The sequence below is a fragment of the Guptibacillus hwajinpoensis genome (assembly GCF_001039475.1).
GTDB classification, from domain to species: Bacteria; Bacillota; Bacilli; order Bacillales; family Guptibacillaceae; genus Guptibacillus; species Guptibacillus hwajinpoensis.
The window spans coordinates 57,672-173,014 of record NZ_LELK01000015.1 but is presented as its reverse complement, the minus strand read 5'-3'; the positions used below and the strand labels follow the sequence as shown (position 1 = coordinate 173,014).

Genomic DNA, 115,343 nt, shown 5'->3' with positions numbered 1-115,343 from the left:
ATATTATACGCAATACTCAAAATAGCTCCGGCTGTATAAGGACCGACACCTTTTAATTTCGCGATTTCTTTTGGATTATTTGGTACGACACTATTGTAGGTATCGGCTACCTCTCTAACCGCGCTTTGCAGATTTCTTGCCCTTGAATAATACCCTAATCCTTCCCACGCCTTTAGTACATCTGATTCTTCAGCATTAGCTAATGCTTCGATCGTGGGAAATTTCGAGATAAATCGTTCAAAGTATGGAATAACAGTATCAACCCTTGTTTGTTGAAGCATTATTTCCGATACCCATATCCGATAAGGATCCTGATTCTCACGCCAAGGAAGGTTCCTTTGTTCGTTTTTGTACCACGAAATTAAATCGTATTGAAACTGCTTCTCATCGAATAAATGTAGAAGCTCTGTCACTTTCTCATTCATTAATCAACTCTCCGATATGATATAGTAAGGTTTGTAAACAATAAATTAAATCTTCTAATAACCTTCCTCAACTTTCATCTAACACATATAATAACGTATCAATCTCATACAATCACCTTTTAACTTTTCACATCGCGATTATTTGGGTATAACTAAATAGAGTAGCTATTATAAGAGCGGGTTAATGTCCGCTCCATTTAGCTAAGCGTAGTTATTTATACAAAACAAACTTCTAGAAAAGAGCTTTTCGTAGACATTGTTGCTTTTACTTTATATCGTTTGATTTCCGCTTCAGCGAAGTGTTTAGATTTTTCAATAATTGTTTCAAAAGCAACAATCTTTTAAAAAAGAGTCTTAGAAAAGAGCTCTACAAATTGATTTATACGTTTCATAAGGAGGATTCTTACCCTATGGATACTGGGACTCATGTGGTCATGGGACTGGGGATTGGAGCTCTAGCAACGTTGGATCCAGCTATCGCTCAGGACCCAATTACCGCTCAAAGCGTTCTAATTGGTGCGCTGATTGGATCGCAGGCCCCGGACTTTGATACTGTTCTTAAACTTAAAAACAACGCTGTTTATATTCGTCATCATAGAGGGATTACACATTCTATTCCCGCGGTCCTTTTATGGCCGATCATCATTAGCAGTGGCATTATGCTTTTCTATCCAGAAACAAATTGGCTTCATTTATGGTTGTGGACATTTCTCGCTGTATTTATTCATGTGTTTGTCGATATTTTCAATGCTTATGGTACGCAAGCCATTAGACCTTTCTCAAATAGGTGGGTGGCGCTAGGAGTAATTAATATTTTTGACCCATTTATCTTTCTTCTTCATATTGGTGGTCTCATTCTTTGGTACACCGGTACAAATCCTGGATATACCTTCCTCACCATATATGGGGTAATCATCCTCTATTATTTCTGGAGGATTTACGAACAGAGAAAAGTCATAAAAGCCGTAAAAAACCGAATTCCGGCTGCGGTAGAAATTATCGTATCGCCAACTATTAATTGGAGCAGATGGCATATTGCTGTTAAATCAGAATCAAACTTCTATGTAGCTCGTGCTGACGGAACAACGATTACCGTTCAAGATGAGTTTGAACGCGTTCCCGTTCCGAAAACACCTGTTCTTGAATCAGCTAAAGAAGATCCAAACTTAAGTGCTTTCCTTTCATTTTCTCCAGTATATCGTTGGGAAATTGAAGAGAAGGAAGTTGGATATGAAGTTCGCTTTATCGACCTTCGCTATCGTAACAAAGGTCACTATCCATTCGTTGCTGTCGTTCAAATGGAGGACCAACTTGAGATCACTAGTTCTTATACTGGTTGGGTTTATAGTGAAGACACACTTAGAAAGAAACTCGATATAGCTCTCGACTAAAAAGAAACCGGCTGGACAAATTGTCCAGCCGGTTTCTTGATTAATGTTTGATACTACGGTCATCGCCAAAATAGCCCTTGTATTTTGGATTATTCATCATAAAGTCATGTAAGACTGGACCATAGTAATCAATCCATTGCTTTACAATTTTCTCTGTTACATCGCTACCTTTGTATTCTCTTCCAGCTTTTGCTCTGGACGATTCAAAATCTTCCCATAATAGTTCAACCATTGTTCTAGCTTGACCATATGAGAGGTGATTATTTCTTTCAAGAAGGTTATGAGTAAGCCTTTGAAATAAATCTTCCATCAGGCATTCTCCTTTCATGTTGTTCTTCCATTGCTTTCCGTAGAGAAAAGACACGCCTCTATCACATAACTTCCTTAACGCTACGCATACTAAATCTGTGCCTGTTAAGGTGAAGATTATCGAAAGGGGCGCATCATGATGAGAAATAAAAAAACCGGATTTCCAGACGCTAAATTCTCAGGTGAACCACGTGCTAAAGAAGAATTTGCATCAAAACGTGCAGACGGAACAACGAACACTCATCCACAAGAACGAATGAATGCTTCAAACCGTACCGGTAATCGACAGGGATAACTCTCAAATAGGAGGCGCTATCTATGGGTAAAAGAAATCGAAATCGAAATCGGATTCATTCGAATTATGAGGATCCATTTCAATCTCCTCGTGCAAATCCAAAACACGCTCATCATCAAGTGAACGGGGAAACCCAACAGGCATATAACGATATCGTTCTTCAAGTACAAACCAGAAAACGGTCGTAACCAATGAACTAATTAGAGAGCAGCTTACTGCTGCTCTTTCTTAATAAGCATTGCAATAGGGAATGCCTCAATTTCACTATTCCCCGTGCGATAACCCCAAGCAAATGTACCATTCATATAATCAATTGTGAACGTTGAACCGGGATCACCATCAATTTCATATTGTTCACCAGAAGTAAAATCTTCAGGATCTAATAAATAAGACTTAGCAAGCGCAATTCTACGCTCATGAACGGAGAATTCATTCACCATTCCCATTTGTTCAGCTCTGCGTGCCTTTTCACTCAGTAACGCAATTTCACTTCGTAACTCTTGTTCACTCATTTCACTAAACCGTTTCTCCATTTCTTGCCTCCAATACTCATGATGCACTATTCCCACAAGTATAGTTCATTTTCTAGCACATGACAAAAATATGCTACGCTTACATAGGAGGAGGAATTCATTATGAAAACAATACTAATCACTGGTGCTGGTTCAGGACTTGGTGCTGAATTAGCAAAACAGTGGGCAAATGAAGGTAATCATATCGTGTTAGTTGGTAGAACAAAGCAAAAGCTAGAAGGGGTTCAACGTTCTATTAAGAACGGTTCGAGCTCCATATATACGTGTGATATTTCTGATTCAAAGCAAGTTGCTGAACTTATGGAAGCATTGGAAAAGAATGAAACAGTTGTTGATTTACTTGTAAATAACGCTGGTGTAGGTGCGTTTGGGGCTTTAGAAGAAATTCCGATTGAAGATATTCATCAAGTTCTTGATACAAATGTTAAGGGAACGATTTTTCTAACTCAAGCTCTACTTAAAACCCTGAAAAAAGGTGGAGGAAGAGTAATGAATATCATCTCCACAGCAGGATTGAAGGGGAAAAATCATGAATCGGTTTATGTTGCTTCTAAATACGCGGTACGTGGCTTTACAGAAAGCCTTTGGAAAGAGTTAGAAGACACGAATGCAAGTGCAACAGCTGTTTATATGGGAGGAATGGATACCCCCTTCTGGTCAGATACAGATCATGTGAAAGATTCGTCCAGATTAAAATCACCTTCAGAGAAAGCGAAACAAATTATTCATCTTGATGAAGGACAGAAAGAAATTTTTATTGATCGTTAAATTCTTCTAAGTAACGATTAATCAGTGGGAAGGGGAAGCCTTTACGGTAGAGAAATTGCTTCATTTTATGATCAAACTCTCTACGATCTAAATTACTATAACGGCGCTCAGCTTTTTGCGCTTGAAGCACAAGTGCCTCCCATTCTTCATCGTCACCCTTTTCTAGTTCGATATTATCCATAACTTCTTGAATAATATCGCGATCAAATCCTTTTGCTCTTAACTCTTGATTAACCTTTTGCTTGAGCTCAGTAGAAGAAGCTTTTTTAAGCTTATTGGCCTTTTTTTCTGCTACACTTTGAGCAAGCTCTACTTGTTTTTCATATGAGTATTCTTCAAGTGCTTTTTCTGTCATAGCTTTGTTTACTCCCTTTTGCTTGAGCTCCTGTCCAATTACAAATGGACCCTTGCCGCCAGCATTTATTTTAGTTCGAACGAAAGCTTTAGCAAATTCAAGGTCATCTACATAGCCATAGCGCTCTAGCTTCTCGAAAATAGAGGGAAACGCTCCTTCGGGTATTTCTTTTTTTAGAAGATAGTCCCTTACTTCTTTTTGAGAGCGCATGCGGTAAGATAAGTAATTAAGAGCGTAGTTCATACCTTTTTTCACCTGGTCTTCAAAGTGGATATTCTCAAGCATGTCGTCATCTAGCTCCACGCCTTTTCGAAGACCAAAGCTAATAAGTACGTCTAAATCAACACCGAATCCAAATTCTTCACCAGAACCTTTATCAATAAAAATAGAAAAACGCTCATTATTGTTCTTTTGTGTCGTTATACGCGTAATCTTGACCAATGCACTCACCTCAAGTCATATTGTAGCATTTTGAGATTGAAGACACGAAAATTTAACCTACTGATTAAAGGATTCCTTTTATGGGTAAAGAAGTAGTAATAAAAGGACATCGCGTAAGCTTAGGAGGAAGATCAAATGAACATTGCGATTACGGGAGGAACTGGCTTTGTCGGTAGTGCTCTTACAGAATCTTTTGTAAACGACGGACACTCCGTTTATATTCTGACACGTAACCCAGACAATAAGCCTGTTAAAAAAGGGGTTACTTATGTAAAATGGCTAAAAGACGATGCGGAGCCTGCTAAAGAGCTACCTAATATTCATGCCATTGTTAACCTAGCTGGCGAATCAATAAACAGTGGTCGTTGGACAGAAGAAAGAAAACAGCGAATTCTTGATAGTCGAATTTCTTCAACAAGAGAAATAATTTCGATCATTCAACAGCGAGATAAAAAGCCACGTGTTCTGGTTAATGCTTCTGCCATTGGCTATTATGGCTCATCATTGGATCAATCCTTCACCGAGAACAACACAGAAGCTGGAAACGATTTTCTAGCTGATGTTTCAAAGAAATGGGAAGATGAAGCAATGAATGCACAAAACCACGGAGTCCGAACGGTCTTAACACGGTTTGGAATCGTGCTCGGTGAAGAAGGCGCGTTGCCGTTAATGGTGTTACCTTATAAGTTATTTATCGGTGGCAAACTGGGCGATGGACGTCAGTGGTATTCTTGGGTTCACATTCAAGATGTTATTGGTATGATTCGATTTGCAGTTGATCATGAATCTGTACAAGGACCGTTAAATGTCACAGCACCTGAACCTAAGCGGATGAATGATTTTGGAAAAACCGTTGCTGAAGTGCTTAATCGACCACATTGGATACCAGTTCCGGAAGCCCCTATGCAGGCTGCACTTGGTGAGAAGAGCGGCATTGTTCTAAAAGGACAGTGTGTCCTTCCACAAAAAGCAAAAGAACTTGGCTATCCTTTCCGCTATATTAAATTAAAAGATGCACTAGAGAACCTGCTGGTTTAACAGCAGGTTTTCTTTATCCAATGGATGTTAGCTCATATTGTTGATTTCTCGACTTTGGCTCATTCGAGTGAAATTTCAGTTTCACTCGCCTATCCAATAATACTTCAAAGTTTCTACCGTCAGCGAGCTAGCATCTATGATAATAAATGGCTATAATAAATTAACAAAATGGTGACAGGATCCCTAACCAAAACTAACAGATGATAGGTGAGTAATGTGACAATATTAATTAAACAAGCAAGAGTTTACCCAATATCTTCAACCATCCTTCCTTCCGCTGATGTTCTAGTTAAAGATGGACTTATTCACGAAGTTGCCCCTTCCATTCCAGAGCAGCCTGAGATGACTGTTATAGACGGGACAGGATGTCATCTTCTCCCTGGCTTAATTGATGCACACACTCATGTCGGTCTTTATGATGAAGGTACAGGATGGGCTGGAAATGATGCAAACGAAACTGTAGAAGCTCTTACCCCTCACGTACGTGCACTAGATGGTGTTAACCCACTCGACGTTGGGTTTAAGGATGCTATTGCGTTTGGTGTTACGTCTGTTCAGGTTATGCCTGGAAGCGCAAACATTATTGGTGGAACTACGACTGTTTTGAAAACACACGGCAAAAATGTAGAGAAAATGATCGTTAGAGAAACAGCTGGACTTAAAATAGCCTTAGGAGAGAATCCCAAGCGAGTGCATAGCCATTCAAACAATGACTCCATTACACGTATGGGAATTATGGGACTGCTACGGGAAGCATTCTATCACGCAAGTCGATCTGATCGTAAAGAACATCCGCGCATTGCTCCAATTATCGCTGCGCTTAATCGTGAAATTCCAGTAAGGATACACGCCCACCGGGCTGATGACATCTTAACTGCTGTACGCTTTGCAAGAGAATTTGATCTTGATCTTAGAATTGAGCACTGTACCGAAGGACATTTAATCGCTGATGACCTTAGTGGACAGAACCTTAAAGTATCCGTAGGACCTACTATGACAAGGCGTTCTAAAATTGAACTTAAGAACAAAACGTGGGCAACCTATGGCATTCTTAATAACCACGGCATTGAAGTTTCCATCACAACCGATCATCCGTACGTTCCTATTCAATATCTAAACGTATGTGCAGCCCTTGCTGTCAGAGAAGGCTTAAGTGAAGAGAAAGCACTTGAAGGCATTACTCTTAATCCTGCCAGAAGTCTTGGTGTTGACCACCGAATTGGTAGCATTGAAGTTGGAAAAGACGCTGATTTAGTACTATGGTCTCATCACCCTTTTCATTTCGAAGCTAGACCATTATTAACGATGATAGATGGTAAAATTATTCATAAAAAATAAGCAAAAAACCAGTATCTTTTTTAATTAAATTTGAGTATGATATTTTTGTAATTAAAATAAAATGAACTAACAACTTTATAAATGAATATGGGAAGGCAATTGGTGCGCCACCAGCAATGACTGGTCCTAGTGGGTTCGATTCCCACCCCGAATAATAATTCAACATACTATTATTCGAGGGTGGGGTTAAGTCTGCCCTCGACAGGAGGGAAACTCATGATTAAACATCGTGACCTGTCGGAATGTCATGTGCTATTTGACTTGATGGTTGACCCAGCTGTCTTCCCATTTGTACGTCATAAAGCAAACTCATACGAAGAATATTTGTTTCTAACGAAGCAAATCATTGAAGCTGAACAACAAGGTGAGTTAATATCTCGCACTATTCTAGATGAATGGGGTAACCCTATTGGAACGATTAACCTATATGACCTTGATCAACAAACAGGATTTCTCGGTACGTGGATTGGAACTCCTTACCACGGAAAAGGCTATAATCAGCTTGCAAAAGATGCATTTTTCAATGAAATGTTTTTCGAAAAACAAATTCAAACGATTTTCATGCGCATTAATCAAGGTAACATTCGTTCCCAAAAAGCTGCTGAGAAAATTCCTTTTGTAGAAAAGGCCAATGAAAAATGGCCTGAAATCTTCCAGAAGATTAATACAGGAGAAAAATCTTATCATTTATATGAAATCGAACGTGATAATTATCTTCTTCACACTATGCGTGAACGTCCAGAAACAATTGAAGTTCAGCTAGAAGCTTAAGTCCCTTTGCAGGGACTTTTTTCTTTTGATTGTTAAAGAATGTTCTTTCTTAAAAATGGGGTTATGTAAAACGCCACATTTCATGGTTCTTGGAGCGGAAGGTGCTCGACTCCTGCGGGACTAGCGGGACAGGGGAGACCCCACATGCGCAATGTTTTTGTGCGCCGAGGAGGCTCACCGCCCGCCCCGCGGAAAGCGAGCACCTGGAGCGCAAATCAACTCCTAGAACTAAGGCATTGGTTTCAACATTCCTGCATAGATCTCTTCTTGATGGCAATGCTAGTACCATCTTAAAGAAGAGAGGGATTATCGTGAATAAACGCAAAGGAAGAGATAACAAGGAATCAAAGATGACGTTAACCAAAACACAGGATGTTCTATTCGGACGTGAATTTAAACGAGCTGATCGAGCTGGCCAAAAATAATCACCCTTCACGAATATTAGGATCAACATTAGCCATTCTAATTAGTGGAGAGATGCTCTCCAAACTCACTTACAGGAGCTGATTCAGATGGCAAAACGTCCAAACAATTCAGAAGGAAAACAAAAGCGACAAGCACAGAATCCGATCCCTGCAGCGCAAAATGAAGATGTAGAATTTGCAAGTGAATTTGATGCCGCTGATGCAAAAGCAGCAGAAAGAGCAAAAGCCGCTAACGAAAGAGCAAAAAAGCAAAGATAACTAATAAAAGGGACCTCTTGAGGTCCCTTTTTCTTATGCTTATCAATTTGTCTTAGTTAGTCCATTGTGGAAATTTATTATTCTCACATTGTTAACAATGTGGATAACTTATAACTAACCCTTTAATAACGCTATTTGCAACAACTAACGAATATTGTGGATAAAAAAGCGCTCAATCTGTGGATACTGTTGATAATTCTGTGTATAAGGCACGATATATGCTTTTGTACTGTGTATAACTATGTGGAAAGTGTTAATGACTCTACAGAGTAAACAGTCAAAACGTTAGGATTAATGTTACTTTTCTGCAAATTTAGTTCTACTATCCATTCTTTCTTTTTTTGAATACTGCAACGACTTCAATATGAGCTGTTTGTGGAAACATATCAACAGGCTGTAATTCTTTTATTTCAAATCCTTTTTTCATTAGGAATGCCGCATCTTTTGCAAGTGTGGATGGATTACATGATACATAAACAATACGATCTGGTTTTGCTTTGACCATTGTGGATAACAATTTATCATCACATCCTGTTCGAGGAGGATCAACGACGATAACATCTGGTTTAAAGCCTTCTTTAACCCAGCTAGGAACCAAATCTTCTGCTTTACCCACTTCATATTTCATTGAAGAATGGTAACCATGCTTTTTTGCATTTTTTCTAGCATCAGCAATTGATTCTTTTATAACATCCATACCCCTGACTTCTTTAGCCTGATTAGCAAGCCATAGTCCAATTGTTCCTACTCCACAGTAAGCGTCGATGATGTTTTCCTTACCAGTAAGCTCAGCAGCCTTTTTAACTTCATCATACAATTTAACTGTTTGAATAGGGTTCAATTGGAAAAAGGCACGAGCCGATAATTCAAAATGCAAATCGCCTAGTGACTCTTGAATCACTTCTTCCCCATTCATGACTAGTGTTTTCTCACCGAAAATGATTGACGTACGTTTACCATTCACATTTTGAATCACTGATTTCACTTCCGGAAGGCGCTTTTTAATTTCCTTAATAAGCAATTCTTTACGTGGGATATTTTGTTCTGAGGTAACAAGAACAAGTTGAATTTGACCTGTTTCAAAACCAACTCTCGTTACAATTGTCCGAATAAGTCCCTTATGTTTCTTTTCGTTATAAATTGAAATATTCAAGTCTTCTAATATGTTTACAACCTGGCGAGTTACGCGATTTGTTTCTGGATGTTGAACAAGGCAATTGGTTAGTTCAACTAATTCATGTGAACCTGTGCCGTACAAACCAGCAATTACTTTTCCTTTTTGTTTCCTAACCTGAAGTTGACTTTTGTTTCGATAATTCCATGGGTCTTCCATTCCAATGACAGGCTTTATTGCTATATCTTTCTCACCCAACTTGGCATGTCGCTCAAATGACTGAACCACAATGTCCCGTTTTTCTCTTAGCTGGCCATTATAACTTAGATGCTGCAACTGACAGCCCCCACACTCTTCATAGACAGGGCATGGTGGTGTAATTCGATCAGTAGATTTTTTTCGCAATCGTTTGACTTTCGCTTCAGCTCGATTTGGAAAGACCGTTGTAACTTCTGCAGTAACTTCTTCACCTGGTAGAGCACCAGGAACAAAGACAACCGTACGCTTAAAGAAACCAACACCTTCACCATTTATTCCTAGTCTTTTTATTGTAAGAGGGATCGTTTGGCCCATAACTAACCCCGATCCTTTCACTTCTTTTTTATTCAATATTATCTCTCCTTCTAACTACTCGCTTAAACTCTCCCACAAATACATGGAGACATAGCTTGAATACGGTGACCACTTCTCATGATAAGCGTAAAGTTCTTCTTTAGTCGGCTTGGAGGTAAGGTTAAACCATTTTTTAATGGCATTCTGAATTCCCACATCCCCTGCGGGTAGTATATCTTTTCTTCCTAGTCCAAACAGAAGAACGCACTCAACAGTCCAGGGACCGACTCCTCTAATTGGAAGGAGCTTCTTATACGCATCTTCATTTGAAAGCTCAGTCAGCTCGTCCATATTCAATTCACCATTAACCATTCTTCGAGCAACGCCAATAACGTACTCTGCTTTTCGATTACTAAATTGCAGTTCCCTTAATTCTTCCACAGTTAGATTACTAACTACTTCAGCATCTGGATAGAACCAAACACCGTCCTTCTCTCTTCCATAACGAGTCACAAATCGATACGTGAGTGTATAAGCGAATTTCATATTTAACTGCTGATGGACAATATTCTTTAATAACGTACAATAAGTGCTTGGTTCACAGATTATTGGCATCCCAGCATATTGTTCAACAAGCTCCCCGATAGTAGTGGAATCTAACGTTCCTAAAATGTCTCTTGGCTTCATATCGAAATCATACATAGCACGTATTCGACTAATAACCTCATCTTTTGTGCTAATTTCCTCTCCTCTAACCTCGAAAGCCGGACGTTCCTTCGTTCCTTGCGATTGAACGGACACAACAGCTTCACCTTGATTTAACACCAAAGGCACTTTCAATAACCTATTCTCAAATTCTATATATTGAAGCGGATCCATACTTACCCGTCCGAATAACCTCTCAACATCATAAGGCGCCTCTGGATATATCATTTCAGACCACACAATACCGCCCCCATCATTTAGTCCTTATTATCGCAAATAATCAAGAAAAGCGGAAGTGGCCGCTTAGACCCGACAGGCACTGGAAGCAACCAAATTGAACACGTTCTTTGTGTTCGAGTTATAGGGTGAAGTGACCGAGTGTCTGGAGGCTGCAGCTAGACAGAAAAGCGGAAGTGGCCGTTTAGGTCCGAAAAGCGCTGGAGCCTTTCAAATCGAACACGTTCTTTGTGTTCGGGTTGAAAGGTGAAGCGACTCGAGGACCTGGCCACTGCAGCTGGATCACGAAAAGCGGAGACGAGCGTTCAGAAACGGAGATATTGGAACTCTTGAACTGGAACACGATCTTTGTGTTCAAGTGAAAGAGTGAAATATCGCAGTTTCTGCGAGTCGTAGCTGGATCACGAAAAGCGGAAGTGGACGTTTAGACCCGCCAGGCACTGGAAGTAACCAGAATAATTCAATACACAAGAAAAGGACTGCCAGATCTGGCAGTCCTTTTCTTATGGAGCTAGAGGTTCAGGGAGAGTCCGTTTCAGGACTAGATCATCAAGACTTTTGAAAGTATATCCTTCCTTCTTTAAGTCCTGTATAACTCGTTCAAGTGCTTCAGCATTGTCTTTAGAAACAGTATGGAGAAGCATAATCGCACCTGGATGTACCTGTTTCATAATTGAATCATACGCATATTGACTTCCCCTTTGCTTGTCTCTCTCCCAATCCTTATAGGCAAGTGACCAGAAAATATTTCGATAGCCTTCTTCATGCGAGATCGCAAGGGATCTTTCGCTAAAAACACCTCTTGGTGGCCTTAAATACTGCATCGTTTTATCTCCAGTTATGCGAGTATACTCCTCTTTCACCTTACTTAATTCTTCTCTGATCCTGTCATCAGAAATAGTGGTCATGTCTGGATGATGCCAGGAATGATTCCCTACAATATGGCCTTCCTTCACCATTCTTTTCACAAGATCTGCTTGGTCTGTTAAATAATAACCTGTAACAAAAAATGCTGCCGGTACCTTCTCTTTTTTTAGAACGTCTAAAATTCCTGCAGTATATCCGTTCTCATAGCCATTATCAAAAGTAACATACAGTTCTTTTTGGTCTGTGTTTCCAATAAAGTAACCGTTATAAGGTTTAAGTAATTGTTCAAACTCTGGTTCGGTAGTAGCTGGGGCATGGTTTTTACTTCGTTTGAAGTACCAATCATGGGCTTCATTGCTTACAGCCGCCGCTGTAATTGGAGTGAAACCCACTACTAGTGCTAAAACAACTGCAATCACTCTCATTTTCAGACCTCCTTCATTTAGTATTCTTTAGTGTGCGATTGTTCCTGCAGGTACTATTTCTTAAGAATTAAAAATTTATCAATACTTAGTTGTTCTATCTCACTTATAAAAAAACCAGCATTTCTGCTGGTTATTGGCGCGTATTAAACTCAAAGCTTAAGTAATCTTGAACTGGAATCCAAGCGCCAATCCCCTGTTGAGTTACGTTACGCACTTCAATTTTTTTCTTACTACCTTTCAAGACAAGGTATACTTCTCCATATGTTACCTTTCCTTTTTCGTTAACAGCTGGTACATAACTTGTTAACACTCCGTAATTTTTAGCTCCTACATTATAAACGTTACCTTTCTTTGTATCTTTCCCAATCATTGTCTGGAAAGAAAGCGAAAGTTTTGTTTTCTCAGAAGCCTTCATCATCATCATTTTCTTAACATCTTCACTATCGGGGATGGATGCAGTCAATCCACCCGTTACTTTCTTTTCTGCTTCCTGACGATATGTCATCTGAACAGGAGCAGTTCCTCCTCTATTGTCCACTTTATTAACGTTTGCTTGCTTATATTGCCAATTCACATTTGTTTCTTGGGACTCATAATTTAAAGCCCATTTTCCTAAATAAATACTAGCACGGTAGCCAATTGCAACTTTAGACGGGGATATAGAAGAGTCATTTAAAATCTGAATTAGCTCTGGATTATCGATTTGAATTTTTGCAGATCCTGTTAGTTCTCTTGTTAATTCACTTGGTTGTAATGTAGGCTGATCCTGTGCTGGATTTGGGTATGTGTTCTCTTTAGAAATATTTACAGTTGAATTTGGGACTTGCAGAGACTGTTGTTTACCTTCCTTCTTTCCTCCTTCCGCCATCGTTTGGACTGGCAAGAGAAGCGTGAGAAGGATAATCATAAAAGCGATTTTCTTCATTTAAATTCTCCTTTCAATGCATCTGTTCAACAGCATACATCTGACTCTTACCAGTATTTTTTTCTAGAATCCTTTCTTTTATCCAAGAAATTATTTAACGTTAAATCGCAGGTAGGAAAAAGCAATCCTTTATTTTTGTCCAAAAAAAATAAACGCCTAAGCGTTCATTTTTTCAAAAGTTGGATAGAAAAATTGCACTAATGGACCGATTCCGAATGTAATAATAATCGTCCCTACTCCAATAGGACCACTAAATAGCACTGCTGCCAGAAGGGCAAGGAGTTCACCAACCGTCTTAGAGGTACGAATGCTCAATCCCGTTTTACTATGAATAGCAAGCATTAAGCCATCAATTGGAATAACTGCAAATTTGGCTTGAAGATAGATGGAAATTCCTAGAGCAATTAAAATCACTCCAGCTACAAAAACGGCATAAGCCACAAATACATCTTGAATTTGCCAATTCTCAAAAACAGTGATGAGCCAGAAGTCGATGAACGCCCCTGTCACAACAATAGTAATAAGAGCAAGGAAGTCTGGCCATGCCTTCATAAGGAAAGCATTTATAATTATCAAGATGATCCCGACAATTATTACCCAGCTTCCTACCGTCAATCCAAATGTATTAGACAAACCAACATTGAGAGCATCCCATGCTCCTGCACCAATGTCTGATTTTATCGTTAATGTTACGCCTGCTGTTAATATAAAAAGTCCTATCACATAGAATAAAAATCGTTTCATATTTACTTAACGCATCCTCTCGATAGCTAGCTAATATCCATTACTTATTGTAACTTAGCGATGCGCTATGAGACGAGGTTTTTTTATGCTTTTTTTCCTTCAAGAACTCCCTCTTCAACCTCTTCATCTATTTCATCAAAGATTTCAATGTCACGCCATTTCCCGAAGCGATAATAAGCAATGGCAAAAATACTTGAGATGATAAAGCTAACTCCTATACCGTAAGCAATCCCTTCAGCTCCAAGCCACCTAGAGAAGAAATAAGTGAGTGGGACACGAAGAACCCAGAAAGAAATAATATTAAGTATAAGCACCTGAACCATAGCACCAGCTGCCTTTACTACCCCATTCAAAACAAAGTTAATGCCAAGAAACGGATAGAAGAAAGCTACGGTTTTTAAGTAGCTTTCTCCAAAAGCTATTGTTTCCGGATCGTCTATAAATAATCGAATCATGGATTCAGCACTTAGAAAAATAATGGCACTTATTGTAAAGGATACTGTCAAAATAAGAATAATTCCGTTTTTTGATATATCGGACACTCGTCCCCATTTTCTTGATCCAATATTTTGCCCAGCCATACTGTTAACTGCAGCCCCTAATGTGAATGCAGGTAACATAATAATACGATCAAGTCGCTGAGCAGCTCCAAATCCCGCAACAACTTGAGTCCCAAAACTTGCGACGATACCCATTATCGCTGTAACACCAGCAGATACAGTCATCATCTGTAACCCAGCTGGGATTCCAAGCTTAGAAATCCGCTTAAGCTCTTTCATATCTGGTTTATGAGGAATAGTAAACGGAACCTTCGACTTCCATACAGAATAAATAACACCATACAAAAAGGCTGCTCCTTGAGAAAGAAGCGTTGCATATGCCGCACCTTCAATACCCCAATCGAAATAACTAATGAAAAGCGGATCAATTACTGTATTCAATAAGACCGCAAAAAGAACAAACCGAATTGGCGTTTTGCTATCTCCAAGTGCACGTAGCACAGTCCCAATGAAGTTGTATCCAAATAAAAAAAGTATTCCTAAGAAATTAATGCGAAGATAGGCCTTCGTACTGTCAAAAATTTCTTCAGGAGTTCCGAGAAATCGAAGGATCGGATCTGTGAAAATATAGCCGATGATTCCAAAAGCAATTGATAAAATAGTTAAAGCAACAACAAATGCATTTAACGATTCAATCAATCCTCGATCATCTCCAGCTCCCTTTCTTTGAGACAAAACCGTTAGTGTTGCACTATTGACGCCAATAATGAATGAGAGAACTGTAAAAATAACTGGCGCAGCGATCGAAATAGCACCTAGAGCATTAGCTCCGAGCAAATTCCCTACCCAGATACTATCTATAAATTGGTAAGACGTTTGAAGTAAATTCGTTAAAAAAATAGGTAATGAAAAATAAATCATTTGTTTTGCAATGTTTCCTTGAGTAAAATCATAGCTTTTATCCATCTGAAAACCTTCTTTAATCCGAATTAGAGTCACTATTATGTATACCCAATGCTTTGAATCAAAAAACAGACGAATGTGCTTTAATCGCTCATAGTAAATAATGGCATATTATCTGGTTTTAGAATTCGAAAATAAAGGAAGATTAAGATTAGAGTTAAATTCGAAAGGAGCAATTATCAATGGCAATGTCCCAAACTGAAATCAAAAATAAAGTACTAAATATCTTCGATTCACATTATGTTGGAACGTTAAGCACGATTAAAGACAATAAACCGCACTCAAGATTTATGACGTTCTTTCACGATGAGCTAACGTTAATGACTCCTACAAGTAGGAAGACACATAAAGTAGAAGATATTGAGCAAAATCACAATGTACATGTTCTTCTTGGTTATGATGGTGAAGGATGGCATGACCGCTATGTTGAAGTTCAAGGTCATGTGACAATCGATGACTCCAAAGAAACGAAAGAGAAATTATGGGGAGACCAAATGAAGCGATGGTTCGATTCTCCAGATGATCCAAACTTCATTGTACTCAGGATTACTCCTGATACAATTCGCTTGATGAATGAAGGAGAGAATACACCAGAAACGCTTGAGCTATAGAAATAGAACAGGGACACCACGTGGTGTCCCTGTTCTATTTCACTATTTAGCTACAATATCAAACGTTTCTTTAAGCTCAATACTTCCTATGACAGATTGTGCCATCGAACAATGTTTTTTCGTTAATTCTAGTGCTCTTTCAACCTTTTGTTCGTCCAAATCGCCAATTAACGTGAAATGAAGATGGATTTTCTCAACACGATTTGCTTCTTCTTCATTGCGAGTTACATCAGCATTTATTTTAATATCTTCGTACTTCATTCGCTTTTTATCAAGAATCTGGCGAAGCACACCTCCACTGCAGACAGCTATTGATGAGACAAGAAGCTGGTATGGACGATAACCATACTGATCATCACCAGATATATGCAACGTTCCATAACCAAAATCAGCTGTAAATCCTACTTCTTCTTTTTTCATGTTAAATTCCAATAGATTCACTCCTTTTAATAGCGCTGTATTTATTTTAGAACAGGATTAAAAAAAATGCGAACGGTGGCTCTTTTTGTGCCCTTCCATTATAATTGGCACTGATTGCAACTTCTTTTTTTGGATGTGAACAAATGTCTGGATCAAATCGTTATCGTTTCTTCATTCTAATTTCAATTGTTTTCATTTCTGGCTATTCGCAAGGTATGCTCTTACCTTTACTCTCCATTCTACTTGAAGAGGCTGGTGTATCATCAAGCATGAACGGATTAAACGCATCCGCCTTGTATATCGGAATTCTATTTGCTTCTCCGTTTATTGAAAAGCCAGTTCGTAAATTTGGATACAAACCCGCCATTAGCGTTGGACTCCTTCTTGTCGCTATATCCGTTATCCTTATTCCAATATGGCAAGCGTTTTGGTTCTGGTTTATTCTAAGGGTTATTGTGGGAATTGGAGATAACCTACTTCATTTTGCGACACAACTTTGGATAACAACCACTACTTCTAAAGAAAAGCGCGGACGTAACATCGCGATATACGGATCAGCATTTGGTCTAGGATTTGCCGCTGGCCCACTTTCAACGATCCTAGTTCAAATTTCGTTATACCTGCCTTTTGTCATTGCATCAGGTATTGCCTTAATCACCTGGTTCATGCTTATTAAGATTTCGAATGAATTTCCTGATCCACTTACATCAGGTTCTGATCGCGTACTCTCAAAATACTCGCACGTATTGAAAATCGGTTGGGTAGCCCTTCTCCCTTCCTTTGGTTATGGCTTCCTTGAGGCTTCCCTTCATGGCAATTTTCCAGTATACGCTCTTAGAGCTGGACTTGATGTAAAAGCCGTCTCCATACTTTTACCCGCATTTGTAGTCGGAAGTCTCCTTTTCCAAATGCCTCTCGGAATATGGAGCGATAAATTTGGCCGTAAAAATGTTCTGCTTATTAGTATGTTAATTGGATGGGTGTGTTTTTCTGGAGCGATTTTTACGACTTCCGTAACAACACTATTTATCCTATTCTTTTTGGCAGGCATGATGGTTGGTTCTTTATTTTCGTTGAGTATTACCTATTTAGCTGATCTTCTCCCGAACAGTTTATTACCAACAGGAAACATTCTCGCTGGCATTTTCTTTGGAATTGGTAGTATACTCGGACCGTATCTAGGTGGTTTGTTCATTGATTGGTTTACTGAGGGCAGCATTTTCTTTGCGATTAGTGGCATGTTGCTGTTATTGTTTGTCGCAACTGCTATTCACCGTAGTCCTGAAGAATCTCCAAACTATTCCACTTCATCATGAGTAAGAAACATTTTATTAGCCATTTTAATACTATAATTAGAAAACCCTTTTCATTGACTTATGAATGAAATGTACTATAATAATAATTGTGATTAATTGATAATGATTATAAATAGCCCACAATAAAGGAGTCGATACAGGATGAAACTACGTGAAGAAATGCCTGAATTCGAAGGCGCAAAAGCCTGGTTTAACGGAGAAGTATCAAAAAGCGATTTAGTTGGAAATAAACCACTTACACTCGTTCACTTTTGGTCTATTAGCTGTGGTCTATGTAAAGAAGCTATGCCAATGATAAATGAATTTCGTGATGAGTATAGCGAAGACATGAACGTTATAGCCGTTCATATGCCACGTTCTGAAAAAGATCTTGATTTAGATGAAATTAAAGAAGTAGCCGATCAACACGATATCAGCCAACCAATCTTCGTAGACAGCGATCACAAGCTTACTGACGCATTCGACAATCAATATGTACCAGCATACTATGTATTTGATTCAGAAGGTAAGCTTCGCCACTTCCAAGCAGGTGGAGAAGGACGTAAGATGCTTACAAAACGCATTACAAAGCTTCTTGATAAAGCAAAAAAGGAAGACTAATCAAAAGAGGCAGCATTTGGCTGCCTCTTTATTTGGCCTTTTTTATTTTTCTGTATAGACTACGAAACAGTCTGAATACCACATACCCTACTACAGCCCCTATAGCATTCAACAGAATGTCATCAATATCAAAGATCCTTTGAGCAACGAAGTATTGTAGCAACTCAATCACAGTACTTGTTGCAAAACCGATTATAGCAATAAGTAATCCAGAATTTCCTTTCTTACTAACGAGCGGTATAAGAAAACCAAGAGGCATAAACAATAGAATGTTACCGATAATGTTCTTTAATATTAACCAGTAACTACCGCTCTCCCACATCAGTTTAATACTATCAAACAGGACAAGGTTCACGGATTTACCATACGGATAGTAATTATAAATAAACAAAGTAGCATAAAAAAGAGCCAGTAAGTAGATACATAAAACTAATGTACCACCCTTTTTTATCAACTTCTGTGTTGGACCACTTTCATTTTGAGTCTGCATAGTACATGTCTCTCTCCCTATCATTCGGATGCTTTATGGCCTGTCTATATGCTATAGTATTCTATACAAAATATGTTCATGTAATAAATTTGAGGTGGAAAAATGCCAGATCAGCAAAACGTCTTATTAAAAGTAACAACATCCCTTAACAACTATAACATTCCTTATTTCTTCATAAATGAAACAGCTCTCTGGCTTCAAGGTGTGAGCCCTACTCCCGATACGATATCGATTTCTATTCAATGGGATGGGTTTGAGTATGTTATTGATGAATTCAACAAGATGTTTGGTCAAGCAATACCTGAGCATTCAGTCGACAAATCTGTTGCTTCCTATGAAATAAATAAGCAGCAGGTAATAGTAGAATGCACCTACAATACAGTTATTCGTACGAATCCTTATTTAGTTGAAGTTCCATTTCAAGATCATACTGTTCCTTGTCTTTCCCTTTACTATTATCAGAAGCTCCCGGAGTGGGTATCCCTCGTAACTAGTCACCTTAGTAAGATGCAGAATAAAGTGACAGAACAAAACGAGAAATCGTGGAATCAACATACATATGAAGCGCTCCTTAACCGATTTGGTACCCCTAAAGAGGCAGCAACTAAATTAAAAACGAATCCTTTGGCACGCCTTAAATCACTCATGCCTTTTCTTCCTCAATTAGAAGGGATAAAGGTAGCTAATTTAATGGGGTCACACGGCATGAAAGCAACTGCTATGAGTTTGCTTGGAGCTAAAGCTACTGTAATTGATTTCTCATTTGAGAATGAACGTTATGCTAAAGAAATAGCCGAACAATGCAACGTCGATTTGTCTTACTATGTATCTGATATTCTTAAACTCGATGAAAAACACGATGAATCCTACGACATTGTTGTGATGGAACTTGGAATTCTGCACTATTTTTTAGATCTTCAACCACTTTTTGAAGTTGTTCAACGTCTATTAACACCAGGTGGTGCGTTTATTGTACAAGACTTCCATCCGATATCAACGAAGCTTATTACTTCTAAAGGAAAGAAACATAAAGTGGATGGGAACTACTTTGATCCTTCTATTCTTCAAAGAGGAGTTGCTTATGAGAAGCATCTTGAGAATCATACAGAAGAGAATAATGTTCTTCAAAGAAAATGGACGCTTGGTGAGGTTATAACAGGCATAGCGAATGAAAATTTGATGATTAAACAAGTAGTGGAGGAACCAAATAGTAAACTCCATGATCGAGGCATTCCTAAAATATTTACAATTCAAGCCGTTAAGCAATAGGACATTCATAAGAAAAGCACCCAATTGGGTGCTTTTTCATTAGGATACAAGTGATGTAATAACTTCATCATCACGTTTATCAGCATAGTTCTTGCCGACAACGATTCCTTCTTTATTCATTAGTTCATTCAATTCACTAGCTTCTTCTTTTTCACCAGCTACGTAAATTTTTTCCCACTGACGAGTCTTAGCTTTCTTATCGAGTTTAGCAGCCATGGACTTATACCATCTTTCTCGATTTGCTTTAATGCGATCTTCGTAAAGTTCACGCTGAGCAGTACTACCGTTACCGGAAATGTTTTCGTTTCCAGTCGTTCCTTCGTATTTCCTCCAGTTATCTTCGTCAGGATCCCATGCATATTCTTCACTTTTTGTAAGGAAACCTAGCTCCGTTTCAAGAATACGTACATAATCATAATGAACAAGGATAATCCCTGTATTAGGATACTTTTCTTCTAGTTCATTTAGTTGATCAAGTTGAGCCTCTTCTTCCCAGTATAGATTGGTTTCCACCGGCACCTGTGTCCGTTCTACAAACCAAATTTGATCGTCTGAAGAAGCAATAATGACTAAACCACGATTTAAATCATTTTCGATTCGATCTAATTCATCCTGTACCTTCTCTTTTACTTTCTCGAAATTTGCAAGTTCTTGCTTGTTCCCACTCTGTTTTATATAGTCTTCAAAATTACGGAATCCGTTCTTCAACTGAATTTTCCACTCACCATTTTGTCGATCAGCATCACGACGGTCAGTATTTAAGTATAGGGTAAAAACTTTATCTGGTTTTTGAACATGTACATGTTTGAACTGCTCTAGCTTTTCTTTTAATAGCATTGTTGCCCTCCTCATAATTACTTTGTTATTAATTTCATTCCCGCATTTTTCCTATTATTAAACATCAAATCTACACACACATTTGTTTTCTTTTGTATAGTCACTGTGAATATTATGTGATAGAATGAAATCATTAAAATATAATAATTATTCTAATTTAGTGAAAAGCGTTCTCATCTACTCGTATTTAATCACTTTATGTAGGACTTTCTATGCTGTGATTCTATTTTGAATCACAGCTATATAACTTTCAAAAGGATAATTGAGGATGACTCTCTTTCTCAATTAGAAAAGGAGGAATGATAATGGAACAAGTAAATATTCAATCCACCACATACACCACCCATACTTCCTTTTGGTGGAATACACTAAAACGACATGGAGAACTGATAGCTGCATTAATAAGTGGAATATTAATTGCTTTTACATGGTTTATGGAAGGATCATTCACGTCTTCTACCGCATCGACTCTTTATATTATTGCGTTTATTGTTGGGGGCTTTGCTAAAGCAAAAGAAGGCATAGTGGATTCAATTGCTGATAAGGATGTGAATGTTGAGCTCCTCATGATTATTGCCGCTGTTGGAGCTGGTAGCATTGGATACTGGACTGAGGGTGCCATTCTGATTTTCATCTTCGCGTTAAGTGGTGCACTCGAAACCTATACATTGAATAAAAGCGAACGTGAGCTAGAGTCTCTAATGGAGATTCAACCTGAAACGGCAACTATACTCGAAAACGGTAGTGAACGTACCGTTTCAGCCAGTACACTTTCAATTGGGGATCTCCTTCTAATTCGTCCAGGGGAGCGTGTTCCGGCGGATGGAATTATTATAAAAGGCCAAACTTCTGTTGATCAATCAGCTATTACAGGAGAATCGCTACCTGTTACGAAGCAAATTGATGAAGAAGTTTATGCTGGGACTCTTAATATATCAGGGCATCTAACAGTAAAAATGACAAAACGTAGTGAAGATACTGTCTTCCAAAAAATCATCGCACTTGTACAAGAAGCCCAGGATCAGAAAGCTCCCTCTCAATTATTTATTGAGAAACTAGAAGGATGGTATGTCAAAAGCGTACTATTAATCGCAGCACTTCTTATGGTACTTCCTCATTATGCGCTAGGTTGGACATGGGATGAAACAATATATCGCGCAATGGTCTTTCTCGTTGTGGCTTCTCCTTGTGCTTTAGTTGCCTCTATTATGCCTGCGACACTTTCTGCTATATCTGCAGGTGCAAGAACGGGTATTCTTTTCAAAGGGGGCGTTCACCTTGAGCAACTTGGCACAATGAAAGCGATCGCTTTGGATAAAACCGGTACGCTTACTGAAGGTTCCCCCGTCGTAACAGACGTTTTTACACGGGATGATATTAAGAAAGATTTTTTCATTAAATCCATAGCTTCAATAGAACGTCAATCAACACATCCTCTCGGTAAAGCGATTGTCAATTACGCTGGTAATCTTGACTGGTATGAGCCTGATCAAATGATGGATTATTCAGGATGGGGTGTTGAAGCCAAACTAGCGGAAACGACATGGAGAGTAGGTAAATTAGAATTCTTCAGAGACGTGAATGGATTCAATACATTCAAAGAGCAATATGAATTGTTGCAAAGAAGCGGAAAAACGATTGTCCTTGCATCTGATAATAACGGAATTGCTGGAATGATTGCACTTAAAGATAAAGTGAGAGTTGAATCTAATGCTATGGTTAAAGCCCTTCAAAAGCGGGGAATTGAGCCTGTTATGTTAACTGGCGATAGTGAACAAACGGCTAAAGCAATTGCAGAGGAAGTCGGGATCAAAACCTATTACGCTAATTGTCTTCCCGAAGACAAAGTGAAGAGAATAAAAGAACTTAAAATGCAATACGGTACAGTTGGAATGATTGGAGATGGCATAAACGATGCCCCTGCCCTAGCAGTCTCAGATGTTGGGATTGCGATGGGGCAAGGTACCGATGTAGCACTTGAATCTGCAGATGTTGTACTAATGAAAAACGATCTTGGGAAACTCACCAGAGCGGTAAGTATATCGAACCGATTGAATCTTATTGTTAAACAAAATGTTGTTTTCTCGATTTCAATTATTCTCATCCTTATTGCTTCGAATTTCTTTCAATTTCTAACTCTTCCTCTTGGTGTAATCGGACATGAGGGGAGTACGATTCTAGTTATATTAAATGGCCTACGTCTATTGAAATGATGCAACAAAAAAAGCAGCCTATGGCTGCTTTTTCTATTGGCTTTTTCTACGAAAATAGTTTGAAGTGGCATTCACTTCCCCACCTACAATAATCACCAGTCCAGTTAAATAGAACCAGAGCATAAGCGCAATCACTCCACCTAAACTTCCATATGTTGCAGAGTAATCACCGAAATGATTAATGTAGTATGAGAAAACAAGTGAAACAAGTTGCCACAATACCGAAGCAAATACCGACCCCAGTAGTACATCTTTGTAATTTAATCGCTTATTCGGAGCGTAATAATATATAAACATAAACACTACGATCATAATAGATAGACTCAAAAACCATCGAATTATCCCAAACATGAAGCTAAACGACTCTGGAATACCGAAGAAAGTGACGAAGAAACGCCAAAGCGTCTCGCCAAATACGGGTAAAATAAGCGCTACCACAATGACAAAAATCATAGCAAATGACAAGAGGATTGACAGCCCCCTTGCGACCAGGAAATGGCGGCTTTCCTGTACGTTGTAAGCTCTATTCAATGACTTAATAATGGCATTAATGGCATTTGATGCTGACCAAATGGTCGCAATAATCCCAAATGAGAGAAGGCTTTTACGTGTGCCATCTTCTAGAATTAAATTTTCCTGTATTGTTACCAATGATTCCGAAGGAGCGTATTGTGAAATTAAATCTAGAATTTGATCCTGAGAAAAATCAAATTGAGTCAAGAGGGTAATAGCGAATATTAAAAAAGGAAAGAGCGATAGCAAGAAATAATACGCAAGCTGTGCCGATAAATCCGTTACATAGTGCTCTTTCATTCTTGAGAAAAGCTGTTTTGAAAATTGACCAAACGTTGCATCCACTATTTACCCTCCTGATGTTTGTTTAATGCGTCATTGTATCTTCATCTTTTCCAGATAACTCGTCTCCTGCTTCAACAACTTTTGATCCAATTTCTTTCAGATCATGTTGCGTTTCTTTCACCAGATTAAACGCTTCAACTGAACTTTCCTTAAGGCCGTTAAACTTCTCAGACAAGGTGGAGATGTCATCTTGTACTTCTTTCATAAGTACGCTCGTTTCATCTACTGTTTGTTTCCATTTATCCGTATAGTACGATGGGTTGTTCTTCACATCACGTAACACACTACCTGCACGTTTAGAACTCGTTTTGATCGACTCTCTTGTACCTCGATCAAGTAGTGAGATAAGAGCACCTGCAAGTCCACCAATCAGAACTGCTTTAAACAGTTTATTTTGGTTACCACCTTGATATGACTGACTCATTTAATTTCCTCCTCGACTTATAAAGATGAGACTATTTTCCCCTTATCATAGGCAATGAAACGCATTTATATCATTTTAAGTCGTATATCTTTTAAGAATACGATCCACTGCACTTCCATAGCTTTCCCCAAATAGGACAAGATGAACAAGAAGATAATAAAGCTGATAGATCGGCATTCGCTCTTTCCATCCATTTCGAAGCGGATAATCAGCTTTATACTGTGCGTAGAAATCCGTTGAATACCCTCCGAACAAGTATGTAAATGCGATATCAACTTCTCTGTCACCATAATAAACTGCCGGATCAATTAGATAAGGCTTACCATTCTCACTCTCAAGCCAATTTCCACCCCACAAATCACCATGTAGAAGCGATATATCCGGATTATGTCCAAGCAACGAGCTGAGATTATCTTTCAATTTATCTAATTGATTGTTTCGTTCTTGAGAGAGAATACCTTTCTCAACCGCTATCTTTTGAATAGCACCAAGTCGGTGATCTCGAAAGAAAGATACCCAATCTCTTTCTTCGTGATTGGATTGATGTAGTTCTCCAATGTAATTAGATTCAGCTAATCCAACTGAGCTTGCTTTCTTCTGATGCATTTCTGCTACGAGGCTACCAAGCGCTCGATCAACCTTTCCGCTCGATGGCACGGATGGTATCCACTCCATAAGAAATACCATCTCAGTTTGTTCACGACGTGGAAGAATGATTAAGGGTTTTGGAACGCGAATACCATTTTGCTCAAGAAGACGAAGACCTTTCTCTTCTGCATCAAAAAAATCCTCTGGAGCGGAACGATTTAACTTTGCAAAATATTCCTGACTACCTGTTTTGATATAGAAAGTATCGTTAATCGAGCCCCCTGAAACAGCCTCACATTTATCAATTGGTGTTACATCCCCTGTTGCTTTTACTGCTTCTTCTATTGCGCTTTTCATATGCCTTTATCTTCTCTAATATGCTCGAGCAACTTCTCGCATCCAACTGTTACCATTTCATAAACTTGTTCAAAATTCCCTTCGAAATAAGGATCAGGAACATCATCAAACTCACTGTCTGTTACATAATCCATTAATCGTGAAACGGAAGCCAATGGTTGCATGCCTGCCATTTCATGAAGTTCTCCTAAATTGGCCGCATCCATTGCTACAACATATTCAAATTGATCAAGGTCCAATTTCTTAACCTGTCTTGCTTTCATTCCACTCGTAGAAATATTTTCCTTACTAAGTATCTCTGTTGTGCCTTCATGCGGTGGCTCACCAACATGCCAGTCTCCTGTTCCGGCAGAATCTACTTCTACCTTGTCAGAAAGTCCAGCAAGCTCTACTTTAGAACGAAAGATAGCTTCTGCCATTGGAGAACGACAAATGTTACCAAGACAAACGAATAGTACTCGAATCATCGTTATCCCTCCATCGTTTTAATATAAACCGTACGGTTACGAGGTCCATCAAATTCACAAAAGTAGATCCCCTGCCATGTTCCTAGAATAAGTTCTTCATTTTCGACTATGATGGTTTGAGAAGCTCCTACAGTACTCGTTTTCAAATGAGAAGCGGAATTTCCTTCAGCATGCCGATAGTTCGAGTGTTCCCACGGATAAACTTCATCAAGTCTCATAAGCATATCGTGCTTAACATCAGGATCAGCATTCTCGTTTATTGTAATTCCCGCTGTTGTATGGGCAGAATACACAATCACAATACCACTCTTAAATCGCTCTTCCCCAATTGCACGTCTTACTTCAGAAGTAATATCCAACATTTGATCACGTTGATCTGTTTTCACAGATATTTTTTTAAGCATCTTATCCCTCCTCGTTCTATAGTTGTACTACCCTTCTTTTCTTCCTTTCATACTAGGGAACGTTAGGTTTTCCACCTCACAAATTGATAAGAAGTCATAATGCCACTAGTCTCGAGAAGATATTTACTTTAATGGCTCTATTTTAAAGGCTCTTTTCGTAAACATTGTTGCTTTTGAAACGATTTTTGTAAAAGAACCTGACTTCGCTAATTGGAGCGGAAGGATGCTCGACTCCTGCGGGACTAGCGGGACAGGTGAGACCCCGCAGGCGCAATGTTTTTTTGCGCCGAGGAGGGTCACGGCCTTCCCCTCGGAAAGCGAGCATCCTGGAGCGGAAATTAACCAATCCAAACAACAATGTCTACGAAAAGAGCGTTTTTAAAAGGTTGTGCTATTGAAACAAATTAAAAACACACTTTTCTAATTGGAGCGGAAGTTAACCCAATTTTTAATAATCATCACGTTCATAAAGGTAGAGATATGGGATATCAAGAAACAAGTAATGGGAGTCATTAATTGGATAGGAGTAAGTACGAATAAGTTCATTCGTTTCAATATCACTATACAAATCAGAAAGAATACCTACTTGTTCATGCCTCATTCGCACGATATTTTCGAGAAAATATGGACGCCAACTCCAGTTATCCCCTTCATACTCAGGCTGAAATTCCCAAACACCTTCCCCGTTACGATAATAGTTAGAAGATACTTGATTCCCATCTTCATCACATATATAGCCTCTGAAGCAAGCGTCTCCTAAAGACCGTGTTGCCACAGATACTATTTCATTCCAATTGTTCTGCCTAGTCCGCTTAATTTGCTGTTGTAGATGAGAATTAAAATCTTGCGACAGCTCATATAAAGAAAGCAAACGCTCTCTTTCATGAACGATAAAATGATGGAATTCTTTTGTAAGAAGTAGCTTGAATTCATTTTTCGAAAGAAATTCTGGTCCAGGTTTACCAAAGTAATAACCCTGGTAATAACGTCCACCGTTCTCCCAGGCATATTTCAATTGTCCTACCCCTTCGATCCCTTCAAACAACAATGTAGCGCCAATTTTACGTCCTAACATAGAGAGCGCATACAGGACTTCTCTATACTCAGGTGGCATTCCTTTATCTTTCAAGTTCGTTAAACCAACCTTTATAATATTCGGATTCAGAATAGCAATTTTTTCAATATTGCTCATCCTATTTCCTGCATGACTTATCGCAATCTGGACGCCTAAGCTTTTATAGTAGGTGAGAATATGCTGGAGTTTCTGAAGTTGATCATCATCAATGTCATAGTCTGATACTTCAATCACAAATTTATCGTATGAAATGCCATTTGCTCCATATTCCTCAAGTGAATTCGTAATCGTTTCACCATGATCGAATAGAAGATGTCTTGCACTACAATTAAAGAATAAGCATTGATCGCTTTCTTGCTTTTGAAAGTAAAGAATTGCAAGCTTTCGTAAATGAGTATCTATTTCCATTACGTATTCCTCTGGAATTGAGTGGTCCTGGAAGAAGAAGCCTAGACTCTTTATCCCTTCATCTGTATGAATTCGTCCTAGAACTTCGTATCCAATAATCTCTTGCTTGTCAGCACTAACAATCGGCTGGAAGTATGGAAAGATATCTTCTTTTTTTCCCATTACATCAAGTGCGTCCATCAATAACCCCTCCCCCGAATAAAAGTAAATAACATTATTATACCATGAACCTCATAAACACCCGTTCCTCATCACCCTCTTATTTAACACACTGGAATGAGAGAGATTATTTAAAATGGACTAAATAAATGGGTTTTCGTTGGAATTTACATCTAACCGTTTTATACTAGTAGTAATATCGAATGTAAAAGGTGATGATAGTATGAGAACGATTAAGTCATGGAGATGTCACTATGAAGGTAAATAAGGATCAACTCAAACGTATGAAAAAAAATGAATTTGTAAGAACAGCTATAGAATTTGTCGAAACGGGTGTAGTTATTACAGACCCAGAACTTCCAGACAATCCTATCGTTTATACAAATCGTGGTTTTGAAGATCTAAGTGGATATTCTTCTGAAGAAATCCTAGGTTATAATTGTCGTTTTCTACAGGGGGATGACACAGATCCTCAAGAATTAAAAAAGCTACGTATAGCCATCAAGAACAAAGAAAAAGTTAAAGTGGAAATCAAAAACTACCGTAAAAACGGTCAAGCATTTTGGAACGAACTGCAAGTTTATCCAATTTATATCGAAAGCGAACATCAAACCTACTTTGTAGGGGTGCAACAGGATGTTACGAAAAGGAAGGAAGCAGAGGAACGATCCGACCTTTATCTCGATCAGGTTAAGAGTTTATCGACCCCAATCGTCCCAATCGATCGCAACGTATCCATTGTTCCACTCGTCGGTGATATTGATGATGAGCGCGTTGAATTACTCCTGAATAATGTTAGTACACATATCCAGAAAAGTGGCGATGAACATTTGATTCTTGATTTGTCTGGCGTTAGTCATTTCACAAGACAACTCCATCAAGGTATTGATCAGTTAAATCAACTCATCAAGTTAATGGGTGCTAGGCTTATGATTACGGGAGTCCGACCAGAATTTGTTCTAGAAGGAATGAAAGATGATTTAACACTCTCATCAGTGAAAAGTTTTCCTTCCGTTAAACATGCACTGAAGGACATAAACTAAATTACTCTATTCTTCTAAGAAGCTTTCGATTGTTGTTCGAAAGCTTCTTTAAATCTTCCACTTTTAACTTTTAGTCATTTAAAATACTACTACTTTGCTCTGAATAGAGGTCGTGCCAATGATGTATATCTTCTCTTCGTCCACCAGTCATGCTTTCAAACTATTCTCCACACCACATCTTTTTACTCTCTGTATACTAATGCTCGTGTTGATTACAATGGGCATCTTTAAAAATCGATTAAGGCACCCTGTGACTAGCTTTGTTGTGCGAATATGTATTGCACTAGTGTTGGTACTAACTGAATATAGCTTTCATCTTTGGTTTATTTATCACCAGAAATGGGATGTTACAACAACACTACCACTTCAACTTAGCAGCATTTCCCTTTTTCTCGCGGTATTCCTGCTACTAACAAGACGGTTCTTTCTTTTTGAAATAACGTACTTCGTTGGATCTGCAAGTGCACTCCTTGCTATGATCACACCTGATTTAGGTGTGTACGGTTATCCTCATTTTCGATTCTTTCACTTCTTTATAGCTCATGGAGGCATTATAGTAGCAGCATTTTATATGATTATGGTCGAAAAATATAAGCCTACCTATCTATCAATTTGGAAAACCTTTCTTAGTTTAAACCTTTTCGTCATTCTCATTTTCATGTTAAATCTGTTCCTTGATGCAAATTACATGTATTTAATGGCTAAGCCGCTTAGCAACACATTGTTAACCTACCTTGGTCCATGGCCCATCTATTTACTCTCTCTTGAAGGGATCGCCATTCTTGCATTTCATCTACTCTATTTACCATTCATATTTACGAAATGGACTAATACTTCTAACGATCACTCTGGTACAACACAGTTTAACAGCTAAACAATTAGGATATGACATAACTATCACTGACTGAAAGGATGGGTATAATGAAACGCTATCAGTTAATTGTAAAAGGTAAAGTTCAAGGGGTAGGATTTAGAGCATTTACCCAGCAGAAAGCAGCTCAATTTGAACTGAGTGGTTATGTTATGAATCATATGGATGGATCTGTTGAAATTGAAGCTCAAGGAGAAGAGTCTACATTGAAAAGGTTTATTTCTAAGATACAGGAAGGAAGTCCTTATTCATCAGTTGAAGAAATCAATACACAAGCAAAAGAAGTCCAAGATAATGAGCGTTCTTTTTCTATACGTTATTAATAGAATTTGCCGAGTATATAGTCTATAATACAAGGATATGGATATAAAGCTCGGAGGTAGTAATTTGACAGAAACAACATTCTTCTCGCATGCTGAGACGACTAGAGTTCTGAATAGTCTTGGCGATAATATTTTTGTGTGTGACCTAAGCTATAATATCGTATGGTTCAATGAACCAGCTGAAGCTTTACTTCAATCAATGATGACTTACCTCGATATGGGAGAGCCGTCTGAACTTATCGGAAGAAGCATAGACAATTTCCATACGGATCCTTCTCATCAAAGAAATCTTTTACAACACAGGTTACCTCATGAAAGCACCATTACTTTATTTGATCGATTTGTAGCAAACATCGTTATTTCGGAGTACTACGGTGAAAGTGGAAATAAAATAGGCTACTTGCTTGTCTGGCGCGATGTAACTGAAGAGCAGAAAGAATTCGAAGAAAATAAGAAGCTTGTCAACGAATTATCAACTGCGATTATTCCGACTGTAATTGATAATGCTATTCTTATTCCCCTTATTGGTACAATGAACGATGATCGCTCTGAAAAGCTTATCGAAAGTGTCTTAAATTACTGTGCTGCAAATAGCACTGATTACGTACTAATGGATTTCTCTGGATTAACGGAAATGGGGCAAAGTTCCGCACATAAACTGTGTGAAACAATGACTAAATCACTACGTTTAATGGGTGTAACTGTTGTCTACGTAGGCATTACAAAGCGAATTGTTCAGTGGTTTATTCATATTAACCTTGACCCAACTATTCCAACCTTTGCTACATTTCGTCAGGGCATAAATCACGTGGTAAATCTCGAGGGATACTCTCTTGTTAAAGTAGATGAATAGAAAAAGAGCTGACACATTTGTGTCAGCTCTTTTTCTGTCTTATTGGAACAACGAACACTACATTCCTTTACTAGAAAACTGTTGAAAGACTGTATTTGTATTAATGGAGAATAACTCTTTCCCCGCCACTCGGTTTAACACACGTTTGTTTCTCTCAACTGACAGCGCAAGGTTTGTTGCACCTGTACCGTGTGAGTGGTCAAGATTAGTAAGGGTAAACACATGATTATCGCGTCCATCTTTGAAGACAAGCTGTTGATCCATTTCTACTTTAAAATGCTTCTCATCTTCCCATTCAATCTCATCGCCGATTCGGTTGAACCATTCCGGAAAATGTGGCTTATAACCGGTCGCAAGCACAACCTTATCTGTGTCTACTGTAAACGCATGATCCTCTTGCCATTGTCTACAATCCAATACATAGCTCTTTCCCTTTTTTTCAATCCCATTCACTTCTGTCAAAGGTTGAATTGTGACATCAGGCTGTTCTTCAGTAGAACGATGGTAAAGCAAATGATAGATATTTTTCAGAGTTGAAGGATCTACTCCTTTTCGAAGCGTACCCAGAGTTTCTAGTGCATTCATTCTCTCTTCATAAGGAAGGTTATTAAAATAGCTGACATAATCAGGTGAGAAAACTTCTTGCCCCAGCTTAGCTTGTTCAAGCTGGAAGAAACCTGTAGATCGCGTTAGCCATTGCAAGCTATAACCGTAACGATCTTGATCGTTTAGAAAGTCATAAAATACCTCAGCAGCACTCTGACCTGATCCAACCACTGTTACAGAAGCAGCTTTCTTTAGCTCTTTCTCACGATAGAGATAATGATTCGTATGAAGAACGTCTTCATTAGGATAACCTTCGAACCCTTCCGGAATGTTTGGTACGCTTCCCGTTCCGAGCACTACATGCTTCGATTTAATCACTTGTGTTTCAGATGATTGCATATCTTCTATGGATACCTCGTAATAACTTCCTTCATCTTGATAGATCACATCGATTACCTTCTTACCGAAGTGACAATTAGAAAGTTTAGAAGCGACCCATCGTGTGTAAGCATTGTATTCTTTTCTAGGTATATCTAATTTATTGAAAAAATAAAACTGATACAGTCGATTATGTTCATGCAAATAATTAAGAAAAGTATATGGACTTTTAGGGTCTGCAATTGTTACAAGGTCTGCTAAGAATGGCACCTGCAGATCTGCTCCATCAATTAACATGCCTGGGTGCCAACTAAACTCTTCCTTTTGATCGAAATAGATGGCATCAACCTCTGTTTGGTCTGCAAGTGCTGCCATCCCCAAATTAAATGGTCCTATACCAATTCCAACAAGATCATATAGTTTATCATATTTCAAAGTGTTCACGTCCTTCGTTCTCCATTCCATGCTCTATTAAATAGCGTCATTAAATTCAACTAGCACTACTGCATATCTTGGTTTACCCTAAAGCTGGTACTTTTAAAGCCATATCGCACATTTAAGATACTTAATCAGAGCTTACTGCTTTCTGAGCACTTTCAGCTGAGAAAGTAATTGTTATAGCGCATAACAAGGCAATGACTAGAAACCCTCTTACAAGTGGCCATGCATCCCATCCATCAATAAAAACAGAACGCATTGCCTCAAATAAATAGGTTGTTGGATTAATTGTTGCCGCTATTTTAAGCCACCCTGCTTCAATCAATTCGTACGGAACAAATGTGGTACTTAAAAAGATAAGCGGGAAGAAAACAAATGTGCCCGCCTGTGCAGACTGTGCATTTTTTGTCCGCAGTGCTACCCCAACCGAATACCCCGCAAATGCAAGTCCCCATCCTAACGTTAATAAGAGTACGACAATCACTCCACCGAATCCAGCAGCTACCTCAAGACCAAGAAAATAGGCAATGACTAGAATTAATATCGTTTGAATAAGAAGTTGAAGCATTCCAGCAATAATTGGACCTAGAACGATCGCAAGCCTTGAGGACGGGGTTAACAAAAGCCTTGAGAAATACCCATTTTCTAGATCCTTTACGAGCGCTTGTCCAGCCCCACCAGCTCCTCCAATTGCAGCTGAAACAATCGATACAGGAAGGATAAAAGCAAGATAATTAGCGCCTTCAAATGCTGGTAGTTGCGATATTCCGCTTAATCCGCCCTCATAGACGAATAAAAAGAAAAGACTAATGATTAAATTGGGAATAAAGATGAGCGGGTTTCGAATAATGGTAACGATGCTTCTCTTTGTATAAACCATAGTATCAACAAAGAATGATCCTTTTTTCTGTTCATTCATACGCTCACGCCCTCTCCTTTTCCTTTTGTTCATTCGTAACATTAATAAATACGTCATCAAGCGAAGGGGGCATTACGTTTAACGTTTTCGGTATAAGATGATGTTCATCGAGCATCCGAACAAGTTCAGAAAGAATCTGAGTTCCATTTTCAGTATAGACTGTCACTTCTTCTCTCGATCGTTCCATGTTCTCGCCTATATCACGCAATACCTCACTTGCTCGTTCTGCCTCTTCTGGCTCATGAAAGACAAGCTGGATTGCATCAAACCCGAGCGTCCTTTTCAGTTCTTCTGCACTTCCAGAAGCAACAATTTTGCCCTCGTTAATAATGCTTATTCGATCCGCCAGTTGATCGGCTTCTTCAAGGTATTGCGTCGTGAGAAAAATAGTCGTTCCTTCTTCTTTATTTAACCGCTTAATTTCTTTCCAAATTGCTTTTCGATTAGAAGGATCTAGTCCAGTAGTAGGTTCATCGAGAAAAAGAATTTTCGGCTTATGAACTAATGTTAAAGCGAGATCAAGACGACGCCTCATCCCACCAGAATATTTACCACACGGTCGATCGGCTGCATCGTTTAAATCCACTAATGTTAGTAACTCAGCAGCTCTCTCTTTTGCCTCTTTCTTGGTGAAACCAAATAGCCTTGCCTGCATTTCAATTAATTCTCTTCCTTTTAAAACAGGATCGATGCCGGTCTCTTGCAATGCAACTCCAATATTCCATCTAACATTTTCAGGTTGCTCACTTACATTTACTCCGCCGATTTGAATTGTTCCGGACGTTGGCTTTACTAGAGTCGTTAGAATTTGTACTGTTGTCGATTTACCAGCACCATTTGGACCAAGAAAAGCGAAGAACTCCCCTTCACCCACCTCAAAACTCACTCCCTGTACAGCTTTTACATCGCCTTTATATGTTTTCACAAGGTCATGAACTAAAATCGATCCATCCATTTTCTAACCTCCATTGGAAGTATTGCGTGACGATGGTACATTACACCCACACGTTACTTACATTCTCTTTCATTTCAGTTTATCCTTTAACAGGGTGTGCCAGTTGTATAAAAAGAAACCCCTTATCAACTGATAAAGGGTTTAAGTTTCGAATCTTTTATTTTGCTCTCTATTTTATCCCGATATTCTGGTACGAAATTCAATTTTCTTTCTTATAGGCTATGTTAGCTCATATTGTTGATTTCTTGATTTTGGCTCATATTTTACAAACGAAAATTCTTACTATTGAATTTCCCTTTTCCCCTTTTCACAACTATGGGATAGATGTTAACATGGTTCACGGTTAAGGTTATAGAATACTCCTTATAGAATTTTCATTAGAGAAAGGATGGTTCGATGCATTACGCAAGCAAAGGCTGGTACGTTGAACAGCTTAAGAAACACGATGTACGTTATATTGAAGGACGCAAGACTGAGAAGTTTAAGAAACACGTACTTGCAGCTCTTCTTGAAAAGCAATAAAAGAATTCCAGGGGGAGCGATCCCCCTTATACATAGTTACTATCCGAAAATACAAAGCGTTTGATACATAGGGACAAAACGGTTTTCTTTCCACTGGATAGGTGTTGAAAGAAAGCCCAGCCCATCCGCATTGTATCTCCCGATCACCCTCTGATAAATCAGTAATTCATTAACTCCATCTCTTTGCAAATCAATTGGATACACCCCTCCTGGTGGTAACACATCACCCTGAACTGGTACTTTTAATGTGCCATCTTCATTGTAAACTTCCGAAAGATACTCCTCACCTTTATATAGAAGACTCACAATATAAGTTTTCTGTAAGGTTTTATTTTCTACTTTAGCTTGATAATCATTTAGATACTTAACACCGTACGAAAAGGCATTATAGAAACTTTCCTGATCAAATAATAATGTAAGCGATTGATTAAAGTAAGAGTATAAGAAGTCATACGTAATTCCACCACTACCACCAGAGTCAGAACGCACAAGGATTTCGTTCACTTTATTCCCAGTAAAATCCCCTAGATATAGTGTGGGATTGTATCCACTACTTCCTGGCAAAGCAAAAGATGATTCTACTCCAGTAGCACCATTTTTTATCATTAACACGACCTGATCCACGAACGGTGTATCACTCCCATATGGCTTTGTACCGGTCAGAACAACGATATCAGGAACACCATTACCCGTCACATCGCCTACTTTTTGATCCAATATGATTCGATCGTTTCGATTCATCTGCATCCTCCTCACTATCTCATTACTAGTCTATGTCTTAAACCTCAGCCCATTATCGTTGTAATGAAATGGAAAGGAAGCTAAACTAATAAAAGTGAAACTTACTGAAACGAGGGATTGCCTATGAAGGCGGGAATTGATCAAGATCACACAATCGGGATTGTAGCAGGAGCGGGTGCTTACTTTCTGTGGGGAATTCTCCCTCTTTATTGGAAACTAGTTGCCACTGTACCATCTGAAGAAGTGCTCGCTCATCGAATTATCTGGTCTTTCGTTTTTATGATTGTTATTCTTCTCGTGCTAGGAAAACTATCATCTTTTCAAAAAGAACTCATTTTAATACTACGAAAACCAAAGAAGCTCACAGCAATTATATTCGCATCACTGTTTATTACAATCAATTGGTACGCTTTTATATGGGCAGTCAATCATGATCATGTTATACAAACGAGCCTCGGTTATTATATTAACCCGCTAATTAGCGTTCTACTTGGAATTCTATTCTTGAAAGAACGTCTGTCCTTCTGGCAAATGATCTCATTCGGACTTGCGGCAGTAGGTGTGCTAAATCTGGTCTTTCGCTTCGGTGAAATACCATGGGTATCATTAGTTCTCGCCCTAAGCTTTGGTATTTATGGTTTGTTGAAAAAGAAGGCCAAACTTGGTGCACTAACTGGGCTTACCATTGAAACATTGTTCATTACTCCTTTTGCATTAATTTACCTTATGAGCGTCCGTCATAACATAGGTGATGCACTCTACGTTGAAAACACTATGATTCTTGCCCTTCTACTTGGTGCTGGTATTGTAACAGCCGTACCGTTATTGCTTTTTGCGACTGGGGCTAACCGAATCTCTCTTTCTATGATTGGTTTTCTACAATACATTGCCCCAACACTTATGTTGATTCAGGGAGTGTTTTTGTATGAGGAGACATTTACCTCAGCTCACTTTATTAGCTTTGTGTTAATCTGGGCAGCTCTACTAATCTTCACCCTTTCTCGCACAAGATTATTCCGCCGCATGGAGCCTCGAGTTTTTCAAGAAAAGCATTCGTTATCTTAATGAAGAAAAACCCACATTCTGATGTGGGTTTTTCTATTTAGTCACTTTTTCAAAGGGCCACAAATAAGTAGTAACAGATTCTGAAAAGTGAGTGATGACCTGATCCTCTTTATAGCCATAATGATCCGATAACGTATCAAGAAGAACATCAGTTTTGGCATGTTGAAGGGGCCATTTATCATGGTGAATTTTACCTTGAAGTACGCTTCCGTTTCGAACGATAAACAATCGATCTCGTTCAGTTAACCAGAAATCAAGATCTCCCTTCTTCGCTTCATATGGTTCAGAAGTAGGTTGATACTTAATATGGTACGTTGCTTCCCTAACACCCTTATGAGTTCGAGACGAGCTAAAGTCCACCTGTTGGCTTTTCTTTCTTTTAACCATATCTGCTTTAAAATATGGAAGGTGGAAAGCCTTCCTTGCGATAAACACTCCTGGCATATAACTTGCATCAAGACTAAAAAAGTATACACCCTGCTTATCACCATATCTGACGTACGTACGAACATTAAGTTCTAACAAACGAGAAGCAAATGGCACAGCCGGAAACCCTCTAAATCTAATTCGGTTCATCTCAAATGGAACAATACCAATCCAGGCAAGCCCATCAAACGTATCTACTTCAAGCTCAGAAGGAAGAAGTGATTGTAGCCACGCAGCATCAACAGGCCAATGAAGGAACAAAAGATCATCCCACGTTTGCTTCATTATCCAGCCCTTCCCTTTACTGCTTTCCATATTGGATCCCTCCATTTCTATCGTTAGCATATCCAAACACATACATTCTGTTCAATGGTAAAGACTTAACAAATGTGTGATGACTACCTTCTCTTACCTTTATCTATCACCTAATCTAAATCAAAAATCAAAAAGGCTAAAACTTTGATCACCTTTATTAAATTATGGTACCGTTTAATAGAGAAATCATCTTAGATATGAAGTGAATGAACATTCAATCATAATTGGAGGGATAAGGAATGACTAAGCAAAGACAGATTCATCTAGCAAAACGACCAGAAGGTATGCCATCAATGGAGAACTTTAACTTCGTTGAAGCGGATATGCCAACCCCCAAAGACGGTGAGGTGCTTCTCAAGACGTTATACCTTACTGTTGATCCGTACATGAGAGGACGTATGAGAGATGCCAAGTCATATGTAGCACCTTTTCAAATTAACGAGCCACTTAACGGTGGAGTTGTAGCAGAAGTAACTGAATCAAAATCGTCACAATTTAACCAGGGTGATATTGTAATCGGTCATCTTAGCTGGGAAGAGTATACTGTAGCTAATGAGAAACACCTTCGTAAGATCGATCCAAACGTAGCACCTATTACTACACATCTTGGTATTCTTGGAATGCCTGGACAGACTGCATACTTCGGACTACTCGATATTGGTCAGCCGAAAGAAGGAGAAACAGTAGTTGTTTCAGGTGCTGCTGGTGCTGTCGGTTCGGTAGTCGGTCAGATTGCTAAGATCAAAGGTTGCCGTGTAGTAGGAATAGCTGGTTCAGATGACAAAATCGACTATATTAAAAATGAGCTTGGGTTTGACGAAGGAATTAATTACAAAACACAGGATGTCTACAAAGCTCTAAAAGATGCTTGCCCAAATGGTATTGACGTGTATTATGAAAACGTTGGTGGAGAAATTGGTGATGCAGCCATTAGCTTACTAAATAAATTTGCACGTATTCCTGTTTGTGGTGCTATATCTTCATATAATAACAAAGAAGCTGACCTTGGCCCTCGCGTTCAAACGAAACTGATTCAATCTAGCGCACTTATGAAAGGCTTCGTTGTAAATGATTACTCCGATCGTTTCAATGAAGGCGCTGAGCAACTAGGTAAATGGCTGCAAGAAGGTAAATTGAAATACGAAGAAACGATTGTAGAAGGATTCGAAAATGTTCCTGATGCATTCCTTGGCCTTTTCGAGGGGACTAATGTTGGGAAACAGCTTGTTAAAGTAGCAGATCCAGAATACGCAACGCTTCCAAATCGTTAATAGTAAATACCCGCTCCATTATGGAGTGGGTATTTTTTATGACTATGTGTTAACGCATATAAATAAGAGGTTATGCCACTCTTAAAGAAGGAATAGTATGTACTGTAGCAAATTTCTAAAAGCTCTTTTCATAGACATTCTTACTTTTCCTGTATAGCGTTTGATTTCCGCTTCAGGATGCTGAAGCTTTATAGTACCATCTACAAAGAATCATTTTTTGAAGAGGAGGATTCGAATGGGCAAATTTCTTATTAATCTTGCAGCATATCTACTTGTTGTAACAGTAAACGGTCTTGCCAACAGCTTACCTTTAAACGGCCAAACGACCGGTGAGATTTCAAATAAGCTTAACGTTCTCTTCACACCTGCCGGTTACGTTTTTAGTATTTGGGGACTTATTTATATCCTTCTTGGAATATGGGTCATTCGCCAATTCCCAGCCAGTCGTCGAAAATTACCGATCTACCAAGAAACGAGTGGACTATTTGTATTAAGCTCACTATTAAATACGCTCTGGATTTTCATGTGGCATTATGAATTCTTTGGCCTATCAGTCATTGTAATGCTTTTATTACTCATTACACTGATCCGTCTTTATGTTAGCGTAAAAACAGCAGGTGCATCATTTCTTGATCTTCTTCCCTTCTCTGTTTACCTCGGCTGGATTAGTGTAGCTACTATCGCAAATATTAGCTACTACCTTACCTATGTAAATTGGGATGGGTTCGGCATTTCAGATTCAATCTGGACAGTTCTTCTGTTACTTGTCGCAACAATCCTAGCACTTGTCTTTCTAAAGAATGAGAATGATTGGGTGTATCCACTAGTATTTGTGTGGGCTTTCGTTGGTATAGGAATCAAAAACCAAAATGCAGATGTGCCACTCGTCGTTTACTCCTCTTTCACACTTGCAGCCTTTATTTTCATCATTACGATTGTCTACACTTTTAAGTCAAGAAAGTCATAAGAAAAGCCCCTTTACGAATTGTAAAGGGGCTTATTTCTAGTTATGCGAGTGACTTAAAATCCTGTCCAAGAATTTCTTTCATACTGTGAACAGTAATAAAGGCTTTTTGGTCAACCGCACCAACATGCTTTTTCAATTTGAGAAGATCTTTTCTACCAAGGATTGTTGTAATCACTTCTTTTTCATCTGAAGTAAAGGCACCACGTGCGGTATGAATCGTTGCACCTTTGCCAATTTCCTCTACGATAAATGCACGAATCATTTCGCTTTCTTTACTAATAATGACGATTTCTTTCTTCGCCTCGAAAGTCTGAAGAGTATAATCAATCACTAACCCATTAAGAATAACGCCGAAGATCGCATACATACCGATTTCTGGTCCGAATAGAGCAACAGAGAATAACGCAATTGAAATATCCGAAATAAGAACAGCTTTCCCAACTTCCATTGAGAAGTATTTATTTAAAATCATCGCAATAATATCAGTACCTCCTGTTGAAGCTTTCTGATGAAAGACAAGCCCCATACCAGCAGCAGCAATACACTGTCCGATAATCAGTTGAATTAGAATATCCTGACTAAATGGTTCAGTTACAGGGATAAATCGTTCAAACGCCCAAACAGCAAGTGATAGAGCAAAACTTGCATATATGGTTTTAACACCGAATTTAGGACCGAGAAACAGAATTCCAACTAACAAAAGCACTGCGTTCAAAATAATCATAAACATACCGACGGAAAAATCTGGGACTAGATGGTTCATCAAGATCGACAAACCACTGACTCCCCCCGTCGCAAGGCTATTAGGAGATAAGAAAAAATGAACATGGGTAGCAACACCGAGCGCCCCCAAAGTAATTAGCAGATAAGTTTTGATGTGATGAAGCATCTATTATCCCTCCCGTTGTTTTGTTTTCGTTTCATTAGCACAATCGGGATTATAATAGGGATTTGAAGCTTTGTAAACAGTCTAAACATAAGATTTTATTATGAAGCGGTTACAAGTCGGAAATAGTATATAATACCTATACTTTCGTCCTATTTCGACAAGGATATACAAGAATTTTCGGAATTTTCGCTTACTATACCCATATCTTAAGAAAAAACTGACATAAGAAATTAGGGCAAAAAAAAAAGCAATAACAGCTACTGTTTTGCTTCTTTTCTATCCTGTTTATTTTATGAGATTATTTTTAAACGCATAGATAACTGCCTGGGTGCGATCGTGGACTTCAAGCTTCCCAAGAATATTACTTACATGAACTTTCACTGTTTTAAGAGCAATAAACAACTCATCAGCAATAGTCTGGTTCGTTTTACCCTGAGCCATCAGCATGAGGATCTCGGTTTCTCGATCAGTTAGTTCTTCATGTGGTAATGTCTTTGAGCGATGGCGCATGCGTGTCATCATTTTGCCAGTTACTTCTGGCTCAAGAACGGACTCACCATGAAACGTTTTGCGAATCGCATTCGCGATTTCAACTGCTTTTGATGTTTTTAGCATATAACTTGTCGCGCCCGCTTCAAGTGCCGGATACACTTTCTCATCATCAAGAAAACTAGTTACAATAATTATTTTTGCTTCTGGCCATTGTTCAATAATCACCTTCGTCGCTTCGACTCCATCCATCTCTCCCATCACGAGGTCCATTAAGATGATATCCGGACGAAGGGATAGGGCAAGTTCTGCACCTTCACTACCATTATCCGCTTCTGCTACAACGTTAATATCAGGCTGAGCCGATAAATACGAGGAAACTCCGATCCTTACCATTTCATGATCATCGACAAACAATACTTCAATCATGCCGTTCACCCCCAACAAGTGGTACACTCACTTCTAATCTTGTTCCTTTTTGCGGAAGACTTATTAGTTTAAGGGTACCTCCAATTTCAATTGCTCGTTCATTCATATTCTGTAGCCCATAAGATGCTACTTTATGGTCTGCCATTTTAAAACCAACACCATTATCAACAATACGGAGAATGATTCGTCCCTCTCTATAAATAAGTAGAACATCAAGTTTAGTTGCTTTCGCATGCCTTAATGTATTTGAAACTGATTCCTGGAGAATGCGAAATAAGTGGTCTTCAACACCTTTATCCAGCGCAATGGATTCTATCTTCCATTGCACTTCAATCGGCACCTTCTGAGATAATTCGTTTAGAAGGTCTTTCATCCCTTCTTCTAAAGGCTTACCTTTTAGCGCGGCTGGTCTAAGGTGTAGAAGAAGCGCACGCATTTCTAGCTGAGATTGGTGAATTGTCTCTTCGACCATTCTGAGATGTTTTGTTTCATTTTTATCTGCCTCATCAAGTGTTTCCGTTATAGTACTCATTAACATAGAAGCCGCAAACAGCTGCTGACTAACTGAATCGTGTAACTCCCGCGCCAATCGATTACGCTCTTCAGAAACTACTTTCTGCACACGTTTTTCATGATCTTCGGCTTTCTCATTCGCCAGTTTTTGCGCTAATCTTGTCTGTTCGTTCATTCGATTCTGTAGTTTCCTAATTTGATCGAAAACACCAACTACGCTTTTACTCTCACTCATATGTATCGTTCTGCCTTTATCTAATTCTTCAAGCGTATCTGCAATTTGCTGAAGCTCTTTACTAGAATAAACCCCTGAGAATCCCCCTGCAGCTACTCCAATCATCAACGATAGAATTGGCAGAATTAATGCAAAAGGCAAATCCATTAACTTTTTTTCCATTAACAACGATAAGGAAGCAGGCGGAAAAACGGATAAATAGGCAACTGTAAAAAAAAGAAGGAGAAAAAGTGAGAGGGATGCACCAAATACAATATGACGTTGTATTAAACTCATACGCGCTTCACCTCTAAATCACCTGCAAAAATTGACGTTACAAGCTTTACTTTCTCTGACGCTTCATCATATCCATTCGTTTTGTAAGATAGGACCTGGTTTAGAGCACTTTCCTCATCATGGTCAAATAAAGAAGCTGAACCGATCATTACAGAATGTTGGATACTCACCTCAAGCTCATAAGGAATGAGAACCTGCACCTTACCTACGAAGCTTCTAATCATGATTAACGACTCTCCTTTTGGGAGAACCGTATAACTTAAATCGATAATTGTTTCGCCAAAACCCGCCTGGATGTTCACATCATTCCATTCGTAAACATGATCATGGGTTTTTTGACGTCCTATCCACTTGTTTTGTAGAATTGGTTGTTGCTTGAAGAGATTTTCATTCGCGTGCTGAGGCTTTTCAATAACAGGTCTAATTTTCTTCGGCTTTTGTTTAGATTGATAGAATTGAAAGCCCAGGTACACGAGAAGCACGAGTAGAAAAAACTTTACAACAACCATATTCATAATTGTTGTTATAGAAAAGAACAATCCTATCCCAATAAATACTTTTCCTGTTGTTCTTGGTAGACGTTTACGCCCAAAATAAACAAAGGCGGCTGACATAATTAATAAGAACAGAAGGCCTCCATTTAAGGATACTTCTAGTAATACAAGAATGACTCCGATTAAGAGAAGTCCATTCACGGTGTCAATATTTCTCCCTTTCCACATAGAAGTCCCTCCGTCCTTGTGTTTATAATCTTGAATGCTTAGCTTTATCATTTAATGGATATAAAAGGAATCGCACTCTCTTTTAGAATACCATTAAATCGTTAAGAATTTGAGTCGCTTTCATGTCGTTTTGCATTTTTTTCAAGTGATAATAACTTAGCATCATTAGTCGACATATGAAACTGACGATTCATTTTATTCTCGAGTTTCTCAATATAATTTTGTGTCTCGTCAAAACGATTAAACGACTCATCTAGTTGACTTTGATTAAGGACAACATCCATTTTATGATGCGCCCTGAGACTATTTTCCTTGCCCATTAGTTCCATTCGCTTGATGGTAAGGTCTTTCAGCTTATGTTTCATTTTCTCATATTTTTGCTCAAGTCTTGTAAGCTCTTTACTTGCCTCATCCATGGATTGAGATAACCAATCAGCTCTCTCCTCATACTGTAATTGATCTTGCTTAGCATATTCATACAATTCCTCTTCACCTGCTACTTTCGCTAGATCCGCTTGTCTCGCCCGCTTCTCTACATTCATTCTTGCTTTATGAAGCTCACGCTCAAACTCTCTTTTAAGCATTGACTGTCGCTCAATAAGTTTGCCTGCTTTCTCTACTTCTTGTTCACATTGCCGCACATAATGATTTAGATGCGCGATCGGATTTTTCTCTTCTTTTTGGTCAAGAATACTGTGGAAATCTGCTTCAATTGACGTTTTAATCCGATTGATTAAACTAGTCATCATACACACTCCTTTAGAATTGATTAGCTCTTTTTTAATTCATCCCATTGTTTCTCAAAATGTGGGAAAGGATCATTGTCATCCTTTTTTTCACCTAATTCATTCCACTTTCTATACACGACATACAAAATATAGATGGCGAGAATACCAAGAATCGCTGGCATGTTGGCTACTGCGGTACTTAAACCAATAAAACCAATCAATCCCCAAATCACTTTCCCTGTTGTTGCATCTGCTTTAATAAATTTCTTAATTGCTAGGTATAGCACACCCACGCTTAGGATCATGCCTAATAATGAACCTAAATTCGAGAGTAGAATGACGGCAGCAATTATTCCGATCATCACCAATCCAATCTTTTTCAACGTGATCGCCTCCTTTCTTACCTTCATTCTAGCTACTTCTGGAGCAATGCATAATGAACTAGAGCTATATTTTTGTATACGACTAGAGGCTTATAAAAGACAGGTATCAATTTATTTAGAAGTGTTAAACTAGCATGACTAAAGCATCGGCTATCTTAACGTTCTCAATCATGGTAAAGTGAAGTTAGACATCACGGAGAGGGGCCCCGGGAATGGTTATTACAATTATGGTCATTGTCGTAGTCATTATGACGATTGTCATTGCCGCTGCTTTTGGACTTGCTGTATCAAAAGGATATAGTGTAAAACACACTGTCGATCCGTTGCCAGGACAGGATCAAAACGAATGGGCAGAGGAAGAGGGAACGAATGAACGGACAGAATCGAAGTAATATTACGCCAGGTAAGACCGTTGAAATTGTCTTGAAACAAGATCAGCGTACAGGAAAAACAACTAAAGGGATTGTCAAAGACGTATTAACAAAATCTCCCACACATCCCCATGGCATTAAAGTACGCCTAGAAGATGGACAGGTTGGTCGTGTTAAAACGATTTTATAATGCCTTATCTTACACATAAATCCCGCATGGCTCTAGAGCCATGCGGGATTTTAATTAGTTAAGGTTTTAATTCCATCCAACTATCAACGTAATGAATACCGTAACCACTCATTGCTGGTGAAGTTCCATATGCTGCACTTACTTTAAGAAGCTCTTGATCCATAATAGCCGAGCCTTCTTCGTAAAAGGACAGATAAGTCGCTTCTGAAGTTTGACCTGTTTCCACAGCTATCGATACTTTTTTGCCGTTTTGCTCAGCAAACATTATTTCGTTTTCTACTAGCTTAATAATGCCATTTTCACCATCTGCATGATCACGATAAGCCATGAGAGTTGTGTGGTCCGCTTTTTGAATAACCCATTCAGAAAGCTTTCCTATTCCGTACTTGTTATTATATGATTGTTCATCAAACCAGAAAGGGGTATCAACGCCAAACGTGAGTCCTAGAAGATTAGTTCGCTCTTTTCCGTCAGAAAGTCGATCCTGGTAAAAAGCTATTGTCCGCTGGTAATTGTTCGTCCAACCTGAGTGAAGGTATGGCTCTATATCGAGGTGAACTCCTCTAAACTGTTGAGCCACTTTAGCATCCATTTGATACTCTTCAAGCCAAGTAAATAATCGATCTTGATAGATTTCACCTTTACTTGTTGCCCAGTTTGGCGCACCGTCTAACGCATGTACATTGATCCCTTTCGACCAAGCATTCTCAATGAATGTATGATAGGACGAATTAGCGATTGAACGATTAATTTGCAAGTAAACATCCGTCGCCTGTTTTTCCTCTAGGAATTGAATAATTTCATTAGGCTTTGTCTCAATCTGTTTTGTATCCCAAAGCCACGTGGCGAGACTTCTATTTGCTTCCATTGCCTCAGCCTTCCCTTCAGACAAATCAATCGCCCCCATAAAGAACGTCAGTACAAAAAAGAGAATCCCAACAGCAACAGTTAACTTCTTCACATGTAGCTCTCCTTTTTTCTGAACCCAGCGCTCAAAAGGTAGCCTGGCAGTCTGGCAGCCATTCGCATTCGTGCGGACAGGCCCATAACTTTGCGTCCCTGCTTTTCAACAGGTTTGCCTTTTCAGTTTTATTGTAATACCTATATTATCGGCTTTAGTAGATTGGATGTTGAGTGGAAAGGACGGGGTCAAACTGGGGTCAGACCCCCTTAAATAGTCCTATCACCTTTTTACTTCAAAAATATTTAAACAAACGTTTATTTAATTTGGTAGTAACTGTGAAGGCTCTCCTACATAAAAGATTTTCAACTCATGCAGTGCTCTAGTACAACCAACATATAACAACTTAGCATCCTCTGCATCCTTGCGGTAATTCTCCTTGCAAGCATCTGCAATGATAACACCATCGAATTCCAATCCTTTTGTTAGATAGATTGGAACAATCGATAACCCTCCTGCGTAAGAACGATCCTGAGCTGTAATGAGATTTGCTTCTTTATCTTGCTTGCTCACTTCTTCGAATAATGCATGACACTCCTCTTCACTCCGGCCAACAATTGCAATGGTATTCATGCCACGTTTACTCATTTCATTTGCGGTTGATAACAATTTAGTTACCTGACCGTCTTTCTTTACATTCTGCTGTATAACACGCTCACCACTTCTGAAAACGGGTACTGCAGGTTGTACAGGAATATTAGCATGAGAAATCACTTCGTTAGCGTATTCAATAATCTCTAGCGTCGAACGATAGCTTTGTTCAAGCTCAATGTAGAGATCCTTTCCATTGAAGAGCTGTCGAAACTCTTCCCAGCTGTGAATCCCTTTGTAGGAGTGAATCCCCTGAGCAAGGTCCCCTAAAATGGTGAATGAACGACTTCGATTCACTTCTATTAATAATGCAATCTGAAACGGTGAAAAGTCTTGCGCTTCATCAATTACGATATGCTGAAACACATCGTCTTTATTAATACCATTCAATTTAAACTGGATATAAAGAAGCGGGGCTAGGTCATCAGGCGTTAGCTGTTTTTTCTTGAGTCGACCTGCTGTTTCCTTTATTAGCCATCCATTCAAAACTTGATCTCTTTCTGTAGCAGAAATATAAGAAGGTGTATTGGTTTGAAATAATGATTTGTAGAAAGAAAGAGCTGTTTGTTTTGGCCACGTTTTAAAATATTCTTTTAGCTTCTCATTCGCTAACTTTCGATATTCCTTCTGAACATGACTTCCATAGACAGTCTTCATATACTTAATCTCTTCCTTTATCCACACTCTAAATCGGTTCACCATCATTTCACGCTTTAGCCCCACCGGATAAGCGGCCAGATCTGATAACCACTGCTGAACCTTCTCTTCAGACAACGTACGATCTTCAAATGGTGTGAACGAGCCTTTGGGACCAACAGCTGCATTGTACGCCTCAAGCGAGCTGTCTATCCACTTTTTAAAAGCTAATGACCCTTTTATTCTGCCTTCAGCTTTTTCGATTTCTGGTCGCTTCTTACCAAACCATTTTTGTAAATCATCACCGGAAGCATTAAGCTCTACTTTCTCTTCAATCATACTTAACGTCCAGTCTGTAAAAGTAGATTGTTGAATCCCACCTACACCAAGTTCAGGTAAGACGCCTGAAATATAATCCAGGAACATGCGATTTGGTGCAAAAATAACCATTCGACCAGCTTGGATTGTATCCCGATATTCATATAGAAGATACGCAAGTCTGTGAAGGGCAACTGTTGTTTTACCACTTCCTGCAGCTCCCTGTATAATGAGGGGCTTGGTACGTTCTGCTCGGATAATATCATTTTGCTTCGCTTGTATCGTTGAAACGATATCACGGAGTCGATTATCTTTGTTTTCACTTAGACGATATAGAAGGAACTCATCTGATCCGCTTAAGTCTTCGCTACCTTCAACATACGTGTCTACTACTCGCTGAAGCTCCTGATTTCGAATAACAATATTCCGTTTCAATTCGATATTTCCATCAATTAATCCGTCAGGTGAAATATAATATACATCCTCTTCCCCTCCGGTAAACGCATAGAACATGCTTGCAACAGGCGCGCGCCAATCCACTACCAATGAATCCTGTGAATCCTCATGCGCAACCCCTACCTTACCTATGTAATAGGAGCGTGATTCTTTATCAACTTCTTGAAAGTCCATTCTTGCGAAATAAGGTTCTTTCGCTGCAATTGCGAGCGACGTTCGGTTTTCTTCCCGAATGCTTTCCAAGACTTGTTCAGTTACATTGTTGCCTGAATAACGTGGATAGTTTGCTAGATTCTTTTGCTGTTTGGTAATCTCTGCAGCGATTTTCTCGAGTTGCTGCTTCTCTTTCCGATAGGCACTTTGAGTCTTATGGTCCAAGATCAGTTACCTCCTTATGAGATTCGCCTCTAATAGTGAGACGGACTATTAATCCTACCATAGAATGCAGTTAATCTCCAAAAAGTTTTTAGAAACTTCAAACAATAATTTCGTAAATATTTTTTGCTTTAATAAGACTTTTGTATAAAACCACATTTAGCACCTGGAGCGGAAATTGACCACTACTCTAATAATAACAACCCCTAAGAAAATAGCCTTTCAAAAAAAGTTCCTACTAAAAATGATCCAACTCTACGTCCCGATCGTTAGCTGATTGTACTCAAAAATGACGGTTACTAAAATAAGGAGCGTGAACAGGAACATGAAATTAAAAAAAGTATTTAAAAAATTAATGGTTCCAGCATTAGGTCTTACTCTTTTATTCCCATCCGTAGCAGGAGCTGCAGATGCAGAACCAACAGTAAATACACCAGCTGCAGATTTACGAGCCACACTTGATCAGCTTTTATCAGAGCACTTTGTCCTAGCAGTTACCTCTATGACAAAATCATACGATGGAGCTGAAGATGCAGAAGAAGTAACGGAAGCACTTGATCAAAATGCCGCTGACATGACGCCAGCTATCGCTTCAGTTTACGGAGAAGAAGCAGCACAGCAATTCGAGGATATTTTCAGAGGTCATAATGACTACTCTTCAGATTTCGTACAGGCTGCAAAAGAAGATAACGATGAGCTTCGTAAAGAAGCTGAAATGGAAGTAGAAGAATTCGTCGATGAATTCTCCACGTTCCTTGATACTGCAACTGAAGGTAACCTTCCTAAAGAAGCAGCGGAAGAAGCTTTAGAATTACATGAAGATCAGGTTCTAACAACATTTGATGAATATACAGAAGGCAATTACGAGCAAGCATACACAACATTCCGTGCAGGTCATAAGCATATGTTTGCAATCAGTAAAGCACTTTCTAATGCGATCGTTATGCAAATGCCTGATAAATTCGAGAACACTAAAGTAGACACACCAGCTGCTGAACTGCGCTCAACACTAAATAGTCTTGCATCAGAACACTTTGCACTTTCTTCATTAGGTCTCGAAAAAGGATATGATCAATCTGAAGACTATGACTTTGTGAACTGGGCTGAAGACAGAAACACTGCAGACTTCAAAGCTGCTATTGGCTCTATTTATGGCGATGAAGCAGCTAGTCAATTTGAAAAAATCTGGCAGGAAGATCATATTGCTGCACAAGCTGACCTAGTTGTTGCATCACTTTCTAAAGACGAAGAGTCTATGAACATGGCAAAAGAACAGCTTTTGGAAACTTTCCCTAAGAACTTCGGAGCGTTCCTTGGAACAGCAACAGAGGAGAATCTTCCAACTGATGCTGCAACAGAAGCACTTATGACTCATGAGAAACAAGTCGTCGGATCATTTGAATCATACATGTCTGGAGATTATAAAGCATCAACAGACCAATTCCGTGAAGGCTATGCATTCATGTTTGGTGTAGGAGAATCTCTTGGTGGAGCGATTGTGAAACAAATGCCTGATAAATTTTCAGGCGAGTCCATGCCAGGTGGTATGCCTAAAACAGGAATGGGTGGTGCAAGTGAGCAATCATCTGATCTAACAGCTCTTTGGATTACAATTGGTTCTCTTGCAGTAGCAGGTTCAGCCTTTGCCATCCGTAGAAAAGTAGTTAATCAATAAGGTTACCACCTTTACAGACTGTTTTCGAAAACATAGTAGCATTTAGGGTAGTGATTGATTTGCGCTACAGGTGCTCGCTTTCCGCGGGGCGGGCGGTGAGCCTCCTCGGCGCAGAAAACATTGCGCCTGTGGGGTCTCACCTGTCCCGCTAGTCCCGCAGGAGTCGAGCACCTTCCGCTCCAATCAACCTTGAATTTTGGCTTTTTAAACAAAGCTCTTATAAAACAAAAATCTTTAAGAAGGAGAGGCTTCCCCAGCTTCTCCTCCTTTTTACTATATTTTAGCTCATATTGTTGATTTCTCGATTTTTGGCTCATTCGAGTGAAACCTCAGTTTCACTCGAATGAGCCAAAAATCACACACTGTTCATTAACATAGCCTACTATTAAAAAAAAAGCGCCTCTGACATAGAATCAGAAGCGCTTTTGTTATGCCTTGTTCTTTTTTAGAACATCTAACACCGTATCGATTTTCGCATGATCCTCGGGAGACTGATCGATATGATTCCAAATCATTACTCCACGCTCGTCATAGATCCACGTTCCACCTTGAATGTATACATCCTGAGTTTTCATGGATTTCAGGACAAAGTCCTTTTTCTTCTGCTCTTTTGGAATAAAGCCATCCAATTTTCTCGTTACAAATCCAATTGCAGCCTGTCCAAGCAATTTCCACTTTGGCATCGTATGGTGTCCCATCCCACGATAAGCTTCTCTTTTAGGGTCTCCAGCGATCAGAAATGGAAACTCTCCAAATGCTTCTTTGAATTGACTTATATAGGATGCATTAGAGGGGGCAATAGCAATAATCTGAAACCCTTCTTGTTCAAGTTCATTCACGCGCTTACGCAACTGCGTAAGGTAAGCTCTACAAACTGGTCAACCAAGATGTCGAATAAACACAACCATTGATTTTTTCTGCTTAATTAATTGCTCAAGTGTAACATTTTCGCTTTGCGGTACTTCAAGTTGATAGTTTAAGTTATCCATTCCAGTAACCTCTCCTAACTACAAAAAGCTCAATTGACTCAACTCAACCTGTTCTAACTATTAATTTAACACTTTTTTCATTACTAGTGATAACAATTGTATTCTATGAGTTTAGCAATAATTTTGTAATGGATTATCATTTCGTCGATTCTTGAAATATTTCCACGGAAATTAATAGTTAAACTCGAAATAACGTTGTGTCCAGTGTGAATACAATAAACAAGAAATCCCTCATCGCTTCTATTCCGATGAGGGATTTCTGTATTAACCTACAGGGACAACCTTTTTTTCTTGTTCATATTCCATGACCGCTTCCTCAAAAATACGGAGGCCTTCATCAATCTGCTCCTTCTCTATAATAAGAGGTGGGATCATGCGAATTACTTCTTGATGTTTCCCGCATAAGTAGAATAGAACACCTTTTTCAAGAGCGAGATCCAAAATACGCATCATGCCATTTCCATCAGGTGCGCCTGTTTGTGGGTCAACAATTTCAATTCCGATCATAAGCCCTACCCCACGAACATCACCAATTACGTGGTGCTTTTCCTTAATTAAGGCTAGTTTTTCTAATGCATAAGCTCCCATTTCACGAGAATTGGCTAGAAGCTTTTCCTCTTCAATTACATCGAGAGTAGCAAGCGCAGCTGAACAGGCAATTGGATTGCCACCAAATGTTGTACCATGAGTTCCCATTGGCCATTGGCTCATCAATTCTTTTGAAGCAACAGTCGCGCTTAACGGCATTCCTGAAGCAATTCCTTTTGCAATCGCCATAATATCAGGAGTTACATCAAATGTCTGTGCCGCGAACCAGTCACCCGTGCGTCCGAAGCCCGTTTGTACTTCATCAAAGATCAGTAGCATTCCGTGACGATCACAAATTTCTCTTACTTTTTGTAGCCATTCCTTCGGTGGAATGAGATATCCTCCTTCACCTAGAACAGGCTCTAAGATGACACAAGCTACTTCTTCTGGTGTCACTTGATGATCGAAAAGTCGTTCAAAATCTTTCTCAAGCTCGTTCACGCAATAATCTGCTACGCTCTCACCTTCAGGACAACCAGCGACATCTGCATAAGGGATTTGATAAGTTAGTCCGTTTGGTTGAAGAAACTTTCGATACTTACTTTTCGATGTACTAACCCCTAGAGCTCCAAGAGAACGTCCATGGAAGCAGCCAGTGAATGAAATAACATAAGGTCGCTTCGTGACATACTTCGCAAGCTTCATAGCCCCTTCAATTGCCTCAGTTCCGCTATTTGCAAAGAAAAAGCAATCAAGGTTCTCAGGCATTATTCCCTGTAAGCGTTCAGCAAGTTTAAGAATAGAATCATACATAATGACACCGGACGGTCCATGCATTAAGGAATCAGCACCATCCTTTATAGCTTGTACAACCTTAGGATGGCGATGTCCCGTATTCGCTACCGCAATACCAGATGTGAAATCGAGATAGGTTTTTCCATCAGCGCCATAATAGTAGCAACCTTCTTCCTTTACGACCGGCAAATTAGGATGATCCTTCGCCATACTTGGTGCTAGATAGTCTGACATACGGTTGTATCTTTGTTCAAATGATGTTGACAATGTGATATCCTCCTTTGAAATTGTGCTTTTAGATAAAGAAATGTGCCATTACGACAATGATTGGTAACGTGATAATCGTACGTTGTAAGAAAATAATAGCGAGTTCAAGCACAGAAATTGGAATTTTGGATTTTACGAGTAGAATCCCGATTTCGGACATATAAATGAGCTGTGTTAAAGAGACAGCTGCAATAACAAAACGGGTAAGCTCACTTTCAATTCCGCTTCCAATAACAGCCGGTAAGAACATATCTGCAAAACCTACTAACATAGCTGGTGCAGCTGCTGTTGCCTCAGGAATTTGCATTAATTCCAGAATAGGAACGATTGGCATAGATAGATAAGTAAAGAAAGGCGTAAATTCTGCAATAATGAGCGCAATCGTGCCAAGTGCCATGACAAGCGGAATAAGGGCAAAGTAAATATCTAGAACTGTATTTACTCCCTGAGTAGCAACTTGCTTAACACTTTTTACTTCAGAGGATTTCTCAAGTGCCTTCTGCATACCCCATTTGAAGCTTGAAACACCTTCTGGAACGTCCTCTGAAATTTGCTTCCCTGTACCTTCATAATACGTATCGGCTTTTCTAGATAGCGGTGGAATTCTTGGACAAATGATAGCGGCTGTTAGACCAGCGACTACCACGGTGAAATAGAACGGAACGAACATATCTTCAAGACCAATGAAACTGATCACAACTAAGCTGAATGCAATCGAATTAATTGAAAAATTCGTGGCAATAACAGCTGCTTCTCTTTTCGTGTAATAACCTTCTTCATATTGCTTAGTCGTAATTAGAACTCCTACTGTTCCAGCACCCATCCATGATGCAAGCGCATCGATAGATGAACGACCTGGCAGTTTAAATAATGGACGCATCACCTTACGTAATGCAGTACCAAAGAAATCCATCAAACCGAATTCAAGTAGAAGCGGCATCAATAGACCAGCGAAAAGGAACCATGCTGCGAGGACAGGAACGAGAGCATAAAGCATAGTCCCCCCTGAAACATCAGATATAACGAATTCTGGACCGAATTTATACAAGGTCATTACGGCAAAGAGTGCCCCTATGAATCTCGTAGCAATCCAGAACCAATTCACATAGAATAGTTGTTTAAGAAATGGGCGAAGCATAATACTTTTTGGCTCGAAAATTTTAGCGATAATTGGAATGATAGCAGATGCGATAAGAATGACAGTCATGAAACCTGGCAATACAGGATTTAAAGCGCTTTGAATGGATTCTGCCATAATCCCTACGCCAATAGTAATTTTGCCGTTAAATGGGATAGGCATTAGAAATAAGAGTATGCCGATCAATGACGGAATGATAAACCACGCATAAGCACTCGAGGAATAAGAAGCTTTCCCCTTTTGTTTCGTACTGTTAACGGAATACGACTTCTCTTGTTTTACTTCCATTTTTCACTCTCCTTCGACATTTTATAATAATTCATATTCTTGCATATAAATTAGAAAAGAAGCAAGAACAATTTTTATTCTTTGCTTCTTTTTATATGCAAGATTCATGCCATATTTATTTAATTCTATATTTTTTGAGTTTTCTAACTACCGTTGGTTGACTTAATCCCAACGCTGCCGCTATTTTCGTTGTAGTCCGAAATTGCCTCTTTGCAATTTGGAGACGTTCTTTCTCAACTTTTTCAATGGATTCTTGTAACGTTTCACTAAAATTATTCATATTTGAATAACCTTGATCTTGAATCCTATAGTTAATCGGCAAATCGGATGTCTGTATGGTTAATGCATCAGAAGTAACAACCAAACGCTCTATTAAGTTCATAAGCTCTCGCACATTACCTCTCCATTCATTTTGACTCAATTCGTGAAGAACGAATTTATCAAGAATACGCCTTCTCTTATACTGTTCACTAAAACGGTCAAGAAAAGACTGAATCAATGGTAGAATGTCTTCTCTTCTATCTTTAAGAGGTGGAATGATTAAGGGCACTACATTGAGTCTGAAAAACAAATCCTCCCGAAATGTTTTCTCACGAACTGATTGATCCAAGTCTCGATTCGTCGCACTGAGTAACCGAAAGTCTGACTGGATCTCTTTTCTCCCTCCAAGTCGGTAGAAGCGTTTCTCTTGAATGAGCTTCAGTACTTTCACTTGATTTTGTAAAGACAGCTCACCAACTTCATCTAAAAACAACGTTCCTGAAGACGCCATCTCTGCAAGCCCCATACGACCGCCTTTTCTTGCCCCTGTGAATGATCCTTCTTCATATCCAAACAATTCAGCTTCAAAAAGCGCCTCAGGAATCGCTCCACAATTAACTTCAATAAATGGTCCATTTCTACGATCACTTTTGTGATGGATGTACCTTGCCATTTCTGTCTTTCCTACTCCAGATTCACCAAGAAGCAAAACGTTAACATCCACACCTGCGACTTGCTTAGCTGTTGCCATCAGCTTTCTCATCGCTTCGCTTCTCGCAATAATGCCCGTGTCATCTTGTTGAAGTTTAAGGCGCTCAAGCTCACTTCTTACACGTTCCATTTCAAGAGACATTTCTTCCATCCCAGATTTAATTTCCATTAATTCTGTAATATCATGTGAATAGCTTACAATCCTAACTAGCTGACCACCTTCATCATATACAGGCAATCCTGTCACAAGCAGCTTTTTTCCTTCTGGTCCTGTTTGAACAAAAGTAACCCGCTTATTCGTTTTCATGACCATCGGGGTTGCCAAAGGAGTAAACAAGCCCTCTTTCTCTAAATCATAAACAGATCTTCCTATTAAATCATCCGCCTTCACGCCATAGACCATCCCAGTTCCTTCACTCACTTTCACAATTGTTCCTTCAGGATCTGTGACGAGAATATCTTCCTGTAGCGAATGAAAAATAGCTTTATACTCATTCCACTCTGACATTTAAACACCTCGTTTATTCATTATTGAATAATTCTCAACCAGAATAAGAGAAAACATAGTATGTACGCGCAATACCTTATTCATTTTTGAATAATCAGACTGTTTTAGTTTATCATACCTTTTATCACTATTAAGCAAATTACTTTTCTGATTCATCATTTCCCGATAGAATGTACAGTAGAATAAACGTTATTAAAGGAGGAAAAACATGGTCGCTCTTAAAGGTAAAACTGCTCTCATCACAGGTGCTGCTAGAGGAATTGGTCGAGCTGCAGCAATTGCGCTTGCAAAAGAAGGCGTAAATATTGGCATGATTGCACGTACCGAAGAAACACTTCAAAATGTTGCGAAGGAAATCGAAGCAGAAGGTGTTAAAGCTTCTTATGCTGTTGCAGATGTTTCTTCTAATGAAGAAGTAACAACTGCGGTAGCTAAAATTAAAGAAGAGTTAGGTGAAACTGACATCTTAATAAATAATGCCGGTATTGCGAAACTTGGCGGATTTATGGATCTTGATATTTCCGAGTGGGAGAAGATCATCCAGGTGAACTTGCTTGGTGCTTACTATGTAACGAGAGCAGTCCTTCCAGACATGATTGAACGAAAATCTGGAGACATTATCAACATTTCTTCCACTGCTGGTCAAAAGGGAGCTCCAGTTACAAGTGCCTACAGTGCTTCCAAGTTCGGATTACTTGGCTTAACAGAATCACTTGCTCAAGAAGTAAGAAAGCACGATATTCGTGTTAGTGCTTTAACCCCAAGCACTGTGTCAACTGATTTAGCTGTCGAGAATAATCTAACTGATGGTAATCAAGACAATATGCTTCAGCCAGAAGATATGGCGGAATTCATTGTAGCACAGCTTAAGTTAAATAAACGTGTGTTTATTAAATCAGCAGGACTTTGGACAACAAACCCATAAGAGTTAATAGCCAGCCTTATATAAGGCTGGCTATTTTTTCGTTATCGCAACAGCACATTCACTTCTTTCTTATAGGCTCTTTTCTTGAAAATTGGTTTTTAAAGAGAGGTTTAGTGCGGAAAGCGAGCATTCTGGAGCGCAAATCAATCTCTACTCTTTAGAAACAATGTTTACGATATAGTTTTCCTATTAAATATCTTTGCCACATTATTCTTATGGACTATGACAACCTCTCTTAGGCGTATTTTGATAAAGTGAAGGATTTAGTATGGAAAGGAGTGCGATTGAGGTGAAAGAACACCAGCCTCAGCTGATTAGTTCAGTTGATCCTTATGTTTATAAAACACTTAAATCCATTGAAGGGACAATGATTACAGTCGAAACAACGAAGGGCTCGCTTCGCGGAACGTTGCAAACCGTCATGCCAGATCATATTGTTGTACAGATTAACGAAACACCTTTCTTCGTTCGAATCCAACAGATCGTCTGGGTATTTCCTAATTAGTTCAGACGGGAGGTCTAATGATGTTTAAGCGAATTAATAAACAGTTGATCGAGCTCCCTATTCCTGAATATGGAGATGCAAATGCAGCAGCAGCCGTTCAGGACCTGCTCGGTGGGCGCTTCGGAGAAATGTCCACCTTAAACAACTATATGTTTCAATCCTTTAGCTTTCGGGAGAAAAAGAAGCTAAAACCGTTTTATGATTTAGTGACAAGCATTACAGCAGAAGAATTTGGTCATGTTGAACTTGTAACAACTTCAATTAATCTACTAACGAAAGGGAGTTCGTTTCCAGCCCCTCCAGACTTAACTCCTCTTCAAAATGGAAAGGATATGAGAAATACAGCTCAATTTGTTGCGACAGCTCAAACTGCTCTGGGCGCTGATTCTATGGGAAATCCATGGCGGGGAGATTATGTTTTCAGCAGTGGTAATCTTGTGTTAGATCTCCTCCATAACTTCTTTCTTGAAGTTGGAGCAAGAACACACAAAATGAGAGTCTACGAGATGACCGACCATCCTACCGCACGTGAAATGATCGGCTATTTGCTTGTGCGAGGTGGAACACACGTCCTTGCTTATGCAAAAGCAATTGAAATTGCTACAGGTACCGACTTAACTAAAATGTTGCCAATTCCAAGTCTTGATAATTCAAGCTTTGATTATGCCCGTAAATTCGAAGAGCGCGGGTTAAACAATGTCCTGTATACGTGGAGCAATGAGGATTATCAAGGAATTAAACAAATATGGAAAGGAACTAATCCAGAAAATGGTGAAAGGCTTCGTGTGATCGATGGGGTACCCAAGGGCGCTGCTATTCCTGATCTTGATGATTTACCGGAAGAGTTCGCTCCTGGTATTACAAAGGATCATTATGAGCAAATCGCAAAACGGTTAATGAGAGATTTATAGAGAAAGCACCTGTCCCGAGTGGGAACAGGTGCTTTTGATTACCAGATCGCTTCTACCCACTCAGGGTGATCGATAAATGGATTGCGATTGTACTGATACTGATCGTAAATGACATTGTTACGGTTTTCTTCAAATGAATCAACAGGATCCATTTCATTCCAAGCTTTTAGTACCGATACTTTGCCCATATAAGGTGCTGAACCATTGTTCACAAAATCATTTACTTCTAGATCTAATTCTCCACTGTCGCCTTCATATCGAACTGCCATATAGAAAATCATTCGTGCAACATCACCTTTTACACTATCCCGCGGCTCCCATGAATCACTATCATAATAGTTACCAGGTGCTTCTGGTTGTGGAGATCCACCGTTGTCAAAATCCAAGTTTCCACGAGTTCCATTCACTGATACATCAGTTGGTCTTAAATGATGGACATCTGTTCCTGGACCCATAGCTGTACCAAAATCACCATGTGACTTCGCCCAAACGTGCTCGCGATTCCAGTCGTCTACATTCCCACCATTTTGATATTTACTTTGAGATCTTCCACTATAGAGGAGAATAACATTATTTGGATTAGATGGGTCTTCATCTGTTACGCGAAGAGCATCCCAAACATTACTATAAGAAAGTTCCTTGTGATCATCAATAATCATGTGCAACTCTGCTTTAAGAGCGTTCCCGGTTTTGCCCATCGCAGATTGATAATAGGTACTATCATATGGAGAAGTGCCACCGCTTCCTGAACCACCGTTATCGCCACTTCCACTATCACTCAAATTCATAGAAGACACGCTTTTCAATCCTGGATGTGCAAAATAGTCTGTAAGAGAACCACTGATAGTAATCATTTCACCAAGTAATTCTGGATTGCTCTTTAATCCATAAGTTGCTCTGAAAGAAGAGGGTACTTGAACAAATAGCATATTATTCACATTCGTCTCATTTGCTTGATCTGCAATCGCTAGTGCATAATCATCTGAGAAATTACTTGTTTGAATAGAAGTTGAAGATTCTGGTTTACCGACAATAAAGCCTTCCACTGCAACTCCAGAGCTTCCTTGATTCGCAATAGCTTGTTGAACAGAGTATGGAGATTCAGCTGTACCAGATCCATCAGCAAATGATGGTGTAATAGAAAAATACATAACAACAAGTGACATAACGAGCATTAGACAAACTGTTCCATAAATGCGGTTTCTTGAAGTGTTAATTGGAATTTCCCTCCCCTTGTTTATAGCCTCTTTAGTTTAAGGCTCCTTCTAGCTTAAACCTACACTATTAAGGGATTGAGTACACGATGTAAATATTCCTCTATTTTCCTTAGGACTATTGTCTAGGAGGTTCGTTATTCGTGTCTTTTTTACTACAAAAGTGAAATTCTCAACCTTTTCCACTCTTCGTGACTTTCATCAAGCTCTTTTGTCAGATATAATCAATGAGGATTGCTAAACAACAAACAAAGGGTGTTTTCCTATGAGTATATTAACCGTGAAAAACCTTACGCACGGATTCGGTGACCGTGCCATTTTTGATGATGTGTCATTTCGCCTTCTAAAAGGCGAGCATATTGGACTAGTTGGAGCCAACGGTGAAGGAAAATCTACCTTCATGAATATCATTACAGGGAAGCTTGATCCTGATGAAGGTTCTGTTGAATGGTCTAAGAATGTAAGGGTAGGTTATCTCGATCAGCACACGGTGCTTGAACGTGGTATGACGATACGCGATGCATTAAAAGGAGCTTTTAAGTACCTGTTTGATTACGAAGCAGAAATGAATGAACTATTTGCTAAAATGGGCGATGTTTCACCAGAAGAGCTTGAAAAACTTCTAGAAGAAACTGGAACAATGCAAGATATGCTAGCAAACAACGACTTCTATGTAATTGATGCCAAGGTCGAGGAAATTGCACGAGGACTTGGTCTAGATGAGATTGGACTTGAAAAAGATGTACAGGATTTAAGTGGTGGCCAAAGAACAAAAGTACTTCTTGCTAAGCTACTTCTTGAAAAACCTGATATTCTTCTTCTTGATGAGCCTACAAACTATCTTGATGAACAACATATTGTTTGGCTGAGACGTTACCTACAGGAATATGAAAATGCCTTTATCTTAATTTCACATGATATTCCATTCTTAAATAGCGTTATTAACTTGATTTATCATATGGAGAATCAAGAATTAACAAGGTATGTTGGTGACTATGATAACTTCCTTTCTGTTTATGAAGTGAAGAAACAGCAAGTCGAAGCTGCATTCAAGAAGCAACAACAAGAAATATCTCAATTAAAAGATTTTGTTGCAAGAAATAAAGCGCGTGTAGCAACACGTAACATGGCTATGTCGAGACAGAAGAAACTCGATAAGATGGATGTTATTGAAATCGCTAAAGAAAAGCCTAAGCCAGAGTTTCACTTCAAGCAAGCTCGAGCTTCAGGTAAACTCATTTTTGAAACAAAAGATCTTGTCATAGGCTATGACGAACCGCTCTCACGTCCACTAAACCTTTCAATGGAACGAGGGCAAAAAGTTGCTTTAATGGGTGCGAACGGTATTGGTAAAACGACGCTTCTTCGTAGTATCCTTGGAGAAATCCAACCAATTAACGGATCTGTGGAACTTGGTGACTATTTATACACTGGTTACTTCGAACAGGAACTCAAAACGAGAACGTCAAATACGTGTATTGAAGAACTGTGGAGAGAATTCCCTCACTATAGCCAGGCACAAATACGAGCTGCTCTATCCAAATGCGGTTTAACCACGAAACACATTGAGAGTAAAGTTGATGTATTAAGTGGAGGAGAAAAAGCAAAGCTCAGACTTTGTAAACTTATGAACACTGAATCAAATCTTCTCGTTTTTGATGAACCAACAAATCACCTTGATGTCGAGGCTAAAGCGGAACTCAAGCGTGCTCTGAATGAATATAAAGGAAGCGTCATCCTCATTTCTCACGAACCTGAATTCTATCAAGATATTGCTACAGATGTATGGAACTGTGAAGATTGGACGACGAAATTAGTATAATGATGAAACCCCCTATGGACACTCCATAGGGGGTTTTTGTATGACGAACAGTTCCACTTGATTGAACCTATGAACCTTCTTCTGTATCCTCAATGGAATAATCAGGAACTAAGATCTTGCCATTGTTCGTCTTATTCACAAGCGATTTAATAAGAGACTTCGTTAATTTCTTAGGAGGATATGGCTTAATAAGATAGTCACTTGCCCCTAAGTCAAATCCCCGTTGTTTTTCCTCGCTTACTGTCGATACAAAAATAGGTATATCTTTTGTATGTTCTTTTTCTTTCGCCGCTTTCAAGACATCCCAGCCGTTCATTCTTCCATCTAACATGATATCAAGCACAATGCCTTGAGGATTCATCGTCTCAAGTAGTTTAATGGCTGTTTCGCCACTTCTACAATGATGAACAGACCATCCGTTTTCAGTAATTTCCTCCATTAATAAAAGAGCTAGACTATCATCATCTTCAACGATTAAAACAGCAGCATCCATCTCATCATCTGACTTCTCAGGCTGCATTTCTTTTTTTGTAGTTAATGGGAAAGAAAGCGTAAACGTACTGCCTTTTCCTAATGCAGATGTTACTGTCACTCCGCCTCCATGAGCAGTTACAATTTCTTTTGATATGGCGAGACCAAGGCCGGTTCCTCCAATCTGACGTCTATCGGAATTATCAACGCGATAGAATTTTGTAAATAATTTAGAGAGAGCATCCTCAGGAATTCCAAGCCCTTCATCTTCAATATCAACAAATAGATTCCCTTGCTTTTCGTAGAATCGAATAACGATCGATCCGCCATCAGGAGAATATTTAACCGCATTGCTAATGAAATTGTTAAAGACCTGCTTGATTTTATCAGCGTCTCCTATTAGCTCATAACAATCCGTTAAATCCTCAATAAAGAAAGAATGTTTAGTAGCATTAATACGATAACTATCTAGTACCTCTTCCACTATTTCTTGCAAATTAACTGGCTTTTTCTCGTAATTTTGTTTACCGGCTTCCATCCGCTGAATGTCTAGAAAATCGTTGATCAGAGATGTTAACCGTTTCGCTTCTTTGTAAATGGTGTTCAAATATTTCTTCTGTTTCTCTGGCTTTAATTCTTTGGATAGCATTAGCTCTGTAAATCCGAGCACGCTTGAAAGTGGTGTGCGAAGCTCGTGACTAACTGTGCTTACAAACTCGTTTTTCATTTCATCTACCTGGTGTTCACGAGTAATATCTCTATGAACAAATATGGAACCAATAAACTTATCAGCATTATAGATGTGCTCATAGTACATTTGGATAAACAAGGACGCTTCACCATTAGCCTGATAGATAAGTTCACTTTGTTTTGGTTTTACTCCAGCAATAACATTACAAATGTATTCTTGAACAGCGTCACGATCCTTGGAATCGACCTGCTGAAGAAACTTCTTACTCCACTCACCATACGACTTTTCCTGATCTCCTTCAGGGAAACAAGTATCAAGCATTGTACACATTTGATTATTTATTGCCCGCGTAGTGCCTTCTCTGTCTACAAGCTGAATACCTTCTCGTATTGTATTCAGAATTTCCATATTTACCATACGCTCGTTCTCGGTTGTTTCATATAATCTTAATTTATCTAGTGCAAGCGATATTTGACCAGAGAGGCCTGATATTTGTTGTAGTTCCTGGTTGTTGAAATCCTTTCCTATACGTGTAATGCATAGAATAGCAACAACGGAATCATCTGATAGTATGGGAAGGTATAAATCACTAGAGTGCCCTACTCCATCATGATAGCCTCCTTCGCCTGCAGTCATTGTTCGTCTTACAATATGGTGCTTTTTCTGATCTATCACTTTAACTACAGGACCATCCATCATGCTATCAATCCATTCATGAACTTTGTCCTGACGAATACCTAGCGAAGCGTAGTCCCTACCTTGATTCATCATCACGACTAAACCTTTGTCCGAATTTAGAATATAAATCATATTGGTTATGATACTTTGAAGTAGTTCATTTTTATTCAAAGTAGATGCCAATGATCGATTCAACTCATTGCGATGTTCAAGAACGAGCTTTTGGACATTCATTTCTTGTACATTTTGTTCAAGTTCACTCTTACTACCCTTTAGTTCTTCACTTTGCTTCACTAGCGCTTCGTTTGTCGTAATTAATGCGCGCTCATTCTGTTGAATATTGCTTACCATTAAATTAAAAGCTCTAGCTAGCTCACCTAATTCATCTTCTCTTCGAACGTGTGGCATCTCGACACTTTCACCTGAAGATACCTGGCTTGAAGCAACCGCTAATTCCTGTAGAGGCTTACCAATTCTACGGGCCATAATTCCAGCTATAATAGTCGCAATTAACAAAAGGAAGATGACAAAGACAACAAAGAGAAACTGTATATTTGATAATCGCTCAATGAGCTCTTCTTCAGTTGAGTAGATTTCATCTTCAATTGACCTAACGAGTTCTCTCATACGATCTCGCATCGTGTAAACTAGGTCGCTTCCACCGCCACCTTGAGAGAGACTTCTAAGTCCACTCGTACTATCATTCTCAACAAATGTCATTGCTTGATTTAACAACGAATCATATCTAATTAAGTATTTTCTTAAATCTTCAATGAAAGCACTCTGATCACTGTCAGTAATTCGCTCGTCAAGATCATCGATTTTTTGATCAATCGTTTCCTGTTCCTTACGATATTCATTCAAAAAAGGAGACTCTAAACGAAATGCTAAATACCCTCTGGCTTCAAAAAACATGTGATTTAGACTGTCCTCAAGCTGAACTGCATACTGCTGCTCAGTCCTGAGTTGATTAACTTTTGTTCGATATTTCTGTTCAACGGACTGGCTATATACTCCTAACGCTATCGCTGAAAGTAGGATGAGGACAAGGAAGCCACTCATGAACCAGATGAACTGTTTTGATAAGCTCGTTTTCCATCGCTTATTCACTTAGGATACCCTCGACTACTTCAGCAAGTTCTACTGGACTGAAAGGTTTAGAAATAAAGTAATTAGCACCCGCTTGTCGCGCAATTTCTTCATCTTTCTTTTGTGCCTTAGCCGTTAACATCATTATTTTAACTTCTTCTTTACCTTCATCTCGCACCTTTTTAATCACTTCAAGACCTGTCATCTCAGGCATCATATAATCAAGTAATACAAGATCATAATCGTTTGACTGAATAAGGTTGTACGCTTCTCCACCATCAGACGCCTCGTCAATTTCATAACCATCATCTTCTAGTGTATCTACGATTAACATTCGTAGAATTTCTTCATCATCTGCAACTAATAGTTTAGGAGCCATTCTGTTCACCCATTCCTTTTACTAGTAGGCTGTTTTAAGAAAGAGCCTACTCATAATATTCGTAGAAAGAAATCCTCACCTACTTCTTATATCGGCCAAACTCATCTTGCATAATATAGTACGATTGTTTTAATCTCTCGTGGTAATTTGGCTCACTCCATTTTTCCCAATCAAACTTGTAGAATTGGTTCACAGGTAAAAAGTTATCTTTCATTTCAGGAGCCGTATCCTTAAGCGATGTAATCGATATGTCTGACTCCTCGACATCACCTTCATACATAACGACCCCTACTTTAAACTCTTCTACTTTTTTAGAAGCCTCTATTCCACTCTTCCACATATCGCCCATCATTTCTTTTGTACTAGGATCTTTCACATTGAAAAGTGCCCATGGAAGACGAATTTCAATTATGTTGTCCTTAACGATAAAATCAGAAAGAGAATTGTAGTCTTTGCTCTCTGGATTCGCGTTACCGTAAGTGAGAAGACCTGTTTCATATGAATCAAAAGGAAGCGTCTTATTCTGACTCGGAATCGTTAACTCTTTATTTAGTGCCAAACGAATTGGATGGAAAATATCATTATCCTTTTCTTTCGCATAATCCTGTTTCTTGATTAATTCAAGATCTTCCCCATACTGATAATAAAACGAGTCATAATGGCTTTGGACGGTAAGTCTGGATTGGTTAACTCCTGCAAGGTTCAGAATAAAATCAATACCAGCTGATGTTTTTAATTCAGGTTCTACAGACAACTGTGTACTCCCTTGCCCACTAACCGTATCAAAAACCAACATTGTCTTTTCTTGTTCTAACTGTTCTTTTGACATATTCTTGTAGTCGAGACGGAAGTAAATATATTTCTCGTCACTTGTCATTGATAGACTCTTAAAGTTCTCTCCAACATTCTGGTAGAGTGGTTCAATCTCAGCCTCTTCCCAATCTTCTATGTCTCCATCCACTTTAATTGTAAGATCGTTACCCGGATCAAAACTTAGCAAACCAAACTGCTGTTCATTCGTTTGATCGTTTGACCAAAATGGACGGCGGTCGGAATTATCGTGATCCATCGTGTTCCAAGTTCGTTTAAACCATTCATCTTGCCAGGAGAAGATAAGACCACCTGCATAATTCTCGGAAACAATGTTTCCGAATAACTTTGCATCTGTGCGTCCCTGCTCTTCTTCAGAATTGAACCCCTGATTCATCCCGTACACATTTCTATGCGTCATGCCTCTTGAAGCCGGAACTCCAAACTCAGCAACAAGAATTGGCATTGAATGAACGTTTCTAAGCGCATTGAGATATCCAGCGTAATTGTTCTTTTCGCCATCCTTATCAACATAATTCACATACTCTTCTTCATAGTTTAAGAAATCAGGATAGTAAGGATAAATATGATAGGAAGCAAATTGACCAGCATAATACTTGTCATTCAACTCAATAACATTTGGATCAACGGAAACAAGGTCTTCCTCTTCAGAAGGCTCTGCCGGATGTTCAAGTAAGTCCGTTGTAACCCAGTTCGTAAAGCTAACGGGCCTTTGCCAGTTATACTGATCCATTTCGTAACTAACTGTGTCGTCCATCATTTCTGCCACCCAAATTTCAAATGGACTAGCACCTTTCGTATTCAAGTAATTACCTTGATATTCAGTCATTCCTTCATGTTTCTCGTTTGTTGATACAACTACTTTAGGATCCCACTCAATCCCAAGTACCCATCCAATCACGTAGGGAGAAACATCTGCTGTATATCGTCCACTAGCGTGACCTCGTTTTTCCTTTATCGTTGCATTACCGTGAATAAGATCGACTGTGTCTTTAATGGCCTTATCTAGTCGTTTTGTATTTTCCTCATCAAAAGCATCTTCTGATGCAATCAGTGGCTCTTCTTCAACCCATACACCATGAAAAAGATATAAAGGTTGGTCTGAAGTACTGTTGTAGTCTAGTAAAGCTTCATAAAAAGACGGTGGATGAATCGTGTAGATTCGAATGGCGTTCGCATTCATATCGCCAATTTGTTTAAACCATCTTAAGTATTCCGATTTTGTAATCGCAGCCTCACCGGGGAAATAACCAGGTTTGGCTATTCCCATATTTACTCCTTTAATTAAGAGGTCTTCCCATTCTCCCTCTTTAAATACCTGGAGTTTATTCTCACCCACTTGGCCCGCTACTTGAACTCCATCTACTGATTGAACTTCTATCGAAGGTTTAACTTGTTGCTTATCTGGAGCTTTGACATCATTTAGAATTGAATCCATCAATGGCAGATACATTTTCCAATAAAACGCCTCAAGCGTTTCGTTATCACCTGTCAATAAGAGGCGATTAATAGTAGGAAGTCCCTTATACTGATAAAAATCAAATTCTGATTCACGATCAGCGTAGTCTCCTGCAAAGTAATACGTTTTACTATGATGAATGACAGCTGGAAAAGTAAGAGGAATCCCCTCTTTTTCTAACCTTTTTTGTGCATCTTCATTTACATCAAGATTATAATTAGCGAGTACTTCTTTACTATCCAATGGTTCAACAATATCGAACCAATAGTGATAAGACATTGACTTTTTTACTTGTTTATTCTGAAGAAATGTACTTCCTTCTTCACTGAAAGTAAATTGCACCGCATCTTCTCCAATGTCTTTTTCTTCAACGACAACAATTGAATCATCTTCATGTACGAAAATGAGACCCGATTTAGTGAAGTCCCACTCTTTCTCATTTTGCTTTTCATAGCTACTTATCGCCCAGTTAGGAACTTCTCCATCTGGAGATAAATCTTCAAAATAGCGACCAATCCAACCAGACCATTCAAGATTCAAGAGAGAGGAAAGATCCTGCCTTGCTTTCTTTTCTGTTGGACTACCAAAAGCATTAAATTCGGCAATAAAAGTCGAACCCTTTTGAACAGCCTCTGAAAGAATACTAACCTCTTCTTCTTTCATTCCACCATAAATGAGATCGGAACGGTCTCCTTCAAAGTTAGCACCATAGAAATCTTCCTCATATACTCCATATGAATCTGCTAGGTAGATTAAATCATTCCCTACTAACGAATCTGGGAATTTAGTAACGTCATAGTCTTTTCCTGTCCCAGGATGGAACCCGGCGTAGTCACTTTTTGGTGCATAAGCAGATTCATCTTCTTTAACCCATTTCTTATGATTAAGAATCCACGTCAAACCTCTGTGTTCACGGTACGTATCATCTGGAACCGTTTTATTAATGATAAAAACATTCTTTTTGTTTTCTTCTTGGAAGCTCCATACGACTATTGGTATACATAGTATCAATATAAGAACAATTAATCCTGCTGCTAAGCCAATACTAGTTGAACGATTTATCCATCTACGCACTTATTTAGAAACCCCTTTTCTACTCATTTCACCCCAGCTGTTGTTTCCTTTAATAAGCTGAACAATCCCTTCAACCCGCCAAAGCACTGTTAATGGTCTAAACCAAAACGCTTCAGAAAGCGAATAAACATACAGCCTAACAAGATCTTTTACTTTCGGATAACGCCTTAAGCTCCATTCTTCTAGAAGCACTGCGCTCATCGAGAGAAGTGAACCATAGATAATCGCTAACATAAACAATAGAAGTGCAAATGAGGTATAGACCCCTCCAATAAATGGAGATAAAATCATAATGATATATCCAAGTAATTCGATAACAGGACCTAGAAATTCTACAATAAAGAAATATGGCATCGATATCATACCAACAAGACCATACTTCGGATTAAACAACATTTTCTTATTGTGCCAAAGACTCTCAAACAATCCTCTATGCCAGCGACTTCGTTGTCTTCTTAGAATTTTGGGAGATTCAGGGGCTTCCGTCCAACAAACCGGGTCTGGTACATAGACAATTCTCTTTCCTGACTTCTCTTCTTTAATTAATTTATGTAGCCTTACGACCAGATCCATATCCTCTCCAACTGTATTTGTTCGGTAACCGTTAACCTTAACAACGCTCTCCCGATGAAATACTCCGAAGGCACCAGAAATAATTAATAGAAGATTGTGTCGCGATAGACCAATTCTCCCCATTAGAAATGCTCTGAAGTATTCAATAACCTGCATAATAACGAGAGGACTTCTAGCAAGTTGAACATTCATTACCTCTCCTCGTTCAATGATGCAACCATTAGCAATCCTGACACTACCACCAACTGCTACAATATCTTCTTTAGAGTCAATGATTGGCTTCATCACTTTAATAAATGCATCACGTTCAATTATTGAATCTCCATCCAAAGAACAAAAGTAAGGATACTGGGCGACATTAAGTCCTGCATTAAGTGCATCTGCCTTCCCACCATTTAACTTGTCGATCATAAATAAATTCTCATAGATCGTCGATTGGTAAACCTGTACGATTTCATTTGAACTTACTTGCTTTCGAATCGCCTTCTCTACCTTAACCATTTCAAAATGTGTTATCGTTTCTTTCAATGTATTATCTTTTGACCCGTCATTAATCACAATCACTTCAAATTCCGGGTAATTAATGCTTAGTAGTGAACGAACGCTTGGAACAATACCAGCTTCTTCGTTATAAGCGGGGACAAGAATCGATACAGGCCTTGTTAGAGAAGACTGCGCAAGTTCTTCATAGGGTTCATATTGGTCCAATTTGTACTCTTTTCGGAGTTGGAAAGCCGATATGATAAACAAAATGAAATAAAATACGATGATACCAATCATATAAATAGCCACGAAAAACGTAAAAACAATAAGTAGTGTAGAAAAAATACTAGCGAAAGACACTCTTTTTCCCCTTCCTAAGGAGCCATTCATTGGCTATATCCCTGGCAAAACGATCAACGTGTGTATGAACTACATCTTCTAGAATTTCCACACCATTCTGCTGAGCAATAATAGACTCTGCTGCGGTCGTTCTGACCCACCAGTTATCATCTGAAAGGAGGATCAACAAATCATCGATAAAGCGTTTATCTCTCAAAGGTTTAATTAGCTTTGCAGCCATCATTCTTTCTTGCCATGACTCCGCATTAAGAGAAGGCCTTATTTTCTCAGCGTCTGTTAAATAGCCAACCTTATTTAGTGATTTAAGTGCTCTAATCCTAAATTCTGCATTCTTAGAACGTAAATAGAATTCAATCTTTGGAATGTAAGAATAATCACCTCGTTCTCCCATTGCCTCAATTAAGGAAAATTGGATTGTTAAGGGGAAATCCTTCACAGCATCCGTGAACTGATTAAACAAACGTTCATTTAATCTCACAAATAGATCCAAGTAATAAAAGCTAGGAAATTCTCTTTCTTCGTTTACTAGAATGGTATAAATCCGTTCATCTTGAAGATTCGCAAGGATTCTTAATATCTGTAGAGATTCTAATTCACTAGTGCGTTCCTTATCATAAATAGCGACACAATCTTCTATTAACGAGACCATTCGAAACTTCTCAATTCGATGAAGTGTATTCATCCGAATACTCCATCTTCCATGTTTCAGCTTTTTTTTATAATCATTATGAAGAACTTGCTCAGCTAGTTCCTCAATCCTACTTGCAATGTCAGTATTTCCTTTCATTAAGGAATAGTACCTTGCAAGTACTTCTTCGAATGCCTCAATCATTGATAATTTATCAGGAAACAGAAGCTCCTCTTTCCCACGAATCACTAAATCAATATGTTTAAGATACTCTTGCTTCCAATGTTGCTTCTGTATTTGAAATTTATTGGCGTAAACCTTTCTGATAACAAGAAAAATAAAAAGCACATTCAAAACAATAAAAAGCAATAGTGATACTTGGAAAATAATAAATATGCCATTCATATAGCCGATTCACTCTTTCTCTTACATCATTTTCTGTATAAGCCTTCGAATTCTCGCTTCAAGTTCCACTATACTAAAAGGTTTCGTAATATAATCATCGGCACCTAGCTCCAAAGCTTTAACTATATCTTTCTCTGATTTTCTTCCTGTAAGCATCATGACTGTGTAGCGACTATTGCTTTCATTACGCAGTTTACGCAGCACTTCAATTCCGTCCATACGTGGCATGATCCCATCTAGCAGTACAAGGCACGATGAATTCCCTTGATGCCAGCTATCCTCAAAGAAACTTTCGCCTTCTCGATAACTTCTAACCTCAATTTCATAATTTCCGTCAGGTTGAAACTGCTGAAGTTGAGATGTTAATAGCGTCCTCATAATCTCGTCATCATCTACCACAGCAATACGAATCGTTTTCATTGGCATAGAATCAACAAGATTACTTTCATAAATAACAACTTGATTTCGACCATTTGCCTTAGCACGGTACAATGCTTCATCTGCTTGATTTAGTAATTCTTTATTTGAAGATACGGAATCAATATCCACTACTCCTCCAGAGAATGTAACTGAAAAGGTTTCCTCCTTAACCCGAAAAGTTTTGGAACGAAATCCTTTAAGAAGACGACTAAGAAACTTCTCGGCCTGACTAGAAGTTGTATCCGGTAGAATAAGGACAAATTCTTCACCACCGTAGCGAATAAGTGTATCAGTCCTTCTCTTCTCATCCATAATGTAACGAGAGAGCTTCTTAAGAACCTGGTCTCCAATTAAATGACCAAAACCATCATTGATTGATTTAAAATGGTCTATATCGAACATGACAAGAGATGCATGATCACCATTTCGAACAAAATCATAGCGCATATAGTTCAATTGTGTTTCTAGGAACTTGCGATTGAAAGCACCCGTCAATTCATCTGTTAACACAGAATGAACGACTGTTTTGCGTTTCTTGATTTTATGATTCACACGTAATAGGTACTCTTCTATTGACACATCCTGACCCAGAAAATCATCTGCGCCAAAATCGTACCCTTTTATTCGATTTGATACCGAGGTCACCGTATCAGTAAGAATCAATGGAATGAATTGTAACTCTGCCTTCTCTCTCATTTCTTTTGCAATTCCAAATTCATCTGTTTCTATTAAATGAAAGTCTACTATAATACAATCTGGATACATGTCGTATAGTGCTGTGTGAGCTTTTGAGAGATCCATTGCGGCAAACACAAGATATCCTTCTTTTTCTAGATTCGCTTTCATCTCAATTAAATTCATTGGGTTTGGATGAATTAACATAATCATTCTTTTAACATCAGTTTCTTTCGTTTCTTCATTATGTATGGCTGCTTGCTCGATAATTTCATCCATAACATCTTCTAGAAGCTTAATCGTTTCTTCATTACTGAAAGAACGCTCACTTTCTAAATCAAAGTGTGTAATAAGAGCTTCTGCCTTTTCAGCAGCTTGTTCATACCCAACCGTTCCAGCCGTTCCTTTAAATGTATGCAAAAATTGATATAGTTCCTTCTCTGGTACACTCTCGTTTCCAGACTTTATTTCCTCATACTTCTCCATCATATTTAAAACAAATTTCTTCCTATACTTTTCCAATTAAAATGCCTCCCTCTTTTATGCAAAGAGTGAATTTTGTCGAATTACTAAGTATTTTCATCATAATTTAGAATAATGCTCTACACAAGATTTATTGTGTAAGTTTTTCCAGTAACTTAGTAAACAGGTATATGGATGTGGCACTAACTTCATAGAACTCTTTTCACGGTGAAAAAAGTAGCGAGTTTGTGAAAAAATGACATAAAACCTTCTCCTTTACTTTCGTTTCAATGAATTGTAGACTTTTCTTTATTAGTTACCTAGGTAAATTTTAATTGGAGGAAAACATGATACCGACAAATGATATCTTTCACACACTTCACCAACAAGTTCGCTACATTACGAAAGAAATGAACGAGAAGCTGAAAGATTATAATCTCTATAGCTCACAGTGGTCTATCCTCTACTGCCTCGATCAATTTGGTCCAATGAATCAAACTGACATCTGGCAGTATTTAAATGTTGAAGCACCTACTACGACTCGAACACTTGTCCGAATGGAAAAAAATAATTGGATTGTCCGCTTAGAAGGAAAGGATAAGCGTGAGAGAATCGTGCAATTAACTGACAATGCAAAACTATTAATACCAGATATTAAAGCGGATATTCAGGAAATCGAGCAAGCGCTGCTTAAAAACTTAAGCCCTAATGAAGTACAGCTATTCCATACTCTGTTAAAAAAAATTGGTTATCAAGGGGGTGGCGTTAATGTCTATTAATCGACCAATATGGACGAAATGCTTCATCAACATTTTCGTTAGTAACTTGTTTGTATTCATTGTTTTCTATGCACTCTTAACGTTACTTCCAATTTACGTAACAGATGCGCTTGGAGGAAGTGAATCACAAGCAGGATTAATTATTACGATCTTCTTGCTTTCTGCTATTATTGTTCGCCCTTTTTCAGGAAAATTAATTGATCGTTTTGGTAAAAAGAAAATGCTCGTAGCGAGTGCAGTTTTTTTCGCTATCACATCATTTCTTTATCCACTAGTAGACCACTATATCGCTTTGTTACTTCTTCGCTTTTTCCACGGCGTATGGTTTAGTATCGTAACAACAGCTGCAGGAGCTATTGCAGCTGATTCTATTCCTAGAGAACGTCGTGGTGAAGGCTTAGGTTATTTTGCAATGTCTATGAACCTGGCAGTTGTGGCAGGACCATTCATCGCTCTTACTCTTCTTCAATTCGTATCTTATGTTACAATTTTTCTTATTTTAAGCGCCATTATGGTTGTAGGCGTGCTATGTACACTTGGAATCAAAGCGATTGAGAATACATCACCTGTAAATAGGTCTAAATTAACGTTTGAAGATTTGTTTGAGAAAAAGTCATTTCCCATCGCAGTCGTTGGACTTTTTGTCGCTTTCTCATATGCAAGCGTCATTTCCTTTATTTCACTTTATGCTAAATCACTCAATCTACTTGATGCGGCAGGCTTCTTTTTCGCAGTATTCGCAGTAGCTATGCTTGTATCAAGACCATTTACAGGACGACTATTTGATACAAGAGGTCCTAATACAGTTATCCTGCCCGCATTTGTATTATTTGCAATTGGACTACTAACGCTAAGCTTAACAAACGTTGCATGGATGCTTCTTCTAGCTGGAGCTTTGATTGGATTAGGATATGGTTCAATCGTCCCGAGCTTCCAAACATTAGCTATTCAAGCAGCGCCTGAAACACGAAGCGCTCACGCGACAGCTACTTTCTTCACTTTCTTTGATACCGGGATTGCTACAGGATCTTATGTGCTTGGAATCATGGTAACAACAATGGGCTACGCCAATTTGTATATGAGTCTCTCAATCTTCGTAATTGGTATACTGTTCTTCTATCAATGGATGCAAAAGCAAAAGTCCACAAGGAAACAACTCCAATCCCAAACAGATTACTAAGGAAATGGTTACCATAGCGATTTAATGGGTTGAAGTAAGGTGCACTAATAAGCTATCATTGGAGAATCTTATTTTTTGCGAGAGCGAGTTGACAACAGTGCAAGTAATTGAAGCCATTAATGCTATTCTATGGGGACCGATCATGATCTCTCTTCTATTAGGAACTGGACTCTTTTTCACAATACGACTTGGATTCATCCAGTTAACAGGATTAAAAGAAGGTTTTCGCCAAACGTTCGGTCCTCTTTTCTCTAAAAAAAAGCAAGACGGAATATCATCTTTTCAAGCTCTTTCAACAGCCATAGCTGCTCAAGTAGGTACAGGGAATTTAGCAGGTGTTGCTACTGCCATCGCTGCTGGTGGTCCAGGAGCGATCTTCTGGATGTGGATCTCTTCATTCCTTGGGATGGCTACGATCTTTGCAGAAGCTGTCCTTGCTCAGAAATACCGAGTGAAAGAAAATGGTACAGTAAAAGGTGGTCCCGCTTATTACATCCGTGACGGTCTGGGAAGTAAAAAAATGGCCGCCTTTTTTGCAGTTGCTATTATTGCTGCTCTTGGATTTGTAGGCAACATGGTTCAATCCAATTCAATTGCAGAAGCGTTCAATACTGCTTTTCAAATTCCACCGTTGGTCATTGGTATTGTGGTAGCGTTTCTGATCAGTTTAATTTTGTTTGGTGGTATTAATCGAATTGCCAAATTTGCAGGTAACGTTGTACCAGTAATGGCACTTCTTTATATTGTCGGAGCTTTTATCATCCTAATTCTTCAATACGATCAAGTTCTACCTGCACTCTCTCTCATTGTTGAATCAGCTTTCACTCCTGAATCAGCTGGAGGCGGAGTACTTGGTGCATCAATTAAAGAAGCCATTCGATACGGTGTTGCAAGAGGACTATTCTCAAACGAAGCAGGCATGGGTTCTACTCCACATGCCCATGCTGTTGCCGAGGTGAAACATCCAGCACAGCAGGGGTTTGTTGCTATGGTTGGGGTACTGATTGACACGGTTATTATTTGTACAGCCACGGCCCTTGTTATTCTCGTTACAGATGGTGCGAATTCAAATCTAACAGGCATTGAGCTTACTCAAGCTAGTTTCTCTAGTGGACTAGGAAGCTTTGGGGTATACTTCATTGCATTCAGTCTGTTGTTCTTTAGCTTTACAACGATACTTGGTTGGGCATATTTCGGGGAAACAAACGTAAATTACCTTTTTGGTGAGAAAGGTGTTCCTTATTATCGAGCAGCTGTTCTTCTTTTCATTATTGGCGGTACAGTCCTAAACGTTCCGTTCGTTTGGCAGTTAGCTGATACATTCAACGCATTTATGGTTCTACCTAACGTCATCGCATTGATTGCGTTAAGTAGTGTTGTAAAAAAGACATATAATGAATTCACAAACTAAAAAACGCCGATGCACCTTGAGTGCATCGGCGTTTTTTCCACTTAGAATAGGTGTACGTTGATATTTAAACTCCTAATCAAAACCGAGTCGGCAGTAACGTCAAGGACATTAATACCGGTATTATCTTGAAAAATTTTGCGATAGTTAGAGAAAGGCATTCCAAGAATACCTGCAAGAAGAAAGCGAATTGTATTGTTATGAGCAACAACTAAGACTGTATCGTCTGGATGCTTTTCTCCTATTTCTTTTAGGAAGGACGACGCACGCTCATACATTTCACGTGCCGTTTCACCAGTTCTCCCCGCTCTCGTTTCCCAAGGATTGGCCATCCAGTTCTCCCATGATTCAGGATCTTCCACAATAAATTCCTTCTTTGATCTTCCTTCCCACTCTCCAAAATCACCTTCATAAATTCTTTCATCAGTTAGAATAGGTGGTCCTGTATCTCCTAAAATAAGTTGAGCTGTATCACGTGCTCGAATTAACGGAGAAGCATATGCGAAATCGAATCGAACATCGTCCAAGAACATTCCCGCATCTTCTGCTTGCTTTCGACCTATTGTTGATAGCCCGACATCCGTTCTCCCACAGTAAAGGTCTCCTGCAGCATTCCATTCACTTTCACCGTGTCTTATAAGGTACACTCTTGTCATAAAGTCTCCCCCAAGATGGTGATCTTTCTATTTATCACAAAACATCTCTCCTACATAAATTGTTTCCTTCATTATGTCTGTCAAAAGGATTGTATGCAAGCACAGCACTACAAAAAATCCGCCAGCACACTTGCTAGCGGATTAGATATTATTGGATGGCTTGTAGACCTGCCTGATTAAGAAAGTTCCATGGCTTATTAAAGTGTGGTTGGAAGAAGAAATCAATAAACCCTAATTCATCTACAGTCATGTTGTTTTGGATACAAACTGACAGTGTATTAATTGATTGTGTTACATCTGCTTTTGAGATGACCTGTGCACCTAGAATTCTACGACTTTCTACTTCATACACTACCTTGAGTGTAATCACTTCATAATCTGGCATAAATTCAGGACGATTGCTTTCTTCAATTGTGATTGTTTTCACATTCATTCCCGCAGAATATGCTGCTTTTTCTGTTAAGCCCGTAGATGCCATACTGAGATCAAATAAGTGTAATCCAGATGTTCCCTGTGTACCCATATATTTCGTTGTTGGTGTCATAATATTTCGTCCTACAAGCGTACCCATGCGGACGGCATTTGTAGCAAGCGGAATATAAGCATGTTCACCAGTTGGATTGTAGCGAATCGCACAACTATCACCTGCGGCATATATATCCTTCTTGCTTGTTCTCATATACTCATCCACAATGATTGCTCCATTTGGCAACATGTCTACCTGTCCCTTTACAAGCTCGGTATTAGGACGAAAACCTACACAGAGAATAACAAGATCTGATTCGTATTCTCCTTTGGAAGTGACAACTTTTGATACATTTGTATCTCCTTCAAAACGAGTTACCGTTTCATTCAGCGCAAGATGAATACCTCGATTTCTAAAGTCCTCTTCAATAACGTCTGTGAATTCAGGATCTAGATACTTACTTAGAATGCGATCCTCACCATCTATTAACGTTACTTCCTTGCCATATTTCTGAAAAGCTTCAACTAATTCTACCCCAATGTATCCCGCTCCAATAACGGTGACACGGTTTGCGTCTTTTGCTCTCTCGATAATGGTATTAGCTTGATTATAATTTTTGGATAGAAGGATATTGTTAAGCTTGATGCCTTCAATTGGAGGGACAATCGGCCATGATCCAGTAGCCATTACAAGCTTATCGTAAGTGTCATTAAGTTCCTCATTTGTGTCTAAATTTCTCACCCGGATACGACGGTTGTTTGTATCAATATCAAGCACTTCATGCTTCATTTTCATCGTAACGCCCATCTCTTCTAATTTCTCAGGTGAAGAATAGAACAAACCTTGTGGATCCTTCACAACCCCACCAACGTAAAGCGCAATGCCGCAGGATAGAAAAGAAACATTATCATTTCGTTCGTATACAGTAATATCTGCTTCTGGGTGAAGATTGGCTATATTTGAAACTGCTGCTGTTCCAGCATGAGTACATCCTACAACTGCTACTTTCATTTGTCATTCCTCCTAATGTAATTGTGAGTTATTTCACATAATAAAAAATGAGTATGTGATATGTTTCACAATTTCTATATTCTTAGTATATGACATAAACAATTACTTCGCAACAACCTTGCTCACTATTTCACATATTGTTCATAGATAGTAAAAAGCAAAATACTATCTCCTTCTATAAGATCGCGTTAGGATAGAAATTAGAAGCTTATACTAACGAGTAGAGAATTGAAAAAGGAGTTGCTACGAGCTTGATAACATTAAGTATTCTGGATCAAGTACCAATACCAAAAGGAAGTAATTCCTATGCAACACTGGAAAAAACACGTGAGCTTGCCCTTTTAGCTGAAAAACTTGGCTATCAACGATATTGGTTTGCTGAGCATCATAGCACGAAGGGGCTTGCAAGCACAGCACCAGAAATCATGATGGCGCACATAGCTGCATCAACCTCTCGTATCAAAGTAGGTTCAGGTGGCATATTGCTGCCACAATATAGCCCTTTTAAAGTTGCAGAAAATTTCAGGCAGCTTGAAGCACTTCACCCTAACCGGATCGACCTTGGAGTAGGTCGATCGCCAGGCGGGACAGCGAAAACAAGACTTGCACTGACAGATGGAATCAACAAGAGTCTAAATGAGTTCCCTCGTCAATTAACAGAGCTATCTCATTATCTTACAGATTCCATTCCAAGTAGTCATGAATTTACTGGAATAAAAGCAGCACCCCAAACTGAAACTCCTCCAGCACTTTGGCTCTTAGGTATGGGTGAAAACAGTGCTCAGCAAGCTGCTGACCTTGGAATTGGATATGTATTCGGGCATTTTATTAAGCCCCTTCGAGGTGAGAAAACATTAAAAACCTATTATGAAAAGTTCCATCCCACTTATTATCATCCTAAACCTCAAGCAATTATTGCAATTTTTGTAGTATGTGGTAAAACAGACGAGCATGCTGAGGAGCTTGCGCAAAGCCAGGATCTATGGTTACTTAAGGTTGAGAAAGGGCTCGACAGTCGTGTTCCTTCTGTGGAAGAAGCCAAAAATCACTCTTATACTAAAACAGATTTGGAACGGATACGGCATAATAGGAGACGAATGGTCATCGGCTCACCCAAAACCGTCAAACAGCAATTGGACGAACTTTCAATTCGTTATCAAACTGAGGAATTCATGGTGCTTACAAATGTACACAGTTTTGATGAACGTAGAAATTCGTACGAACGCCTTGCCTCAATCTATCTTTAGAATAAATAAATCCCCTGGTTAGAAACCAGGGGATTTATTTATTCGTATTCTACTTGAGAATGACTGAGCTTATAAAATTTATAGAAATTCTGTAAAGTTACTTTAACGACTGAGTACAATGGAATTGCAATCAACATCCCTATGAATCCATAAAGTGCCGCTGCTACAATAAGTAGCAAAATGATTGTTAATGGATGAATATTAAGTCGACTTCCTAATACAACAGGCGCTACAAGATTGCCTTCAAGTTGTTGCACGACAACCATAATAATAAGCACATAGAAAGCCATCACTGGATCCTGTGTTAGCGCAACAACAATCGCAGGAATAACACCAATAATAGGGCCAAAGAATGGTACTACAGCTGTTACGGTTACGAACAATCCAAGGATCAAAGCATACGGGAGTCCGATTATTAAATAGCCAATATACATAAGCGCTCCATCAACAATAGCAACAATAATCTGACCTATAATGTAGGCAGAAAGTGTCTGATTGATATTGTGAAGAACCTTCTTTCCTTCTTCCTTATGGTTTGCAGGAATAAATTTTAATAAGAACGGTGTGAGTTTGTGATCGTCTTTCAGAAAATAGAATAATACAAATGGCACAATGACTAGAACTGTTGTTGCACTTGTTAATGCACCAACGATTTGTGTAATATTCTCACCAAAGCTCTGTGTTAAATCACCAAGATAGCTCTTAACTTTTTGTCTGATGTTCTCCATAGACAACATGCCCATATCATTCTTTTCAATCGCCTTTTCAGCTTCATCGGCCGATGTTTTCAATTTCTCGGGAAGTTGATTTGAGATTTCTGAAACTTGCTTTTGAATTGGGTTTGCAAGGAATGTGAATCCACCATATAGTAACCCAGCAATACTAATAAAAACGAGTATAATTGCTACAAGATTTGTTACATAAGGTAGTTTTTTCACAAGCTTTACAATAGGCTTAATCGCATAATACAAAAATCCAGCTATTAAAACTGGATAAAATAAAGTCCCAATTATGGTTTTAACAGGCTTCAATAAATTAAGTTCTGTCAAAAAGAAAAAACAAATAAGAATTAAAATAATACCAGTGATATATTTAAAGAAATCGTTTCTAATCCACATCGCTTGTCTCCTCATCTAAGAATAGTAACTCCTCCCTTCATATACCACACATCCGTCTATTCTTAACTTCAATATAGAAAATTAGATAATTAAGTTTAGTTTTGATAAAAATCATTCAGTTAAACAAACGTTTGATTAATGAGGCTAGCATTAAACAAACGTTTATTTACATACAAAAAAGACACCTAACTAGGTGTCTTCCTTCATTCATTTGTAGATTCTTCAACCATTTTCTTGAATTCAGCCATAGTACTGCCTTTAAAACGCTTGCCATCAACGTATAATGATGGAGCAGAATTCACACCGACTTTATCCGCATAAGCAAGGTCTAGTTCAACAGCTTTTTCTCCTAGCCCGGTTTCGTAAGCTTTCACTACTTGTGTGGTTTCCTCTTCACTCACTAGACCACCAAGTGTTTCTTCCAAAAAGGCTATTGTAAAAACATCTTTTTGTTCAGCTTTATTAGGCTGTTGGTCATACAGCACATGATGAAATTGCCAAAAAACATCATTACCAAGCTCTTCATACACGACTTCAGCAAATTCAGCAGTGCGTTTTGAATCTTCATTAATATATGGATAGTGAATAAAATAGAATTTCACTTTACCTGTAGCTATTAGCTCTTCTTGGATTAGAGGGAAGAAAGATTGATTCAAAGATTTACAAGATGAACACTTATAATCGCCAAACTCAATAACCTCTACAGGTGCTATTTCTTCACCTAAATAGGGCTGATTTTTTGTTATTGATTCATTCTTGACAGATGATTGATTCAGTAGAAAGAGAAGGGCTAGAGGAGTAACGATGCCAATAATGACTAACAACCACTTAACACTTTTCTTTAATTTCTTCTTAGCCATTCATTCACTTCCTCATTTATCTTTCATTACGGTGTTTTGTTGGAAGTTCAAAGTCCATCCTTTTTTAACCATGTAGTGACGAAGACTATAAGGCCCTCCCCCACTTAAAAAGAGTGACAACGACATTGCAAGAAGTGCGATATCGAGTTCATATCCTCCGAGCATCCCCGTAGAACGCTTAACTAAAATAAGCGCTCCAATTAATATTAAAGAGAACAAAACGCTCACAATTCGTGTCCCTAATCCCAGAATCATGAGTACTCCACCTATTAACTCAATTAATCCAACTACATATGCCAAAAATCCTGACAAACCGATCGCTTCAAAAAATGCAGCCGTGTTTGCAATACCTTCTGAGAATTTGAAAAAACCATGTGCGAAAAAAAGCATACCTACTATTAGTCGAATCGTTAACAACCCAAGATAGGGATAGGTTTTCATCGTTGTTCCTCCCCAGACACTAACATTTTATGACACCGTTCGACACAGTGACCCAATTAAAAGTTATCATAGAAACAGGGACCTTTGCAAAAGGACATGGACCTACATTCTCACTGTTTCTGTTGTCTAGTTAAAGTGGAATGACGAATAATTTGATTAATCACTTCAGAGAACACTAGGCCAACTGCAATAGACCCTGAAATCATGAATGCTCTAGCAGCAAGGTTGATAGCGCTATTGTAATCATTTTGCACAAAATTCCTCATTGCATCATAAGCAAGCCCTCCTGGGACTAAAGGAATGATACCAGCTACACTAAATATAATGACTGGTGTACGGTACATTTTAGCGAATCCTTGACTAATAACTGCAATAAAGAATGACGCAGTAACAGTTGATACAACCGGATCAATTCCTGATGCTTCCATACAATAGTAAATCATCCACCCGCTCATACCCACAAATCCACCCTTAATAAGAGACGATTTGGGTGCATTAAACATTAATCCAAATGCTGCGCTAGCAATGAAACTTGTAATAACTTGAGCAATAATGGCCATTTCTTATCTTCCTTTCTACAAGGCTATGTTAGCTCAAATTGTTGATTATCACGATTTTTGGCTCATTCGAGTGAAACCTCAGTTTCACTCGCCTTTCAGCTCCGCTGAAAGGTCGCCCTGTGGTGACCAATCGCCTGAGCAAACGAATTTGCTCGAAGCGATTGGTCACCACGGGCGTAAATGAGCCAAAAATCAACACTGTTGATTCACATAGCCTTCTACAAAAATGATACAACAAGTGCAATTCCAGCTCCTATTGCAAACGCAGTTAGAAATGCCTCTGCCCCTTTAGAAAGACCTGATATTAAATGACCAGCCATTAGATCTCGAACAGCATTTGTAATTAACAAGCCTGGTACAAGTGGCATTACAGAGCCGATAATAATCTTATCAAGTTGTTCACCTAAGCCAGTAGAAACGAAGAGAACAGCAAGGAGTCCTATAACAAACGAGGCAAGGAATTCAGAGAAAAACTTAACCGGTACGAGTCGATTAAAGAAATTCACACTGAAAAAGCCTCCACCCCCAGCTATCACTGCTGGCAAAAAGTCATTCCATGACCCTTGGAACATGATGAGGAAGCATCCGCTAGCAATTGCAGCAGCAATTAGCTGCTTCGGAAAAGTATAGCGTTCTGTCATTTTATCAAGACGATCGAGCTCAATATGTGCATCCTGAATGGAAAGGTCTCCACTACTAATCCTTCTTGAAATACTATTAACTTTTGTTACTTTATCTAGATCAGTTGTCCGTTCTGATATTCGAATGAGCTGAGTTGACAGTTCTGGACCTTCTAACGAGAAGAAAATACCTGTGGGAGTTACATAACTATTCGAATTGATAGCTCCACAAGCGTCCGCAATCCTCGTCATTGTATCCTCCACCCGATATGTCTCCCCGCCATTCTGCAGCATTACTTTACCAGCTAACAGACATACTTGGATAATGTCATAAGTATAACTCGATTGTTTTTCCATTTACTCGCTCCTGACAAGCCTTACCTATTATTGCTTACTGTTTCTTAGTTTATATGAAGGGTGTCTCTAATATCAAATAGAAAGATAAGTGAGTCTTCCATCAAAGGAGGGCTTTGAGCCCTCTCTGAAGGGGAAGGGAGCTTTTATACCATAAGAAAAGCGCAGGTCACAGCCTGCGCTCTCTCCTAATGAGATACCCTTTGCATTTTAGAATAGATTGACATATAAGTATTCGATTCTTCAAGCTTACCCATTTCGCGGTAAACCTTTGTTAACCATTGAACTGGAGTAGGGTCTGTAGGGTGCAGCTCCATTTCCCAATCAAAGCAAGTAATCGCATCATCATATTGTTTCAATTTGTGATAAAGTTTACCGAGTTGAAATTGCTTGTCAGGGTTATCCTGAATATCTACCATTGTTTGGATGGTTGATAAAATGCTAAGATTCTGATTCCCTTCATATAAAGGCTTAAGCCATGTATAAACATATGTTAATCCATATTCGTTTAGTATTCTTGGGATTAATGGTTGAAGTAAACCGTCTAGTAGCATGCGATTCTCTTTAATCTTCAGAGATTCTTGAAGGGAACTTAAATTAATTTGAGTGATATCTGTTTCTTCATCATTAAATGCTTTCACTAATAATTCACCTTCACTAGCTGTCAATGCAGTTTTCCGGGCGGTAAGTAAGTTTATAGCTTCGCTTGTTTTATTTAAGTGCATGAGCGCTTGAAATGCTTTTTCTTGGAGGATTTTATGTTGGGGTGCTTCAACATACATGATCCAAAGCAGATTGGCGTATTCCGATTCAGTAAATGATCCTTCCAGGAGCGTGAGCGGATCACGTTCATCTTGCTTGGATGAATGAAGGTAGAGGTGAAGTCGCAGTGCGGTAAGATCTGTTTTTCGCTTATCCTTATGATAAACAGATTCAAGATACGTTTGGTTTTTTTCAAGTTCTTTATAAGCAACAATTTCAAAGAAGAGCGGATCAACGTCTCGGAGATCGGTATCTTCTGCCTCATAAATGCTTCTCATTTTCTGATATTCTAATTTACGAGTCAGTTCCAGTGCCCATTTGTTATTCGAATCAAAATGAAGGAGTATAACTAGAATCTGGAACGCTTTACGCAGTTGACCATTTCTTCGATATTCGTAAAAGTGTTTCCTTATGAGTTTAATAAGAGTTTCAGTGGAGAGAAAAGAATCAAAGTAAGAGAAAATAAAAGCAGTTTCTTGAGGGGTGTAATGCTTTTGAACAGATTGAAAAACCTGTTTTGTGGATTTTAGAAGAAAAGTTTTATCAGTTAAAAAACGCTCAATTAGTGGGTGTGAAGCTTGCAGGACAATGCCGTTCTGAAAAGCTTTTTCTATAAGGGAACCATTCTTAACGTCTACTGTCTTTCCAGTTATAAAATCATCTTTATAAAAGAAAAGATAAAATTTACTGCCATTTGATTTAACGGCCTCAAGAATTTTCATTCTATGATGAATGGCAAGCCGCTCGACGCGTAATTGGACAGGTCTTTGATTCGAGATAACTGTAACGTTTTGCTGTTGCTCGATCATTGATATCCCTCCCGGGCAGAGCTGATTTTGATGCTTCCACCTTTATTTTACCACTCTGAACCTAATGAAGAAAGAAAACAATATATGATATACTTTTCGCAATAGCTATAATCGATTTCTATTCTTCTATTAGCTTCTTCAGCTTCTAATCAAAAGGCTCTTTTCTAAAAGATTGTTGCTTTTGAAATAATTATTGAAATACACACTTCTTATTGGAGCGGAAATTCACCCACTCATATAGCAACAATGTATACGGAAAGAGCCAATCAAAATTATAAAGTGAAGGGAGAATTGTCTATTTTTTCATTGTTAGATTTTCTAACGAACACTCTCTATCTTTGCAACAAAACAATGTATAATTGGTTCTTGTGGTGAAATGTGCATCTTCACTAGTTGACAACGGAATGATTTTTCCATTTTTTTATAATTCATAGTCGTTTTCGAGTTAGATTACGTGCACTTGAGGGAACATACCAAATAACTTGTTTATTTATACCAAACCATTATAGAAAGGACTTACATATGGATATTTTAGAAAAAATCGTATCGTTCGGTAATGATTTAATCTGGTCTAATGTGCTTATTTTTATCCTGATTGGTGTTGGACTTTATTTTACAATCCGATCTCGATTCGTTCAATTTCGTCTTTTTGGTGAAATGGTCCACGTTCTTACAGAAAAGGACACAGTAAAAGGAAGAAAGAAATCTGTATCTAGTTTACAGGCTTTCTTCATTAGTACCGCATCCCGCGTTGGTACAGGGAACCTAGCTGGTGTTGCTTCAGCTGTCAGCATCGGTGGTCCTGGTGCTGTGTTCTGGATGTGGGTTATAGCCCTTCTTGGGGCAGCAAGTGGATTTGTTGAAAGTACACTTGCTCAGATATACAAAGTACGGGATGGAGATGACTTCCGAGGTGGACCTGCTTATTACATGCAGCGTGCTTTAAATGCTAGATGGCTCGGTATTATATTTGCTGTGTTGATCACATTCAGTTTTGGACTAGTGTTTAACTCGGTACAATCAAATACAATCGCCCTTGCATTTGAAAACTCTTTCGATGTGAATCGATGGGTACTTGGGGCAATTCTAACAGTCGCAACTGCTATTATCATTTTCGGTGGTGTTCGTCGAATTGCCGTTGTGTCTCAAATCATCGTTCCAATTATGGCTGGTATCTATTTACTAGTTGCAGCTTACGTACTTATCGTTAATTTCACTGAAATCCCAGCAATGTTTGCTCTTATTTTCCAGCATGCTTTCGGGTTAAAAGAAGTAACCGGTGGTGGTGTCGGAGCAGCGATGCTACTTGGAATTAAACGTGGTCTTTTCTCTAACGAAGCTGGTATGGGTAGTGCGCCAAACGCTGCTGCCACAGCAGATGTTTCTCACCCTGTTAAGCAGGGACTTATCCAGGCTCTAGGCGTTTTCGTAGATACGCTCTTAATTGCTACTGCAACTGCTTTTATGGTTATGATGTCAAACGGTTATGTTGATTCCAAACTTGACGGTGTTCAGTTAACACAGGAAGCGATGAATCAACACTTAGGTAGTGGAGCTGGTATTTTCGTAGCTGTCGCTGTTCTCCTGTTCGCTTTCAGCTCAATTATTGGTAACTACTATTATGGTGAAACGAACATTGAATTTATAAAGTCTAGTAAAACAGCGCTTCTCATTTATCGTCTTGCTGTACTAGGTATGGTTATGTTCGGTGCTAAAGCAGGGTTCGGAATTGTTTGGGGCATGGCTGACCTATCCATGGGACTCATGGCACTTCTTAACTTAATCGTTATTGCCATTATTGGTAAGGTAGCATTTGTAGCTCTCAAAGATTACCGAGATCAGCGAAAAGCTGGTAAGGATCCTCAGTTCTATGCAGATACAATCAAAGGATTGAAATCAGACATATGGACTGATCGACCTGTTAAAGATAAATCAAACTAATTTACCATTTATCGCCCCTTAAGGAAGATTGCCGTTTGGCATCTTGCTTCAAGGGGTATTTTTTTATTAGATACAGGAAAGGAGCGTTTACCAAATGAGTAACAATAAAGGATTAAGTGATAAAGTCAAAGGCGCCGTTTCCAAGGCAAAGGGAGAAGTGAAAGACCAAGTTGGCAATGCTAAGAATGATAGCCGCCTTCAAGAGGAAGCAAAGCGCGATAAATCAAAGGGTGAATATCAAGAGCGCAAGGGAAAGCTTAACGAAGAAAAGTAAGCATAGAAAAAGGATAGCCGTTTCTCGCTATCCTTTTTTCTATGCTTTATTATTTTACGATTGATTCCCAATCTTTTTCATATTATCTTGAAGCTCTAAGATACGTTTAGTACCTTCATCGCGAAGACGTTTGTTCTCATCCTCAATTGCTCTGGTCTCTTCCATTCCCTTCACAATTGTATTCCATGATTCTTCAATCGTTTCGATTTTTACACTCGGTCTACCAGATAACTTCGCAATTTCCACACTTTGATTGGAAATGTTCTGGGCATTGTTTTTCAGCATATCATTCGTACGACGATCAAGTTCATCCATTGAGTCTGCCACAAGCTTCTGTCGTTTTGCTGTAACAGCCTGAATAACACCGTTTTTAAAAACAGGGATCGTAATAATAAAGGCTGAATTGATTTTACCGATTAACTTCGTATTTCCTCGTTGCAACAGTCTAATTTGTGGCGCTGTTTGAATAGAAACCATTCTCGCCATCTCAAGATCATAGATTCTTTCTTCAAGAGTTTGAATGGCATTGTTGAGCGTATCCAACTCCATTTGTGCCATTTGATCTCCAGCGCTAACTTTTTGTTGAATGGCTGGCACCTTTTCTTGTAGCTCTTCAAGTTTGATTTGTCCTGCAACGACGTACTTTTCAAGTTCTACGTAGTAATTCAAGTTATGCTGGTACATTTCATCCAGCGTAACGGTCGATCGCGACATCTCATCTTTATATTTAGATATTTCGACATGTACTTTTTCAATCTCGCCGCCGAGAGTTTGGTACTTACCAAAAATCTTTTCAACTACATCATTGCCCTTTTTAAAAAATTTCGACAGAAAACCGGTTTTCGGTTCTTCAAAGTCCTTTTTATCAAAACGATCCATGATTTTACCAAGTTGCTTAAGCATGTTACCTGAGTCGGTTACACTCGTTGTGCGCATCATCGATAGAATCTTATCTGAGAACTGAGAGATTTCTACAGCTGGTTCTTTACCAAATTCTAGAAGTGCCATTTGGTCCCTTACATCAATTTCTCCAGCAAGCTTTTGAACCTCTTGCTCACCGCGAAGCTTAAGACGTATATCATCTGCCTTGGCTTCCGTTATCTCTTCGTTTTTATCTAGTGTTGTTAATTCTGTCTCATTCGTCATGGCCGATCACTCCCCTGATTATAGTTTAATAGATTTAAATAACTTCCTAAACACCGAAGGCTCTTTAAAGTCCTGTCGAAACGCCATTTCTTCAAGCCAGTGAATATCAAAATAAGAAGAATCAATGTACCGTTCAATACACTGATGTCCCGGTGGATTATAGAGAATAATATCGAGACCAAACTCATTTAATAAGTTCAAAACGACAGCATCTGACCGTGATAGAGTGCCATTCATTTCTGTATTGTAGAGAACCACCTTCGGAACTTCCTGTGAATAATCAAACGTTTGCATCAAGTTCACAAATTCCTCAGGTAAAGTAGTTGTCTGTGAGAATAGATACAGCTTCGTATCCTCTTCTCTCTCTGAACCTTCAGAGAACAACTTCGGTGCAGCGCACATTCTGGAGATAGCATGTCCAATTGCTTTTTGCGTTTCAATTGGCAAATGCTTATATTGCCACCAGTTCCCTTGCATCATTCGTTCAGGATCAAGTACCCCATCCTGATTCAGTGAATGTTGGTAATGGAATTTTTGATTAGCCCTTGTTTCAGTTGTAAATGGAAATTGTCTAATCATTACAGTGGATTTTGAATCACTTAAATCCTGGAGACGATTCCAGTATTCTTTTCTATTCTCAGAAACGCCCATGATTTTTGCAAACAAAGAAGGAATATGAACGGTTCCTTTTTCTGTCTTAAAGTTAGGACGGATGAAAGCCTTCTCTTTTGCAATCAAAAATAACTCATCGTATGTTGTCTTAAGCGTTATTGATTTAGGTGAGTAGTTTCGTAATTGCCACGGTTTAAATAGCTGTGATCCTTCGTGGTGAAGTACGGTATCCATTTCTTTCGTAGCACGATAGGCTACTGTAGAACGTCTTTCTGGCTTTTCCATAGGAAAAGGTTCGAGCCCAACCGTTGATGGCAGGGTTTTCGATTTGATAAATTGCTCTTCTGGATCAATTTCAGCAAGTGAGTCAATTCCTTCCGGATGAAAATACAGCACATCACAACCAAGTACGATTGAATAAAGAAGAAAGTACTGCTGACTTTTAGATGCTTCTCCATACCAGATAATCCCCGGCATTTCTGTTTGGATATCTGCTTCCTTAAACCAAGGATCAAGATGATTCCACGTCCATTTCATTAAATCAACTAGCACCCTACGAAAATCAGGATGATTAAACCCACCTGCATGCTTTTGTTCAAATAACTCAAGAATCGTAATTAAGGACTTTCTTATATGGCGGTGCATTGCTTGATCTGGGTGAGATGGAATAAGTGTAGCACCTTCTAGAAACGCTACAAATCGATTAGCAGACAGTCCATTTTCCTTCTGATTTATCGAATGAATCGATTGGATTGCCTGAAGTCGTTCCGGTGTTATGACTTTATTTAATTCTTCACTTAACACATGAAATTTCTCTGATTTATATAAATCATGCAAATGAAGGAAGTACTCATTCTCGTCATAAAAGCTGCCTAGAAATTTCCCTGCTACTTGAGTAATGATTAACTCTTTGCCGTTCTCATAAGGATTCCGTTCTGGAAACGGCTTGAATAGTAATTCATTTAAATTCTCATCATCTAATGAAGTATTCTTGATAAGAATTCGTTCATAGTGATTCATGATGTTCTCCCCGCTTTCTCATTCCTTCCCGGCGACCAGAGTGACATTATTGCCCCCAATACCGTTATTGAATAATACAAATATAACATCTTCTACAACTCAGAATAACATACTAATTCTTCCATGATTACTATATTGACTCTATTGATTAGGCTCTTTTCGTATATATTGTTGCTGAAAGAGTATGTCAATTTCCGCTACAGAATGCTCGCTTTCCGCGGGGCGGGCGGTGAGTATTCTTCCGCTCTAATTAGCGAAGTCAGGTTCTTTTAAAAAATCCTTTCAAAAGCAACAATCTTTTAGAAAAGAGCCATTTATTAAGTCGAATGCGAAGCTAATTGACTTAGGATAGACTCAATAATTTCTTCTGAAGCTTTCATGCCACTTTGTTTCGTTCGACGCAAATTGGGATAAGTCTCTAAAACCTCACCATGAACGGGTGCATAGCCATCATCACCATTTTGAATCAAATCATAATCAAGTAAAGAATCTCCTGCTGTGTGAATATAGGTTAATCCTAATTCTTTCTTGAGATAGGCTACCGCTTTCCATTTGTTCACAGGAGCAGGGATGAAATACATCTTCCTCCCTTGTAAACTAGGCTGCCACCCCTGTTCTCTTGCCCAATTGAATAGACGATTAACTTCTTCTTCAAGCACCTGGTCTCGCTTAATGATTAAATAAACAAAAAGATGATCGGCATCTTTTATTCGCTCAATCCAGTTACCCTGCACAAGCGTTTGGAGCTCACGAACAAAATGTTCTAGAGGCAAACATTCCTTTAAAGAACGTTTAATGTGATCAGACCAATCTTGCAGTACTATTCCATTTCTCAGAATATGGCCTCCATTACTCGTTACCGCGTATTGGGGTACAATTTCATTTTGAAAGAGTGTTATACGACGATATTGTTCAATTGTCCTCGTCGTAACAGGAATGAAGTGCATTTCCTTATTTACTGTTTGAAGTAAATTTTTTGTCTTGTTCGATATATAGGATATTTCTTTTCCTTCGAGCGTTTCAATTAATTGAAACTCCTCTGCACCGAACTGATTCATCATTTTGCTAGAGTAAATTAATGTGCGATCTAAGTCACTTGCGAATGCTCTCATGTCTTCTTCTCCAATGGTTGAATCAAACCACAACATGAATACGACATGTCCGTATATTCCTCAATTGGAACACCACGTTCCCTTGCAAGAACTAGAATATGCTCAAGATTCATTTCGGCATCTGGATGCACAAGTATTTTCCACGGAACGCGTCGCAATAAGACACGAGTTGTTTCCCCTACACCAGGCTTAATAAAATTTGTATTGTCCATATTGTAGTCACGCTGAATGTTTTCTATTGATGTAAGACCTTTCCACTGAGGCTTTTGAGATTCTTTCATCACATCTGACAATCCTTCATCAACGGCACTCTCAATGAGTGGAAACTGAGTACAAATCGTATCGACATATAGATTAGAAACATCTTCTGAGAGAAGCTCAGAATAGTATTTACCTCCATGAAAATCGCCTTCGTTAATCCACTTCGAATTAAGAATCGTTCGACTCACAAGGCCTGAAACAGTCGAATTCAAACAAGCACTTGGAATGAGAAAATCTTCTCTTGTTCCATACAACTCTGAACAGTCTCCAGGATCTGCAAGTACAGCAAGTTTACTAGATAAAGTCGTTCCATTCGTTTCATTGTATCGAGAGACAGATTTTGTTAGTTCTTTCGTAATTGCTCCCTTCCCAGTCCATCCATCGATAAACGTAATTTCGTGCTCAGGATGGGTAGTCCGAATGTAATCGAGCGCTTGGTCATCGATTCCTCTATCGCGAATAATAGAGATACTATAGTGAGGAAGTTCTCTATTATACTTGTAGGATATATAACGTTTAATCAATACACCGATTGGTGTTCCTGCACGAGCAAGTGATACTAGAGCTACGTTGAAACCTCTCTCTGCAATAATTTGCTTAGCAACAATACCTACCGCCACAGCTACTTTATGTTTCGTATCTTCTAGAGAGCGATAAAATAACGACATGTATTCATCAGTCGGTTTGTATTCAATTGGTAGCATTTCAGAGTAATGTGTTCCCTGCTGAATTGCCTGTTCCCGTTCCGTTGTGCTCTTTTCCATACTGATATCTGACAAATCTTTAAGAAGAAACGTAACGTCCTCGTCAGCATAACTTCCCATTTTCGTTATTTGTGTATTCAATACTTCCACCTCTTTCTTCACGAACATGATATAAGATGAACTTTATGAATCTCTTGTTCAGCCATAATAGAGATCAGTTCTTCAGTCTCTTCTTCTGATACTTCTTTTTCAAACATGATAATGGCGCTATCGTATTTTCCAACTGGAATGTTGTATACATAATGCTGTACTTCCTGATCCTCAGGATTAGGAAAAGAAAATCCACTACGAATCGCATACCCTTCTGAATCTAAAGGCTGCACCGGACTTCTTGTTGTTGAATGATAATAGACGTCTCCTTGCAGATAGGAAGCGATCTTCATTGGTATATACATAAACTCTCCAGTTCCAAGACATAACGTCTTTCCGTCCAGAACTTCTTTGTTTAATTGATTCGATGCATTCTGACAAGATTCCTCTATCTTCTCTCTAACCGATTCATCAATACCAAAGCGACCGCTATTTGATAGATAGCTAGAACCTGGTAATCGTTCGAAGTAGGTGGAGAAATCGTGCTTCTTTATAACTACCTCACTACGATCGGATGTACTAGAATGAAATTCAGTAAGAGGCTCTTCAAGTGGCTTGCCATTGAATTCAATGGTCCCTTTTAGTAGAGAATGAACGGTAATCGTAATGCCTAGCTCTTTTTCCAAGGCGGTGTACTGATTCATATGCTCTTCTAAACGCCAGTCTAATAGGGAGAGTACGGAATAATGTTTGCGAGGATATTTGGCGTGGAGCTCTTTAATAATATTCAAACAGGTTCTTCCTGTGGTTATTTCATCATCTACCAAAAGAATTGGATGGTTCCGTCGCAATATCGACTCATCTGCATAACAACGCTGATCCACAGCGTGTGAGTGTTCTTCTTTGAAATTAAATTCCGGAGTTAGCTGGTCAACAGCTTCTCTAGTCGTATGAATATAGTAGGCCTGATCAAAACAATCAAAAACAGCGTGTCCAAGCGCTGTTGCTGTCTCAGCAAATCCAATCACTATAGGTGCCTCTTGAAGCTTCAGAGGTTTACTCTTCAATAAGTCATATGCACGACTAAGTTCTTTTCGATCATCAGATAGAAAGCCATTCGTCACACTCTTTATATGGTCTAGTGATGTGTCTGTTAAACTCTCATAATAGGATAAGGCAAGCAGGCCAGACGCTAAAAGAGGCTTATAAGGATCGACTGGAATGTGCTTTCCTAGCATTTTGCTAACGAACAAGAAACCTCTCTTCTTATTAATCCTTGCTGCCATGCTAAAAAATTCGTCAACTGGGATGGTTAACTTGTTTTGAGAAATGTTCAGGTTTACGCTCATTTCCGACAGAATGGGAAAATGGTATTGTGTCGGTAAGCATCTTGAGGAAATTGTACTGTTCATGATACACCCCGTATATGTCAGATTTGGTTAGAATTTTCATCGCCCATTTATAGTGCGGTTTAATTTCATTCATTTTATTGTAAGAAGCGCTCTTTAATACGCCAACTTCTCCACTTGCGTTCTCAATAATGCTCATTGCATCAAGGTATTCTTCTTTCGTAACGACATTAACGCTTTGAACCACTTTAATTTGTGAAGGATGAATAACCGTTTTACCTGTAAGTCCATTTGAAAGATCAAGTAGCGTTTCATTTAGAAGCCCTGCATTGTATTCATTCACTTCTGAAAAATCATGCTGTAAACTTTCTTTTTTACTATTGAAGTACTCCCACACTGGACCAGAAACGACAAAGTTCCTTCCGAAGTAATTGACAACATCAGAGATGAAATCTCTCATAATAGAAATGTCATAGATAGGTGTTTGAGCATTTCGACGAATACCGTACAGTCCACAAAGGTCTGTTGCTCCAATTCGCACATTAAGAATAGAAGATTCATATTTCTGAAAGAGCGTAGATAAATATTGCATTTCACTAGTTCTCGTTTCTTTATACATAAGCTCTGGTGATTCTAGAATAGGCATACAAAACAGTCGTGTACTAGCGTTAATAGAAGCTTTCTCTAAAGCAGAGAAATATAAATCAACATTAGATGACGAAATTTTCGGGAATACAAAACCTGTTAAATGCTCGATAGAAGTTCCGAGTTTTTCTGCTACTTCAAGTAACTGGTTAGCTGAGCGAACGCGAATAAAGATAAGGGGTAAGTCACTTAACGTTGTCTCCCCTTTTATTAACCCACGTTCGATTTCCGCAAAATGTACAATTGTTTGATCGACCGCTTCAGCCAGGTAGTTATCCCCCACCGCATCTTCAAGATCAAGAACAATGGTACTAACCTCTTTGTACTTCTGATTCACAATTAAACGACCGATGTCTTCTCTTATTGCAGGCATATAAAGAGCGGCACCAACCGCATACGCTAGCTTCTCTTTAACGTCATATTTCGTTATCGGAAAAGGTTCTTTAAAGAAAACCTTTCTTCTATCAGAATCAGAAAGATATTGAAAATATTGCACTTTCGTCACCTCCTACCCATTATTTCGGTACATTTTTGAATTTTTATCGTAAAAAAAGAAGGAGAACACTTATGTCTCCTCCTCATCTTGCTATTCGTTCTCTTTAGCTGACGCAGTTTCTTCAGTAAGTGGACGATTTCTGTTGTTAAAGTAATGAACAACGAAAGTTCCAAGGAAAGCAATTACGATGATTCCAAAGAACGCCACGTGTGGGATTTCGATATGGAATATGCTCAAGAACATTTTTAGAGAGATAATCGCGATTAATACGAAAGCTGTATTCTCCATCTCAGGCACTCTTTCAATTAGCTTAAGGAAGACGCCCGCTACTGTTCTCATAAGGAGAATACCAATCATACCTCCAAGTATTAGAACCCAAACCTGTTCCGAAATCGCAAGTGCAGCTAGTATACTGTCAGCTGAAAATGCAATATCCATTAGTTCTACTGAAATAACAGTTGCCCAGAACATACCGAACGTACGAACAAGCCAGCTATCTTTCTTCATGCCACTTGTGCTTTCGTCTCCACCTTTGCTTCTAAAGTGTTGAATAACAATAAATGCAAGGTAAGCTGCACCAAAGACCTTAATCCACCAGAATTTAATCAAATACATTCCAATTCCGATAAATAAGAAACGGAAGAAATAAGCTCCAAATAATCCATAAGTTAGTGCTTTTCTTCTTTTTTCTGGTGGCAGGTGTTTAACCATAACGGCAAGAACCAGTGCGTTATCGGCTGAAAGTAGGCCCTCTAAAAGTATCAGCGTACCAATCAGTCCCCACGCAACAGGGTCAGTTAAAACTTCTCCCCACATCTCCCAATCAAAGAACGAGGCATATGTGTTAAGAATTTCTTGTAAGATTTCCACTTGATGTTTCCTCCTAATGTCAACTTGCTAAGCTTTACGTTAGACGTCTAGCCCATAATTTCTACAAAGGGAAGCAAGTCCGCCAGAGAACCCACTGCCGATTGCATTGAATTTCCATTCGCTTCCGTGGCGATACAGTTCACAGACGACTACTGACGTTTCAATAGAAAAGTCTTCACCAAGATCAAATCGCAAAAGCTCTTCTCCAGTTGCTTCATCTGCAAGACGAACAAATGCGTTGGATACTTGTCCAAAGTTTTGGTGACGCGTCTCACCATCATGAATCGTTACTGTGATACCAATTTTATCGACGTGAGCAGGAATTTGGGAGAAGTCTACGATAAGTTGTTCGTCATCTCCATCACCTTCACCCGTGCGGTTATCGCCGGTATGAATGACCGATTTGCTCGGATGCTCCAAATTGTTGTAGAAAACAAAATCCAGGTCATTCTGACAACGATTATTTGCATCAACTAGAAATGCAGATGCATCAAGATCAAAATCAGATCCACCTTGATATTTATTCGTATCCCAACCAAGTCCTATGAGCCCTTTTACGAGTCCAGGATTTGTTTTCGTTAAGTCAATCCGCTGTCCTTTAGATAATTGAATAGCCAATGTCATCCCCCAATTCGCGTTTATATTGGAATGGCAAGAGGGTTCAGCCCTCTTGCCATAAAGAAGATATTATCCGACTTGCAAACCGAAATCAGAAGCGATTCTAGCAAGACCACCTTCATAACCTGATCCTACTGCAGAGAATTTCCATTCGCCGTTATGGCGATATAGCTCTCCAACAATAATAGCTGTTTCGATTGAGAAATCTTCTCCTAGGTCATAACGAATGAGTTCTTCATTAGAATCTTCACTAACGATTCTTACAAATGCGTTGGATACTTGTCCAAAATTTTGGTTACGAGCTTCCGCATCGTGAATCGTAATAACAAATGAAACCTTTTCTACTGCAGAAGGAACATCCTTAAGATTAACCTTTACCTGTTCATCATCGCCAGCGCCTTCACCTGTACGATTATCGCCTGTATGAACGACAGAGCCGCCGCCACCTTCAGTCTGGTTATAGAAAACAAAATCTTTATCAGAAGCACATTTACCATTGCTATCTAATAGGAAGACACTTGCATCAAGGTCAAAGTCATTTCCACCATCGTATTTGTTCGTGTCCCATCCAAGTCCTACAATAACCTTTGATAGACCTGGGTTTGTTTTTGTTAAATCTACTTTTTGTCCTTTTGATAATGATACAGCCATGCTATTCAGCCCCTTATTTTAAGTAGTTTAGTATTTCTTTGCAATGTCGCTTAAACCAGCGTCATTCGTTCCATTACCAATCGCCGCAAACTTCCATTCAGATCCGTGTCGATAAATTTCTGCTACAAATAGGCTCGTTTTACCAGAGTAGTTGTCTGTGAGATTGAACTTAATTAGCTCTTCTTGATTCGATTGATTCACTACACGGATAAATGCATTCTCAATCATGCCGAAGTCCTGTTTACGCTTCACTGCATCGTATATGTTAACAACAAAGACTAACTTCGTAATACGCTGTGGGATTTTGCCTAGATCGACCATGATTTGCTCATCATCGCCGTCTCCAGCACCTGTTAAATTGTCACCTGTGTGATTGATACTTCCACATGCACTTTTCAGGTTACCAAAATAAATCAAATCTTTTTTAGAAGTTAGCTTTTCATCTTCAAGCATTAGGATAGAAGCATCACAGTCAACGTCAGCACCGCCACCGCCGCCTCCGAAAAGACCGCCAAGAAGGCCTCCGCCTTTCTTCTGCTGAACTGGATCCCAGCCAAGGCCAACCATAATTTTCGATAAGCCTGCATTTCCTTTTGTTAAGTCAATTCGTTGACCTTTCTGCAAAGAAATTGTCAAATTGTTTCACTCCTATTAGTAGATTTAAAAACAAGTATGATTGTAACGACTAGTATTTTTGAATTTTGTAGAGCCTACCTTGTTATACGTGCCTAGATTTTAAAAGTTTCACGTTTCAACAAAAAAGATGTTTTTGCGCGATAAATCTTTTCTTTCTATTTAAAATTAACATATTTTCAGATAAAATGAATCCTTTAGCCTCTAAACAATTGATAAACGCACTTAAGATATTGTCTAATTCGTCAAATAATTACCACGTTTTTCTTCTTTACTATTAGAAACAACCTCAAGGTTACATAAGAACTATTTCCTTCTCAATATGACTCGCACGAATTCCCATAGTTGGTGTAAACTTATCAACCTTACTATTACCATGCAATAATAGTTTAATTGCCTCATAAGGTATATTCACGCCTGATAAACAACTAATATTAAGTCCACCTGCCATCCTAGGATTAATTTCAAGAAGCTTTGGTACACCTTTACTGAACTTCACTTGTATGTTTGATATGTAATCAATGTTGTACTCTCGATGAAGAGCCCGTGCGATCGCGAGAAGTTCTTGATTATCTTCCAGTTCTCTAATTCGTCCTCCAGTCTTCTTACGAGGAATAGCAAGGTGTAGCTCACCATCATAAGCAAGACAATCGATGCTATACTCATACCCTTCTAAATACTCAAGAACCATTAAGTCAGGAAATGTTTCCTTTTGGCTTAGAATGGAACACGCATGCTCCATTGATATTCTTCGTGTAACTCCTTCTGTCAGAAGTTCTTCAATCGTTTCCTGCCCCTCTTTAATAACGCGAAAACCATTTGCTCCTTCACCGATTACAGGTTTGAAACAAACCGTATGGCCTTTTTTCGTGAGATGAGTATAAGCTTCCCTGAATTCATCTACATTGTTAACGACCACATAATCTGGAAGTGGTACAAGTGGTTGACCTTTTTCTTTTTCTCGTTCAGTAATCGATTCGTACATCGCAGCTTTATTGTCCATTAGTGCCATTAATTCTGCATTACAAACGAGTACTTTGACACCAATCTCATGGAATTTTGAGAGATTTTGAGAGATCAGAACATTTTCTTTACGTGGTATGAATAGATCAACCTCCTTCTCAATACAAACGCTTAGACAATAGTCAATATAAGCATCACCACTAATGTCAGGTTCAACAAAAGCGTAATCACAATACTGTAAATACAAAGCATCTTCATTTGGATGAGAGCCGTATATCTCAAAGACTGCTCCATCTTCATTATTTCGAATCAAGTCAATATAATGTGCGACGGTTGTAAACCATCGATTAAACCAAATTTTCATCAGTTCTACTCCTATTTTGCTGCGACAACATTCTTCAGCATTCTTTTAAGTTATTAGCATTCGACAAATTTTTTTATAGTCCTTTATTCGACTTTATCACATAATTTGATAAATGATTTGGTTTCTCCTAACTAACTTTGACTACTTTTCTCTAATCGCACCTTTGAGATATTATATTTTGAATTAGTAGATTTGAAATTACCCAATGAATGTCCAAACATTCTCTAAATTGTATCGTATTATATAGTATCTCAATTTTTAAGGAGTGAAATGACCGTGAGTTTGCACCATGAAGATTTTCACAAGAGAACGAAATGCGATAAATGTATTTGCACCAAACTTCGCAACCTCCATTGTGATACTCCAGTACCAGTCTTTGTTAGAACTAAAGCAGGTGGAATTAAGTCTTCTATTAAAGGGACTTTTATTGAATATGACCCCAAAACTTGTTGCGCTAAATTCAAAGAGACTATTATGAATGAGGATATGATTACATTCATTGATTGCAAAGATATTGTGTCTCTATCATTTACAACCCAACAGTTCCTCGATAACATGCAAGATGCAATGTCAGATATTATGGAAGCTATTAAGCAACTTGGAGATACGAATTAATAAAATAGCATATAAGAAAATTAAAGAAGCTCGATGAAAGGTGTTTCCACCATTCATCGAGCTTCTTTTTATCGACAAAATGTGAGCTATATCGGGTGGTGACAGGCACCTATAACCTATATGAGAATCGTAGAGATCGAATGAGCAGGCATCATAGCAGCTACATTCTGTCCTTCAATCTCCAGGTTAACAGCATGTTCTTCATCTTTTTCATTCATAAGGATAACGACAATTTCACCAGACTGATTTCGAAAAGCAGTTAATTGAATATCACTGTTAGAAGCAGTACACGATATCCGAACGGCACCGGGTTTCACGTACTTGCTAAAGTGACCAATATAATAAAAAGAACTGTTGTAATGAACTTCACCAGTTTTCGTATCAACAATGACTGGCGCATCGCAATAATTACCCACATGATTAGGACCACCATCTTCATTCAAAACGATGTTCCAATCAATCCACGCTTCTAAGTAGTTGTTCAAATCACCCATAATATTCCGCGCATAACGCTCACCAGTATGCCATGCACCGAGTTGTACGCCACCCTCAATACAACCTTCCGTAAAAATAAGGTGCTTATCAGGGAACGCATCGTGAACTTTTGATAGATTCTCAAATTCTTCTGAGACATACCAGTGAAGTCCAGTTCCCCACACATACTGTGCCGCTTCAGGATCGGACAACACTTTACTAGCCCGCTCGTAAACCACATCCCGATTGTGGTCCCAGATAATCACTTTAAGTTCTTCTCTACCACTTTTACGGATTGCTGGCCCAAGGTAGTTTTTAATAAAATCGCGTTCTTCCTCTGCAGTATAAAGACAAGAGTCCCATACTTGCTTCGCTTCAGGTTCGTTCTGAATCGTTAGTCCCCAAATTGGGATGCCTTCCGTTTCCATTGCGTCAACATACTTCATGTAATAGTCCGCCCATAGTGAATTGTACTCTGGAAGGAGTTTTCCACCATGGTTCATTTCATTACTATCTTTCATCCATGGTGGAGGACTCCATGGCGAAGAAACAATCGACAACTTGTCCCCCGCTACCTTAGTGGCATCCTTAATCAATGGAATGACAAGCTCTTTCTCCCGCTCAATTGAAAATGTTGATAAAGAAGTATCATAATCTTCAACATACGTATAGTTACCTAGAGAAAAATCACAACTGTTTATATGCGTACGACCGAAGCGATACCCTAAACCTTCCTCAGGATGAAAATAGCGATGGATAATTTCATTCCTTTTCTCTTCGCTAATAAGAGAAAGGGTATAAGCAGATGCCTCTGTGAAGGCACCGCCAAACCCTAGTATTGTTTGATATGTTTGTTTTGGATCAATTGAAATCTGAGTAGCATTTTCATTAGAATGAGATGAGACCTGAAGTGGTTCTTTAACTTTAAGAAGGTCTCCGTTATCTCTCGCTGATTGAATATGAGTAATTGTTTTTGTTTTCACCGAATTCCCCTCCTTCTATGCATTAAGTGGTAGGACAGACCCTCTATTCTTCACAATGTCCGCATACCATAAGGCACTGTCTTTCCAAATTCGTTCCTGCGTTTCATAATTCACGTAGATTATGCCAAACCGCTTATCATAACCGAAACTCCACTCGAAGTTATCAAGTAACGACCAGAGATAGTAACCTTGAATATTCATGCCTTCTTCATTTAAATCAGAAACGGCTTGAAGGTGCTTTTCCACATAATCAATTCTTAACTGATCGTGTACACGCCCGTCTTCCACCTTATCATCGTAAGCTGCACCGTTTTCCGTAATATAGATAGGAAGATCAGTGTATTCGTTTCGTAATCTTCTAATTAGGTCTTTAAATTCATTTGGTGCGATATCCCAGCCCATTCCTGTTTTCTCATAATCGGAATGTGCGCCTTGAGTTAGAAAATCATTCGCTGCATTAAATTCAACTAACCCACGGCTGTAGAAATTAATTCCAAAGAAGTCACACGGCGTTGATATTGTTTGTAAATCGCCTTCTTGAATGAAGTCATAGTTATGAACATATTTGGAGAACAAGTTCATCATGTCGACTGGATAGCTTCCTCTAAAAACAGGGTCTAGGAACCATCGGTTTGAATAACCGTCCGAATTATTTGCTGCAAGTCGATCATTGACGGAATCTGTTTTCGGATATACAGGAGATAGATTTAACGTAATACCAATTGATGTTGTGGAACCAAATTCATTTTTCAACATGTTTACTGCTTCTCCATGGGATAGGAGCATATGGTGGACAGCACGTACTGCTTCATCTAAGTTTGTGTGTCCAGGAGCATGGACGCCCATATGGTAACCAAGAAAACCTGCACACCATGGTTCATTGTGCGTAATCCATGAATCTACTAATCCATCAAGCTCACGGAAGCAAACTCTTGCATAATCCATGAACCACTCGACAGAATCACGGTTTACCCATCCACCTTCTTCATGTGCCCACATCGGTAGATCCCAGTGGTAAAGTGTAACGGCAGGTTTAATTCCTTCTTCACGTAAACGTTTTGCTAGTGTTTGGTAGAAAACCATTCCTTCTTCGTTAAACTGCCCTTTTGCAGGGAAAATACGAGGCCAGGCAATGGAGAAGCGATAAGTGTCTACTCCAAGATCTTTAATAATCTGGATATCTTCTTCATACCGATGATAGTGATTACAAGCAACATTACCGTTGTGTTGCTCGTGCACTTTACCTGGGATATCACAAAACATATCCCAGATTGAAGGAGTTCGTCCCCCCTCATTATGAGCTCCTTCAATTTGATACGAAGATGTTGCTGTTCCGAACGTAAAATCCTTATTAAATTTCATAGAATCCCTCTCCCCTACTCTTTAACAGCTCCAGCTGAGATACTATTAACGATGTACTTAGACAAAAATAGAAATGCGATCATGATTGGAACAACAGATATAGCGATACCTAAATACATTGATCCTAAATTCTGTGCTACCTGTGAACCTTTTAAGAAGCCCATTAAGACAGGTAATGTGTATTTTTCTGGCGAGAATAGAACGACTAACGGCACAATGTAGTTGTTCCATGAACCGATAAAAGTGAAGATCGACATCGTTGCAACAGCCGGCATCATAATTGGAATGGCTACAGTATGGAAAATACGCAGCTCACTCGCACCGTCAATTCTAGCTGCTTCAATTAAGCTTGGATGAAGCGTAGTTTGAATGTATTGACGTAAGAAAAATACAACAAACGGACTAGCAATAGCTGGAATAATTAAAGGAATGAACGTATCCAAAATGCCAAGATTCTTACAAAGTTCATAGAATCCAATTAGTCCAAGTTGACCAGGCACCATCATCATGACAAGCATGAAAACAAATAGGAAGTTCTTACCTTTAAAGGTATAGAAGGCAAACCCATAAGCTGTCAAAGCCGAGAAGTAACCAGTTAAAAGTGTCACAAGAACTGAAATAATTAAGCTGTTTTTAAAACCATTCCAGATGTTTACGTATTCCATCATTGTACGGTAATTCTCCATTAGTGCTGTACCTGGAATTAGTGTAAATCCTGTTAGGATGGCATCATTTGAACGAGTCGCATTCACAAGCATCATAAGGAACGGGATAAAACAGATAACCGCTGTAAGGATCAGTAATGCATAGATAATCCCCTTTATTAGGGATCGACGCTTTTTCGTTTTTGATTCTTGAGGTACTAGAGTCCTTTTGCTCAGTTTCTCAGGCGTTACATTGTTTTCAATTTCAGTTCTATCCATCATGATTTACACCCGCCTCGCTTGTTTACGCTCGTTACCATACATTGATTTGAATACGATTGCTGAGAAAATAACCGTAATAATGAACAAACCATATGCAACAGCAGCAGCATAACCATAGTTGTTGTACTTAAATGCCTGATTGTACAAGTAAAGCACCATTGTATTTAGTGAACCATCCGGTGAGCCAATACCATCTGTTAGAAGCATTGGTAGGTCGAATAGCTGAAGGCCACCAATTAAAGAAGTAATCATAATGTAGAGGAGAATCGGCTTTAACAACGGCAGCGTAATCTTCGTAAAAGTTTGCCAGCGGTTCGCACCGTCAATCAATGCTGCTTCATAGAAGTCAGTTGAAATTCCAGAAACACCTGCCATTACAACGATGAATGAATGGCCGAACCACATCCATGTCAGAATCAGTGAAACAGATAACTGAGCAGAAGCAGGTTCATTCAGCCAGTTAATCGGCTGTGAGATGATACCAATATTCATCAAGACCATATTTAAAGATCCGTGTTGCCAATCAAGTAGGATACCAAACAACAGTGCAACAGAGCTTACTGTAATCAAGTTAGGAAGATAAAAGATCGATCGGAAGAAGGAAAGACCTTTCATTTTTACGCGCATATCAGAGAAAATGGCTGCAAGTATAAGTGCAATAACAATTTGTAGCCCAAAGTTAACGCCCCAGATTTTCCAGGTGTTAAAAAACGCTTCAACAAAATAAGAGTCTGCAATCAAACGCTGATAATTCGCGAATCCAACGACTTCAGCTGTTCCGCTTCCACTGTAGTTGGTAAAGCTATAATAAAAAGTTAGTCCAACCGGATAAATATTAAATATGAGAAAGATGATCCAAAACGGAGCTATAAAGGCATAGCCGTAGTTGTTAAGGTTCTTCATCTCATCGCTCCTCTCAAAATAAGATAAGCGGTATAAGAATACTTACACCGCTCACATTGGTTACTTCTTTGGTACTTTCAATTCAGGGTAAGCATTCTGTGCTTTTTTATAGAATTCAGCAATTGCTTCGTCTTTGGATTTCTTACCATCAACATACTCTTGAACCGCATTTCCGTAGAACGTATCAAGCTGCTGGTCGTACTTTGTTACGATACCTGGCTCAATGCTCTTCGCTTGATCGAGGAAGAATTGATAGTTATTTTGGCCACCTAGGAATTCATCACTGAAATCGTCTTTAATTTCGTTTGTAACTGGCAGGTAAGAAAGCACATCGCCTGTTTCTTTCGCCCAGTCTGTTAGGAACTCATCATCTTGCGTCATCATTTTCACGAAGTCATAAGCGAGCTCTTTATTCTCAGACTTGTTGTATACACCTAACCATGTTCCACCCCAGAAATACGGGCTCGGTCCACTTGTTACAGCCCAATCGCCAACAGAATCTTCTACATTCGTTTTCAAGACACTATGAAGTCCCCATGTAGGAAGAACATATGAGAATACTTCCGTTTCTGTTTCCTTACCGTTCTCTTTAACTTTAATTGGCTTATCCATTGCCTCGAACCAAGATGGAGACCATTCTGGTGCTAGTGCTGTGTAGCTGTTTTCACGAAGTTCCTTTGCATAATCAAGGAATTCAATTTTCTGATCCGTTAACTTCAGCTCATCGTTTTCGTTAACCCATGGTTTTGGATCATCGCCTTGAGAGAACCAGCGAATGGAACCTTCATCCGGGAACATGCGATAGCCTTTTTCTTTCATTTTCTCTGATACTTCAAATACTTTATCCATAGAAGTAAGCATTTCACCGATTTCTTTTGGATCATCCGTACCTAGAACTTCTTTCGCAATGCTACGCTTATAGAAAAGACCACCAGGCGTTGTTTGCCAAGATAGTGCTCTAACATCACCTTGCTCGTCTTTACCTAAATCAAATACGTAAGGAACATAATTATCAGCAACTTCATTTACGTTGTATGGTTCTTGGGAAAGATTCTCCCAGTACCCTGCATTTACCCACTGTTTCAAGAAAGCAATTTCACCAGTAAATACATCTGGTGCACCTACGCCACTTTCAAGTACTGGTTTAAGCTTTGTTGGGTAGTCAGCGATTGGTACAATTGTTAGTTCAACTTTTACACCGTTCTTTTCTTCAAATGTCGTAATTGGCTTCTTTAACTCATCTGTGAATGACCAAACCTTTAAATCCACATCTTTTTTGTTATCACTTTTTGCATCTCCTGAAGTCTCTGTGTTGGAACAACCTGCAAGAACACCAAACAATAGAACGAGTGACATGATAAGACCTACAACTTTCTTCATGGGTGAGCCCCTTTCCAAATTAGAAAAAATAGTATTATTGTAACGAAACCGGTTTCGAATCAGTGGTAAAAATATAACCGAAAGCGGTTTCGATTAAGCCGAAAAAAATATAGAACGAGATATACGAAAGCGGTTTCTTAAATGCTTAAAATTTTTTATTTTATTAAGCGAGTACAAGATTCTCTTTCCATTAACGTAACTGGAATGATCTCCTCGGTAACAATCTTCTTCTTTTGTATAATTTGCTTCATTAGAAGCTGCGTTGCTCGAACACCGATTTGATCAGTGTCCTGCTTGATCGTCGTTAGTTTCGGTGTCACATAACTAGCCATTTCAATATCATCATAGCCGATGATTGATAGATCTTCAGGTATTCTATACCCTCTTGCTTTAGCTGTTTCCATAGCTCCTATTGCCATATGGTCTCCAGCAACAAAGACTGCGGTTGGAGGATCAGCTAAGTCTAACAGCTTCTCCATTGCTAACGCACCATCTTGGATAGAGAATAGTCCGCCATTCACGAGATAGCCATCACGTACTGGCAATTCTCTTTTTTTCATAGCATCCATGTAGCCTTTAATTCGAATCTTTCCTGCATAAATAGTATGATCTCCTGCGATATGAGCAATTTTGGTATGCCCTAGAGAATAAAGGTAGTTAATCGCAAGTTCACCACCAGAAAGGTTATCCGAAAAGACAACGCTACATTCCTGATTGCTCATATCAATAACAACGATAGGAATGCTACTATTGATCATTTCCTGAACCTGTGGATCTTTTGGGTCTGAACAAATGACCATGATCCCATCAACTCCACGATACAAGAAGTGTTCAAGGTAGCTTGTACCTCTGTTCCGAAGATTTCGGGATGCTAGTATTAAATCATACCCTTCCTTCTCAGCGTGCTTGCGAAAGCTTTCAATAACACCACTAAAGAATGGATGCTTCATCCCTACTCCATTTGATTCCGAAAACATAACGCCTATTGTCCAAGACTTCTTAGTTGAAAGAGATTGTGCATGAGCATTTGGCAAGTAACCCATTTCGGCAGCTGTATCAATAATTGCCTGCTTTGTTTTCTTACTAACATCGGGATAATTATTAAGAGCTTTTGAAACAGTAGTACTCGAAAATCCAGTTTTTTTGGCTAAATCATAGATTGTAATCATCGTGGTCTCCTCTGGATCGAAAGCGCTTTCGTTGAAGTTATTATAGCCCACAATTTTTGTATAATCAATACCCTTTTTGATAATTTTCAAAATATTTTATTGGAATGAAATTAGGCAAGTACACGCATGCACTTGCCTCTCTTTTTTAACCCATTAATTATTTATGAAGAGACTTCACAAACTCATCAACAACGCTGTTAAATCGATCCGGTTCTTCTAGAAATGGACAATGACAGCTTTCCTCAAACACTTCTAATTTTGCATTAGGAATTTCATTACGCAAGTGCTCGCCTGCAGCTACTGGGATGAGCTTCTCCTCTTTTCCAAAACACAATAACGTTGGAATGGTAATGCTATTCAAATAAGGGCGACAATCTACAATAGACTGATCGAATAGGATTGCACTTGCTATGGAAGAAGGAAGTTTTGTCGTCTCGTCAAGCATCCATTCGAGATCAGCTTCAGGTAACTCTTCTTTAAACATTAGTGGAATGAATCCCTTAAGAAGTCCGGTTTGATCGGTTTGGATATCACGCATCATCCCCGTTAGTGCAGGAAGATCGAATGCGCCTATTTCAAAATCTGGCCATTTGAAATCAGTTGCCAGCTCGTCAACAATGACGGTTCCTTTAACATTATCTTCACCGAATTGGTTCAAGTATTCCCATATGACAAATGCACCCATTGACCACCCCACTAAAGTAACATCCTTGAGCTGGAGCTTCTTCATAAAATCGTTTAAGTCACGAGCGTAATTCGCAACGGTATGTCCTGACTGGACATGGGAAGATTGACCGTGTCCTCTTAAATCTAAAGAAATAGCTCGATACTTCTGCCTGAAGTAAGGCATTTGCTTTTTAAAAAAGCGACTACTCATCCATACACCATGAATAAAGATAACTGGCGAACCCATTCCTACATCCTCATAATAGAGCTCTACGTTGTGATCCAGGTTCACAATTGGCATGTGCTTCCCTCCTAAATGTGAGAGTAATACGCTCTCTAGAATGATGCGATTAATTGCATTTATTCTATCATTGGCATCATTGAAAACGTATGCTTAATCTTTCAATACATTCTAGAAATCGGTCGACACAAGTCGAGCTAAACCGGGTGGTGACAGGCACCACGTATGATAGAATAATAGATAGTAAGCAGTTCACATGTAGAGGAGGAATTATGATGGGCATTCTAAGCGGTTTTATGGGAAATGCTTCTACCATGAATAAGGAAGATGTTAAAAAAGAACTTTCCAATATTCTAGCTGATACGGAAGAAGTAAATGCAGCATTTAAACTTGTACGAGATTTAATTGTATTTACTGACAAGCGTCTGCTCTTTGTAGACAAGCAAGGTATGACAGGTAAAAAGATCGAGTATCATTCCGTTCTATACAAAAGCATCTCGCACTTTAGCATCGAAACAGCCGGTCACTTTGATCTTGATGCTGAACTTAAAATCTGGGTTTCTAGTTCCCAGACTCCTACTTTTTCTAAGCAATTTAAAAAAGATGATAGTATCTATTCAGTTCAAAAGATTCTTGCTGAACTTTGTGGATAGAAGATACCCGACAGAAGAAGCAGACCTTGTCTGCTTCTTTCTTTTATGTTCAATCTTGATCACTTCTCTTTTCTTTAAGTGACGAGAGACTTTACACTGCAAAACAAGCTCATTTAGTCCCTCTTTGAATGAACTCAATTTGAAAGAAAGAAGAGACAGGCTTCTTCCACCATTTTATCCCCCATCGAAAACCGTTATAATAAGAAGAAACCGCTTCATTGTTCGACAAATATTGACGCATATCGGGTGGTGACAGGCACCACAACAAACCATAACGAAAGGAGCTTACTTATGTTCGAACTCTTGCTTACGATGCTTGAGCGACTCGGCATTATTGTAACGATTGCGTTCGTGCTAACCCGCTTTCGCTTCTTCCGAGATATGATACACAGCGATCAACTTGCTCGTAAGCAACAGTACGTTGCGATTGGGTTCTTTGGTTTTTTTGGCATCATTGGTACGTATACCGGTTTAACATTCAGTACGGAGTCACTCCAGTTTAACTCCTGGCCGCTTGAAGTGTCCTCTGATGAAGCCATCGCTAATTCCAGGGTCATCGGCGTTGTACTTGCCGGTCTGCTGGGTGGAAAGAGAGTTGGCTTTGGTGCCGGGTTAATCGCGGGGTTTCATCGCTACATGCTTGGAGGTTTTACAGCGCTCGCATGTGGACTTGCTTCTATTATAGCCGGACTGATCGCTGGATCTTTACATAAACGAAATCGTCATGTGAAGCTCCGCTCAGCCTTTGTGATCGGTGCTGGAGCAGAAACCGTTCAAATGCTCATTATTTTACTTTTATCGAAGCCATTCGAAAACGCCATCGCTCTTGTCGAAGTAATCGGCATTCCTATGATTCTCGCTAACGGAATCGGCTGTGCTCTCTTCCTTCTCATTATCAAAAACGTGGTAAACGAGGAAGAAAAAGCAGGTGCTCTGCAGGCTCAAAAAACTCTGCGTATCGCAGACCAAACGCTCGGGTATCTCAGAGAGGGGCTTTCGGCAGCCTCAGCTAAAGCAGTTTGTCAGATTCTTCACCGCGAGATTGACGGTAGCGCAGTCGCGATGACGAACCGCACACATATTTTAAGTCACGTCGGACTTGCGAATGATCATCACCAAGCAGGCCATGAAATTCAAACAACGATTACAAAAAACGTAATCAATGATGGTGAAATTGTCATCGCGAATGACCAAACGATCCACTGTTCTGAGAAAGATTGTCCGCTTGGTGCTGCAATCATTGCTCCTCTTAAACAGCGCGGCAAAACGATCGGCACTCTAAAGTTTTATTTTCGCTCTGAAAAAGAAATCACACATATCATTACCGAGCTTGTTCTCGGACTTAGCAATCTGCTTAGTAATCAGCTTGAAATCGCTGAAGCAGATAAAGCTTATCAACTTGCAAAAGAAACAGAGATTAAAGCGTTACAAGCACAAATTAGTCCACACTTTCTTTTTAATTCCCTTAATACGATTATTTCGTTAATACGCATTGAACCTGATAAAGCACGCAAATTACTCGTTTCTCTTTCACACTTTTTAAGACAAAATTTGTCTGGAACGACTGCAAATATGACGTCGCTCAACCAGGAGTTGAAGCACGTGAAAGCTTATCTTGAAATAGAAGAGGCGCGTTTTGTGGATCGCCTGAAAGTAATTTATGACATAGATGAAAGTGCACTAACGATGAATCTACCTCCTCTCACTCTTCAGCCAATTGTTGAGAATGCAATTAAACATGGTATTAAAAACAAGAACACAGACTGCTTAGTTGAGATTCGGATTGCGCGTCAATCAAACGGTACACTCGTCTGTGTAACGGATAACGGAGAAGGAATTCCTCCCGAGCGGCTTAGTCAGCTTGGACAAATGCACGTCTCATCTGAACTTGGCACAGGCCTCGGGCTCTATAACGTCAATCGGCGCCTATCTATGCTATACAGTAACAAAGCTACCCTTCATATTCGGAGCACTTTACACGAAGGAACGACCATATGCTTTATAATTCCAACCACGGAGGACCATTAAATGAGCATAATGAATATCTTGATCGTTGATGATGAGCGCTACAGCCGTCAGGAACTAGTTCACCTTCTCAATGAATTCCAATCAGTAACTGTTTGCGGCGAAGCTGATTCAGGAGAAGAAGCCGTGTTAAAAGCTTTACAGCTACACCCTGACGTTGTTTTTCTCGATGTTGAAATGCCTGGCATGAATGGGATGGAAGCTGCGAGAACGTTACTTGAATTAAAAAAACCACCCCATATCGTTTTTGCGACAGCTTATCCCGAATTTGCTGCAGAAGCCTTTCGCTATGAAGCGGTTGACTATCTTTTGAAACCTTATGATGAAGAACAACTCAAACAAACCGTGAAGCGTCTAGAGAAACGTATACATGGTGCTATGAAGGAAGAACCTTCGACTAGAAAAGGCAAACTATCAGTCGACATCGAAGGAGAAATCCATTATCTTGATCCAAACGATATCCTATTTATCTATAGAGATGATAAAGTCTCTCGGATCATTGTAAAAAATGGCGAGTATGAAGTGAAAATGGCGCTAAAGGAACTTGAAAACCGTCTCTCCTCTTTCTCGTTTTTTAGAATTCATAAAGGCTACCTTGTTAATCTTCAGTATGTAATGCGCCTAACACCATGGTTTAACGGGGCTTATCAGCTTGAGTTAGAAGGTGTTACGGAAAAACTGTCTGTTAGTCGAAATTATGTCAAAGCACTTCGAGCTGAGCTCGAATTGTAAACACCCAATGCATCTTAGTGTCTCATTCAGACATTTCAAACCTATTTTTAGACATGTTGCTATGAATTGGGTCCTTTCATCCCTTTCTTCTTTTATACTCTATGTAAACGCATACATCGAACGGGAAGGGATGATTTAATGTATACATTTCTAGCAGGAATTGCACTATTGATTATTGGTTATTTCACTTATGGAAAGTTTGTAGAAAAGATTTTTGGTGTAAAGGAAGCACGTCAAACGCCTGCCTACACGCATCAGGATGGGGTAGATTATCTTCCAATGAACACGAAGAAAAACTCCTTAATTCAATTATTAAATATCGCTGGAGTTGGTCCTATTTTTGGACCGATACTAGGAGCCCTTTACGGCCCGGTAGCTTTCCTATGGATTGTATTCGGCTGTATTTTTGCAGGAGCTGTGCATGATTATTTAACTGGAATGATTTCCATTCGTAACAGAGGTGCTCACCTACCTGAACTTGCAGGGAAATTTCTAGGAAAAGTGATGAAGCACGTGGTTAATGCATTTGCTGTGCTACTACTTCTTCTCACAGGAACAGTGTTTGTTACTGCTCCAGCTGGACTATTAAACAACTTAATGAATGGCTGGGCAACAATGGGCCTTATTCTTGGAGCAATCTTTCTTTACTACATTTTTGCGACATTGCTACCAATTGATAAAATCATCGGTCGCTTCTATCCGATTTTTGGCGCACTCCTTCTTATTAGTGCACTAGGCGTAGGTGCCGGTCTTGTGTTTACTGGCGCACCGATTCCTGAAGTCACGCTAAGTAACTTTCACCCTGACAACGCACCGGTCTTTCCATTACTATTCTTAACCATTTCTTGCGGTGCCCTTTCTGGATTTCACGCAACACAAACACCAATCATTTCGCGTACCACGCAAAATGAAAAGCAGGGTCGCAATATCTTCTACGGAATGATGATTGCAGAAGGTGTTATTGCAATGATTTGGGCCGCTGCTGCTATGAGTTTATTCAATGGGCCAGTTGGCTTAAATGAACTACTTGCAAACGGCGGACCGGCTGCAATTGTCAGTGAAGCTTCTACTCTCATGCTCGGTGCAATTGGCGGAACGCTTGCCATTCTTGGTGTTATCGTCCTTCCAATCACGTCTGGCGATACAGCCTTCAGAAGTGCTCGTATGATTATTGCAGACTACTTTAATTACTCACAGCGTAAAGTAACAAATCGTCTCTGGATTGCACTACCACTTTTCGTAGTAGCATTCGGGCTTACGAAAATTGATTTCACACTTCTATGGAGATACTTCTCATGGGCTAACCAGTCTACAGCGATGATTGCCTTATGGGTTGGTGCGATGTATTTATTCATTGCAAAAAAGAATTACTGGATTGCTATGATTCCAGCCATTTTCATCACCATGGCGACTACGACTTATATTCTTAATGCACCTATCGGCTTTCGATTACCGATAAATATCGCATATATTGGTGCAACGATTATTACGGTCGCTGTTATCGTTGCATTCTTCTACTCGGCACGTAAGCAACGCGCTGCAAACATTCCACTCGAAATCGATATTTCTGGTTGGGATAAGGACAGCGTCGCTTAAACACAAACGTTGACTATACCTCCCCTTTAACGGAATCCAACCAAAAAGGTGTGATGAGATGGGCTGCTGCCATTCAAACGATAATACGACCGTCGATGAAGAGGAAGAACGAATCAATGAGAAGGGTGAAGAACACCTCCCTCTCTTCGGTAAACTCATTCTGAGCGGTTTCTTCTTAGGCGGAGTTGCATTAATTACCTATTTATAAACGAAAATGAACGGCGATCAAGAAAATGATCGCCGTTCGTTTTCGTTTAGTTAGTTATAAGCATATGGGGGTCTCGATTTGGGTTGTATTGATCGAGCCAGTGGTCTGATTCCTGAATCATCCATTCGCCAAATCCATTCAAAAAACGAATGACTTCATCAGCATAGTTTGAAGGAACGATCGCATAAATTAAGGCCTGTTTCATTTCTCGTTCTTTGTTTGAATAAAAACCGCTAAATAACGTATACGCCGGATAAAGATCTCTTGTATACGTTGGTTTTTGTTCCATTACAAGGGCTAGGCCGCTACGAACAATGATTTTCATAATCCATGTACAGCAATCCGCAATATCTTCCTTATCTTCATTGCCGTTAAGTTCTTGTTTTGCCTGATTAATATGAGTTCGAAGCTGAATGAGATGGTTATTGGCAAGAGCTCGGTCTGCCTTAAATCTCGGAACACCTTTTGCCACATCGTTTCCGTATACACAGAGACTGGACGTTTTAAGCATAAATGGCATGATTGAAAAGTGCGTTACTTTTTCTAGTTTAGCAGGTGATAAGAAACTTACCTCACAACCACTCACCCAAGGAAATTCATTTACTAGTTTTTGGTCAAGGATCTCAGCTACTCCCTCTTGATCTTGGTCCGTTAAAACAATAAGATCAAGATCCGATATACCTTCTATCCCATTTCCCTTGGGCACTGATCCTCTTAAATAGATGCTGCTTAATGGGATTGCTAGAGTTAGAAGCTCAATTGCAAAATTGATTGCATTTCGATAGTTTTGATCTATTTTCTCCCACGACGTATCGTTTACCAGATACCCTTCATCATCCACTCTATAAAACGACCCCAATGGTTTAATCTCTTCCATCCCACACCTCCTGCGATCTACCTCTATCATAGCTACTTTATTTTCTTTATTAAAGCGTTGTTATTTTGCTTCAACTCCATTCCTGTCCAAACCTTCAACACGTTTAATTCATAGAGTAATAATGTAAGCAAGTCCGGAGAGTTTTATGACTCTTACACTATTCAAGAAATGAGGAATAACATGTCATACCACGACGATTTTAACAACAACGTTGGTAGGTGCGTAGCCATCCGCTGCCATGATGGCACAACCCACTATGGATATATCGATCACTGTGACCGCGACAATGTCTACCTGCGTCCAATGGAAGGCAGCGGAAACGACGGTCCCGGTTTTGGAAGCTACTTCTTTTTCGGAGCGGCTCTTATTGCAGTCGGTCTTGCCTCTATCGCCGCTTTTAGTTTTTCTCCATTCTTTTTCTGGTAATACGGAAAACGCTCAAAATCTGAGCGTTTTTTTACATAGATTTCTCTAATAATAGATTTGATACTAGTTTCTATAATTAATTCCATATGTAAACCTTTTCATGTGATTTTTGTCACATATCGGTTATTTAATCCAAGTTATAGTGAGTATGTGAAAGACATCACAATAACAGATGGGTGGAATTGATATGAAAAACGAACGGTATACAACAAGAGTAGCAGTGATTGGTACAGGATTTGTAGGAACAAGCTATGCTTTCTCATTACTAAATCAAGAAGTTGTAAATGAACTGGTTCTTATTGATTTAAATAAAGAAAAAGCCGAAGGAGAAGCAAGAGATTTAAACCACGGAATGCCGTTTGGATCAGCTATGAAAATATGGGCTGGTGATTATGAAGATTGTCGAGAGGCTGATCTTGTTGTCATTACAGCAGGTGCAAATCAAAAACCCGGCGAAACGAGACTTGATCTAGTTGAAAAAAATGTGAATATCTTCAAAGGAATCGTGACGGCAGTTATGGAGAATGGGTTCGACGGTCTGTTCATCGTTGCAACGAATCCAGTAGATATCCTCTCTTACGCTACTTGGAAATTCTCTGGACTACCAATGGAACGCGTGATTGGTTCTGGTACGATTCTCGATACTGCAAGACTTCGTTACTTAATTGGCGATCACTTTCAGGTTGATTCTCGCAACGTTCATGCCTATATTCTTGGTGAACATGGGGACACCGAACTTCCAGTATGGAGCCACGCGACAGTGAGTAGCCAACCGGTAACCAAAATGATAGCAGAAGACGGAATGCCTGTTCTTGATGAGATCTTTACAAACGTTCGGGACGCCGCTTATCACATCATTAATCGTAAGGGTGCTACGTATTACGGAATTGCGATGGGACTCGTTCGTCTAACCAAAGCTATCCTAAGAAACGAACAATCTATTTTAACGGTTTCAACCTTAATGCAAGGTCAATACGGACTTCATGATATCTATATTGGAGCCCCTGCGATTATCGACAGAAACGGTATTCGTGAAATTGTTGAACTTAATCTCACAGAAGTAGAAATGAAGCAAATGCACCATTCTGCAAGAACGTTACGAAAAGCAATGGAACCTTGTTTCGAGAAAGTGAAATAAAATTCTAACATTACACTTATGAGGTGATCACCTTGGAAACATGGACACAACTATATGATCCATTCAACAATATCTGGCTATCCGCTTTTATTGCTCTTATTCCAATTATTTTCTTCTTTCTCTCTCTGACTGCTTTTCGGATGAAAGGACATATCGCTGCTACCATTACCGTGATGCTAGCAATTGTAATTGCAATTCTCTTCTATGATATGCCCTTCTCTATGGTCACAACGACAACTGGGTACGGATTTGCATTTGGACTATGGCCAATCTCTTACATTGTTATTGGTGCTGTCTATCTCTATAAACTCTCTGTCAAAAGTGGCCAATTTGATATCATCAGGAGCTCCATTGTTTCTATATCAGATGATAAACGGATTCAAATGCTACTTGTTGCCTTTTCATTCAATGCTTTTCTAGAAGGCGCAGCTGGTTTTGGAGCACCAATTGCTATAACAGCCGCTCTCCTTGTAGGTCTTGGTTTCGAACCACTGAAAGCTGCTGGTCTCTGCTTAATTGCAAATACTGCTAGTGGGGCATTTGGCGCAATGGGAATCCCAGTCATTGTAGCTGGACAAGTAAGTGGACTTGCACCGATGGAAATTGGTCAATTTCTTGGCACGTCTCTTCCCTTTATCTCTTTCACAATTCCATTCCTACTCGTCGTGATCATGGATGGTATAAAAGGCTTGAACGAGGTATGGCCAGCAGCTCTGGTTGCGGGTAGCACATATGCTGTTACTCAATGGGCAACGGTAACGTTTATTGGACCAGAACTTCCAAACATCACGTCTTCAATTGTTAGTTTAGTAGCTGTAGCAGTATTCGTGAAGATTTGGCAGCCAAAAACACACCACACTCATACGATTGACCCTGAAGTTGAAGCACAACTTGCTGTTTCTATTGATCCTGAAGCTCAGCTAACAGCTGGTAGAGTTCTAAAAGCATGGTCTCCGTTCATTGCACTAACAGGGATGGTAACGATTTGGAGTTTAAAACCTTTCAAGAATTTATTCGTAGAAGGCGGATTATTTGAAGCAACGATTCTTCAAATTCCTGTACCTGGACTTCATAACCTTGTTATCAAAACGGCACCAATTGTAAGTGAACCAACACCTTATGGGGCGATGTTAAAGCTTGATCTTCTCTCTGCAACGGGAACGGCTATCTTTATCGCAGCAATTCTATCTATTATCATTCTTAGATTGAGTCCTAAAACAGCGCTAGAAGCTTTTGTAGAATCAGTAAAAGAGCTTCAAAAACCTGTCCTCACAATCATGATGGTGTTAGGATTTGCATTCATTGCAAATTACAGTGGCATGAGCTCTACATTAGGACTAGCTCTTGCTGCAACTGGGGGAATCTTCCCATTCCTTTCCCCACTTCTTGGGTGGATTGGCGTATTCTTAACCGGTTCCGTTACGTCTAATAATGCATTATTTGGGAACTTACAACAAATTACCGCTCAACAAATCGCCGTTATGCCAATGATTCTTGTCGCAGCCAATACGGCTGGTGGCGTGATGGCAAAAATGCTTTCTCCACAGTCTATAGCTGTTGCAACAGGCGCGGTCGGTCTTGTCGGACGGGAAGGCGATCTGTTCCGTTTCACACTTAAATATAGCTTCTTCTTTCTTCTTATCACAGGATTAATCACGTTCTCT

At 39.1% G+C, this 115,343-nt stretch carries 113 protein-coding genes, 1 pseudogene and 1 riboswitch (2 of these 115 cut by a window edge); of the genes and pseudogenes, 43 read left to right on the top strand and 71 right to left on the bottom strand.

The window, feature by feature from the left end; translation table 11 throughout:
• Nucleotides 1-425, bottom strand: partial view of an A/G-specific adenine glycosylase gene (gene mutY, locus AB986_RS20890; protein ID WP_048313619.1) — the 5' end (the start) only. 670 nt of this gene lie to the left of the window's left edge; the window shows 425 of its 1,095 coding nt (coding positions 1-425); it begins with the start codon at nucleotides 423-425; its stop codon lies beyond the left edge, outside the window.
• A 410-nt stretch (nucleotides 426-835) separates the two neighbouring features.
• On the opposite strand from mutY, the gene AB986_RS20885 reads away from it, so the two are divergent.
• Entirely contained in the window at nucleotides 836-1,816 is a 981-nt protein-coding gene (locus tag AB986_RS20885) for a metal-dependent hydrolase (RefSeq protein ID WP_048313617.1), read from the top strand.
• Between the two features lie 40 nt (nucleotides 1,817-1,856).
• On the opposite strand, the gene AB986_RS20880 is transcribed toward AB986_RS20885, so the two are convergent.
• Nucleotides 1,857-2,126 (bottom strand): YfhJ family protein, encoded by a 270-nt coding sequence (locus AB986_RS20880; protein WP_048313615.1) that lies wholly within the window; start codon nucleotides 2,124-2,126, stop codon nucleotides 1,857-1,859.
• Between the two features lie 138 nt (nucleotides 2,127-2,264).
• On the opposite strand from AB986_RS20880, the gene sspK reads away from it, so the two are divergent.
• Both sspK and AB986_RS21945 read left to right on the top strand, forming a co-directional pair.
• Entirely contained in the window at nucleotides 2,265-2,420 is a 156-nt protein-coding gene (gene sspK / locus AB986_RS20875; RefSeq protein WP_048313678.1) for a small, acid-soluble spore protein K, read from the top strand.
• Nucleotides 2,421-2,443: 23 nt separating this feature from the next.
• Entirely contained in the window at nucleotides 2,444-2,608 is a 165-nt protein-coding gene (locus tag AB986_RS21945; protein ID WP_084006679.1) for a YpzG family protein, read from the top strand.
• A gap of 24 nt (nucleotides 2,609-2,632) precedes the next feature.
• On the opposite strand, the gene AB986_RS20870 is transcribed toward AB986_RS21945, so the two are convergent.
• On the bottom strand, nucleotides 2,633-2,953 hold the full coding sequence (locus tag AB986_RS20870) for a YfhH family protein (RefSeq protein ID WP_048313613.1): 321 nt from the start codon (nucleotides 2,951-2,953) through the stop codon (nucleotides 2,633-2,635).
• A gap of 102 nt (nucleotides 2,954-3,055) precedes the next feature.
• On the opposite strand from AB986_RS20870, the gene AB986_RS20865 reads away from it, so the two are divergent.
• Entirely contained in the window at nucleotides 3,056-3,721 is a 666-nt protein-coding gene (locus tag AB986_RS20865) for an SDR family NAD(P)-dependent oxidoreductase (protein WP_048313610.1), read from the top strand.
• Here the strand turns inward: AB986_RS20865 and recX are convergent.
• Nucleotides 3,708-4,517 (bottom strand): recombination regulator RecX, encoded by an 810-nt coding sequence (gene recX, locus AB986_RS20860; protein ID WP_048313608.1) that lies wholly within the window; start codon nucleotides 4,515-4,517, stop codon nucleotides 3,708-3,710. The two genes, AB986_RS20865 and recX, sit on opposite strands and share 14 nt — an antisense overlap.
• A gap of 135 nt (nucleotides 4,518-4,652) precedes the next feature.
• Here recX and AB986_RS20855 point away from each other — a divergent pair, with 135 nt between their 5' ends.
• The 5 genes from AB986_RS20855 (at nucleotide 4,653) to AB986_RS22145 (ending at nucleotide 8,347) form a co-directional block, all read left to right on the top strand.
• Entirely contained in the window at nucleotides 4,653-5,555 is a 903-nt protein-coding gene (locus AB986_RS20855) for a TIGR01777 family oxidoreductase (RefSeq protein ID WP_048313607.1), read from the top strand.
• 216 nt (nucleotides 5,556-5,771) lie between these two features.
• On the top strand, nucleotides 5,772-6,893 hold the full coding sequence (locus tag AB986_RS20850) for an amidohydrolase (RefSeq protein ID WP_048313606.1): 1,122 nt from the start codon (nucleotides 5,772-5,774) through the stop codon (nucleotides 6,891-6,893).
• A 216-nt stretch (nucleotides 6,894-7,109) separates the two neighbouring features.
• Entirely contained in the window at nucleotides 7,110-7,664 is a 555-nt protein-coding gene (locus AB986_RS20845; protein ID WP_048313604.1) for a GNAT family N-acetyltransferase, read from the top strand.
• A gap of 311 nt (nucleotides 7,665-7,975) precedes the next feature.
• Nucleotides 7,976-8,089 carry a YfhE family protein gene (locus AB986_RS22150; RefSeq protein WP_152671054.1) on the top strand — a complete coding sequence of 38 codons (114 nt, stop codon included), beginning with the start codon at nucleotides 7,976-7,978 and terminating at the stop codon, nucleotides 8,087-8,089.
• An 87-nt stretch (nucleotides 8,090-8,176) separates the two neighbouring features.
• The gene (locus AB986_RS22145; RefSeq protein WP_152671053.1) at nucleotides 8,177-8,347 is read left to right on the top strand and encodes a YfhD family protein; all 171 of its coding nucleotides are present in this window, start codon (nucleotides 8,177-8,179) and stop codon (nucleotides 8,345-8,347) included.
• A 322-nt stretch (nucleotides 8,348-8,669) separates the two neighbouring features.
• Here AB986_RS22145 and rlmD read toward each other — a convergent pair whose 3' ends face one another.
• The 6 genes from rlmD to AB986_RS20810 all read right to left on the bottom strand — a co-directional run bounded on the left by rlmD (nucleotide 8,670) and on the right by AB986_RS20810 (nucleotide 15,382).
• Nucleotides 8,670-10,034, bottom strand: coding sequence for a 23S rRNA (uracil(1939)-C(5))-methyltransferase RlmD (gene rlmD / locus AB986_RS20835; protein ID WP_152671060.1), 1,365 nt, complete (start codon nucleotides 10,032-10,034; stop codon nucleotides 8,670-8,672).
• A 54-nt stretch (nucleotides 10,035-10,088) separates the two neighbouring features.
• The gene (locus AB986_RS20830) at nucleotides 10,089-10,958 is read right to left on the bottom strand and encodes a DNA-3-methyladenine glycosylase family protein (protein ID WP_048313599.1); all 870 of its coding nucleotides are present in this window, start codon (nucleotides 10,956-10,958) and stop codon (nucleotides 10,089-10,091) included.
• 500 nt (nucleotides 10,959-11,458) lie between these two features.
• Nucleotides 11,459-12,247: a delta-lactam-biosynthetic de-N-acetylase gene (gene pdaA / locus AB986_RS20825; protein WP_048313597.1), complete on the bottom strand. Its 789-nt coding sequence runs from the start codon at nucleotides 12,245-12,247 to the stop codon at nucleotides 11,459-11,461.
• Nucleotides 12,248-12,377: 130 nt separating this feature from the next.
• A complete protein-coding gene (locus tag AB986_RS20820) occupies nucleotides 12,378-13,172 on the bottom strand; it encodes a YfkD famly protein (protein ID WP_048313596.1) in 795 nt (264 codons plus the stop codon).
• Nucleotides 13,173-13,328: 156 nt separating this feature from the next.
• Nucleotides 13,329-13,916 (bottom strand): YczE/YyaS/YitT family protein, encoded by a 588-nt coding sequence (locus AB986_RS20815; RefSeq protein WP_048313594.1) that lies wholly within the window; start codon nucleotides 13,914-13,916, stop codon nucleotides 13,329-13,331.
• 83 nt (nucleotides 13,917-13,999) lie between these two features.
• The gene (locus AB986_RS20810) at nucleotides 14,000-15,382 is read right to left on the bottom strand and encodes an MATE family efflux transporter (RefSeq protein WP_048313593.1); all 1,383 of its coding nucleotides are present in this window, start codon (nucleotides 15,380-15,382) and stop codon (nucleotides 14,000-14,002) included.
• A gap of 185 nt (nucleotides 15,383-15,567) precedes the next feature.
• Here AB986_RS20810 and AB986_RS20805 point away from each other — a divergent pair, with 185 nt between their 5' ends.
• Nucleotides 15,568-15,990, top strand: a complete 423-nt coding sequence (locus tag AB986_RS20805) for a pyridoxamine 5'-phosphate oxidase family protein (protein WP_048313676.1) — start codon at nucleotides 15,568-15,570, stop codon at nucleotides 15,988-15,990.
• 42 nt (nucleotides 15,991-16,032) lie between these two features.
• Here the strand turns inward: AB986_RS20805 and AB986_RS20800 are convergent, their stop codons facing one another.
• A complete protein-coding gene (locus tag AB986_RS20800; protein ID WP_048313592.1) occupies nucleotides 16,033-16,422 on the bottom strand; it encodes an OsmC family protein in 390 nt (129 codons plus the stop codon).
• Nucleotides 16,423-16,553: 131 nt separating this feature from the next.
• On the opposite strand from AB986_RS20800, the gene AB986_RS20795 reads away from it, so the two are divergent.
• On the top strand, nucleotides 16,554-17,726 hold the full coding sequence (locus AB986_RS20795; RefSeq protein WP_048313591.1) for an MFS transporter: 1,173 nt from the start codon (nucleotides 16,554-16,556) through the stop codon (nucleotides 17,724-17,726).
• 141 nt (nucleotides 17,727-17,867) lie between these two features.
• A complete protein-coding gene (locus tag AB986_RS20790) occupies nucleotides 17,868-18,326 on the top strand; it encodes a TlpA family protein disulfide reductase (protein ID WP_048313589.1) in 459 nt (152 codons plus the stop codon).
• Nucleotides 18,327-18,354: 28 nt separating this feature from the next.
• On the opposite strand, the gene AB986_RS20785 is transcribed toward AB986_RS20790, so the two are convergent.
• Nucleotides 18,355-18,816: a VanZ family protein gene (locus AB986_RS20785; protein ID WP_084006678.1), complete on the bottom strand. Its 462-nt coding sequence runs from the start codon at nucleotides 18,814-18,816 to the stop codon at nucleotides 18,355-18,357.
• A 102-nt stretch (nucleotides 18,817-18,918) separates the two neighbouring features.
• Here AB986_RS20785 and AB986_RS20780 point away from each other — a divergent pair, with 102 nt between their 5' ends.
• On the top strand, nucleotides 18,919-20,085 hold the full coding sequence (locus AB986_RS20780; RefSeq protein ID WP_236690433.1) for a class I SAM-dependent methyltransferase: 1,167 nt from the start codon (nucleotides 18,919-18,921) through the stop codon (nucleotides 20,083-20,085).
• Nucleotides 20,086-20,124: 39 nt separating this feature from the next.
• Here AB986_RS20780 and AB986_RS20775 read toward each other — a convergent pair whose 3' ends face one another.
• On the bottom strand, nucleotides 20,125-20,922 hold the full coding sequence (locus AB986_RS20775) for a VLRF1 family aeRF1-type release factor (protein ID WP_048313587.1): 798 nt from the start codon (nucleotides 20,920-20,922) through the stop codon (nucleotides 20,125-20,127).
• 299 nt (nucleotides 20,923-21,221) lie between these two features.
• Here AB986_RS20775 and AB986_RS20770 point away from each other — a divergent pair, with 299 nt between their 5' ends.
• Complete coding sequence (locus tag AB986_RS20770; protein ID WP_084006677.1) at nucleotides 21,222-23,135, top strand: heavy metal translocating P-type ATPase; 1,914 nt, start codon at nucleotides 21,222-21,224, stop codon at nucleotides 23,133-23,135.
• Between the two features lie 33 nt (nucleotides 23,136-23,168).
• On the opposite strand, the gene AB986_RS20765 is transcribed toward AB986_RS20770, so the two are convergent.
• From AB986_RS20765 to AB986_RS20740, 6 genes are all read right to left on the bottom strand, one after another.
• The gene (locus AB986_RS20765; RefSeq protein ID WP_269082715.1) at nucleotides 23,169-23,993 is read right to left on the bottom strand and encodes a YihY/virulence factor BrkB family protein; all 825 of its coding nucleotides are present in this window, start codon (nucleotides 23,991-23,993) and stop codon (nucleotides 23,169-23,171) included.
• 22 nt (nucleotides 23,994-24,015) lie between these two features.
• The gene (locus AB986_RS20760) at nucleotides 24,016-24,417 is read right to left on the bottom strand and encodes a YtxH domain-containing protein (protein ID WP_048313585.1); all 402 of its coding nucleotides are present in this window, start codon (nucleotides 24,415-24,417) and stop codon (nucleotides 24,016-24,018) included.
• 75 nt (nucleotides 24,418-24,492) lie between these two features.
• On the bottom strand, nucleotides 24,493-25,362 hold the full coding sequence (locus tag AB986_RS20755) for a fructosamine kinase family protein (RefSeq protein WP_048313583.1): 870 nt from the start codon (nucleotides 25,360-25,362) through the stop codon (nucleotides 24,493-24,495).
• Entirely contained in the window at nucleotides 25,359-25,829 is a 471-nt protein-coding gene (locus tag AB986_RS20750; RefSeq protein ID WP_048313581.1) for a low molecular weight protein-tyrosine-phosphatase, read from the bottom strand. The genes AB986_RS20755 and AB986_RS20750 overlap by 4 nt, the downstream gene beginning before the upstream one ends.
• Before the next feature lie 2 nt (nucleotides 25,830-25,831).
• Entirely contained in the window at nucleotides 25,832-26,233 is a 402-nt protein-coding gene (locus tag AB986_RS20745; protein ID WP_048313580.1) for a secondary thiamine-phosphate synthase enzyme YjbQ, read from the bottom strand.
• A 448-nt stretch (nucleotides 26,234-26,681) separates the two neighbouring features.
• Complete coding sequence (locus tag AB986_RS20740) at nucleotides 26,682-27,896, bottom strand: EAL domain-containing protein (protein WP_048313579.1); 1,215 nt, start codon at nucleotides 27,894-27,896, stop codon at nucleotides 26,682-26,684.
• Nucleotides 27,897-28,129: 233 nt separating this feature from the next.
• Here AB986_RS20740 and ytvA point away from each other — a divergent pair, with 233 nt between their 5' ends.
• The 4 genes from ytvA (at nucleotide 28,130) to AB986_RS20720 (ending at nucleotide 30,965) form a co-directional block, all read left to right on the top strand.
• Nucleotides 28,130-28,918, top strand: a complete 789-nt coding sequence (gene ytvA, locus AB986_RS20735) for a YtvA family blue-light photoreceptor (RefSeq protein ID WP_048313578.1) — start codon at nucleotides 28,130-28,132, stop codon at nucleotides 28,916-28,918.
• 118 nt (nucleotides 28,919-29,036) lie between these two features.
• Nucleotides 29,037-29,792, top strand: a complete 756-nt coding sequence (locus tag AB986_RS20730) for a YwaF family protein (protein WP_048313577.1) — start codon at nucleotides 29,037-29,039, stop codon at nucleotides 29,790-29,792.
• A gap of 47 nt (nucleotides 29,793-29,839) precedes the next feature.
• A complete protein-coding gene (locus tag AB986_RS20725; protein WP_048313576.1) occupies nucleotides 29,840-30,112 on the top strand; it encodes an acylphosphatase in 273 nt (90 codons plus the stop codon).
• A 64-nt stretch (nucleotides 30,113-30,176) separates the two neighbouring features.
• Nucleotides 30,177-30,965: an STAS domain-containing protein gene (locus tag AB986_RS20720; RefSeq protein WP_048313575.1), complete on the top strand. Its 789-nt coding sequence runs from the start codon at nucleotides 30,177-30,179 to the stop codon at nucleotides 30,963-30,965.
• 57 nt (nucleotides 30,966-31,022) lie between these two features.
• On the opposite strand, the gene AB986_RS20715 is transcribed toward AB986_RS20720, so the two are convergent.
• From AB986_RS20715 to AB986_RS20705, 3 genes are all read right to left on the bottom strand, one after another.
• Nucleotides 31,023-32,333: a lysine N(6)-hydroxylase/L-ornithine N(5)-oxygenase family protein gene (locus AB986_RS20715; protein WP_269082714.1), complete on the bottom strand. Its 1,311-nt coding sequence runs from the start codon at nucleotides 32,331-32,333 to the stop codon at nucleotides 31,023-31,025.
• A gap of 121 nt (nucleotides 32,334-32,454) precedes the next feature.
• Nucleotides 32,455-33,246 (bottom strand): ABC transporter permease, encoded by a 792-nt coding sequence (locus AB986_RS20710; RefSeq protein ID WP_048313573.1) that lies wholly within the window; start codon nucleotides 33,244-33,246, stop codon nucleotides 32,455-32,457.
• Nucleotides 33,247-33,250: 4 nt separating this feature from the next.
• Nucleotides 33,251-34,201 (bottom strand): ATP-binding cassette domain-containing protein, encoded by a 951-nt coding sequence (locus AB986_RS20705; RefSeq protein WP_048313572.1) that lies wholly within the window; start codon nucleotides 34,199-34,201, stop codon nucleotides 33,251-33,253.
• Nucleotides 34,202-34,597: 396 nt separating this feature from the next.
• Between AB986_RS20705 and AB986_RS21940 the strand changes: the two genes are divergently transcribed.
• Nucleotides 34,598-34,723 (top strand): DUF2639 domain-containing protein, encoded by a 126-nt coding sequence (locus AB986_RS21940; RefSeq protein WP_084006676.1) that lies wholly within the window; start codon nucleotides 34,598-34,600, stop codon nucleotides 34,721-34,723.
• A gap of 39 nt (nucleotides 34,724-34,762) precedes the next feature.
• On the opposite strand, the gene AB986_RS20700 is transcribed toward AB986_RS21940, so the two are convergent.
• On the bottom strand, nucleotides 34,763-35,464 hold the full coding sequence (locus AB986_RS20700) for a VCBS repeat-containing protein (RefSeq protein WP_201779300.1): 702 nt from the start codon (nucleotides 35,462-35,464) through the stop codon (nucleotides 34,763-34,765).
• 123 nt (nucleotides 35,465-35,587) lie between these two features.
• Between AB986_RS20700 and rarD the strand changes: the two genes are divergently transcribed.
• Nucleotides 35,588-36,529, top strand: coding sequence for an EamA family transporter RarD (gene rarD / locus AB986_RS20695; RefSeq protein ID WP_048313568.1), 942 nt, complete (start codon nucleotides 35,588-35,590; stop codon nucleotides 36,527-36,529).
• Nucleotides 36,530-36,562: 33 nt separating this feature from the next.
• Here the strand turns inward: rarD and AB986_RS20690 are convergent, their stop codons facing one another.
• Nucleotides 36,563-37,270 carry a YqjF family protein gene (locus AB986_RS20690; RefSeq protein WP_053216284.1) on the bottom strand — a complete coding sequence of 236 codons (708 nt, stop codon included), beginning with the start codon at nucleotides 37,268-37,270 and terminating at the stop codon, nucleotides 36,563-36,565.
• A gap of 239 nt (nucleotides 37,271-37,509) precedes the next feature.
• On the opposite strand from AB986_RS20690, the gene AB986_RS20685 reads away from it, so the two are divergent.
• Together AB986_RS20685 and AB986_RS20680 are read left to right on the top strand one after the other, a co-directional pair.
• The gene (locus AB986_RS20685; protein WP_048313566.1) at nucleotides 37,510-38,541 is read left to right on the top strand and encodes an NADP-dependent oxidoreductase; all 1,032 of its coding nucleotides are present in this window, start codon (nucleotides 37,510-37,512) and stop codon (nucleotides 38,539-38,541) included.
• A 235-nt stretch (nucleotides 38,542-38,776) separates the two neighbouring features.
• On the top strand, nucleotides 38,777-39,508 hold the full coding sequence (locus AB986_RS20680; RefSeq protein ID WP_048313564.1) for a TspO/MBR family protein: 732 nt from the start codon (nucleotides 38,777-38,779) through the stop codon (nucleotides 39,506-39,508).
• A gap of 40 nt (nucleotides 39,509-39,548) precedes the next feature.
• Here AB986_RS20680 and AB986_RS20675 read toward each other — a convergent pair whose 3' ends face one another.
• The 6 genes from AB986_RS20675 to AB986_RS20650 all read right to left on the bottom strand — a co-directional run bounded on the left by AB986_RS20675 (nucleotide 39,549) and on the right by AB986_RS20650 (nucleotide 44,172).
• Nucleotides 39,549-40,397 (bottom strand): YitT family protein, encoded by an 849-nt coding sequence (locus AB986_RS20675; RefSeq protein ID WP_048313562.1) that lies wholly within the window; start codon nucleotides 40,395-40,397, stop codon nucleotides 39,549-39,551.
• Nucleotides 40,398-40,682: 285 nt separating this feature from the next.
• On the bottom strand, nucleotides 40,683-41,315 hold the full coding sequence (locus AB986_RS20670) for a response regulator (RefSeq protein ID WP_048313560.1): 633 nt from the start codon (nucleotides 41,313-41,315) through the stop codon (nucleotides 40,683-40,685).
• Entirely contained in the window at nucleotides 41,308-42,339 is a 1,032-nt protein-coding gene (locus tag AB986_RS20665) for a sensor histidine kinase (protein ID WP_048313558.1), read from the bottom strand. Before AB986_RS20665 ends, AB986_RS20670 begins: the two co-directional genes overlap by 8 nt.
• Complete coding sequence (gene liaF, locus AB986_RS20660) at nucleotides 42,336-43,061, bottom strand: cell wall-active antibiotics response protein LiaF (RefSeq protein ID WP_048313556.1); 726 nt, start codon at nucleotides 43,059-43,061, stop codon at nucleotides 42,336-42,338. Before liaF ends, AB986_RS20665 begins: the two co-directional genes overlap by 4 nt.
• 101 nt (nucleotides 43,062-43,162) lie before the next feature.
• Nucleotides 43,163-43,810: a PspA/IM30 family protein gene (locus AB986_RS20655; RefSeq protein ID WP_321212268.1), complete on the bottom strand. Its 648-nt coding sequence runs from the start codon at nucleotides 43,808-43,810 to the stop codon at nucleotides 43,163-43,165.
• Between the two features lie 20 nt (nucleotides 43,811-43,830).
• Nucleotides 43,831-44,172 carry a lmo0954 family membrane protein gene (locus tag AB986_RS20650; protein ID WP_048313552.1) on the bottom strand — a complete coding sequence of 114 codons (342 nt, stop codon included), beginning with the start codon at nucleotides 44,170-44,172 and terminating at the stop codon, nucleotides 43,831-43,833.
• Between the two features lie 212 nt (nucleotides 44,173-44,384).
• Here AB986_RS20650 and ytzI point away from each other — a divergent pair, with 212 nt between their 5' ends.
• Complete coding sequence (gene ytzI / locus AB986_RS20645; RefSeq protein WP_048313550.1) at nucleotides 44,385-44,564, top strand: YtzI protein; 180 nt, start codon at nucleotides 44,385-44,387, stop codon at nucleotides 44,562-44,564.
• Nucleotides 44,542-44,733 carry a YwbE family protein gene (locus AB986_RS20640; protein ID WP_048313548.1) on the top strand — a complete coding sequence of 64 codons (192 nt, stop codon included), beginning with the start codon at nucleotides 44,542-44,544 and terminating at the stop codon, nucleotides 44,731-44,733. The genes ytzI and AB986_RS20640 overlap by 23 nt, the downstream gene beginning before the upstream one ends.
• A gap of 58 nt (nucleotides 44,734-44,791) precedes the next feature.
• On the opposite strand, the gene AB986_RS20635 is transcribed toward AB986_RS20640, so the two are convergent.
• Both AB986_RS20635 and helD read right to left on the bottom strand, forming a co-directional pair.
• Nucleotides 44,792-45,694, bottom strand: coding sequence for a hypothetical protein (locus tag AB986_RS20635; protein ID WP_053216282.1), 903 nt, complete (start codon nucleotides 45,692-45,694; stop codon nucleotides 44,792-44,794).
• A gap of 42 nt (nucleotides 45,695-45,736) precedes the next feature.
• Nucleotides 45,737-45,823, bottom strand: a riboswitch (cyclic di-GMP riboswitch).
• Nucleotides 45,824-45,955: 132 nt separating this feature from the next.
• Nucleotides 45,956-48,073, bottom strand: a complete 2,118-nt coding sequence (gene helD / locus AB986_RS20630; protein ID WP_048313547.1) for an RNA polymerase recycling motor HelD — start codon at nucleotides 48,071-48,073, stop codon at nucleotides 45,956-45,958.
• Between the two features lie 322 nt (nucleotides 48,074-48,395).
• Here helD and AB986_RS20625 point away from each other — a divergent pair, with 322 nt between their 5' ends.
• Complete coding sequence (locus tag AB986_RS20625) at nucleotides 48,396-49,745, top strand: copper amine oxidase (protein ID WP_048313544.1); 1,350 nt, start codon at nucleotides 48,396-48,398, stop codon at nucleotides 49,743-49,745.
• Nucleotides 49,746-50,173: 428 nt separating this feature from the next.
• Here the strand turns inward: AB986_RS20625 and AB986_RS20615 are convergent.
• The 4 genes and pseudogenes from AB986_RS20615 to AB986_RS20600 form a co-directional block, all read right to left on the bottom strand.
• A pseudogene (locus AB986_RS20615) lies at nucleotides 50,174-50,611 on the bottom strand (AhpC/TSA family protein); the annotation flags it as partial.
• A gap of 387 nt (nucleotides 50,612-50,998) precedes the next feature.
• Nucleotides 50,999-52,324 carry an aspartate aminotransferase family protein gene (locus AB986_RS20610; RefSeq protein WP_084006675.1) on the bottom strand — a complete coding sequence of 442 codons (1,326 nt, stop codon included), beginning with the start codon at nucleotides 52,322-52,324 and terminating at the stop codon, nucleotides 50,999-51,001.
• 28 nt (nucleotides 52,325-52,352) lie between these two features.
• A complete protein-coding gene (locus AB986_RS20605; RefSeq protein WP_048313540.1) occupies nucleotides 52,353-53,750 on the bottom strand; it encodes a YjiH family protein in 1,398 nt (465 codons plus the stop codon).
• Nucleotides 53,751-53,865: 115 nt separating this feature from the next.
• On the bottom strand, nucleotides 53,866-55,230 hold the full coding sequence (locus tag AB986_RS20600; RefSeq protein ID WP_048313538.1) for a sigma-54 interaction domain-containing protein: 1,365 nt from the start codon (nucleotides 55,228-55,230) through the stop codon (nucleotides 53,866-53,868).
• A 208-nt stretch (nucleotides 55,231-55,438) separates the two neighbouring features.
• On the opposite strand from AB986_RS20600, the gene AB986_RS20595 reads away from it, so the two are divergent.
• The 3 genes from AB986_RS20595 (at nucleotide 55,439) to AB986_RS20585 (ending at nucleotide 57,571) form a co-directional block, all read left to right on the top strand.
• Nucleotides 55,439-56,155, top strand: coding sequence for a 3-ketoacyl-ACP reductase (locus AB986_RS20595; protein ID WP_048313537.1), 717 nt, complete (start codon nucleotides 55,439-55,441; stop codon nucleotides 56,153-56,155).
• Nucleotides 56,156-56,444: 289 nt separating this feature from the next.
• Nucleotides 56,445-56,660, top strand: a complete 216-nt coding sequence (locus tag AB986_RS20590) for a YuzF family protein (protein WP_236690431.1) — start codon at nucleotides 56,445-56,447, stop codon at nucleotides 56,658-56,660.
• A gap of 20 nt (nucleotides 56,661-56,680) precedes the next feature.
• Nucleotides 56,681-57,571, top strand: a complete 891-nt coding sequence (locus tag AB986_RS20585; protein ID WP_048313533.1) for a manganese catalase family protein — start codon at nucleotides 56,681-56,683, stop codon at nucleotides 57,569-57,571.
• A 38-nt stretch (nucleotides 57,572-57,609) separates the two neighbouring features.
• Here AB986_RS20585 and AB986_RS20580 read toward each other — a convergent pair whose 3' ends face one another.
• Nucleotides 57,610-58,737, bottom strand: a complete 1,128-nt coding sequence (locus AB986_RS20580) for an endonuclease (protein WP_394175770.1) — start codon at nucleotides 58,735-58,737, stop codon at nucleotides 57,610-57,612.
• 313 nt (nucleotides 58,738-59,050) lie between these two features.
• Here AB986_RS20580 and AB986_RS20575 point away from each other — a divergent pair, with 313 nt between their 5' ends.
• A complete protein-coding gene (locus tag AB986_RS20575) occupies nucleotides 59,051-60,607 on the top strand; it encodes an ABC-F family ATP-binding cassette domain-containing protein (RefSeq protein WP_048313530.1) in 1,557 nt (518 codons plus the stop codon).
• Between the two features lie 67 nt (nucleotides 60,608-60,674).
• Here the strand turns inward: AB986_RS20575 and AB986_RS20570 are convergent, their stop codons facing one another.
• The 6 genes from AB986_RS20570 to AB986_RS20545 all read right to left on the bottom strand — a co-directional run bounded on the left by AB986_RS20570 (nucleotide 60,675) and on the right by AB986_RS20545 (nucleotide 71,345).
• Entirely contained in the window at nucleotides 60,675-63,557 is a 2,883-nt protein-coding gene (locus tag AB986_RS20570; RefSeq protein WP_053216281.1) for an ATP-binding protein, read from the bottom strand.
• A complete protein-coding gene (locus tag AB986_RS20565; RefSeq protein ID WP_048313528.1) occupies nucleotides 63,550-63,915 on the bottom strand; it encodes a response regulator transcription factor in 366 nt (121 codons plus the stop codon). Before AB986_RS20565 ends, AB986_RS20570 begins: the two co-directional genes overlap by 8 nt.
• Before the next feature lie 79 nt (nucleotides 63,916-63,994).
• Nucleotides 63,995-67,279, bottom strand: a complete 3,285-nt coding sequence (locus AB986_RS20560; protein ID WP_048313527.1) for a hypothetical protein — start codon at nucleotides 67,277-67,279, stop codon at nucleotides 63,995-63,997.
• Complete coding sequence (locus AB986_RS20555) at nucleotides 67,280-68,725, bottom strand: glycosyltransferase family 2 protein (protein ID WP_048313526.1); 1,446 nt, start codon at nucleotides 68,723-68,725, stop codon at nucleotides 67,280-67,282.
• The gene (locus tag AB986_RS20550; RefSeq protein ID WP_048313525.1) at nucleotides 68,682-69,728 is read right to left on the bottom strand and encodes a HEAT repeat domain-containing protein; all 1,047 of its coding nucleotides are present in this window, start codon (nucleotides 69,726-69,728) and stop codon (nucleotides 68,682-68,684) included. Before AB986_RS20550 ends, AB986_RS20555 begins: the two co-directional genes overlap by 44 nt.
• Before the next feature lie 21 nt (nucleotides 69,729-69,749).
• Nucleotides 69,750-71,345 (bottom strand): diguanylate cyclase, encoded by a 1,596-nt coding sequence (locus tag AB986_RS20545; RefSeq protein ID WP_048313523.1) that lies wholly within the window; start codon nucleotides 71,343-71,345, stop codon nucleotides 69,750-69,752.
• A 287-nt stretch (nucleotides 71,346-71,632) separates the two neighbouring features.
• Between AB986_RS20545 and AB986_RS20540 the strand changes: the two genes are divergently transcribed.
• From AB986_RS20540 to AB986_RS20530, 3 genes are all read left to right on the top strand, one after another.
• Nucleotides 71,633-72,064, top strand: a complete 432-nt coding sequence (locus AB986_RS20540) for a MarR family winged helix-turn-helix transcriptional regulator (RefSeq protein ID WP_048313522.1) — start codon at nucleotides 71,633-71,635, stop codon at nucleotides 72,062-72,064.
• On the top strand, nucleotides 72,054-73,244 hold the full coding sequence (locus AB986_RS20535) for an MFS transporter (RefSeq protein ID WP_048313521.1): 1,191 nt from the start codon (nucleotides 72,054-72,056) through the stop codon (nucleotides 73,242-73,244). The genes AB986_RS20540 and AB986_RS20535 overlap by 11 nt, the downstream gene beginning before the upstream one ends.
• A 97-nt stretch (nucleotides 73,245-73,341) precedes the next feature.
• A complete protein-coding gene (locus tag AB986_RS20530) occupies nucleotides 73,342-74,655 on the top strand; it encodes an alanine/glycine:cation symporter family protein (RefSeq protein WP_236690430.1) in 1,314 nt (437 codons plus the stop codon).
• 41 nt (nucleotides 74,656-74,696) lie between these two features.
• Here the strand turns inward: AB986_RS20530 and AB986_RS20525 are convergent, their stop codons facing one another.
• Nucleotides 74,697-75,308 carry a histidine phosphatase family protein gene (locus AB986_RS20525; protein ID WP_048313520.1) on the bottom strand — a complete coding sequence of 204 codons (612 nt, stop codon included), beginning with the start codon at nucleotides 75,306-75,308 and terminating at the stop codon, nucleotides 74,697-74,699.
• Between the two features lie 148 nt (nucleotides 75,309-75,456).
• On the bottom strand, nucleotides 75,457-76,785 hold the full coding sequence (locus AB986_RS20520; protein ID WP_048313519.1) for a CoA-disulfide reductase: 1,329 nt from the start codon (nucleotides 76,783-76,785) through the stop codon (nucleotides 75,457-75,459).
• 251 nt (nucleotides 76,786-77,036) lie between these two features.
• On the opposite strand from AB986_RS20520, the gene AB986_RS20515 reads away from it, so the two are divergent.
• Nucleotides 77,037-78,032: an LLM class flavin-dependent oxidoreductase gene (locus tag AB986_RS20515; RefSeq protein ID WP_048313518.1), complete on the top strand. Its 996-nt coding sequence runs from the start codon at nucleotides 77,037-77,039 to the stop codon at nucleotides 78,030-78,032.
• 38 nt (nucleotides 78,033-78,070) lie between these two features.
• On the opposite strand, the gene AB986_RS20510 is transcribed toward AB986_RS20515, so the two are convergent.
• The 6 genes from AB986_RS20510 to AB986_RS20485 all read right to left on the bottom strand — a co-directional run bounded on the left by AB986_RS20510 (nucleotide 78,071) and on the right by AB986_RS20485 (nucleotide 83,556).
• Nucleotides 78,071-79,150, bottom strand: coding sequence for an AI-2E family transporter (locus AB986_RS20510; protein ID WP_048313517.1), 1,080 nt, complete (start codon nucleotides 79,148-79,150; stop codon nucleotides 78,071-78,073).
• A gap of 203 nt (nucleotides 79,151-79,353) precedes the next feature.
• Complete coding sequence (locus AB986_RS20505) at nucleotides 79,354-80,010, bottom strand: DsbA family protein (RefSeq protein WP_048313516.1); 657 nt, start codon at nucleotides 80,008-80,010, stop codon at nucleotides 79,354-79,356.
• Between the two features lie 12 nt (nucleotides 80,011-80,022).
• On the bottom strand, nucleotides 80,023-80,451 hold the full coding sequence (locus tag AB986_RS20500) for a DoxX family protein (protein ID WP_048313515.1): 429 nt from the start codon (nucleotides 80,449-80,451) through the stop codon (nucleotides 80,023-80,025).
• A gap of 110 nt (nucleotides 80,452-80,561) precedes the next feature.
• Entirely contained in the window at nucleotides 80,562-81,011 is a 450-nt protein-coding gene (locus tag AB986_RS20495) for a threonine/serine exporter family protein (protein WP_048313514.1), read from the bottom strand.
• Between the two features lie 218 nt (nucleotides 81,012-81,229).
• Nucleotides 81,230-81,988, bottom strand: coding sequence for a threonine/serine exporter family protein (locus tag AB986_RS20490; RefSeq protein ID WP_048313513.1), 759 nt, complete (start codon nucleotides 81,986-81,988; stop codon nucleotides 81,230-81,232).
• 185 nt (nucleotides 81,989-82,173) lie between these two features.
• Entirely contained in the window at nucleotides 82,174-83,556 is a 1,383-nt protein-coding gene (locus AB986_RS20485) for a tetratricopeptide repeat protein (protein WP_048313512.1), read from the bottom strand.
• Between the two features lie 522 nt (nucleotides 83,557-84,078).
• Between AB986_RS20485 and AB986_RS20480 the strand changes: the two genes are divergently transcribed.
• Together AB986_RS20480 and AB986_RS20475 are read left to right on the top strand one after the other, a co-directional pair.
• The gene (locus tag AB986_RS20480; RefSeq protein ID WP_048313511.1) at nucleotides 84,079-85,497 is read left to right on the top strand and encodes an alanine/glycine:cation symporter family protein; all 1,419 of its coding nucleotides are present in this window, start codon (nucleotides 84,079-84,081) and stop codon (nucleotides 85,495-85,497) included.
• A gap of 94 nt (nucleotides 85,498-85,591) precedes the next feature.
• Nucleotides 85,592-85,771, top strand: a complete 180-nt coding sequence (locus tag AB986_RS20475; protein ID WP_048313510.1) for a CsbD family protein — start codon at nucleotides 85,592-85,594, stop codon at nucleotides 85,769-85,771.
• A 54-nt stretch (nucleotides 85,772-85,825) separates the two neighbouring features.
• Here AB986_RS20475 and AB986_RS20470 read toward each other — a convergent pair whose 3' ends face one another.
• The 11 genes from AB986_RS20470 to AB986_RS20420 all read right to left on the bottom strand — a co-directional run bounded on the left by AB986_RS20470 (nucleotide 85,826) and on the right by AB986_RS20420 (nucleotide 97,305).
• Nucleotides 85,826-86,917 carry a toxic anion resistance protein gene (locus tag AB986_RS20470; RefSeq protein ID WP_048313509.1) on the bottom strand — a complete coding sequence of 364 codons (1,092 nt, stop codon included), beginning with the start codon at nucleotides 86,915-86,917 and terminating at the stop codon, nucleotides 85,826-85,828.
• 18 nt (nucleotides 86,918-86,935) lie between these two features.
• On the bottom strand, nucleotides 86,936-88,549 hold the full coding sequence (locus tag AB986_RS20465) for a YceG family protein (RefSeq protein ID WP_048313508.1): 1,614 nt from the start codon (nucleotides 88,547-88,549) through the stop codon (nucleotides 86,936-86,938).
• A 317-nt stretch (nucleotides 88,550-88,866) separates the two neighbouring features.
• The gene (locus tag AB986_RS20460) at nucleotides 88,867-89,661 is read right to left on the bottom strand and encodes an HAD family hydrolase (RefSeq protein ID WP_048313507.1); all 795 of its coding nucleotides are present in this window, start codon (nucleotides 89,659-89,661) and stop codon (nucleotides 88,867-88,869) included.
• On the bottom strand, nucleotides 89,658-90,794 hold the full coding sequence (locus AB986_RS20455; protein WP_048313506.1) for a cysteine protease StiP family protein: 1,137 nt from the start codon (nucleotides 90,792-90,794) through the stop codon (nucleotides 89,658-89,660). The genes AB986_RS20460 and AB986_RS20455 overlap by 4 nt, the downstream gene beginning before the upstream one ends.
• Nucleotides 90,785-92,002 carry a phosphoribosyltransferase family protein gene (locus tag AB986_RS20450; protein WP_321212267.1) on the bottom strand — a complete coding sequence of 406 codons (1,218 nt, stop codon included), beginning with the start codon at nucleotides 92,000-92,002 and terminating at the stop codon, nucleotides 90,785-90,787. Before AB986_RS20450 ends, AB986_RS20455 begins: the two co-directional genes overlap by 10 nt.
• 13 nt (nucleotides 92,003-92,015) lie before the next feature.
• The gene (locus tag AB986_RS20445) at nucleotides 92,016-93,206 is read right to left on the bottom strand and encodes an HpcH/HpaI aldolase/citrate lyase family protein (RefSeq protein ID WP_048313504.1); all 1,191 of its coding nucleotides are present in this window, start codon (nucleotides 93,204-93,206) and stop codon (nucleotides 92,016-92,018) included.
• A gap of 90 nt (nucleotides 93,207-93,296) precedes the next feature.
• The gene (locus AB986_RS20440; protein ID WP_048313503.1) at nucleotides 93,297-94,076 is read right to left on the bottom strand and encodes a TerC family protein; all 780 of its coding nucleotides are present in this window, start codon (nucleotides 94,074-94,076) and stop codon (nucleotides 93,297-93,299) included.
• A gap of 39 nt (nucleotides 94,077-94,115) precedes the next feature.
• Entirely contained in the window at nucleotides 94,116-94,694 is a 579-nt protein-coding gene (locus tag AB986_RS20435) for a TerD family protein (protein ID WP_048313502.1), read from the bottom strand.
• A gap of 69 nt (nucleotides 94,695-94,763) precedes the next feature.
• The gene (locus AB986_RS20430; protein ID WP_048313501.1) at nucleotides 94,764-95,345 is read right to left on the bottom strand and encodes a TerD family protein; all 582 of its coding nucleotides are present in this window, start codon (nucleotides 95,343-95,345) and stop codon (nucleotides 94,764-94,766) included.
• Between the two features lie 27 nt (nucleotides 95,346-95,372).
• The gene (locus AB986_RS20425; RefSeq protein ID WP_048313500.1) at nucleotides 95,373-95,981 is read right to left on the bottom strand and encodes a TerD family protein; all 609 of its coding nucleotides are present in this window, start codon (nucleotides 95,979-95,981) and stop codon (nucleotides 95,373-95,375) included.
• A gap of 292 nt (nucleotides 95,982-96,273) precedes the next feature.
• On the bottom strand, nucleotides 96,274-97,305 hold the full coding sequence (locus tag AB986_RS20420) for an ATP-grasp domain-containing protein (protein ID WP_048313499.1): 1,032 nt from the start codon (nucleotides 97,303-97,305) through the stop codon (nucleotides 96,274-96,276).
• Nucleotides 97,306-97,779: 474 nt separating this feature from the next.
• Between AB986_RS20420 and AB986_RS22515 the strand changes: the two genes are divergently transcribed.
• Nucleotides 97,780-97,920, top strand: coding sequence for a hypothetical protein (locus AB986_RS22515; RefSeq protein ID WP_161797413.1), 141 nt, complete (start codon nucleotides 97,780-97,782; stop codon nucleotides 97,918-97,920).
• Between the two features lie 116 nt (nucleotides 97,921-98,036).
• Here the strand turns inward: AB986_RS22515 and AB986_RS20410 are convergent, their stop codons facing one another.
• The 7 genes from AB986_RS20410 to AB986_RS20380 form a co-directional block, all read right to left on the bottom strand.
• Nucleotides 98,037-99,377 (bottom strand): glycoside hydrolase family 30 protein, encoded by a 1,341-nt coding sequence (locus tag AB986_RS20410; RefSeq protein ID WP_048313497.1) that lies wholly within the window; start codon nucleotides 99,375-99,377, stop codon nucleotides 98,037-98,039.
• Between the two features lie 15 nt (nucleotides 99,378-99,392).
• The gene (locus AB986_RS20405; RefSeq protein WP_048313496.1) at nucleotides 99,393-100,739 is read right to left on the bottom strand and encodes a GH1 family beta-glucosidase; all 1,347 of its coding nucleotides are present in this window, start codon (nucleotides 100,737-100,739) and stop codon (nucleotides 99,393-99,395) included.
• 14 nt (nucleotides 100,740-100,753) lie between these two features.
• The gene (locus AB986_RS20400) at nucleotides 100,754-101,665 is read right to left on the bottom strand and encodes a carbohydrate ABC transporter permease (RefSeq protein WP_236690428.1); all 912 of its coding nucleotides are present in this window, start codon (nucleotides 101,663-101,665) and stop codon (nucleotides 100,754-100,756) included.
• Nucleotides 101,666-101,668: 3 nt separating this feature from the next.
• Nucleotides 101,669-102,568, bottom strand: coding sequence for a carbohydrate ABC transporter permease (locus AB986_RS20395; RefSeq protein ID WP_048313495.1), 900 nt, complete (start codon nucleotides 102,566-102,568; stop codon nucleotides 101,669-101,671).
• Between the two features lie 60 nt (nucleotides 102,569-102,628).
• A complete protein-coding gene (locus tag AB986_RS20390; protein ID WP_048313494.1) occupies nucleotides 102,629-103,948 on the bottom strand; it encodes an ABC transporter substrate-binding protein in 1,320 nt (439 codons plus the stop codon).
• A 155-nt stretch (nucleotides 103,949-104,103) separates the two neighbouring features.
• Nucleotides 104,104-105,117, bottom strand: coding sequence for a LacI family DNA-binding transcriptional regulator (locus tag AB986_RS20385; protein ID WP_048313493.1), 1,014 nt, complete (start codon nucleotides 105,115-105,117; stop codon nucleotides 104,104-104,106).
• Between the two features lie 157 nt (nucleotides 105,118-105,274).
• On the bottom strand, nucleotides 105,275-106,084 hold the full coding sequence (locus tag AB986_RS20380) for an alpha/beta fold hydrolase (protein ID WP_048313492.1): 810 nt from the start codon (nucleotides 106,082-106,084) through the stop codon (nucleotides 105,275-105,277).
• A gap of 215 nt (nucleotides 106,085-106,299) precedes the next feature.
• Here AB986_RS20380 and AB986_RS20375 point away from each other — a divergent pair, with 215 nt between their 5' ends.
• The 5 genes from AB986_RS20375 (at nucleotide 106,300) to AB986_RS22510 (ending at nucleotide 111,238) form a co-directional block, all read left to right on the top strand.
• Nucleotides 106,300-106,677 (top strand): PH domain-containing protein, encoded by a 378-nt coding sequence (locus AB986_RS20375; RefSeq protein WP_048313491.1) that lies wholly within the window; start codon nucleotides 106,300-106,302, stop codon nucleotides 106,675-106,677.
• A 291-nt stretch (nucleotides 106,678-106,968) separates the two neighbouring features.
• Nucleotides 106,969-108,705 (top strand): sensor histidine kinase, encoded by a 1,737-nt coding sequence (locus tag AB986_RS20370; protein ID WP_048313490.1) that lies wholly within the window; start codon nucleotides 106,969-106,971, stop codon nucleotides 108,703-108,705.
• Nucleotides 108,706-109,434, top strand: coding sequence for a LytR/AlgR family response regulator transcription factor (locus tag AB986_RS20365; protein WP_048313489.1), 729 nt, complete (start codon nucleotides 108,706-108,708; stop codon nucleotides 109,432-109,434).
• A gap of 138 nt (nucleotides 109,435-109,572) precedes the next feature.
• Nucleotides 109,573-111,030, top strand: coding sequence for a carbon starvation CstA family protein (locus AB986_RS20360; RefSeq protein WP_048313488.1), 1,458 nt, complete (start codon nucleotides 109,573-109,575; stop codon nucleotides 111,028-111,030).
• Between the two features lie 58 nt (nucleotides 111,031-111,088).
• Entirely contained in the window at nucleotides 111,089-111,238 is a 150-nt protein-coding gene (locus AB986_RS22510) for a hypothetical protein (protein WP_161797412.1), read from the top strand.
• Between the two features lie 46 nt (nucleotides 111,239-111,284).
• Here AB986_RS22510 and AB986_RS20355 read toward each other — a convergent pair whose 3' ends face one another.
• Both AB986_RS20355 and AB986_RS22505 read right to left on the bottom strand, forming a co-directional pair.
• The gene (locus tag AB986_RS20355; RefSeq protein ID WP_048313487.1) at nucleotides 111,285-112,115 is read right to left on the bottom strand and encodes a hypothetical protein; all 831 of its coding nucleotides are present in this window, start codon (nucleotides 112,113-112,115) and stop codon (nucleotides 111,285-111,287) included.
• Nucleotides 112,116-112,456: 341 nt separating this feature from the next.
• Nucleotides 112,457-112,627, bottom strand: coding sequence for a hypothetical protein (locus tag AB986_RS22505; protein WP_161797411.1), 171 nt, complete (start codon nucleotides 112,625-112,627; stop codon nucleotides 112,457-112,459).
• A gap of 101 nt (nucleotides 112,628-112,728) precedes the next feature.
• Between AB986_RS22505 and AB986_RS20350 the strand changes: the two genes are divergently transcribed.
• Nucleotides 112,729-113,679 (top strand): L-lactate dehydrogenase, encoded by a 951-nt coding sequence (locus tag AB986_RS20350; protein WP_048313486.1) that lies wholly within the window; start codon nucleotides 112,729-112,731, stop codon nucleotides 113,677-113,679.
• Between the two features lie 32 nt (nucleotides 113,680-113,711).
• Nucleotides 113,712-115,343: the 5' portion of a lactate permease LctP family transporter gene (locus tag AB986_RS20345; protein ID WP_048313485.1), read on the top strand. 21 nt of this gene lie beyond the right edge of the window; only the first 1,632 of its 1,653 coding nucleotides appear in the window; its start codon is at nucleotides 113,712-113,714; the stop codon falls past the right edge of the window.

Excerpts from the sequence above, each read along its gene's own strand:
- AB986_RS20665 (WP_048313558.1), bottom strand. The coding sequence starts at position 42,339 with ATGAGTTTAATACAACGTCATATTGTATTTGGTGCATCCCTCTCACTT.
- AB986_RS20755 (WP_048313583.1), bottom strand. The coding sequence starts at position 25,362 with ATGAAAAGCGCAATAGAAGAAGCAGTAAAAGCAACAGGGGATGTAACA.
- AB986_RS20455 (WP_048313506.1), bottom strand. The coding sequence starts at position 90,794 with ATGTTCGTGAAGAAAGAGGTGGAAGTATTGAATACACAAATAACGAAA.
- rlmD (WP_152671060.1), bottom strand. The coding sequence starts at position 10,034 with ATGGGCCAAACGATCCCTCTTACAATAAAAAGACTAGGAATAAATGGT.
- AB986_RS20565 (WP_048313528.1), bottom strand. The coding sequence starts at position 63,915 with ATGGCTCCTAAACTATTAGTTGCAGATGATGAAGAAATTCTACGAATG.
- AB986_RS22505 (WP_161797411.1), bottom strand. The coding sequence starts at position 112,627 with ATGGAATTAATTATAGAAACTAGTATCAAATCTATTATTAGAGAAATC.
- AB986_RS20390 (WP_048313494.1), bottom strand. The coding sequence starts at position 103,948 with ATGAAGAAAGTTGTAGGTCTTATCATGTCACTCGTTCTATTGTTTGGT.
- AB986_RS20690 (WP_053216284.1), bottom strand. The coding sequence starts at position 37,270 with ATGGAAAGCAGTAAAGGGAAGGGCTGGATAATGAAGCAAACGTGGGAT.
- AB986_RS22510 (WP_161797412.1), top strand. The coding sequence starts at position 111,089 with ATGGGCTGCTGCCATTCAAACGATAATACGACCGTCGATGAAGAGGAA.
- AB986_RS20775 (WP_048313587.1), bottom strand. The coding sequence starts at position 20,922 with ATGCTATTAAAAGAAAAGCTAGAGCAGTTCAAACATGTACATGTTCAA.
- AB986_RS20360 (WP_048313488.1), top strand. The coding sequence starts at position 109,573 with ATGTATACATTTCTAGCAGGAATTGCACTATTGATTATTGGTTATTTC.
- AB986_RS20550 (WP_048313525.1), bottom strand. The coding sequence starts at position 69,728 with ATGAATGGCATATTTATTATTTTCCAAGTATCACTATTGCTTTTTATT.
- AB986_RS20855 (WP_048313607.1), top strand. The coding sequence starts at position 4,653 with ATGAACATTGCGATTACGGGAGGAACTGGCTTTGTCGGTAGTGCTCTT.
- AB986_RS20475 (WP_048313510.1), top strand. The coding sequence starts at position 85,592 with ATGAGTAACAATAAAGGATTAAGTGATAAAGTCAAAGGCGCCGTTTCC.
- AB986_RS20380 (WP_048313492.1), bottom strand. The coding sequence starts at position 106,084 with ATGCCAATTGTGAACCTGGATCACAACGTAGAGCTCTATTATGAGGAT.
- AB986_RS20370 (WP_048313490.1), top strand. The coding sequence starts at position 106,969 with ATGTTCGAACTCTTGCTTACGATGCTTGAGCGACTCGGCATTATTGTA.
- AB986_RS20460 (WP_048313507.1), bottom strand. The coding sequence starts at position 89,661 with ATGAGAGCATTCGCAAGTGACTTAGATCGCACATTAATTTACTCTAGC.
- AB986_RS20640 (WP_048313548.1), top strand. The coding sequence starts at position 44,542 with ATGAACGGACAGAATCGAAGTAATATTACGCCAGGTAAGACCGTTGAA.
- AB986_RS20675 (WP_048313562.1), bottom strand. The coding sequence starts at position 40,397 with ATGCTTCATCACATCAAAACTTATCTGCTAATTACTTTGGGGGCGCTC.
- AB986_RS20725 (WP_048313576.1), top strand. The coding sequence starts at position 29,840 with ATGAAACGCTATCAGTTAATTGTAAAAGGTAAAGTTCAAGGGGTAGGA.
- AB986_RS20595 (WP_048313537.1), top strand. The coding sequence starts at position 55,439 with ATGGTCGCTCTTAAAGGTAAAACTGCTCTCATCACAGGTGCTGCTAGA.
- AB986_RS20385 (WP_048313493.1), bottom strand. The coding sequence starts at position 105,117 with ATGATTACAATCTATGATTTAGCCAAAAAAACTGGATTTTCGAGTACT.
- AB986_RS20485 (WP_048313512.1), bottom strand. The coding sequence starts at position 83,556 with ATGATCGAGCAACAGCAAAACGTTACAGTTATCTCGAATCAAAGACCT.
- AB986_RS20495 (WP_048313514.1), bottom strand. The coding sequence starts at position 81,011 with ATGGCCATTATTGCTCAAGTTATTACAAGTTTCATTGCTAGCGCAGCA.
- AB986_RS20505 (WP_048313516.1), bottom strand. The coding sequence starts at position 80,010 with ATGGCTAAGAAGAAATTAAAGAAAAGTGTTAAGTGGTTGTTAGTCATT.
- AB986_RS20820 (WP_048313596.1), bottom strand. The coding sequence starts at position 13,172 with ATGAAGAAAATCGCTTTTATGATTATCCTTCTCACGCTTCTCTTGCCA.
- AB986_RS20880 (WP_048313615.1), bottom strand. The coding sequence starts at position 2,126 with ATGGAAGATTTATTTCAAAGGCTTACTCATAACCTTCTTGAAAGAAAT.
- AB986_RS20805 (WP_048313676.1), top strand. The coding sequence starts at position 15,568 with ATGTCCCAAACTGAAATCAAAAATAAAGTACTAAATATCTTCGATTCA.
- AB986_RS20540 (WP_048313522.1), top strand. The coding sequence starts at position 71,633 with ATGATACCGACAAATGATATCTTTCACACACTTCACCAACAAGTTCGC.
- AB986_RS20525 (WP_048313520.1), bottom strand. The coding sequence starts at position 75,308 with ATGACAAGAGTGTACCTTATAAGACACGGTGAAAGTGAATGGAATGCT.
- AB986_RS20600 (WP_048313538.1), bottom strand. The coding sequence starts at position 55,230 with ATGTCAGAGTGGAATGAGTATAAAGCTATTTTTCATTCGCTACAGGAA.
- AB986_RS20575 (WP_048313530.1), top strand. The coding sequence starts at position 59,051 with ATGAGTATATTAACCGTGAAAAACCTTACGCACGGATTCGGTGACCGT.
- AB986_RS22515 (WP_161797413.1), top strand. The coding sequence starts at position 97,780 with ATGAATGAGGATATGATTACATTCATTGATTGCAAAGATATTGTGTCT.
- AB986_RS20680 (WP_048313564.1), top strand. The coding sequence starts at position 38,777 with ATGGGCAAATTTCTTATTAATCTTGCAGCATATCTACTTGTTGTAACA.
- AB986_RS20770 (WP_084006677.1), top strand. The coding sequence starts at position 21,222 with ATGATAATGGAACAAGTAAATATTCAATCCACCACATACACCACCCAT.
- AB986_RS20790 (WP_048313589.1), top strand. The coding sequence starts at position 17,868 with ATGAAACTACGTGAAGAAATGCCTGAATTCGAAGGCGCAAAAGCCTGG.
- AB986_RS20470 (WP_048313509.1), bottom strand. The coding sequence starts at position 86,917 with ATGACGAATGAGACAGAATTAACAACACTAGATAAAAACGAAGAGATA.
- AB986_RS20450 (WP_321212267.1), bottom strand. The coding sequence starts at position 92,002 with ATGGCAGCAAGGATTAATAAGAAGAGAGGTTTCTTGTTCGTTAGCAAA.
- AB986_RS20710 (WP_048313573.1), bottom strand. The coding sequence starts at position 33,246 with ATGAATGAACAGAAAAAAGGATCATTCTTTGTTGATACTATGGTTTAT.
- AB986_RS20500 (WP_048313515.1), bottom strand. The coding sequence starts at position 80,451 with ATGAAAACCTATCCCTATCTTGGGTTGTTAACGATTCGACTAATAGTA.
- AB986_RS20685 (WP_048313566.1), top strand. The coding sequence starts at position 37,510 with ATGACTAAGCAAAGACAGATTCATCTAGCAAAACGACCAGAAGGTATG.
- AB986_RS20795 (WP_048313591.1), top strand. The coding sequence starts at position 16,554 with ATGTCTGGATCAAATCGTTATCGTTTCTTCATTCTAATTTCAATTGTT.
- AB986_RS20670 (WP_048313560.1), bottom strand. The coding sequence starts at position 41,315 with ATGATTGAAGTATTGTTTGTCGATGATCATGAAATGGTAAGGATCGGA.
- rarD (WP_048313568.1), top strand. The coding sequence starts at position 35,588 with ATGAAGGCGGGAATTGATCAAGATCACACAATCGGGATTGTAGCAGGA.
- AB986_RS20585 (WP_048313533.1), top strand. The coding sequence starts at position 56,681 with ATGTTTAAGCGAATTAATAAACAGTTGATCGAGCTCCCTATTCCTGAA.
- AB986_RS20785 (WP_084006678.1), bottom strand. The coding sequence starts at position 18,816 with ATGCAGACTCAAAATGAAAGTGGTCCAACACAGAAGTTGATAAAAAAG.
- AB986_RS20740 (WP_048313579.1), bottom strand. The coding sequence starts at position 27,896 with ATGGACGCACTTGATGTAATGGGAAAAAAAGAAGATATCTTTCCATAC.
- AB986_RS20350 (WP_048313486.1), top strand. The coding sequence starts at position 112,729 with ATGAAAAACGAACGGTATACAACAAGAGTAGCAGTGATTGGTACAGGA.
- AB986_RS20430 (WP_048313501.1), bottom strand. The coding sequence starts at position 95,345 with ATGGCTGTATCATTATCAAAAGGACAAAAAGTAGATTTAACAAAAACA.
- ytvA (WP_048313578.1), top strand. The coding sequence starts at position 28,130 with ATGAAGGTAAATAAGGATCAACTCAAACGTATGAAAAAAAATGAATTT.
- AB986_RS20535 (WP_048313521.1), top strand. The coding sequence starts at position 72,054 with ATGTCTATTAATCGACCAATATGGACGAAATGCTTCATCAACATTTTC.
- AB986_RS20400 (WP_236690428.1), bottom strand. The coding sequence starts at position 101,665 with ATGATGGATAGAACTGAAATTGAAAACAATGTAACGCCTGAGAAACTG.
- AB986_RS20365 (WP_048313489.1), top strand. The coding sequence starts at position 108,706 with ATGAGCATAATGAATATCTTGATCGTTGATGATGAGCGCTACAGCCGT.
- AB986_RS20705 (WP_048313572.1), bottom strand. The coding sequence starts at position 34,201 with ATGGATGGATCGATTTTAGTTCATGACCTTGTGAAAACATATAAAGGC.
- AB986_RS20405 (WP_048313496.1), bottom strand. The coding sequence starts at position 100,739 with ATGAAATTTAATAAGGATTTTACGTTCGGAACAGCAACATCTTCGTAT.
- ytzI (WP_048313550.1), top strand. The coding sequence starts at position 44,385 with ATGGTTATTACAATTATGGTCATTGTCGTAGTCATTATGACGATTGTC.
- AB986_RS20395 (WP_048313495.1), bottom strand. The coding sequence starts at position 102,568 with ATGAAGAACCTTAACAACTACGGCTATGCCTTTATAGCTCCGTTTTGG.
- AB986_RS22145 (WP_152671053.1), top strand. The coding sequence starts at position 8,177 with ATGGCAAAACGTCCAAACAATTCAGAAGGAAAACAAAAGCGACAAGCA.
- AB986_RS20520 (WP_048313519.1), bottom strand. The coding sequence starts at position 76,785 with ATGAAAGTAGCAGTTGTAGGATGTACTCATGCTGGAACAGCAGCAGTT.
- sspK (WP_048313678.1), top strand. The coding sequence starts at position 2,265 with ATGAGAAATAAAAAAACCGGATTTCCAGACGCTAAATTCTCAGGTGAA.
- AB986_RS20700 (WP_201779300.1), bottom strand. The coding sequence starts at position 35,464 with ATGAATCGAAACGATCGAATCATATTGGATCAAAAAGTAGGCGATGTG.
- AB986_RS21945 (WP_084006679.1), top strand. The coding sequence starts at position 2,444 with ATGGGTAAAAGAAATCGAAATCGAAATCGGATTCATTCGAATTATGAG.
- AB986_RS20480 (WP_048313511.1), top strand. The coding sequence starts at position 84,079 with ATGGATATTTTAGAAAAAATCGTATCGTTCGGTAATGATTTAATCTGG.
- AB986_RS20730 (WP_048313577.1), top strand. The coding sequence starts at position 29,037 with ATGATGTATATCTTCTCTTCGTCCACCAGTCATGCTTTCAAACTATTC.
- AB986_RS20780 (WP_236690433.1), top strand. The coding sequence starts at position 18,919 with ATGCCAGATCAGCAAAACGTCTTATTAAAAGTAACAACATCCCTTAAC.
- pdaA (WP_048313597.1), bottom strand. The coding sequence starts at position 12,247 with ATGAGAGTGATTGCAGTTGTTTTAGCACTAGTAGTGGGTTTCACTCCA.
- AB986_RS20865 (WP_048313610.1), top strand. The coding sequence starts at position 3,056 with ATGAAAACAATACTAATCACTGGTGCTGGTTCAGGACTTGGTGCTGAA.
- AB986_RS20885 (WP_048313617.1), top strand. The coding sequence starts at position 836 with ATGGATACTGGGACTCATGTGGTCATGGGACTGGGGATTGGAGCTCTA.
- AB986_RS20760 (WP_048313585.1), bottom strand. The coding sequence starts at position 24,417 with ATGAGTCAGTCATATCAAGGTGGTAACCAAAATAAACTGTTTAAAGCA.
- AB986_RS20870 (WP_048313613.1), bottom strand. The coding sequence starts at position 2,953 with ATGGAGAAACGGTTTAGTGAAATGAGTGAACAAGAGTTACGAAGTGAA.
- AB986_RS20490 (WP_048313513.1), bottom strand. The coding sequence starts at position 81,988 with ATGGAAAAACAATCGAGTTATACTTATGACATTATCCAAGTATGTCTG.
- AB986_RS20655 (WP_321212268.1), bottom strand. The coding sequence starts at position 43,810 with ATGATGACTAGTTTAATCAATCGGATTAAAACGTCAATTGAAGCAGAT.
- AB986_RS20845 (WP_048313604.1), top strand. The coding sequence starts at position 7,110 with ATGATTAAACATCGTGACCTGTCGGAATGTCATGTGCTATTTGACTTG.
- AB986_RS20465 (WP_048313508.1), bottom strand. The coding sequence starts at position 88,549 with ATGAATCACTATGAACGAATTCTTATCAAGAATACTTCATTAGATGAT.
- AB986_RS20375 (WP_048313491.1), top strand. The coding sequence starts at position 106,300 with ATGGGCATTCTAAGCGGTTTTATGGGAAATGCTTCTACCATGAATAAG.
- AB986_RS20510 (WP_048313517.1), bottom strand. The coding sequence starts at position 79,150 with ATGTGGATTAGAAACGATTTCTTTAAATATATCACTGGTATTATTTTA.
- AB986_RS20625 (WP_048313544.1), top strand. The coding sequence starts at position 48,396 with ATGAAATTAAAAAAAGTATTTAAAAAATTAATGGTTCCAGCATTAGGT.
- AB986_RS20810 (WP_048313593.1), bottom strand. The coding sequence starts at position 15,382 with ATGGATAAAAGCTATGATTTTACTCAAGGAAACATTGCAAAACAAATG.
- AB986_RS21940 (WP_084006676.1), top strand. The coding sequence starts at position 34,598 with ATGCATTACGCAAGCAAAGGCTGGTACGTTGAACAGCTTAAGAAACAC.
- liaF (WP_048313556.1), bottom strand. The coding sequence starts at position 43,061 with ATGTGGAAAGGGAGAAATATTGACACCGTGAATGGACTTCTCTTAATC.
- AB986_RS20355 (WP_048313487.1), bottom strand. The coding sequence starts at position 112,115 with ATGGAAGAGATTAAACCATTGGGGTCGTTTTATAGAGTGGATGATGAA.
- AB986_RS20420 (WP_048313499.1), bottom strand. The coding sequence starts at position 97,305 with ATGAAAATTTGGTTTAATCGATGGTTTACAACCGTCGCACATTATATT.
- AB986_RS20605 (WP_048313540.1), bottom strand. The coding sequence starts at position 53,750 with ATGGAAGTAAAACAAGAGAAGTCGTATTCCGTTAACAGTACGAAACAA.
- AB986_RS20815 (WP_048313594.1), bottom strand. The coding sequence starts at position 13,916 with ATGAAACGATTTTTATTCTATGTGATAGGACTTTTTATATTAACAGCA.
- AB986_RS20745 (WP_048313580.1), bottom strand. The coding sequence starts at position 26,233 with ATGCTTAAAAAAATATCTGTGAAAACAGATCAACGTGATCAAATGTTG.
- AB986_RS20580 (WP_394175770.1), bottom strand. The coding sequence starts at position 58,737 with ATGTCACTTGTTGTTATGTATTTTTCTATTACACCATCATTTGCTGAT.
- AB986_RS20750 (WP_048313581.1), bottom strand. The coding sequence starts at position 25,829 with ATGATTCGAGTACTATTCGTTTGTCTTGGTAACATTTGTCGTTCTCCA.
- AB986_RS20555 (WP_048313526.1), bottom strand. The coding sequence starts at position 68,725 with ATGAATGGCTCCTTAGGAAGGGGAAAAAGAGTGTCTTTCGCTAGTATT.